A 115343-nucleotide genomic window follows, 5' to 3' on the forward strand; every position below is an offset into this window, starting at 1 on the left:
GTTCGAATCCTGCCCTCTCCGCGCACAACACCGGCCACGCACCACCGGCCGACACCAGGAGAGGTGCCCGGAGCGGCTCAACGGGGACCGGGAAGCAATTCCCACGGTCGGGCCCAGCCAAAGGCCCACGCAGGTTCGAATCCTGCCCTCTCCGCTCGCCGTATGCGCCCCCCGGCACGAGGGCCGCGCGCTCCCGCCCCACCGGCCCGCGCGGCCCTGGTGCCGCACGCACCGCCGGTGATCCCCCGCGTCGGCGGACCCACGCGTCCCGGCGTACCGCCCGGCACCGGGCGGTGCGCCGGGACGCAGGCATGCCCCTCTCCCCCGCCGGCCCTCGTTCCGCTTGGGTTGTGCTGTCCGGCAACCGCGCAGGTCAGGATCCTTGCCGGCCTCCTTCGGGCTCGTTCAGCAGAAAAATACCTTCCCAAAGGAATTATTCTGTGTCAGGATGCAGTCGGGAGGAAACCCCGGGACGGACGCCGGCCGGGAAGAGCGCCACGCGGCCCCGGCCGCAGCGACGGACCGCCGCGACCGGCCCCCCGGACCACTCGCTGCCGCACTGATCGCCAAGGGGGAAACATGCTGAGGTTCTCCATCCTCGGGGCACTGCAGATCCGCACCGCGTCGGGACCGGCCGAGATCTCCGGCGATCTGCAACGGACCCTGATCCAGACGCTGCTGGTCAGCGAGGGCCAGTCGGTCTCCGGTGAGGCGCTGATCGAGGAGATGTGGGGCGAGGGCGCTCCGGACAACCAGGCCAACGCCCTGCAGGCCCACGTCAGCCGGCTGCGCCGCAAGCTGCGCGGCCTGGAGCCCGAGCGCACCACCTCACGCCTCACCATCCACCCCTCGGGCTACCGCCTGACGGTCAACCAGGGGGAGCTGGATGCCGCCGAGTTCGTCAGCACGGTGCGCCGCGCCGAGACGCTGGGCTCGGGCTCGCTGGAGGAGACGGCCCGGTTACTGAGGCAGGCCCTTGCCACCTGGCGGGGGCCGGTCTTCGGCGGCTTCACCGGCGGGACCCTGTGCCAGCTCGCCGGCGCCCGCTACGAGGAGTACCGCATGCGGGCCATGGAGCTGCGCTTCGACGCCGAGCTGCGGCTGGGCCGGCACGCCGCCGTCCTGGCCGAACTCGCCGAGACCCACACCAGCCATCCGCTCAGGGAACGCTTCTGCGAGCAGCTGATGATCGCCCTGTACTGCGCGGGCCGCCAGGCCGACGCCCTGGACGCCTTCCGCCGCATGCGCCGCCACCTCGCCGACGAACTCGGCATCGAGCCCTCCCCCGCACTGCGGCGCGTCGAGAGCGCCATCCTCTCCCACGACCCGGCCCTGACCGGCGACGTGCGCGCCCCCCTGCTCCAGCTCACCTGACCCCCCCGTGCGGCCCCCCCGCATCGCGTAAGCGGCACGTCAGGCGCCGGTCAGCACCGCCTGCGACGATCCGGACCGAAAAAGTGCAACCCCCCCGACCTTTGGAGAAAGCACATGACCACGAGCCAGTCGCCGGCCCGCGCCGTGACGACCCAGGGGCGCGAGCAGGCCGCGCGTCCGTTACGCCTCTTCCTCGGCCTCGACGCCGTCGTCACCGGCGGCAACGGCCTCATCTACCTGCTCGCCGCCGGCCCCGTGGGAGACCTGCTGGACCTCGATGCCGGCTTCCTGCGCGGCATCGGCGCCTTCCTCACCGTCTACGGCGTGCTGGTCGCCGTGCTGGCCAGCCGCCCGGTGCCCTCCACCGCGGCCACCAAGGCGGTCATCGAGGCCAACCTGCTGTGGGCTATCGCCAGCGTGGCCGCCGTGGTCTTCGGCTGGCTGGACCCCAACACCGTCGGCACGGTCTGGACCCCGCTGCAGGCAGCCGTCGTCGCGGCCTTCGCCGTGCTCCAGATGAACGCATCGCGCCGACTCGGCAACTGACGTCCCGTTCCACCCAGGGGGAGACATGAGGTCCCAGGTCGAGGAACTGGCCACGCTGCGCCGCCAGGTGCTGGCCGGCCCCAGCGAGAAGGCCACGGCCGCCCAGCACGCCAAAGGCAAACTCACCGCACGCGAGCGCATCGACCTCCTCCTGGACGCGGGCTCCTTCCGCGAGGTCGAGCAGCTGCGCCGGCACCGGGCCACCGGCTTCGGCCTGGAGACCAAGAAACCGCACACCGACGGCGTGATCACCGGCTGGGGCACGGTCGAAGGCCGCACGGTCTTCGTCTACGCCCACGACTTCCGCATCTTCGGCGGCGCACTGGGCGAAGCCCACGCCACCAAGATCCACAAGATCATGGACATGGCCCTCGCCGCCGGAGCCCCACTGATCTCCCTCAACGACGGCGCCGGCGCCCGCATCCAGGAAGGCGTCACCGCACTCGCCGGCTACGGCGGCATCTTCAAACGCAACACCAAAGCCTCCGGCGTCATCCCCCAGATCTCGGTGATGCTCGGCCCCTGCGCCGGAGGTGCCGCCTACTCCCCCGCCCTGACCGACTTCGTCTTCATGGTCCGCGACACCTCCCAGATGTTCATCACCGGCCCCGACGTCGTCAAAGCGGTCACCGGCGAGGAGATCACCCACAACCACCTGGGCGGCGCCGACGTCCACGCCGAAACCTCCGGCGTGTGCCACTTCGCCTACGACGACGAACCCACCTGCCTCAACGAAGTCCGCTACCTGCTGTCCCTGCTCCCACAGAACAACCGCGAAAACCCCCCCGCGGCGCCCTGCCACGACCCCCACGACCGCCGCTGCGACACCCTCACCGACCTCGTCCCGGCCGACGGCAACCAGCCCTACGACATGACCGACGTCATCGAGGAGATCGTCGACGACGGCGAATACATCGAAATCCACGAACGCTGGGCACCCAACATCATCTGCGCCCTGACCCGCCTCGGCGGGCAGGTCGTCGGCATCGTCGCCAACCAACCCCGCGTACTCGCCGGCGTCCTGGACATCCACGCCAGCGAAAAAGCCGCCCGCTTCGTGCAGATGTGCGACGCCTTCAGCATCCCCATCATCACCCTCCTGGACGTCCCCGGCTTCCTACCCGGCGTCGACCAGGAACACGGCGGCATCATCCGCCACGGCGCCAAACTCCTCTACGCCTACTGCAACGCCACCGTCCCACGCATCAGCCTCGTCCTGCGCAAAGCCTACGGCGGCGCCTACATCGTCATGGACTCCCACACCATCGGCGCCGACCTCACCTACGCCTGGCCCACCAACGAAATCGCCGTCATGGGCGCCGAAGGCGCCGCCAACATCATCTTCCGCCGCCACATCACCGAAGCCCACGACCCCGACACCACACGGGCCGAACTCGTCAAGCAATACAAAACCGAACTCATGCACCCCTACTACGCAGCCGAACGCGGCCTCATCGACGACGTCATCGACCCCACCCACACCCGCCAAACCCTCATCGACTCACTCACCATGCTCCGCACCAAACACGCCGACCACCCCACCCGCAAACACGGCAACCCCCCACAATAACCCCACCACCCACCACCCACCACCCACCACCACAACAACGGAGTGGCAGCGACAGGTCCTGCCAAGGCTCCGCGCGTCGGTTTGCCGCCCTCCTCGCCGACCTCAACGGCCCCGCTTCTTCGAGTGGTAGGCCGTGACGGCGCACGTGATGGCTGCGGCCAAGGCCCGAGCACCGGCGACGCTGGTGCGCACGATGCCAGCGTGAACGGCCGCAGCCACCCACAGGGCGGGCAAGCCCAAGGGCGCAGGTGAAGACGGAGTCGGTGCCGGGAGCGGGGCGAACGGTGAGCCGCGATTACTGCTCCACCAGCAAAGCCCCTTTCGAGCGCCAGCCCGATCAGGTGACACTCCGTCAGAAAATGGACAGGGCGTCACCCCGTGCGCTGCTTGCGGTGCCGTGGCACGGTGACTTGTTGTCATGCACGCACCAAGCTTTGCTTAATGTGTGCTCTCACCGACCCGAAGGGGAGACACTGCCATGCCCCGCGCCTTCTTACGGCTCCTTGTCAGCGTCACCTGCCTCCTGACGGCTGCGCTGGTATCCGTGCAACCCGCAGGCTCCGCCCCGGCTCATCCTTCCGCCGACCCCTCTGCTCCGGGGCCACACCCGGTCGCGTACTCCGAGGTCCGCGTCGAGGCCGCCGGGCGGTCCTTCACGGCCCGCGTCTGGTACCCGGGCAGCGCGGCCGGTAAGGACAAGCCGGTCGCCTCCGGCGCCCACCCGGCCCTGGCCTTCGGCCACGGATTCCTGCAGGGCGTCTCGAAGTACGAGTCCCTGGTACGGCACTACGCCTCCTGGGGGCTGATCAGTGTCGCGCCCACCTCGCACGGCGGCCCGTTCCCCCATCACTCCCGCTTCGCGGACGACCTGAACGCCGCGCTCACATGGCTGATGGCCCAGAACGGCACCGACGGCTCTCTCTTCGAAAACGCCGTGGCAACACGGCAGTTGGCCCTCTCCGGGCACTCGATGGGGGCGGGCTCCGCAATCCTCGCCGCGCAGCGCAATCCCGCCGTCACGACCCTCTCCCTGCTGGCCGCCGCCGAGACGAACCCCTCCGCCGCGACGGCCGCCGCACAACTGGCCGCACCGGCGCAGTTCCTGGCCGGCAGCGACGACACCATCGCGCGCCCGGAGCAGCACCAGCGCAAGATCTACGCCGCCAAGCCCGCCCCCACCCAACTACGCACCGTCCATGGCGGCTTCCACTGCGGCTTCATGGACAGCGGCGGCCTCGGCTGCGACAGCGGGGCCGTCTCCCGCCAGGAACAGTTGCGGCTGACCCGCGGGATGACGACCGCATGGTTGCTGTACCACCTGCGAGGAGAGCAGTCCTGGTACGACCAGGTCTGGGGCGCGGGGGCGCAGAGCCTGCCCGGCGTCGACTACGAGGCCAAACTCGCACTCTGACGCCCGGCGCGCGCGTGCCCGCGGAGGGCGGCCCTCGACAACGCGAGGACGGGTCACCGGTGGCGGCCAGACAGCCGCCGACGAGGTGGGGCTCGAGCCGCATTTCTGCGTCACTCGTACCGGAGCGCGCGGTCGAGGTCGTCGGACGTGTCGAAGGCGTTGCCGGCCATGGCGATGCCTACGAGCGACCAGACGGCCTCGACCGGGTTCGGGGGGCGGTGGCACAGGACGGGAGCCGGACGGTGGTGAGGCAGTCGCGGTCGCCTCGTACTGGCTCAGTCCTGCCGCGAGATTGGGTGTTGAGGTTCTCCCGGACAACCACCATCGGACCGCCGAGCGGGACGTGGGCCCGCACCAGCAGATCCGGTAGTCCCTCCAGGAGAAGCACTTGCGTGCGCCCGTCAACAGCAGGCGAGTACGACGGGCAGGACCATCTCGTCGGTGCCTGACCCCAAGCGGAGGCGGAGGCCGACCGGGCGGCCGCTCATGTCATGCGAGATCCTCCGTCAGGACGTCCGGGCGTTCGCCTCCTCGATCTCCTCGACGGCAAGTGCGGCCACCCGGCGGGCCGTCTTCTGCAACTGCTTCTGCTCGTCCGTGCCGTTCCTCACCCCGTAGGCGCCGTACGTGAGGTGGACCGTCGCGTTACCGCTGCGGACGGACACCTCGTAGCCCGCCACCGTCCACGTCTCCACCGCAGCGTCCCCAAGACGGGGAACCTCGACGACCTTCACGAAGTGCTCCTCGGCATGGGCGATCCGATCGTCCAGCCAGGCAGCGGCCACCGCCCGCCCCGAGGCGCCGGCAGTCGCGGTGTGCAGCTCGTACCTCACCTCCAGCTGGACATCACCCATACCGTTCGACGTCCAGCGCGCCCAACTGCTACCAGGCGAATGGGTCTCGGCCTGCTGGTGCAGAACACCGCTCAGCCTGCGGGTCTCCTGGTCTTCGCCGCCGAGTAGGGCCTCACTGCGGGGCAGCACGGAGTACGGGTCATCACGGCCCTGATACATGGGCATGAGGAAGGACCACAGTGCCCACCCGCCCACGGCCACGACCGCCAGAGCGGCGACGAGCACAGCGATACGATTCCCCCGCCGCTTCGGCCGCGTACCGGCATCAGGCCTCGCGCTCTTGTACTGATCAGCCCTCACGGCACAGCCCCATCTCCCCGGAGCCGCACAGGCCCCCCGACACAGGTGCGCAGCTGCGGCGACCTGCGTCCGTCTATGAACATGCCAAAACTAGTGTGCTCACCGCACCACTACCGGGACCCCACTGATCAAGTGACCGACATCGCACCTGCCGGACAACACCACCGCAGGCATACACCGGCCTCCACGGGCCCGCCCGCTTCCACCGGCCCCCCCAGCTGCGGAGAATCCTTCTTCGCCGGCATAGCGAATCGGACACCGGCGGTGCGGCAGTCAGGGCTGCTCGTGGTGGGGTGGAAGAGCGGGTGCAGGCCGGGGCCCGCTTCCGTAGCCAAGAGGGCTACGATCCCGCCATGCCGGTCAAAGGTGAGGATCTGGCGCGTGCCTACTGGGCTTTCGACCGCGCCCTCGGAGGTCAACGACCTCCGACCAGATCGCAGATGTTCGCAGCAAGACGGCCATTCGTCGTCTGGCTTGTGGCAGGGATCGTGTGGTGGGGCCTCTTCATCATCCTCCTCGAGGGAGGCGTTCTACCCGCGTTGGGCATCGGAATGCTGCTCGGCGGATTGCTGGCGATGTTCGCCCGGATCGAAAGGGGCCGCCAGCGCCGCCTCGTACGCCTGGGAGTCTGGGACGGTGTCCACGCCCATTCGGTCGGCGAGACCCGCGCCATGGACAAGCGGCGGATCCCCGGCGAAAACCTACGGCCGCTGTGCGAGGTGTTGGCGCACTTCGCCGAGCACGACTTCGAGGACTCCGAATGGGAGATCGTCGATGCGGCTCTGCCGGGAACGGACATCGAGCGTGATACGTGGTACAGCCACCGGCTGGCAGGCCGGCGTTCGCTCACCCTACGGATCGCGGCAGTGCCGGATTCGAGAGACGTCTACGTCGAGATCCACGGGGTGTTGGGCGGCCGCGGAAAGTTCCTACTCGCAGGGGTGTTGCACGTGCTCGGCAAATATCGCGTGAGCTGATCACTCTTCAGCATGACGTAACGATGTCGCCCGGACACGGTCCTCGCCTGGGCCGACGTCCACCTCTGATCTGGACAACAAGACCGCCCCCTCTGGCCCCTTCACTCCCAGTACGGCGAACTGAGCGTCGCCATAACGGCACCGGCTGACTCAGTGAGCCGAGTTGTCGGTCTCGGCCTCACGCCGGGGCCCCTCTCCGAACAGTTCTGCGACCCGCTGAGCGACCTCGTCCGGTGGCAGCTCGGCCGGCCAAGGCAGTCGTTCAGTGCCGCCCCGGACTCGGCTCTCATCACGATCCAGAGGGATGAACCGCCAGTCCCGACCGCGCCGCCAGCACACGATCACCCCGCCCCACGACGATCGAAACGATCTGCCGCACTTCCGCTCCCGGGTGACCCGACGGGTTTACGTGGTTGGTCCAGGGCGTCTCACGGGTGCCCGTTCAAGTCAGCGTGGAAGTCAGCTGAAGGTCCGCCGATAGGTTTGTGGGCTGACGCCGGTGGTGCGCTTGAAGCGGTCGCGGAAGGTGGTGGGCGAGCCGAATCCGACCTGGTGGCCGATGCGCTCGATGGAGTGCTCGGTGGTCTCCAGCAAGTGCTGTGCCTGGCGGATGCGAGCCCGGTGAAGCCACTGCAGCGGGGTGGTGCCGGTCTGGTTGCGAAAGCGCCGGATCAGGGTGCGGGTGCTGGTTCCACACTGCGAGGCGATGTCGCCAAGGGTGAGGTCGCGGGCGAGGTTCTCCCGCAGCCAGGACAGCAGCGTCTCCAGTTCGGTCCCCTGCGGGGCGAGCACATGGTCGTGAACGATGAACTGGGCCTGCCCGCCCTCGCGTTCGAGTGGCATCACGGACAGGCGGGCGGCATCGGCGGCGACGGCCGATCCGTAGTCCCGACGGATCATGTGCAGGCACAGGTCCAGGCCGGCGGCTGCGCCTGCTGAGGTGAGGAACTGGCCGTTGTCGACATAGAGCACGTCCGCGTCGACGGTGACATCGGGGTACAGGGCGGCCAGCAGGTCTGCCGCACGCCAGTGGGTGGTGACGCGCAGCCCGTCGAGAAGTCCGGTGGCCGCGAGGGGAAACGTGCCCACACACAGCGAGGCGATCCGCGTCCCGGACGCGGCGGCCGACCGCAGGGCATCGCGTGCGGCAGGAGGGAGAGGAGCCGTGGGGTCGGCGATCCCCGGCACGACGATCGTGTCCGCATCCTTCAGACCCTCGAGACTCCACGGCGTGCGCAGGGAGAAGGCACCGGCGTCGATCTCGTCGCGCTCTGCGCAGACCCGCACCTGATAGCCGGGTCGCCCGTCGGGCAGGCGGGTCCGGGTGAACACCTCGATCGGCGTGGACAGGTCGAACGGAATCACCTGGTCCAGAGCGAGGACGGCGACGGTGTGCATGGCGGGAACCTACCTGATCGAAACACGGCGAACCCCGGCCCCATATGCCGGTGTGCCCAGGTGACAACAGTGCTGAAGCCTGCGGAAGGGTATGGCAATTCCCCGTTGAAGTGTGTCACTCCTGCCACTGGGCGATCGAGCCCGCAGCCGGTTGACTTCCCCAACGACAGCCACCCCGGTCCCGGAGGAACGACCCATGCACGTCCAGATCGTCCTGTTCGACGGCTTCGATCCGCTCGATGTCATCGCCCCCTACGAGGTGCTGTATGCCGGCGGCGTTGCCACGCAGGGCGCGGTAAGCGTGGAACTGGCCTGCGCGCAGGGGCCCCGCGAGGTGGTCAGCGGCACCGGCGGGCTGGTGCTGCGGGCGACCGCCGCTCTCGACCCGCAGCGGGCGGACATGATCGTGGTGCCCGGCGCCTCCGGCCGCGTGGGTGAGCCCGGCGAGGTTCCGCAGGAGGAGGCGGGGAGCGGAGAGTGGAAGCAGGACGAGTTCATCCCCGTGCTTCTCGGCCGCACGCTGACCACCGAGCTGCCCGCGCTCCTGAAGCAGGCGATGGACGATCCGGACGTGACCGTGGCCACCGTCTGCGGCGGCTCACTCGTCCTGGCCATGGCCGGCCTGCTGGAGGAGCGCCACGCCACCACGCACCATCTGGGCCTGGACATGCTGGACGCCACCGGAGCACGCGCGGTGCGCGCCCGTGTCGTCGACGACGGCGACCTGATCACCGGCGCGGGCGTCACCTCTGGCCTCGACCTCGGCCTGTACCTGCTGGAACGTGAGGCCGGCCCGCGCATCGCACACGCCGTCGAGGAACTCTTCGCCTACGAGCGCCGCGGCACCGTCTGGCGTGCCGAGGGCCTCACTCCCCTCACCCACTGACCCCCGGCCCGGCAGCCACCGCCGTGGGCCCGCCCCCCGCGTCTGTAACGCATCACAGCAAGGACCAGCATCATGCTTGTCGAAGGCATCTGGAACCTGTCCCTGTTCACCCCCCTCGGCAAGATGAAGGCCGTGGTGGAACTGCGCAGGCAGGACGACGGCACCCTGACCGGCGTCGCGCAGGGCACCGGCGAGGAGGTACCTCTCAGGGACATCGTCCTCGACGGCAGCCGGCTCACCTGGAAGCAGACCATCACGCAGCCCCTGCGGCTCAACCTGGTCTTCGACGTGACCGTGGACGGCTACACACTCGAGGGCACATCCAAGGCCGGACGCCTCCCGGCGTCTAAGGTCACCGGCGAGCGTCGGACGGCCGTGGAGCACCCGGCGTGACCAAGGTCCTGCTGTCCTTGCATGTCCTGGCCGCCATTCTGGCCGTCGGCCCCGTAGCCGTAGCGGCGAGCATGTTCCCCGCGACACTGCGCCGTACCACCGGTGACCGGGACGGCATCCGCGCGATCCAGCAGACACTGCACCGCATCTGCAGGGTCTACGCCGGCATCGGCATCGCGGCCCCCGTCTTCGGCTTCGCCAAAGCCAGCAGTCTCGGCGTCCTCGGCGACACCTGGCTGATCACCTCGATCGTGCTGACCGCGGTGGCCGCCGGGGTCCTGGTCCTGCTGATCCTGCCCCGCCAGGACCGTGCCCTGACCGACGCGGTGAGCCCGGCTGAAACGCCACCCGCGACTGCGAGCCGTCCAGCCATGGACCTAGTGAGGTGTCGTGACCGTCTCAACCCTGCCCACTGATGCCGTCGTTCCGCTCACTGCACCGCGACTGCTGGCGTGCCGGACGAATGCCGCGGCCGCTCCGTGCCAGCGCGGGCAGCGTGTCCGACCCGGCGTCGGGTGGATCACTCACCGTGACCGCATGCGACGGAAGGCATTGGCCGCATGAGTCTCCGGCACTACTTCCGGCGGGCGCCCGCGATCAGTGCCGCCCAGGCCGTCCGCCTAGTCGAGGACGGCGCGCTCGTCGTGGACGTCCGCCGCGCGTTCGAGTGGCATCGTGTGCACATCCCGCATGCCGTTCACATGCCGCTCGAAGTGCTGCCCGAACGCTGCGTGGAGTTGCCCGACGACCGCCTGCTCGTCACCTTCTGCACCGGCGGTATCCGCTCCGCCGGTGCGGCGAACCTGCTGGTGGAACTCGGCTTCGACGCGGTCAACATGAGCCGCGGCCTCATCGACTGGCGCACCATCGGTGGCCCCCTCGTCACCGGTACGGGGCATTCACCGTCGTGAACTTACCCACTCCGGACACCAGCGCACCAGGTCACGCGCAACTGTGTCCACCTCAGCGAAGATCACCGAGGTCGCACCCCATCTGCTGATCCTGCATGGATGCCCCCGGCTTCGGCCGGGCGGGAGGTGCCGCACTCCACCGCGACTCGGGCCGGCTGGAAGCGACCGTTGCCGTACTCGGTGCGGCGGACACCAGGTGCTGCGGCCCATACTCGTGCCGCGGCGCCACCCGGGCACCGCAGTACGAGAGGAGCAACGTGGCTGAGGTACTGGTTTTCCACCATGGACACGGGCTGACCGTCGGCATCCGCAGTTTCGCCGAGCAGTTGCGGAGGGCCGGACATACGGTCCACGCCCCAGATCTGTACGAAGGGCAGGTCTTCGACAGCCTCGAGGAGGGCGCCGCCTATGCCGAGAGCGTCGGGTTCGACACACTCATCGCGCGTGGAGCCGCCGCCACCGAGGGGCTACCGGCGGAGCTCATCTATGTTGGCTTCTCGCTCGGCGTCCTGCCGGCGCAGAAGCTGGCCCAGACCCGCCCCGGGGCGAAGGGGGCCACATTGCTCGAGGGATGCGTCCCGGTCTCGGAGTTCGGCGCCACCTGGCCTAGAGACGTTCCCGTTCATATTCACGGCATGGACGCAGATCCGTTCTTCGCCGGGGAGGGTGATGCGGACGCCGCCCTCGCGCTCGTCGAAACAGTGGCGGATGCCGAGCTCTTTTTCTACCCCGGCGACAGACACCTGTTCACCGACAGCAGCCTGCCTTCCTACGACGAACAGGCCGCAACGCAGGTCAACCATCGGGTCCTCGACTTCCTCGACCGCATTGGGTAGGGCATCAACGCAGGGGGACGCTGCCAGAACTCGTGAGCGACGTCCGCCTCCGCGGCACTGCGCCGCCCGCTCAGAGAGCCGTCCGAAAGCAGTCAGTTGAAAGCGTCTGTCATGCAGTCCACCCGGCAGTCGGCGGCCTCGTAGCGCTGGCGGAGGGCGGCAGCTGCTTCCTCGCGCTTCACGTCGAGCGCGTAGTGCCGATACGCCACCCTGGTGACGTCCGTGACCGTGACGATGGCGGGTTCGCCGCGTGCAGCCCGGCGGCGCGCTTCGGCGATCGCCATGTCCGCAGAACGCAGCAGGCTCCTGGATCGCTCCCGAACCGCAGCCGCTTGGGCCCGTTTCCGCGAGAGGGGGCGCAGGACACGTCCCCGCCAGACGAAGCCGGCGGCGACAAGTGCGAGACCGAGCGTGATGAACAGGAGTCCGCCGGGTTCGTGACGCATCTGTCCAGTCTTCACCACTCGCGTGGTGAGCGTCCTGCCCACGCAGAGGCCACGCTGCCGACTTCCGGAGCGACGTGGTGCCGGTGGCGGTCCCGCGCCGCACCTTCGAGCCCCGCCTCTCTGGAACCTGGAGAAGCATCATGCTCGCTCTGGACCGAGGCACCTTCTGCTTTCCTGCCCACCTGCCGGACGGCCTGCTTCGTGAAACCGAGGGATGCTACGTGGGGTGTACCTGCACCAGCCCTGTCTGGTACGCGATGACGACGAGCTGCGCCCGGTCCCGCGCGTTCAGCTTCGTCATGGCCCGGTGGACGTGCGTCCGTACCGTCAACGGGCTCACCACCAGCAGCTCGGCGATCTCGGCGTTGGACCTGCCCTCCGCCGCCAACGCCATCACCTCCCGCTCCCGGCCGGTCAGTTCGGCCAACCGCTCCGGGGGTGCCAGCTGGGTGCCGGGCGCGGGGGACGTGAGGAAGCGGGTGATGAGCGTGCGGGTGGCGCCGGGTGACAGCAGGGAGTCGCCGGAGGCCACCGTGCGGATACCGGCCAGCAGGGCGTCCGCGGTGACGTCCTTGCCGAGGAAGCCGCTGGCCCCGGCCCGCAGCGCCTGGGCGACGTAGTCCTCGGTCTCGAAGGTGGTGAGGATCAGCACCCGCGTCGCGGCGAGCGCGGGGTCCGCGCAGATCGCGGACGTGCCGGACAGGCCGTCCGTGCCGGGCATCCGGATGTCCATCAGGACCACGTTCGGATGGTGGGCTCGGGTCAGCTCCAGCGCCTCCGCGCCGTCGGACGCTTCCCCGACGACCTCCATGTCGGCAGTGGAGTCGATCAGTATCCGGAAGGTGGCCCGCAACAGGGCTTGGTCGTCGGCGAGCAGGACCCTGATGGTCATGGAGTCTCTCTTTCCATGGCGGTGGCGGACGGTTGGAGCGGCAGTGCCGTGGTGACCTCGAAACCGCCCTCGGGGCGGGGGCCCGCGCGCAGTTCGCCGCCGGCGGAGTGGGCGCGTTCCCGCATCCCCATCAGCCCGAAGCCGCCGGACGCCCCGACGGTGATGGCGGCGGCCGGTCCGTCGTTGCTGACGTTGATGAGCAGCCGGACGTCGGCGTAGGTGAAGCGGACGTGGGCGCTGTGTGCGGCACTGTGCTTGGCGACGTTGGTGAGGGCCTCCTGCACGATCCGGTACGCCGTCAGGTCCGCGCCCGGCGACAGCGGGCGGGGCTCGCCCTCCGTGGTGACGGTGATGTCGAGGCCCGCCGACCGGTACGACGAGATCAGCTCGGGCAGCCGGGCGAGACCGGGGGCGGGTTCGAGGTCCTGTCCCTCGGGGTGGTCGTGCTGGCGCAGCAGGCCCAGGGTGGCCTTGAGCTCGCGCAGCGCCGAGGAGGTCGTTCCGGTGAGGTCGTTGAGGAGCTTCTCGCTCTGCTCGGGATGGCTGCGCGCGAGGTGGGCGGCGGTACCGGCCTGCGCGTTGGCCAGCGCCAGGTGGTGGGCGACGACGTCGTGCAACTCCCGGGCGATGCGCATACGCTCCTCGGCGACCCGCAGCCGCGCCTCCTCCTCCCGGGTGCGCTCGGCGTGCTCCGCCCGGGCCTGCACCGCCTCCACGTAGTCCCGGCGCAACCGGGTGCTGGTGCCGGCGGCGACGGGCAGCGCGAACCAGAAGATCGGGCCGATCACCTGAAGCAGCAGGGAGAGACCGCTCTCGGAGTCGGCGATCACGTTCGTGACGACCATCGCCACCCCGATGACGGCACCGTAGACGCGGACGGTCCTGCGGTCGCAGAGAACGGCCAGCCAGTACAGGGCCGCGAGCAGAGGGGCCAGCAGCAGTGGGGTGAGCAGGTAGCCGTGGGCGACGGCGGTGACGGTGACCAGGGCGGCCACCGTGGTGACAGTGCGGGGGTGGGTGCGGTACTTCAGCAGGACCAGGCAGGTCAGACCGAGAAGGACCTCGGTGGGCTTGCCCGGGTCCGGAGGCACGCTGCCGGGGAGGCTCAGCGCTGCGCCGAGCGAGGCGCAGCCGATCAGGGCCAGCACCATCAGCCCGTCGATGACGATGCGCGGGAACCGTTCCGCGTACTGCTCGAACCGTTCGGCGAAGCGTTCCAGGCCCTTGCTCATCGCAGGCTCTTTCAGTGCGGGTGCTGACTTCCATGGTGGACGATGCGACGCGGGGCCGCCCGGGTCGGAGACCACGACCACGGGCGGCCCCTGGGCGGTACGCCTCAGGCGGGCGCGACCTCCTTCTCGGCCGGTACGGCGGACGGCTCGGCCGGACGGTTCAGCGCCTCGCCCTCCACATCGACGCCGGGCAGGATCCGGTCCAGCCACCTGGGCAGCCACCATGCCTTGTCACCGAGCAGGGCGAGAACGGCCGGGACGATGGCCATGCGGACCACGAAGGCGTCGAAGAGGACCGCCGAAGCGAGCCCGAAGCCGATCATCTTGATCATGGAGTCGCTTTCGCCGATGAACCCGGCGAACACCGCGATCATGATCAGCGCGGCGGCCACGACCACCCGGGCGCTGTGCCGGAAACCGGAGGTCACCGCCTGGGCGGCGCTCTCGCCGTGGACGTACGCCTCGCGCATCCGGGAGACCAGAAAGACCTCGTAGTCCATCGCGAGTCCGAAGACGATGCCCACCAGGAAGATCGGCGTCAGGCTCATGATCGGGCCGGTGGTCTCCACGCCCAGGAGCTCGGCGCCGTGGCCCTGCTGGAAGACCACGACCACCGCGCCGAGGGAGGCGAGCACCGAGAGCAGGAAACCGAGGGCCGCCTTCAGCGGGACCAGCAGCGAGCGGAAGACCACCAGCAGCAGGACCACCGCGAGCCCGACCACGAGGACCAGATACGGCACGAGCGCGGACTGCACCTTGTCAGAGATGTCGATGTTCATCGCGGTGGTGCCGGTGACGTCGAAGGTGGCCCCGGTCGCGGACTCCAGGTCCGGCCGCTCGCCGCGGATGGAGGTGACCAGGTCCTCGGTCCTCTCGTCGGTCGGCGCGGTGGCCGGGACGACCGAGAAGACGGCGGTGTCACCGGCCTCGTTGAACTGGGCGGGGGACACGGACACCACGCCCTGGGTGTCGCCGATCTCCTGGGAGATCGTGTCCGCGGCCGCCTTCGGTTCGGCGGCGCCCTTGGCGTCCACGACGACGGTCAGCGGCCCGTTGAAGCCGGGACCGAAACCCTCGGCGAGCGCGTCGTAGGCCCGGCGCTCGGTCGTGGACGTCGACTTGGCCTCGTCGCCGGGCATGCCGAGCTGGAGATCGGTCATCGGTACCGCCAGGGCGCCGAGGCCCACCACGCCGAGGAGCAGCACGGGCAGCGGGCGGCGCAGCACGAATCGGGCCCACCGGGTGCCGCCGTTGTCCTTCCTCGGGGTCTCCTCGGTCGTACGGCCGGCGCGGCGGGCCCTGCGGTCCTTGCGGGCCAGGACGGCGTCGGGCCAGAAGCCGAGGAGGGCCGGGACGAGGGTCAGCGCGATCAGTACGCCGACGACGATCGCGCCCGCGGCGGCCAGGCCCATCTTGGTCAGCATCGGGATGCCGACCACGGACAACCCGGCGAGCGCGATGACGACGGTGAGACCCGCGAAGACGACCGCGGAACCCGCGGTGCCGGTGGCGAGGGCGGTCGCCTCCTGGGGCGCCCGCCCCTTGGCGCGCTCCTCGCGGTAGCGGGAGACGACGAACAGGGCGTAGTCGATGCCGACGGCGAGGCCCAGCATCATCGCGAGGGTGCCGGTGGTGCTGGACAGGCCGAGGGCGGTGGACAGGGCGAGGATGGCGGCCATGCTGACGCCGACGCCGACGATGGCGGTGAGCAGCGGAAGTCCGGCGGCGGCCAGTGAGCCGAAGGTGACCAGCAGCACGACCGCGGCGATGGCGACGCCGATCATCTCGGCGGTGCCACCGGGGCCGCCGGTGTCCTCCAGGGCGGTTCCGCCGGCCTCGACCGTGAGCCCGGACTTCTGGGCGTGGTCGAGTGCCTCCTGCAGCTGTGTCCTGCTCGCGTCGGTGAGATCGACGGCGCCGACCTTGTAGGTGACGGTCGTGTACGCCGTGGACCCGTCCTCGCTGACCGCGCCTTCCTCGAAGGGATTCACGGCGCTCGCGACCTGCGAGCCCTCCCCCAGTTCGGCGACCGCCGCCTCGACGGCCGCCTTGTTCTCGGTGGCGGTGACCTTCTCACCGCCCGGCGCGACGAAGACGACCCTGACGTCGGCGCCGGAGCCGGTGGTGCCGGGGAAGCGCTCCTCCAGCAGATCGAACGCCTGCTGCGATTCGATCCCCGGCATGGAGAACTCCTCGTCGGCGGTGCCCGAGGAGTTCATCGCGCCGAGCCCGACGGCGGCCAGGACGGCGGCCCACACCAGGGCGACGCGCCAGCGCCGCCGGAAGGCCAGGCGGCCGAGTCGATACAGGAAAGTAGCCACGAGGAAAGGTCTCCAGATCTGGATGCCGAAGGTTCCTCAAGGCTCCTGGGGAAAGGGGGGCCGTGTCGTCGTGCGGCTGCCGACACTGTGCGGTACTGCACCCGTAGTACGGCCCCCTGCGGGGCTCCCACCCGGGGACGACGGCACATCACCCTCAGGTCGCGCCCGCCTACCGTTGATGATCTGCAGCGCTGGCTGGCGGACGTGGCCACCGACGTGGCCGACCCGGACCCGCGCGCGCTGATGCCCACGGCCATCCAGAACGGACCGGCGTGCGGCTGCACGTGCGTCGAACACCGGCATCGCCAGCTCGCCGCGATCCTCAGCGCGAGGCCGACCGCGCGGGAACCACGCCGGAGGTGCAGAGCGCCGCCGACATGCTGCTCGGCCCGCTCTTCCGCGTCTGGGGTGCTCTGCCGTCCTCATCCGGGCGAAGACGCTGTTGCGGCTGATCGTCTCAGCAGGATGTATCCGTCGCTTTCGACGACTGTGCGGTATCCGTCAGCGCGTGACTGCTCCAGCAACCGCCTTTCCTGGTCGGGGGCGATGGGCCAACCCTGCGGTGTGGCGGTGTCGACGACGATCCATTCGGAGGTCGAGCGGCTGACCGGCCAACCGAAGACGGTCACCGTGCACCGGTGGGTGAGTTGGGGGACGAGTCTGTTGGAGGCCGAGACGGTCGCACCGTCGGGGACCAGGTCGAGTATGCGATGTGCTGCGGCGACGCGTGGACCGGTGTGCCAAGTCGCCTTGTCGGCGAGCTGGCCGAGGGGGAACAGGGGCAGCGTCGAGGCGGTGACGACAGCGCTGATGGTCAGCGTGCCACGCCGGCCGCCGACGAGGTCCGGGCGCCGTGTCGGGCGGTGAGACCTGGTGAGTGCGTCGATGAAGGCGGAGAAGACGACGGGCATCAGTACGGCGCTGTAGTGGTAATCGGTGCCCCAATAGGCGGGGTTGTCGGAGGCGAACCGCCAGATCAGTGTCGGTACTGCCAGCCAGGCGAGCGGCGAGCGCAGGGCGAGGAAGGCGGAAGGGGCCAGCAGCATCAACAACGTGGTCAGCTTCACCTCCGGGGTGACCATGCCGATGGTGAACTGCCGTAGCAGATCCACCAGATCCATACCGGACTCCGTGGAGGAGGCCGGCACTTTGGCCAGGTAGGCGTAGCTTCCGCCAGGATTGAATGCGGGGATGACGAGCAGAACGGTGACCAGTGTGCCGATCAATCCTGTGGCAGCGGTGGCCAGGCCCAGTCGGCGATGACCACGGTGGGCTATCAGCAGCCCGACGACGGTCACGGTCAGCCCCAAGTCCTCCTTGACCAGCAGGAGTGGAAGCGCCCAAGCAACGGCCGTGCGGGGGCGGTCGCGGCCCAGGGCTTCGAGGCAGAAGGCCAGCAGGGGGACGGCGAAGCACACTTCGTGGAAGTCGAATCCGACCGCCTGGGCGATGCCCCAGGAAGCGCCGTACCCCACGCCGATCACCAGGGCCCCGGCGCGCCCGATGGCCCGATGGGCCCAACGGGTCAGTGGCACCACGGCGAGTGACAGCAGGGCCGCCTGAACCACCAGAAGTGTGATCGGGGAAGGCCATATTCGGTACAACGGGGCGATGGTCGCCGTGATCGGGGAGAAGTGATCGCCCAGTAGCGGGAAGTCGGGGCCCTTGAGTTCGGAGACCGGCAGGTTGCCATGAGCGTACGAACGCACCGCCTGCTCGAAGATTCCGAGATCGTAGCCGGTCGTGAGCAACCGCCGATGCAACCGGACCGACAGTGTGGCGTACAGAGTGAAGAAGACGCCCGCCAGACCCCAGGCCCACACCGCGGCGAACCTCTCGGTGGAAGGCCCTCGGCGCATCCGACGCGCAGGGAACCTCCCTCCCCATGCCCTGCGCGTGCCCGGACGTGCGGGTGAGTCGGTCGCCGTGGGTAGGAGCATCCTCGAGCCTTTCCAGCCGTCTGCGGGATGCTCACCTTGCGGGAGGGATGCTGACCCGTCGCTGACCGAACCTGACCGCCCGATCAGGTGTGCGGGAACACCTGTGGCAATCTGGCCGGATGAGACTTCTGGTCATCGAGGATGAGCGCGACCTGGCAGCGACGCTGCGCCGCGGGCTGTCCGCCGAGGGCTACACCGTCGATGTCGCCCACGACGGCGATGAAGGTCTGTGGATGGCCCGCACGGGTGACTACGTGGCGATCATCCTCGATCTCATGCTGCCCACCCTCAACGGCTACCGCGTCTGCGCCCACCTTCGACGCGACCAGATCACCACACCGATCCTGGTTCTGACCGCCAAAGGCGGCGACTGGGACCAGACCGAGGCCTTGGACACCGGGGCCGACGACTATCTCGCCAAACCCTTCTCCTATCCGGTGCTCCTCGCGCGGCTGCGGGCCCTGCTTCGCCGCCCTCACGCCATGGAGCCGATCACGCTCACCGTGGGGGATCTCGTCCTGCACCTGACCGCCCGCACCTGCCACCGGGCCGGCGTCATGATCCCGCTCACCCCTCGCGAGTTCGCCCTCGCCGAGGTTCTCGCCAGGAGACCGGGCGAGCCGGTCAGCAAAGGGGAGATCCTGCACCAGGCCTGGCCCGACGACCCCGACAACACGAACCTGGTCGAGGTCCGGATCAGCGCCCTTCGCCGTAAGGTCGATCAGCCCTTCGGCCGCCGGTCCCTGCAGACCGTTCGTGGTACCGGATACCGCCTGGTGGACGACCGTGCCCTGGGCGGGTAGGCGACTGCGTCTGTGGCCCCGTTCGGTCCGGGCGCACTCCGCCCTCGGTGCGGCGCTGGCCACCGCGCTCATCCTCACCACCGGCTGCTGGTGGATGCGCGAAGAGACCTACCAGCGCGAGATACAGGCCGCGCGGCAGGTGGCCCGGGTCCAGGCACAAGCGATCACCAGCACGATCACCGCGACCGGGCGGGACGACAGTGATGTGGTCTGGGAGCAGCCTTGGGCCCTGGTCACCGGTGACGGAGGAGGCCGGACCAAGGAAGGTGTTCCGGACCAGGGCGCCTACCGGGTCGCCAGCAGTGACCTGGTCCCCTTCCTGGAGGACCGCCGGCCCGCCCTGGGCGGTCCGGGCCGAGGACCGGTCAAGCCGGCGGACGCGCATCGGGAGTACAGCGTCCGCTTCCGCACGATCAGCAAGGAGGAATTCGCACGCAACCCGCCCGCGTTCCCCGAGCTCCGCAGAAACGCCCTGGCGGGCAAGACCGTGACGGTGATCGCCCACACCATCGTTCTCGATCCCGCGGCACCCTCGTCGGCCGACCGGGCGACGCACGACCCCCGGTCGTTCCTTCCTCGTGACGGCACCCGCATCCGCATCTACGTCGCCGTCGCCCCCACCTCCGCGGAGAAGGCCGTCGCGGCCATCGACCGCTTCCTCCTCCTCGGCCTGCCGCTGTGCGTCGTGCTGGTCGCAGTCGTCGCCTACCTGGCCACCCGCCGGGCCCTGCGCCCGGTCGAAGCCATCCGCCGCCGCACCGCCGAGGTCACCGCGACCAACCCCCGTGAACGCGTTGAGATACCCGACACCCGCGACGAGATCGCCGCCCTGGCCGCCACCATCAACGCCACCCTCCAACGCCTCGACGACGCCGCCGCCGCCCAGCGCCGCTTCGTCGCCGACGCCTCGCACGAACTGCGCAGCCCCTTGACCACCCTGCTCACCAGCTTGGAGGTCGGGCTCACCTATCCCGAACAGAGCGACCTGACCGACACCTTGGCCACCGCCGCCCGCCAGACCCGACGCTTGCACGCCCTTGCGGAAGACCTTCTGCTGCTGGCCCGGCTGGACGGCACCCCCGCCCCCGCTGCCCACACGGCCGTCGACCTGGCCGCTCTCGCCGACACCGTGGCCACGGACTACACCCCCCGTCTCAGAGACGGCCTGACGCTCCATTACCAGGCCGACGGACCTGCGCCGGTCCACGGCAGCCCGCAGCAACTCGAACGTCTCCTGCGCAACCTCCTCGACAACGCTCTGCGACATGCCCGGCAACGCATCGAGATCACGGTCCGTGCCACGGACGACCAGGATCCTGTGACCAGCATGGCTGTTGTATTGACGGTCCGCGACGACGGCCCGGGGATACCCGCCGAGCACGAGCAGCGGGTATTCGAGCGGTTCACCCGCCTGGACGAGGCTCGCAACCGCGACCATGGCGGGGCCGGGCTGGGACTGGCCATCGCCCAGGAGATCGCTGCCCGGCACCAAGCGACGCTCACCCTCACCGACGTACGGCCAGGAGCATGCTTCACCCTCCGGCTGGCGGCCCTGCCGAGCTGACCCGCTCCCGTGACCGCGCGCGATGACAGGGGCGTCGTCCTTCAGCAACGCGACGTGCCCGTAGGGCCGCAACGACCTCCGCGCTCCCTCCGACGGCGTCCGCCAGGACCAGCCGGCGCTGGCCGGAGGGAGTGTGTGCGCCGGGACCTCAGCGGCGGAACCGCCAGCTCGGCAGTAGGTCCAGCGGTCGAGGGGCTTCACGCCGGCCGCCGGGCCGTCGCGGAGTCTGCCGTGGGCCGGGGCTGCGTCGTCGTCGACCTCAGCCCCGACGGCTCCTCGCGCGCACCGTGGAGGAGCCGACCGCCGTCGCGGTGCGTCCACTCCGCGCCGAATGGCGGACCCCGCCTCTCAGGCGTGTGGCACCGTCCGGCGAAGCTTCGGCACGGATCGAGCCCTCTCACCGAGGCGCTACTTGTGCGGATCGGTGTCGTAGTCGTGCCGGGCCTGCTCGACCTTGTCCAGGTTGCCGGCAGCCCATTCGGCGAGGTGAGCGAAGAGTGGGGCCAGACTGCGACCCAGCTCGCTGATCTCGTACTCGACCCGAGGGGGGACCTCCGGGTGGTACGTACGCACGACCATGCCGTCACGTTCCAGCTGACGCAGTCGCTGGGTCAGTACCTTCGGTGTGATCGTGCCGATCCGTCGTTCCAGCTCGACGAACCGTTGTCGGCCATGCCTGTGGAGAGTCCAGAGGATCGGCGTCGTCCACCGGCTGAACACGATGTCCACGACCGCACTGGTCGGACAGGCGAGCTCCGGGTCGGTCTCCGCAGCCGCCACCCACTCGGCTTTGCCGGCCATGAACATCCCCTTGAGATAGTCACTTTCCTCTAGGTACCTACTATATCGACGGTGTTAGCGTCCCCGTGTCGTCCGGAGAGCAGCACTCCGCGACGATCCCGCCGTGCAGGACGGCGACAACCATGTCGAGTTGATGAGGGAGTTGTTCATGTTCGTGGTGACGGGGGCAACCGGCAACGTCGGCCGGTCGCTTGTGCGGGCGCTCGCCGCAACTGGTGCGCAGGTGACGGCGACATCCCGGGGGATCTCCGGCGCGGATGTGCCGGAGAACGTCGAGTACAAACGGGCGGACCTGGTCGATCCTGAGAGCCTTCGGCCCGTGTTCGACGGAGCCGACGCGCTGTTCCTGCAGAACGGCGGCCCCAGCGCGCACCTGCTGAGCCCACAGCGCATCCTCGACGTCGCCAAGGCCGGCGGCGTCGGCCGGGTCGTCCTGCTGTCCTCCCAGGGGGTTGCGACCCGCCCCCGGTCGGCCTCCCACGGGGGTACGGCACGTGCCATCGAGGACGCCGTCCGGCAATCAGGCGTGGCCTGGACGATCCTGCGGCCCGGTGGCTTCAACTCCAACACGTACGCCTGGGCCGAGTCGGTCCGCGCCCGAAGGACCGTCGCTGCGCCGTTCGCCGACATCGGCCTGCCGACCGTCGACCCGGACGACATCGCCGAGGTCGCCGCCGCAGTCCTACGCGAGGACGGCCACGCCGAACAGATCTACGAGCTGACCGGGCCCGCACTCCACACGCCCCGTCAGCAGGCCGGGGCACTTGCCGCCGCCCTCGGCGAACCCGTCCGGTTCATCGAGCAGACCCGCGACGAGGCCCGTGCGCAGATGCTGCAGTTCATGCCCGAGCCCGTGGTCGAGACCACGCTGACCATCCTCGGCGAGCCCACACCCGCCGAACAGCGCATCAGCCCCGACGTCGAGCAGGTCCTCGGCCGCACGCCCCGCACCTTCGCCGACTGGGCTCAGCGTCACGTCGCCGCCTTCCGATAAGCGGCTGCCTCCGGCCACGGCGAACCAGGTCGAGCTTCCGCATCCGTCTGCCTCGACCCCGACTGCGAGCCGTGAACATGCAGGGGCAACGCTCCTGCCGGTCAGGGGGCGAATGAGGGCTCCAGGCAGGGTCTGTGTCGTTGGAGGCGACCTCGGCCGAAGTGCCCGAGTGCCGAGCGCGCCTCGGCGCCGCCAGGTGGAACCCGTCCGCTGGGCGGACGCGTCCCACCTGGCACTCGGTGACCGCCCAGGACCGGCCCACGAACCCCTGCGGCAGCTTTCGATACGCCGCCGCAGGGGCCCTGTCACACGCGGTCCGCCGCGATCAGGACGTACTGGAAGGAGCCGTCCCGGTACGATTCGATGAACGCCTCCTCGATCCCTGTGACCAGCGATGAGGTCGCCCTCAGCTCCCAGTACGGCAGGGTCTCGGGGGTGAGGTCGACGACGGTCTGCGGGACCAGCCGGTTGTCGGCCATCGCCCGCAGGTACTCGCGGCGGGAGTGGATGTTGCACTCGAAGTGGGCGTTGATCTGCGAAACCCACTTCGACGGCTGGCCGTAGCGCGGGTTCCAGCAGCCGGTGATCGTCACGTACCGGCCGCCCACCTTCAGGAAGCGGGAGTGCTCGGCGAACAGGTCGTGCAGGTCGACGTACATGGTCGACTCGTTGTTCCACGAGGCGGTGATGCCGCCTTTGTCGAAGGGGGTGTCGAGCATGTTGCACACGCGGGAGCGGACGTGGCCGGCGATGCCCAGTTCCCGCGCGCGCTGGTTGCCGAAGTCGGCCTGGGTGGCGGACAGCGTGACGCCTTCGACCTTGCAGCCGAAGCGGTGATGGGCCATCACCATGGTTCCGCCGCGCCCGCAACCGGCGTCGACGAGGGTGTCGCCGGGCTGGACGGGGCCGAGGTGCCGCAGGAGGAACTCCGCCTGGGCGGACTCCAGTCGGTGCAGCTCCGCGATGAGCTTCTTCTCGTGCTCACTGTGCTCCGGGTCGCCGAGTGCGTCGTGGTCGACGGCTCCGATGCCGTAGTGGTGGTGGTACAGACCGTCGACGTCACCGAGGCGGAGGTTGACCGGTCGCGCCTCGTTGTTCCAGTACCGGGCGATGTCCCTCTGGTACGGCGTGGCCGGAGCCGGGATCTTCGCGGTGGCGGCGGCAGTCGTTTCAGTCGTCACAGATGTTCGTTCCTTACCAGAAGTCGGGCAGGCTGTAGCGGTAGGTGTTGGTGCGGTGCCAGTCGTGGTTGCCGTCGACCCACGCGGCCACACCCCGCAGGAAGCGCAGTACGGCCGGCACGGGGCAGGCTTCGGCGAGGTCGGCCGCGGCGGCCTCGAAGGCGTGCATGAGTTCGTTGTGGATGTCGACGGCCTTCAGGTAGGCGTCGCGGTGCGAGAGATGCTCGCGTTCCGCGATGACCACCGGCAGATTGAGGTGCCGGCCCGGGCTGTTGAGTTCCTTGGTGTACGAGTAGAGGTCGTTGACGATGGTGGTGGCGTTGCCGGCCAGGGTGATGACCCGCTGCATGTCGGGTCTGGCGTGCAGGTCGGCGGGCAGTTCGTAACCGCCGACGGTGTCGGTGATCGTGGGGCAGGGCCGGAAGTTGTTGAACTGGCGCATCGCCAGGTACTCCCACACCTCCGGGACGTGATCCGCTTCGGCCCAGGCCGCTTCGGCGAGGTAGCCCATGTGCAGCCGGGCCATGTCGTGCCGGTAGCGGTCGGCCTGAGAGGGTGTTGCGGCGCCGACGAAGTAGTCCATGGCGCTGCGGTACGCCCGGCGGGGAGCGTCCGAGGTGAGCGACTCGTGCCAGGCCGGTGTGTACTCCGCGGTGGTGTGGAGGTGGTCGAGCGCGGTGTGGGCCAGGAGAATGCGCCCGCCCAGACCGACAGGTGATCCTCCGTGATCCTCGCAGTAGCAGTCGTCCAGGGCGTTTTCCGCGACCATCAGCCGGGTGGCGAGCATGAGGTGGTCGATCGTCGGGGCGTCGGGATGGCAGCCGACCATGTAGCGGCCGACGGAGAAGCCGTCGAACTGCCCCTCCCACTCCTCGGGGTAGAGCTTGACCTCGTCCTCGGCCCAGCGCTTGATCCGGCGGCTCACCTCCTCGACCAGTACGGGGTCGGGCTCCGCAACGGGGTGGTGGTAGAGGCCGGGGACGGCTTGTCCCTCTGCGGGCGCTGCTTCCGCCGGGGGCTGCGCACGCGGCAGCAGGGGCTCGTGCCTCCTGGTCAGCCTAGAGGCGCTCGTGCCAGGTCCGGTCGGTCCGCGCAGGATCCGCTGGAGTGCTGACCTCGTCTCCTCGGCCTCGCCGACCGGCGCGGAGGCGGCCGCCCCGGAGGGTGCGGGGGTGGTCATCACGACGGGCGGGTGCAAGGCCGCCAGGAAGTCGGAGGCGGAGGGCCTGGCGGGACGATCCGGAGTGGTCGCCGCGGTGGCGACCGGGACGGCTGTGGTGTGCCCGGCCCTGTCCGGTGCCGTCGGGGTCGGCGTCGTCGGGTGGCGGGGTGGTCCGAGAGACCCGGAATCGGGCATGGGCGGCTCCTTGTGCGGTGAGGTGGACGCTGCGTCGTCCGGGAGGCGGAGGGCGGGGCATGCCCCGTCGCCCCGCTTCTCAGTGCGGCCGGGGAGCGATCTGCACGTTCTCCAGCACGCCCAGGGCGTCGGGCAGCAGCACCGCCGCGGAGTAGTAGGTGGTGACGAGGTAGGAGATGATCGCCTGCTCGTTGATGCCCGCGAAGCGCACGGACAGGCCCGGCTCGTAGTCGTCGGGCAGTCCGGTCTGCCGTAGGCCGATGACGCCCTGGCTGTCCTCGCCCGTGCGCATCGCGATGATGGAACTGGTCTGTTCCTTGCTGATCGGGATTTTGTTGCAGGGCAGGAGGGGGACTCCGCGCCAAGCGGGGACCGACTGCCCGCCGAGGTCCACGTGGTCGGGGTAGAGCCCGCAGGCGTTGAAGCCTCGTCCGATGGCGGCGATGGTCCGCGGATGGGCGAGGAAGAATCTGGTGCCGCGCCGGCGGCAGAGCAGATCGTCCATGTCGTCCGGCGTCGGTGGGCCGGACCGGGGCTGGATGCGCTGCTTGAAGTCGGCGTTGTGCAGCAGTCCGAAGTCACGGTTGTTGACCAGTTCGTACTCCTGGCGCTCACGCAACGCCTCGACGGTCAACCGCACTTGTTGCTCCGTCTGGTTCATCGGCCCGTTGTAGAGGTCGGCGACCCGGGTGTGGATCTTCAGGACGGTCTGGGCGACGGAGAGTTCGTACTCGCGGGGCTTCAGCTCGTAGTCGACGAACGTGCCGGGCAGGTCGGCCTCGCCGACATGGCCGGCCGACACCGCGATCTCCGCCTCACCGTGCTTGTTCTGCCGCTGCCGGCTGCGGGAGCGGTACCCGTCGACATGGCTCCGCAGGCGGGGTGCGGCAGCCTGCACGGCGGCGAAGTCGGCCTGGGAGAGCGTGAGCAGTGTGCCTGCGGTCTGTGCGGTGTAGGTGCAGTCGTGACGGGCGTCGGGGTCCAGCAGAGCGGCGCTTCCACCGAAGTGCTCACCGTCGGCGAGCACGGCGACGACGGTGTCCCCACCGTACGTCCCTTCGGAGGTCTGGACGATACGGCCGTGAGCGATCAGGTGGATCCGGTCAGCGGGCCGGCCGCGGCCGGCGAGGACATCGCCGGCCGCGAAGTCGTGCTGCGTGCAGCGGTCCGCCAGGGCGGTCAGGACGTCGAGATCCTCGAACCCGCGCAGCAGAGCCAGTTCACCCAGCTCACGCGGGATCACGCGGACTGCGGCGCCCTCCTGCACGAAGTCGATACGCCCGTCACCGACGGTGTGGCGCAGCCGCCGGTTGACCCGATAGGCGCCGCCCTTGGTCTCGACCCAGGGCAGCATCCGCAGCAGCCACCGGGAGGTGATCTCCTGCATCTGCGGCAGGGACTTGGTGGTCGTCGCGAGGTTGCGGGCGGCGGCGGTACTCAGGGACTGCTGCGTGGCCGAGTGTCGAGTCTCCGGACTGGTGTCGACGGTCATCGAAGGCGGCTTCTCCTTGCGCGACGGGGCCGGTCGGCACACAGGGGTGCACCGACCGGGAGAGACAGGGAGGTGTGGGCGACGAACGGAGAGACACGAAGACCCCTCCATGACCAGCAAGTTAGCCGCTGAAGCGTCCGCCGCCACCAGGGGAACGAGTTGCTTACCTCGAAGCAGTGACATTCCGCCGCCGACGGTTTAGCAACCGGTGACGCGGCAGCGCCGGCAGCGTGGACGCGCCCGTCGAGACGTTCTCTCCGCCGGACACCCAGCCCCGGAAGGGCCGCTTCGGCCCGCGTCCGCCCTGCCCTCGGGCGGGCCCGGTCTCTCATGGCGGGCAACTCGCTCGGCAGAGCGGATCGTGCCTTCACCGGGGGAAGCCGGCCTCCGGCTGGGGCCGGGGGCCGGTTCGCTGCGGGGTCGCCGGGGGGCTCAGCCCAGAGTGTTCAGCATCGCCTCTTCGACGTGGTCGGCGGCGTTGCGGTGGCCGAGGGCGTTGGGGTGGACGAAGGACAGCTGGTCGGGGAGGGTGACGAAGCCCTCGACCCACTTGCGGTCGTCGCAGACGCTGTGGGGCCTGGTGGAGTCGTACAGGTCGACGAAGTCGGCGGCGTCCTGGGTGCCGGTGGAGTCGCTGATGGCCTTGTCGAGCGGTTCCAGGACGTCATCCCGCAGCCAGTCGAGGTCGCCCTGGGTGATGGTGCCGAACTGGGTCAGGTCGCCGAAGCTGCAGCTGGAGGCGTCGCCCGGGATGATCGCGGGATAGCCGACGGCCAGGATCTTGGCGTGTGGGGCGCGCTCGTGGAGCACTTCGAGCATCCGGTCGTAGTCCTGGCGCACGGTCTTCAGCCGGGCGAGGATGCCGTCGCCCAGGGCGTCCTTGCACGGGGTGCCCTTGCCGCCGCTCTCGCCACCCAGCTGGGGGCACTCGGCCAGGATGCCGGCGAAGCCCAGGGTGTTCCCGCCCACGCCGACGGTGATGACGTCGGTGTCGGAGCTCACGGCCTCGGACTGGGGCGGCACCGCAGGGAAGGGGTAGTCGGGGTCCTCGGAGATGGGCGGCATGTGCCGGCCGATCGGGTCCTGGCGGGTGTCGGTGACGTTGTCGATGGTGGCGGCGCCGCAACTGACGTTGGTCAGTTCGAACGCTCGCAGCCGTCGCATGGGACTTCGAAGGCGTTGCCCGCGGCCCGGATGACGCCGGCGGTCTAGGAGTCGCCCAGGGCCACCCAATGCTTGTCCTCGACCGCGCACGAGACAGGAACGCATACCGATCGCCCGCCGGCTGCCGGATGACGCCGGTGTTCCGCTTGACTGTCCTGTTCTGGTCACCACCCTCGCTTCGGGCTTCGGCGCACGTCTGCGGAACGCTTCCGCTGTTCGTTCGCCCCCGCTACGGGTCTCCTTCGACCGTTCTTGCACTGCTGGCCGGCGATCCCGCAGCAGGTGCGTCCGGGAATCGGGAAAACCGTCTGGCTCGCCTGCGCGCAGCGCTAGGGTCCCTGTCCTGATTCAGGATGTTCAGGACGTGAAGGCTGGACTGGGGGGCTTGGCCATGCTTGACGAAGTGATGACGGCTGCCGCGGCGGCAGGGGGCGTCGCGGTGGTGGAGGCCGCCGGGTCGGACCTGTGGGTCTCGTTCCGCACACGGTGCGCCCGGCTCATCGGTCGCGGTGACCCGGACCGGGAAGATGGGGCGCTGGAGCGGCTGGACCGCACCGCGGCCGCGCTGGCGGCGAGCGCGGACGAGGAGGAGCGGGAGCGGCAGCGCGAGACGCAGGCAGAGTCGTGGCGCGCAGAGTTCGCCGCGCTGCTGGACAGTCTGGCGGCGGCGGAGCGGGAGGAGTTGATGACCGGGCTCGACGCGCTGCGGGCGCGCAGCGGGGGTGAGGAGACCGGCGGGGCGGTGTCCGGGAACACCTTCCACGGGCCGGTCGCCTTCCAGACAGGCGCGCACAGTACCCAGGAGATCCGCTTCGGGACGGCGGGATGAGCACATCCGGTGCCGGGCCGGACGGGGTGCACGGCAACACCTTCCACGGGCCGGTAGCCGTGCAGACCGGCGCCGGCAGCACGCAGAACGTTCATCACCATCACGGCTCCGAACCCCCGTCCCCACTGGACGCCTCGGCCGACGAACTGGCCCGCGCCGTGTGGACGCAGTGGCAGGAGGAGGCCGGTATGCGGCGGCTGCTGGAGCCGCCGCCGCTGCCGCCGCGCTGGCAGGTGACCGGCCGGAACCTGTCCGGCCCCGTCGGTGCGGCGACCGCCAAGGGCCGGTGGGCCCGGTTCGAGCCGCTGCCGGGCCTGGCGGCGGTGACCCCGGAGCAGTTGCGGGCCGGTGGCGGGGTGGACGAACTGCACGCTGTGTACGGCGGGTTGGCTTCGGGCCGGCTGCTTCTGGTGGGCGCGCCGGCGGTGGGCAAGACGGCCACCGCGGTGCTCCTGCTGCTGGCCGCGCTGCGCCACCGCGCCCGGCCGGATCTCAGTGCGAAGGAGCGGGCGCGCGTGCCGGTGCCGGTGCTGCTGACACTCGACGGCTGGGACCCGGCCCGGGAGAAGCCGACCGACTGGGCGGCGCAACGACTGTCCCGGGAGTACACGCTGTTCGCCGGGCGGGGCGGGCGCGGGCGGGCCCGGCACCTCCTGGAGTCGGGACGGGTGGCCCTGTTCCTGGACGGGCTCGACGAGGTGGCCGGCAACAAGCTGCGGGGCGCGATGGTGACCGCGCTGGCCCAGGCTCCGTGCCGGCTGGTGCTGGTCTCCCGGGCACTGGAGGCCGTGCTGACCGCGAAGAGGTGCGCCCGGCTGGGCAGCGCCGCGGCACTGGAGATCCGGCCCGTCGAGCCGGCCGAAGCCGCCACCTACCTGCTCGACCAGGTGGCAGACCCGGCGCCGGCCGCGTGGCGGGCCCTCACCGACCGGCTGCTGCACGCCCCGGACAGCGCGGTGGCCCGCGCTCTCGGCACGCCACTGACGGTCACCCTGGTACGCGACGTCTACGCCGACGACGGCCCGGTGGACGAACTCCTCGACAGCGCCCGCTTCGACACGTCCACCGAAGTCGAGAACCACCTGCTGGACCACGCCGTCACCGCCGCCTACACGCCACGGCCAGGCACCCCTGCCCCCCGCTGGTCCCCCGAGACGGCGGAGCGGACCCTGCGGTTCGTCGCGCGGCGCCTCACCGACGACGGGGAACGGGACCTGCGGTGGTGGCACATCACGGGGTGGGCCGCCGTCCGGCCCAGACGGCTCGCCATGTGGGCACTGGTCACCGTGGTGTGCGGGGTGCCCACCTTCGCCATGACGTGGCTCCTCTCCCCCACCCTGACCACCGTGCTGCTCGCGGTCCCGGGCGCACTCCTCGGCGGATGGGCTGCCGGCGACCGCTTCGCGGAACTCAGTGATCCGCAACCGTTGCAGAGTGCCGGCTGGCGGGACATCTTCACTCCGGGAGCGATCGTCTCGGGCATCGTGGAGTGGCTGGCCCTGGGCACCGCTGCGACACTGAGCGCCCCCCTGCTGCCGGGCGGCAATACGCCACCCGCGTGGCTGTGCTTCCTCACCACACTGCCGCTCGGCTACACCGGGGTGCTGGTGACGGGCCGCGGCCACCAGATCGTGGCGGGTGTGCCGTTCCTGTCCGTCGGAGCCGGCTCCTGGTACGACGACGTACGGGAGCACTACAACCGCCCACCCCTCCAGGACACCCGTTCGGTCGGCCCCAGGGATGTGTGGCGGCACCACCTCGGGTTACGGCTCGTCCTCGGCCTGTTGACCGGGGTCGCGGTGGGGCTGCTGGCCGGTCCTCTCGTGGCCTGGTTCCTGGGCGCCCCTCTGGGCGCGCTGGCCGCGTTCTCGGGTGCGCTGCTGACGGCGGTCATGGCCGGCCCGGTCTGCAACACGGCCGTCGCCACCGCCGCCACCGCTCTGCAGCTCTCCACCCGCGAGGGCACCCCGGTGCACCTGATGGCCTTCTTGGAGGACGCACGCCGCCGCAACCTGCTGCGGGCGACCGGCCCGGTGTACCAGTTCCGCCACGCCCGACTCCAGGAACGCCTGGCGCGACCCCGCTGAGCAGCCGGGGCGCGGGGCATCGACACGACCTCAGGGGCCGTGATGCTGGGACGCGTTGAGCGACGCGACCGCCGGGATTCGGACATGAGGGAACCGACCGCCCACTCCCTGATGGGGCACGCCCTGTCCCACGGGAACCGGGGCAAGGACCGCTGCGCGTGGAGCAGTTCGAAGGCGTGGGGCACACGACGCACACCACGGCATCGTGGCCGGTCAGCGACGGTGTACCGGCCCGGCGGGCCAACCTCTGGGTATAGTGCAGGCGTTCTGGAGCACCGGCGGCAGCCCTGAGTCGGTCGACCTCGCGCTCATCGACGTCGGCGCCCTCGAGGCCCCGGTGACCACATCACTGAGGAGACCGGCATGGAACCCGTCACGCTGATCACCGGTGGCTCGACCGGAATCGGCGCCGCCACCGCCAGCGCCCTGCTCGAGCAGGGCCATCACGTGGCCGTCACCGGACGTGACGCGGAGAAACTGGCCGCCTTCGCCGCTTCGGCCGGAGCGGGCGAGCGACTGCTGACGATCACCGGCGACGCCGCCGACGAGCACCACGTCGCGTCCGCCGTGCGCCACGTCGTGGACGCGTGGGGACGGCTGGACAACGTCATCGCCAACGCCGGCTTCTCGCTCCCCGGCAATCTGGAGAGCCACGCCCCCGAGGACATGCGCGCCATGGTCCTCACCAACGTCCTCGGCCCGGCCCTGCTCGTACGCGAGACCCTGCCGCACGTCAGGGAGTCCAAGGGCCGGATCGTGATCATCGGTTCGGTCGCCGGGGTGCGCAACACGCCCGGCAACCTGTACTCGGTCACCAAGTGGGCCGCGCACGCGCTGGCCGAGAACACCCGGCTGCTGGTCGGCAAGGACGGAGTCGGCGTGACCGTCATCGCCCCCGGTGTGGTGGACACCCCGTTCTGGGACAAGCGGGGCGGCACTCCCGAGGCGGCGCCGTCGATGACCCCCGAGCAGATCGCGCAGACGATCGTCTTCGCCCTCGACCAGCCCGCGGGCGTGGACATCAACCACATCACCATGCGGCCGGCCGGGCAGCTCGGCTGACAGCGCGCTTCCGGCAACCGTACGGAAAGGCCCCCTCGGTCCGCGCCGCGTCCTGTGCGGTGCGGGCCGAGGGAGCCTTTCGGCGTCCGTGTGGACGCGCGGCGTCAGGCGGAGACGTGGGCACATCCGGGAAGAACGACCCCGGACCGGTCGAAGCCGGCCACGGAGGGTGCCCCCATCAGGGCCATGACCTCCTCGAACTCACCCATGAGCAGCCTCAGTACGTCCGCGACGCCCTGCGCCCCGGAGTGGGCGAGCCCCCACAGGGCCGGGCGTCCGACCATCACCGCGTCCGCGCCCAGGCACAGGGCCTTGGCGATGTCGGCGCCGTGCCGGACACCGCCGTCGAGGACGACCGCGCACCGTCCGGAGACGGCGTCCACGATCTCGGCGAGAGCGTCGAGGGCGTTGCGGGAGAAGTCCAGCTGGCGGCCGCCGTGGTTGGAGACGACCAGCCCCGAGACGCCGTGCTTGACGGCCAGTTCGGCGTCCTCACCGGTGAGCACGCCTTTCAGCACCAGAGGCAAGGAGGTCACTTCGCGCAGCCAGGCGAGGTCCTCCCAGGTGATCGAGGCGTCGAACTGCTCCTTCGAGTGCCGGGCGATGGCCGACTCCCCGTCCCGGCCGCCGTGTGACGCGGCCATCACGTCGGGGTCCACATTGACCGCCCGGATGCCCGGGGGCACCGCGAACCCGTTGGCGGCGTCACGGGGACGGAACGCCACCCTGGGCGCGTCGACCGTGAGGACCAGCGCACGGTAACCGGCGGCCTCGGCGCGGCGGGTCAGGTCCACCAGAAGCTCGCGGCGCTTGAGCCAGTACAGCTGCAACCACAGCGGGCCGGTGGCCGCGGCGGCGATGTCCTCCAGCGTCCGGCTCGCGAACATGCTCACCGTGAACAGGGCGCCGGTCTCACCCGCCGCTCTCGCCGTCGCCACCTCCCCCTCCGGGTGGGCGAGTCGGTGGTACGCCATGGGGGCGATGCCCAGGGGGGCGGCGAGGTCCGTCCCGAGCAGCTCGGTGCGGGGGTCGCAGTGGGAGACGTCGACGAGACAGCGCGGCCGCAGCCGGATCCGGTCCAGAGCCTCCCGTCCGGCCGTCAGCATCGACTCGGTGCCGCTGCCGCCCTCGAAGAAGTCCCACACCGGCGGCGGCAGCCGCTCCTTGGCCGCTGCCTCGTACTCGCGCAACGCCAGCACCACATGTCCTCCGTTCGCCGTACTGGTCAAGGGGTGCGGGGCACCGGCCGTCAGGCGGTGGTGCCGGTGCTCCGCGCGGTGATGAAGGCGGCCAGTCTGGCCATGCCCTCGATGATGGCCTCCGGGTCCTGCGCGCTGCAGGACAGGCGCAGTTGGTGGGTGCCGCCGCCGTCCAGGTGGAAGTCGCTCATCGGAGTCCACAGCACACCGTAGGTGTGCGCGGACAGCTCCAGGGCCTTGTGGTCGGCGGCGAAGGGCACGCTGACGACGGTGAAGAAGCCGCCGTCCGGGCGGTTCCAGGAGATGCCGAGCTCGGCCCGGCGCTCCGCGGGGAAGTGCCGCTCCAGCTCGCCGAGGAGCAGGTCCATGTTCCTGCGGTAGTACGCGATGGCCCCGGCGTTCGCCTCGCGCAGTCTGCAGTCGCTCTCGATGAGCAGTCCGCCGATGACGGCCTGGCTGACGGCCGACGTGTTGACGGTGGTCATGCTTTTGATCTTGGACAGCTCGTCGGCGAGCAGCGAGCGCCGGCCGCCCGGGCCGATGACCTCCTGGTCGGCGATGACGTAGCCCACCCGGGCTCCGGGCAGCGCCGTCTTCGCGAAGGAACCGAGGTGCACCACGCGACGGCCCGTGTCGAGGGCCTTGAGCGTGGGGCGGGGCGAGCCCGTGCGTACGAAGAAGCCGTAGGGGTCGTCCTCCAGGACGAGCAGATCCTCCTCCTGGGCCGTCCGCAGCAGGCGCTCGCGGTCCGGGACGCTCATGCTGGTGCCGGACGGGTTGGCGAAGTCCGGAACGACGTAGAAGGCGCGAGGGCGTTCACCGGCTTCCCTGGCGGCGCGCACGGCCGCCCCCACGGCCTCCGGGTCAGGACCGGCGGGGCCCTCGGGCACGGGCCGCACGCGGATGCCCAGGAGCCGGGCCACACCGGTGATGCCCACGTAGCACGGTGAGCTGACCAGAAGCGTGTCCTCGGGAGCGGCGAACAGCGCCCGCAGGACGAGGAGCATGCCTTCCTGGCAGCCGGTCGTCACCACGACGGCTTCAGGGGGTACCTCGATGCCTTCGTCGTTGGCGACCGTCCGGGCGATCAGCTCGTGGATGATCCCGTTGGTGCGGCCGTACTGGAACAGCTGGGTCCGCACCCGGTCGGCCGACCAGCCCAGGGTGTCTTCCAGGTGGCTGATGTAGGTGCGCAGGTGGCGCGTGAGGTCATGGGGCTCGAAAGCGCCCTCCGTGGGCCGGCCGGGCGCGAAGGAGATGGCCTGGGGGAAGCGGCCGACGACCTCGTTGAGGAAATTCATGGCGTCGAGGACCGGGTCGCTGAGCGATCCGTGCAGCTCGTCGAGCGCCAGGCCCTGCGGGAGGGGCGGGGCTACTTGGGTCACCGCTCAGACTCCTCTCGGCGCGGCCGCGTAGGCCGTGCTCAGTGTGGGGGCCGTGGTGCGGGTGGGGATCCGGGCCCGGCCCTGTACACCGCGGACCAGGGCGGTGGTGAGCCGGTCCGTGTAGAGGCGCTGCTGTTCCGGCTCGTCGGCGGTGCCCAGGCCGTGCAGGGCGTCGACCACCTGGTGCAGATCCCGGGCGAAACCGGAGAGGACGTCGGCGACGGCCACGGCGTTGGAGCCGAGGATGTCCGTCCACAGGTCGGCACCGCCCGCGGCGAGGCGGGTGATGTCCTGCAGTCCCTGTCCGGCGAGCCCCAGCTGGGACGGCTCCCCGCGCAGCAACTGCCCCGCTATCAGGCTCGACACCAGGTGCGGGGCGTGCGAGGTGAGCGCCACCGCGCGGTCGTGCTCGGCGTGGGCCATCACGACGGGCCGGCCGCCGCACAACTCGGCCAGGCTCCGGGCGCGTTCGACGGTCTGCGCCCGGGTGTGCACGGAGGGTGTGAGCACCCAGGGCCGTCCGTGGAACAGATCGTCGCGGGCGGCGAGCGGGCCCGACTGCTCCCGGCCGCCCATGGGGTGCCCGCCGACGAAGCGGGTCAGGTCGCAGCCGGCCTGGTCCGCTTCCCGCTGGGGCAGTTCCTTGATGCTGGCGGCGTCCGTGAAGTCGTGCGCCAGCTGACCCAGTTGGTGTTCCTTCAGGGCTGCTGCGACGTACCGCGGAGGTACCGCGATGATCGCCAGATCGACCGGTCCTCGCGGTGTCGCCGCGATTCCGGCCCCGAGGTCCTCGGCGGTGCGCGCCGTCTCCGGGTTCGCGTCGATCAGGTAGGTGGTCACGCCCCGGCCCCGAAGGGCCAGGGCGATCGAGGTACCGATCAGGCCCGTTCCGACCACTGCGGCACTGCGCATCAATGGTGGCTCCACAGCAGGGGCAGGTACTCGGGGTCGCTGTAGTCGGGAGTGCCCTCGGCGGTACGCCGCACGAGCGCGTCGTGGTTGTAGTGGACCTGCGTGCCGTCCGAGCGGAAGAAGTCGCGGTAGCGGTTCTCGCCGTCCTGGAGGTGGAAGGAGATCGCGCGGCGCGGGCGGTCGCTGACGTTCGCACCGCTGCCGTGGTAGGTGCGGCAGTGGTGGAAGTTGACGTGGCCCTTGGGGATGAAGACGGGGATCTTCTTGACCTCGACGCCGTTGAAGGCCGCGTTGTCCTCCAGCATCTGGTCCAGCTCGGAGCGGTCGCGCTCGGCGAAGTGCAGGGAGGTGGTGTCGTTGTCGGCCGTCTCCTTCCACAGGTGGCTGCCGTCGACCATCGTGATGGTGCCCATCTCCTCACCGCAGTCGTGGAAGGGGATGAACGCGGTCAGCATCCGCTCGGAGGTCGAGGTGGACCAGTAGTGGCGGTCGAAGTGCCAGGGCACGATGTTCGACTGCTCCTGCGCCACCGGCGGCTTGTAGATGAGCGTCGACTGGAAGACACGTATCTGCTCGGCCTCGGCCAGGCGCGCGGCGACGGCGCCCAGCAGCGGCTTGCGCAGGATGCGGCCAATGGTGTCGTCCTCGTAGTGGATGTAGTCGTTGTGCCGCTGGACATCGCCCTTGTCCGGCTCCCAGTAGGCCAGCTTGGGCGGGCGCACCGGCAGCGTGCGGTCGCGGTGGCCGGCGTAGAAGCGCTCGCTGGCGGCCTCCAGCTGCTCGATCTCGTCGTCGGTGAACAGCTTCTTCGACAGGTACCAGCCGTGCTCGGCGTAGAAGACGACGTCCTCGTCGGTCGGGAGCAGCGCGCGCTCCTCGTCGGTAAGGGTGAAGTTCCGGGTGTCCTCGATGGTCATGTGCTTCCTAACAGGTACGTGGTTCGGTGCAGGGACGGCGCGCTGAGCCGGGTCAGGAGACGGCCTTCTCGCGGGCGACCGCCTCGTAGAGCGCCTTGATGTTGCCGCTGCCGAAGGTGCGGGCGCCGTGCCGGTCGATGACCTCCCAGAAGTACGTCTTCCGTACGTGCTGGGACTGGGTGAAGATCTGGAACACCTGGCCCCAGTGGTCCTCGTCGATCAGGACGTTGGTCCGGCGCAGGTCCTCGACCTGAAGGTTCGAGCGCTCGAAGCGCTCCTGGAGCTGTTCGTAGTAGGAACCCGGTGTCTGCAGGAAGTTGACGCCCCGCTTCTCCAGGGTCTGCACGGTGCCCACGATGTCGTCGCAGAGCAGCGCCAGATGCTGCACGCCGGCACCGCCGTGGCGGGCCAGGAAGGTGTCGATCTGGCCGGGCTCGCGGTCGGTGACCGGCTCGATCAGGGTGAAGGTCACTTTGCCGGACGGGCTCTGGACGACCTTGGAGTCCATGGCCTGGGTGCCGACCTCGATGAACTCCTCGAAGATCTGCGAGAAGCCGAAGACCTTCTCGTAGAACTCGACCGTCGGGCGCAGCCGGCCGGCGGGCAGGCAGATCGCCGCGTGGTCCACGGTGCTGAGCAGCTCCTCGCCCGCCTCGGGGTCGGCGGCGATCATGTCCATCACGCCGGGCAGGAACTGCTCGCGGTCGCCGGTGCGCTGAACGAACCGGTGGGTCACGTCGCCGAAGCCCAGAACCGCGGCGGTGACCACCTCGGTGCCGTCCTTGCTGTGGACGGTGGGCTGTTCGACGGCGGTGGCGCCCCGCTCGACGGCCAGCTCGAAGGCCTTGGCGGCGTCGCTGACCTCGAATGCGATGTTGGCGACACCGTCACCGTGCTGCATCACGTAGGACGCGGCCGGGTGGGAGGGGTTGAGGGCGGAGGTGAGGACCACCTCGATGCCGCCCTGGCGCAGCAGCAGCGAGCGGTGGTCGGCCTGCCCGGTCTCGGGACCGGCCTGGCCGCAAATGCGGAAGCCGAAAGCGGTGCAGAGGTAGAACGCGGACTGCTGGGCATCTCCGACGTAGAACTCGACGTGGTCCACGGCCCCGATATCCATGCAAAATCCTTCCGTTTCCTGCTTTGAGCAGGAGAAAGTCGAGATGTTTTCGGGAGTAGCTGGCGGGCGAACCGAGTCATTCGGTCCCGAATATCACTCTAGAGAGTGGAGAACTCGTTCAGCGGCGACCAGACACCGTAGTCGCCCCGACGGTAGAGAAGTGGCTCACGGGGGAAGACGGCAGCACCTTCCACCCGGCCAATGACAAGCCAATGGTCGCTCACTTCGATCGCATTTTCAACCCTGCATTCTGCAAGACCGAGTGCGACATCGAAAAGCAGCGGCGCACCTTCGGAAATGGTCGAGGGGCGCCATTCAACGTGCGCGAACTTGTCCGTGGCCTTGCTCGCGAAGACCTTCGAGGCCTCGCGCCCGGACGAGGAGAGGAAGTTCACCGCGAACGCCTGCGACGAGAGGATCGCCGGCAGGGTGCGGGACTCCTTGCCGATGGAGACCAGCAGCGTCGACGCCGCAGCCGACACGGAGCAGACGGCGTTGCTGGTGAAACCGTACGGCTCACCCTTTCCGTCCGTCGCCGTCACGATCGCGATCGGGGTCGGGAACGAGCCGAAGAGTTCACTGAAGCGTGCCAAACCGACGTCCATCAAGTCCCTTCGCGGAACAGCTCGTGAAGATTTTCGGGCAGGCCGAAGAAACCAACGGCCCATGGTGGTGTTGTTTGTAGGAGCCGCCGCTCCTTATCGGTGGCGGCTATTCCACGGTCGCGGGCACGAGAGTCGCCTCACGCGCGGCGATCGCCCGGCCGAAAGCCCGGATCGTCAGCGGCAGAATGAACGCACCGAAAGCGGTGAGCGCCACGGCCAGTATCAGGACGAGTTTTTGCGGTCCCAGGCCGGAACCGGAGCCGGCCACCAGAAGTCCCGCGAGGGGCATGGCCAGCATGTTGAGCAGATAGAACGGCCCCATCACCTTTCCGAGGTGTTCCTGGGGCAGGACCTGGATGCGCTGCGTGCGGTTGAAGACGTTGAAATACGTCACTCCGACCATGGCCGCCACGAACGCCGGTCCGTACAGCAGCATGGAGGAGGCGAAGCCGATGAGCAGCAGACAGGAGCAGAGCAGGGCGAGGCCGAAGATCCCGAGCATCCGCACGTCGACGTACCGGAGCAGGAGCGGGATGGCCAGGAGGTTCACGATGCCCAGTACGCCGATACAGATGTTCAGCAGGGCGAACGACGACTCCGGGGCGCCGAACACACCCGTGACGAGTGCGGCGTTGGCGGCGAGCACCACGGCGAAGACCAGGTTGATCGAGAAGTTGAGCGAGGCCAGCAGGACCAGCGGCCTGCTGCGGACCAGCAGGGACCAGCCCAGCCGGAGTTCGGCGACGATCTCCGCGGCTCCGCCGGTGCTGGGGGTGCGCGGCCCGCGCGGCAGCGGCAGCCAGCAGGCAGCGGCGACGGCGAAGACCGCCGCGGCGGCGCCGAGCAGCCAGACCTTGTCGATGAAGGCCGCGCCCAGCATCGCCAGGGCGGGGCCGACGGCCATCGCCGAGACCTCCATGCTCTGCACCAGGCCCTGGATCTTGGCCAGTTCGGTGTCCTTCGCCAGCTGAGGGACGACCTTCTCCACGGACATGCGCACCGGCGCCATCAGAACGGAGAGCAGGGGCGCGGCCGTCATCAGGATGGGCGTCAGCAGTGAGGGCGCGGCCAGGCAGCCGACGAGGGCGCCGCAGAGGACGACGGCCCGGCTGGTCGTGACGACGGAGAACAGCCGCGCCCCGCCGTCACGGTCGGCGAGGAGGCCGGCGAAGGGGTAGGCGAGGAGGGCCGGGAGCCACTCGATCGCGTAGGCGAGGCCGAGGGCCGACACCTCCTTGGTGTCCTGGAAGATGAGCAGCGGGAGGGCGAACAGCACCATTTGCTCGGCAACGACGCTGAGCAGCACACCGCCGGCGAAGAGCCGCTGGTGCAGCTTGGATCGTGTGGTCATAAGCTCGTTCCATCCTTTGTGCTCGGCCGGGATCGGCCCGGCGCGAGGCCCCTCACCGCGTCACCGGAACGGTCTCGATGTGGAATCCGGCGATGATCTTCCGGATGTCCTCCTCGACGGCGGCTTCGTCGCCGGTGAAGATGAACCGCCCGCTGTGCACCGCGTCGTAGCTGCCGCCGGGCTCCATCACCTCGCCCGGTGCGGGCACCAACTCCCGCCAGATCGTGGCGAAGCTGTCCCGCATGGAGGTCACCGAGACGACCTCGGCCGGCAGTCCGGCGGGCTTCGGGATGATCAGCCAGCCGCCGGACGGGTCGCCCGTCTGCGGCGGGACCGTCGCCCGGCCCTCGCACAGGGCATCCAGCCAGAGCTCGAAGAGGTTGACCCCGAAGAGCTTGTCCATGAGGTACGGCACCTCGGCCCCGCCGATGCGGCCCGCGATCTCCAGGAACACCAGGTCCCCGTCGGGCGTGACGAAGAGTTCCAGGTGGAACGGCATGGAGGTCATGCCCAGACCCGACACGCAGCGCCGGGCGAAGTCGTGCACACGGCTGCGCAGCGGGGAGTCCTGGACGACGACCGAACCGAGGGGCTGCCCGCCGGCCTCGAAGGCCAGACAGTCGTTGATGTAGCGGGACACCGCCATGAACGGGATACCCGCGTCCTCGTCCGCGAAGCCGTCGACGTGGTAGATCGCGCCTTCGACGAACTCCTCCAGCTCGTAGTCGCCGAGGTCGACCTCCGACAGCAGCGCGGTGAGCGCGGCCTCGTCCTCGACCCGGTGCACGCCCATGCTCGCGGCTCCCGACACCGGCTTGAGGATCAGCGGGTACCCCGTGGCGCGGGCGAACTCCAGTGCGGTCTCGGCGCTCTCACAGGCGTCGAAGCGGGGCACGCGGACGCCCGCCTCGGCGACGAGCTCCTTCATCCGCAGCTTGTTCCGGTAGGACGCGACGTCTTCCGGGCGGGGCCCGGGGATGTCGAGTGCCTCGCGGACCTCGGCCGCGATACCGAGGGTGAACTCGGAGACGGCGATCAGCCGGTCGACCGGGCCGACCTCGTCCGCGACCTTGCGGACGGCGTCGCGCAGCGCCTCGAAGTCGTTGACGTCCTCGATGCGGACCATGCTCGCGATCCGCTCGGGGGCGGCGAGGACGCCGGTGGCGCCGACCGCGTCGACGACGTAGCTGACGTGATGCCGCTCGTGGTCGATGAGGTCCTCGAAGCGGCCCATCGAGAAGTCCCAGCGCGGCCCTTGCGTGAACCGCGGCCAGCGGTTGACGACGACGATATGCATGGTCACTCCTCCGTCGCCACGGGAACCGTCTTGATCGACAGGGTTCGCCGGACGAACTCGATGGCTTCTTCCAGTTCCTCGCGCGAGTCCGCGGCGAGCACCGCGTACCCGGTGCGCTGCAGGGAGGACGAGGTCCGCTGGACGGTGTCGCCGGTCTTCACCTTGGCGGTGGCGTCCACGACGGCGGGGTGCGCGCGGACCTCGTCGAGACCGTCGACGGCGATCACCTCGCCGGGGTCGGAGACCACGAAGAGGCTGGCCGAGAACTTCACCGGGCCCTCGGGCGGCGGCGGCAGCTCGTCACCGACGACGAGCCGCAGCACCAGCTCGAACCAGTCCATCCCGTACGCCAGGGAGCACAGTTCCATGATGTAGTCGCCGGGTGTGCGGACCGCGACCTCCATCACCGAGGGGCCGGTGCTCGTCATCCGGAACTCCAGGTGCACGATGCCGGTGCGCATCCCGATGGCGGCGATGACGGACCGCCCCAGTTCGGCGACCTGCTGGGCCTCGGCGGGCGGCAGGGACACCGCCGCCCGGTGCTCCAGTTCGACGAAGTTGGGGGCGCCCGTGGTGGTCTTGGCGGTCAGGTTCGCGAACCAGACCTCGCCGTCGCGGACCAGGGCCTCCCAGCTGTATTCGGGGCCCTCGGCGGCGGTCTCCACCAGCAGCGGCCGCTCCGAGGCACGTCGTGACGCGGCGGCGTCGAAGGCGGCGGCGTCGGCGACGAGTTCGACGCCGTCGCTGCCGGCCGACGACAGCGGTTTGATCACCACGGGGAGGCGGGCTTTGGCCCACTCGGCCGCCTCGGCCAGATCGTTGGTGAGGAGGTAGTCGGGCTGGCCGATCCCGTGGGCGCGGAAGCGCCCGCGCTGCAGTGCCTTGTTCCGCGAGACCACGGCCGCCCCCAGGGACGGTCCGGGCAGTCCGTGGGTCTCCTGGGCCAGCGCGGCGCCCAGGACGTGGCACTCGGTGAATCCGAAGATCCCGGCCGGGCGGCTGCGCAGGGCGGCCGCGTGGGCGGTCTCCGCCCACAGCTCGTCCAGCGAGCCGTACTGGCCCTGGCTCGCCTCGACGGCGTCGACCAGGCCCTCGATGCCGGCGGCCCAGTCCTGGGACTCGATACCGCGGACCCGCAGTCCCAACCGGCGGGCGGCCGCCACGTACGGGCGGCCCATGATCCCGACGCCGACGAGCAGCAGTTCGCGCTCTTCCCGCCCGCTCATGCCTGCTGCTCCTCGAGCTGACGGATCAGGGGAGCGACGTGGGTGAAGAAGTTCCGCATCTCGTCACGGGTCGGCCAGCCGGAGAAGATGAACTCGCTGATGCCCGCGGCCTTGTAGCTGTGGATGTAGCGGGCGACTTCCTCGTGGCTGCCGACGATGCACAGCGCCGGACCGCCGCGGTAGGCAACGGCCCCGGTCCAGATGTAGGGCGAGAGCCACTCGTCCTCGGCGCTTTCCGCGAGCTGGTACGAGGACTTCACCGCCTCGGAGTCGGTGGTGTTCACCCACTGGCGGATCCACGCCGTGTGGTCCTCGTCCGGGTTGCGCATGAGGTTGGCGAGCTCCGCGATCGCCTCCTCACGCGTGTCGCGGGACAGCACGTGCATACGGGTGCCCACGCGGCGGCCGGCGTCGAGGAGCGGCTTGCTCGCCCGGGCCATGCCCTCGGGGGTGTCGCCGTAGCGCAGCCAGCAGTCGCCGGAGGCGATCGCCGTCTGCTGGGCGACGGCGGAGGCGCCGCTGATGTAGATCTCCGGGCGTCCGCCGTCCTTGTGGCCGAGGCCGAGCGAGGCGTCCTTGAGTGTGTAGTGCTGCCCGTCGTAGCTCATGGGCGACTCGCCCTCCCAGAGGCCGCGGATGACCTCGAGGAACTCGTTGCACCGGGCGTAGCGCTCGTCGTGGCTGAGGAAATCGCCGTAACCGGCCTGCTCCGCCGGGGAGATGCCGGAGACGATGTTGAGGGACATGCGCCCGTCCGTCATCCAGGACAGGGTGTTGACGACCTGCGCGAACAGGGTCGGTGACATCAGGCCGGGGCGGTAGGCCAGCATGAACTTGACGCGGTCCGTGACCTGCGAGAGGGCGCCGAGCACCGGCAGCGGGTCGGGCAGGTAGTTGGAGATGCCGAACAGCAGGCTGTCGACGCCGAGTTCTTCGGCTTCCTGGACGAAGTCCCTGACCTCGCCCATGTCCAGCTTGCCGATCTTGTACGTGTCCGTGGGCGTGGCCTGTCCCGTGTCGGGCGGCGAGCACCAGTGGAGGCGAAGGGGTTCCATCGTGTCTTTCCTTCGGTTGTGGGGCACCGGGCGGCGTGGACGGTTCAGGCGCCGAGCACGCGGACGCGCTCGCCGATCTCGGACCAGCGCTCGTGGGCCTCTTCGGGGGAGTCGGCGGTGAAGACGACGGCGGCGATCCGGCAGCTGTAGTCGGCCTCGTCCGTCTTGATGCCGGCGCCCGGCTCGACGAGGACGTGGCTCGCCACCACCCAGGGTTCGGCGGCGAGTTCGCTCCATCCGTCGAGCCGGGTGTACGAGCCCGCGCCGTTGGCCGTCAGGAAGCGGATGCCGGCCGCCTTGGCGACGGGTTCGCTGTACGCCCCCGAGCTCTCCGGGTCGGCGCCGGTGATGTCCGCGAGGACCTTGCCCGGCAGCTTGAGGCCGGTGGCCATTTCCATCAGCTCGGTGATCTTGTCACCGGGCAGCCGCGCGGCCACCTCCATGAGGACCGGGCGGCCGTCGTGGAGGCGCAGTTCGCAGTGGAACGGGCCGGTCGTGATGCCCACGGCCTCGACGACCCGTGTGGCGTACGCCGCCAGTTCGTGGCGCGTGGCCTCGTCCAGCGGGGCGGGCGTGAGGTGCCCGAGTTCCAGGAACCGGGGCTCGGGGCCGAGCAGCTTCCGGGTCACCGCCACGACGGCCACTTCCCCGTCGCGCACATATCCGTCGGCGCTGTACTCCATACCGGGGACGTATTGCTCGATGATCGCGTCGCGGGTGAGCTCGCGGTCGAATTCGAGGCCTTCTTCGGCGTGCATCGCGGCCAGTGCCGCGCGCGCCTCCTCGAGGCTGTCGACACGCGAGACGTGCACGCTGCCGCCGGAATCGACGGGCTTGATGACCGCGGGGAAGCCGACGTGTGCACAGGCTTCTTCGAGGTCGGCGGGTGCGCTCACGACCACGAACTTCGGCACTTCCAGGCCGGCCTCGGCCACTGCTTGGCGCATTTTCCCCTTGTGCCGGACCTGGTCGACGGCTGTGGGGGTGAGGGCAGGAAGCCCGAGACGCGCCGATAATTGCGCGGCACCGGGAACGTAGTATTCCCCTCCGGCCACCACGGCATGAATCGGATTTCGCTCATGGGATTCAACGACAGCGGCCTCGAGGGCAGTTCTGTCATTGGTGTTCACCGTGATTATCTCGGTGGCGAGCGAGCGTACCGCGTCGGCGATCAAGCGGCCCCCCTTCTCGTAGGAGGCGACGACGACATCCCAGCCTAAGGAGTGGGCATGTGCGACGTAGGCGTTCGCCGAGAACGCAGGCTGCACCACTAGGACACGATAAGACACAGAAGTTCCTCGAAATTCGCTCTGAGGTCGGCGACGGTTCATCTGGAGAACACTCGGACTGCGTCACGGCATGGTGAACCGGGCCACCGGGCCGTGGCATGAGTGATGCCAGGAGCCGCGATAGGCCGTGAACGCACAGTGGTCAGTAGAAGTTGACAGCTAAACTTGACGCGGGATCCGCGAGTCAGTCAGCCGTGACATCACCTCGGGCAGGGCCCATCAGGCACAACACATCCCGAGATGGAAAGAACAACACACAAGCAGCCGCCCCCCGCGTAACCACCAGTCGAAAAATCTCCCCCGCAATGATCAAGATTCTAGGCGGCGGTGCGGTTCGGGGTCAACCATTTTCGAAACTCAGTTCATCTGCGACGACTGGCACCCCTATGTCCGTTTTGATAAAACATGATCGCGATTCACCGCCCGGTGCCGCCCGCACCATTCCTGTCTTTGTCAGGACGACATGAGCGGGATGCGCACCGCGCCCGGTCGCTTCTCTGCCGGTGGAAAGCGAAATGTGCGGCCGTCGTGTGCGGCCCTGCGTGCGAGCACCCCGCCGGACGGGCGGGGCCGCGAGCCACGGGAGCACGACCGAGGCATGTGAGGGTGTGGCCCTCGCGGCCGGGCCGCCGCCGCGACTCCTCTCTGCACCCTGCCCAGGCCGGCACGAGCCAGGAGAAGGCGCACAGCTCGAGCAGGCCGAGGTGGGGTGTCTCCCCTGCAACGGCTAGATTCGGCACGCCAACCACGAGTCCTGGGGGACGCCATGACCGATGAACCGCAGCATCACTCCGAGCCCGGGCCCCTGTTGAACGTGGGCTGCTTGATGCTGCTGATGGTGTTCGGCGGCCTGGCAACGATGCTGTACGGCCTGGGAGTGCTGATCTTCGGCGACACCCCGGCCTCGTCCGCCGTCACCGTCCTCGTCGCGGGCCTGACCGCCTCGGTGCTGGGTGTCGCCGTCATCAAGCGGTTCCCCGACGCCGTGCAGATGAAGGGGTACGCCCCGTCGGCACGCGTCACCCGCCTGGCGGCCGAGCGTTCGCTGGGCGATCACGTCTTCACCCGGAAGAACACCAGCCCGTTGGAGATCGTGGCCGGCACGGTGACCATCGGCGCTGTGATCGTGGGAGCCCTGTGGGGAGTGAACCGGGTCCTCAGCAGGACCGGGACCGACATACCCGGCCTGCAGAGGCTGGTGAGCATCGTGGTGCTCTGTCTGCTGGCGGCGCTCGTCCTGGTGATCATCGCGCTTCCGGTGCTGTTGTGGAAAACGCCCAAGGGATTCGTTCGCACGCATCTGTACGCGGGCGGGCTCGTGTACACCTCCTACGGCCGCCCTCGCCCCGTGCCCTGGGACGATGTCGACCGCCTTGTGCTCTCGCGGCAGGCTCATGGAGCCACCCTCTTCGACGGCAAGTTGGTCGCCTACCAGGTGATCACCCGTGACGGGCACCGGCTGCGGATCGACGCCCATCCTCACCTGCATTCCGACCCGTTGGGCGAGCACCTCCTGAACGCCGTACGACTGCGCGGGCGCCCGGTCCTGGAGGACGGCCCGGGGGTGGGCGACCCCCAGCACCGAAGGACCTAGGAGCAGCCGCACGCGGGGAACAAGGGCCGGCGCCTCCCGCTCGCCGCGCCGGCCGAGCAGCTCCACCCCGACAACGAACGCCGCACGGCCCGGCGCAGGAACCCCCGCACGGTCGTCGAGCCCGGCGCGAGCCATGCCTCCCGCCGGGAGAGCAGTCACTAACGGGTGGGACACGGCCGCGACACGCGGCGGAAACGGGTCGTCCCTAATTTCTGTCAACCGACAGGAATTCGCAGGGACGTCTCACCTCCGCGACAGGGGACCGCCATGACCGTGACCACCGATCCCACGCCACCGGCATCTCCGGCGCCGGACGACGGCGACGCACTCGCCCCGTTCGGCTATCCCCAGGAGCTGCGGCGGCGGATGGGGCGCTACGCCTCCTTCGCCGCCGGTTTCTCCTTCATCTCCGTCCTGACAACGGTGTTCCAGTTCTTTTCGCTCGGCTACTCCTTCGGTGGCCCCCTCTTCTTCTGGACCTGGCCCGCCGTCCTCGTCGGGCAGCTCCTCGTCGCCGCCTGCTTCGCCGAACTCGCCGCCCGCATGCCCATCGCCGGGGCGATCTACCAGTGGGCGAGCCGGCTCGGCTCCCCCGCCTTCGGGTGGTACGCGGGCTGGATCATGGTGATCGGGCGGATCGTGGTGGTGGCGGCCGCCGCGCTCGCCCTGCAGGTCGTCCTGCCCGCCGTCTGGTCCGGCTTCCAGATCGTCGGCGGCGACCCGTCACCCACGACGGCCAGCGGCGCCGCCAACGCCGCCCTCCTCGGCCTCGTCCTGCTGGCGCTCACCACCCTGCTCAACGTCCTGGACAACCGCGCGCTGTCGGCCGTCAACACGGTCGGGGTCACCGCCGAGATCGTCGGCGTCGCCCTGATCGTCACCCTCCTGGCCACCCATGCGGAGCGCGACCCCGGTATCACCCTGCACACCGGTGGCGAGGGCGGCCTCATCACGGCGCTCCTGGTGGGCTCGTTCACCGCCGCGTACGTCCTGATCGGGTTCGAGAGCGCGAGCGAGATGAGTGAGGAGACCGTCAACCCCCGGCGCACCGCGCCCCGCACGACGCTCACCGCCCTCACCACGTCCGGCGTGTGCGGCGGGCTGCTCCTCCTCGGCGGCCTGCTCGCCGCGCCCAGCCTCACCGACGGGCGGCTGGCGACGGAGGGGCTCGGCTACGTGCTCACCAGCACCCTGGGCGACGGCCTCGGCCGGGTCCTGCTCGCCGACGTGGCGCTCGCCGTCTGCGCGGCGACCCTCGCCATCCAGACCTCGGCGACCCGCATGCTCTTCTCCATGGCCCGCGACGGCGTCCTTCCGCGGTCGGCGGCGCTGGCGCGGGTGCCGCGGCGGACCGGGATGCCCGGCACGGCCGCGGTGGTGGTCGGCATCGGCGCGGCACTGCTGCTCCTGCTCAACCTGGCCTCCCCGCAGGCGTTCCTCGCCATCGGCACCACGTGCATCGCGATGGTGTACCTGGCGTACGCCATGGTGACCGGGCCGATGCTGGTCCGGCGGTTGCGGGGCGAGTGGCGGCCTCCGGCCGGCGGTGAGCGCGACGAGCTCGGGCGTCCCCTGTTCTCCCTCGGGCGCTGGGGACTTCCCGTCAACGTGCTCGCGGTGGCCTACGGACTCTTCATGACGGTCAATCTCGCCTGGCCGCGTGCCGAGGTGTACGACCCCGAGGGCGGCCACTGGTACTTCCGCTGGTTCACCGTCCTGGTCCTCGCGGCGACGGTCGCGACGGGCGCGGCCTACCGCTGGCACCGCGGGCGCCGGGACGCCCACGGACACGGGACTTCCGCGGAACCGGAACCGGAGCCGGAGACCGTACGCGCCTGATACAGCGCCGAGCAGGAAGCCGAGGATCAGGCCCGCGCCGCGAGGAGCCCCAGCCCCTCGCGGCGCAGCCGTGCCAGGGCGCGCTGCGGCACGCCCGCCACCCGCAGCGCGGCGTCGGCCGTCGCGCCCGCGAGGGCCCCGGGGTCGTGGCCGGGGCCGGCGCGCCGAATGAGGATCACGCTCTCGGTGAGGCCGAAGAGGAGGTCGGCACGGAGCGCGAGCTCCTCGGGGGCGAGGTCCGCGCCGGGCCCGGTGCCGGACAGCAACCCCGTGTAGGCGGACTTCAGTTCGTTCCTGAGCCGGTGGAAGACGGCGAAACGCTCCGTCCCGACCTCGGGCAGCAGGTAGAGCGCGCCGAGGTTGTACGGCCCCGCGCACAGCAGGGTGGCGTCGGAGTGGCACAGCGCCCACAGGCGGGCCTCCGGGGACGCCTCCGTACGGGACACGAGCCCGGCCGCCAACTCCAGCGACGGGCGCACGGTCCCCTCCAGCAGGTCGGCGAGGATCGCCTCCTTGCCGTCGAAGTAGTGGTACAGGGACGCCTGCCGCAGCCCGGCGCGCTCGGCGATGGACCGGGTGGAGGTGGCCGTGTAGCCCCGGGTGGTGAACAACTCCGCCGCCGCGGCGAGGACTTCGTCACGCGGCTCCGGGCCGCCGGCCGGGCGCTCCTGGACCCTCGGGCGGCCGACTCTCCTGCCGGCGGGTGTGTTCGGCGTGCTCACTCCGCGATCCTCGCACAGGGCCGGCCGCTCCCTCGGAGCAGCCGTCGGGCCGAGTGCCCGGTAACCGACCGGAAACGCGCGGGCAACGGGGGTGAAGCGGCCGCTGCCTAATTTCTGTCGAGCGACAGAAATCAGGTCCGAGACGAGCCCGCACCGGAGGTCGAGCCATGGGGACACCCTCAGCGCCACCGTCAGTCACCGCGTCGGCGTACGGCGCCCGCGACCATGCCCGCGCCCAGGAGGGCACGCGAGCGGATGCCATGCCGGTCGTCCCCGCGAGCGGCTGGCCGGCGCCTCCCCCGGGCGTCGGAGCGGGCGACCTCATCTGGGCCGAGACCGTGGCGGGTGGCAACTACACGCACAAGGTGCTCGCCCGCGGCACCGAACTGCGGCTGACCGACCTCACCGGCGACGCCTGCGCCCACCTCCTCCTGCACTGCGCCGACCGCCCCTGGGAACGGCTCAACACGGCCGACACGGTGAAGGTGCTCTGGAACGCCTACCTCGGCGAGGGACAGCTGCTCCTCTCCGACCAGGGCCGGGTGCTCGCCTCCGTCGTCGAGGACACCTCCGGCCGGCACGACGCCCTCACCGGCACCTCCACCCTCGCGCGCAACACCGCGCGGTACGGGGACGGGACCCCGCAGTCCGGCTCCCCCGCGGGGCGCGAGCTGTTCAAGCTGGCCGCATCGAAGAACGGCCTCGCCCCGCGCGACCTCCCGCCGTCCGTCTCCTTCTTCCAGGGCGTACGGATCGCCGAGGACGGCACCACCGTGTTCACCGGCTCGGCGGGCCCCGGCGCGTCCGTCACCCTCCGCGCCGAGCAGGACGTCACCGTCCTCCTCGCCAACGTGCCGCACCCGCTGGATCCGCGTCCGGAGTACGTCTGCGGGAACCTCCAGGTGCTGGCGTACCGGTCCCGCCCGACCGCTCCCGGAGACGCCCTCTGGGACGCCGCGCCCGAAGGCCGCCGTGCCTTCCTGAACACCGTCGGCCACCTCACCGCCCGGGGGCTCGCATGACCGTCACCGCCCTTCCCGGCCGCGTCGTCCGCGACGACACCGTCCCCGCCCGCGCCGGCTGGTCCGGGGTCGTCCGCGAGGGGCAGCTGCTGACCCTCACCGACCTGCACGGCAACCAGGCCGCGGACTTCCTGGTGTACGACGCGCACGACACCTCCGTTCGCTACAGCGCCTCCGACACGATCCAGGCGCAGGGCAACGTGTTCCTGACCACCGGCTCGGTGCTGCTCTCCAACGAGCACACACCGCTGATGACCGTCCTCGAGGACACCTGCGGGCGGCACGACACCCTCGGCGGCGCCTGCTCCAAGGAGTCCAACACCCTCCGCTACGGCCACCACACGTGGTCGCAGCACGCCTGCGTGGAGAACTTCCTCGGCGAGGGCGCCCGGCACGGCCTCGGCAAACGCGACCTGGTCTCCAACATCAACTGGTTCATGAACGTGCCGGTCGAGGAGGACGGCACGCTCGGCATCGTCGACGGCATCTCCGCCCCGGGCCTGAAGGTCGTGCTCCGCGCCGACACCGACGTCCTCGTCCTGCTGTCCAACTGCCCCCAGATCAACAACCCCTGCAACGGATTCGACCCGACGGCCGTGCGGATGACCATCACCGAGCCCGGCGAGAACGACGAGGACGGCGCACGATGACCTTCGACACCCTGCTGGTCGCCAACCGCGGCGAGATCGCGGCGCGCGTCATCCGTACCGCCCGGACGCTCGGGCTGCGGACCGTCGCCGTGTACTCCGACGCCGACCGCGGCACCGAGCACGTCCGGATCGCCGACGAGGCCGTACGACTCGGCCCCGCCCCGGCCAAGGAGTCCTACCTCGACGCCGACCTGGTCCTCAAGGCCGCCAAGGACACGGGGGCGGGCGCCATCCACCCGGGCTACGGCTTCCTGTCCGAGGACGCCGCCTTCGCGCGCCGCTGCGCGGACGCCGGCATCGTCTTCGTCGGCCCCACCCCGGAACAGCTGGAGCTCTTCGGTACCAAGCACACCGCGCGCGCCGCCGCCGAGGCGGCGGGCGTCCCGCTCGCCCCCGGCACCGGCCTGCTCCCCGACGTGACCGCGGCCCTCGCAGCCGCCGACGGCATCGGCTACCCGGTGATGCTGAAGGCGACAGGGGGCGGCGGCGGCATCGGCATGCAGGCCTGTCACGACGCGGCCCAACTCGCCGACGCCTGGGAGCGGGTGCAGCGGGTGGCCGCCGCCTCCTTCTCCTCCGCCGGGGTCTTCCTGGAACGACTCGTCGAGCGGGCCCGCCACGTCGAGGTGCAGGTCTTCGGCGACGGCCGGGGCGGGGTCGTCACGCTCGGCGACCGCGACTGCTCCCTCCAGCGCCGCAACCAGAAGGTCCTGGAGGAGGCACCGGCCCCCGGCCTGCCGGACCACGTTCGCCACCGGCTCGCGACCGCCGCCCGCGACCTGTGCGCGTCGGTCGACTACCGATCCGCCGGCACGGTCGAGTTCGTGTACGACGCCGCCCGCGAGGAGGCGTACTTCCTGGAGGTCAACACCCGCCTCCAGGTCGAGCACCCGGTCACCGAGGCGATCTACGGCGTCGACCTCGTCGCCTGGATGCTGCGCCTCGCACAGGGCGACACCGACGTCGTCACCGCTCCCCCGGCCCCCACGGGCCACGCCGTCGAGGCGCGCGTCTACGCGGAGGACCCCTCCCGCGACCACCGCCCCAGCGCGGGCCTGCTGACGCGGGTCGCCTTCCCCGACGACGTCCGCGTGGACGCCTGGGTGGAGACGGGCACCGAGGTCACCACCTCCTACGACCCCATGCTCGCCAAGGTGATCGCGCACGGCTCCGACCGCGCCGATGCGCTCGACCGGCTCGACGCGGCCCTCGCCGCGACCCGCGTCGACGGCATCGAGACCAACCTCGGCCTGGTCCGCGCGGCGCTCCGGAACGCCGACGTGCGTGCGGCGGTCCACTCCACGGCCACGCTCGCCGGCGTCACCGACCCGACCCCGCGCGTCGAGGTCGTCGCCGCGGGCACCCTGACCACCGTGCAGGACTGGCCGGGGCGTACCGGCTACTGGCAGGTCGGCGTGCCCCCGGGCGGGCCGATGGACGACCTGTCCTTCCGGCTCGGCAACACCGCCCTCGGCAACGACGAGGGCGCCCCCGGACTGGAATGCACCCTCCAGGGCCCTTCCCTGCGGTTCACCCACCCGACCACCGTCTGCGTCACCGGTGCCCCGGCACGGGTGACGGTCGACGGTGCCGCCGTGCCGCAGTGGGAACCGGTGACCGTCGGCGCCGGACAGACCCTCGCCGTCGACGCACCCACCGCCCACGGTCTGCGCACCTACGTCCTGTTCGCGGGCGGCCTCGACGTACCGGAGTTCCTGGGCAGCGCGGCCACGTTCACCCTGGGCCGGTTCGGCGGACACGGCGGGCGGGCCCTGCGCCCGGGCGACGTCCTGCACGGCGGCGAGGCACGCACGCAGACCTCCGTCGTCCCCGTCGCCGAACGGCCGGACTTCGGCACCGTCTGGCATGTCGGCGCGGTCGAAGGTCCGCACGCAGCCCCGGAGTTCTTCACCGAGGACGACGTCCGTGACTTCTACGCGGCGGACTGGAAGGTGCACTTCAACTCGGCGCGCACCGGCGTCCGGCTGGTCGGCCCCAAGCCGCGCTGGGCGCGCGCGGACGGCGGCGAGGCCGGACTGCACCCCTCCAACATCCACGACACGCCGTACTCGGTGGGCGCCGTCGACTACACCGGTGACATGCCGGTCCTCCTCGGCCCCGACGGGCCGTCGCTCGGCGGTTTCGTCTGCCCGGCGACGGTCGTCACCGGGCAGCGCTGGAAGCTCGGCCAGCTCCGCCCCGGCGACACCGTCCGGTTCGTCCCGGTCACCCCGGAGGCCGCGGCCGGTCTGCGCCGTGCCCCGGCCACGGTGCCGCGCGCCGACCGCGAGGTGATCGCCGACGGGGGCGTCCTCGCCCGCCTGCCCGAGAACGACGCCCGCCCGTCGGTCACGTACCGGCGCAGCGGCGACGACAACCTCCTCGTCGAGTACGGGCCCATGCAGCTCGACCTGGCGCTGCGCATGCGGGTCCACGCCCTCGCGGAGGCGCTGGCCGCACGCGGGCTCCCCGGAGTCGTCGACCTCACGCCGGGCATCCGCTCGCTCCAGATCCAGACCGATCCGGACGTACTGCCGCAACACGACCTGCTCGACGTGGTGCTGCGCGTGGAGGAGGAGCTCCCCGCCACGGACGAACTGGTGGTGCCCAGCCGGACCGTGCACCTGCCGCTGTCCTGGGACGACCCGGCGACCCGCGAGGCCGTCGAGCGCTACATCGCCGGCGTGCGCGACGACGCCCCCTGGTGCCCGTCGAACATCGAGTTCATCCGCCGCGTCAACGGCCTGGACACGGTCGACGACGTGTACCGCACCGTCTTCGACGCCGAGTACCTGGTGCTCGGCCTGGGCGACGTGTACCTCGGCGCCCCCGTCGCCACCCCGCTGGACCCCCGGCACCGGCTGGTCACCACCAAGTACAACCCGGCCCGCACCTGGACGGCGGAGAACTCGGTCGGCATCGGCGGCGCCTACCTGTGCATCTACGGCATGGAGGGCCCCGGTGGCTACCAGTTCGTCGGCCGTACGACCCAGGTGTGGTCGCCCTGGCAACAGCGCGGCGCCTTCGCACCGGGCCGGCCCTGGCTGATGCGCTTCTTCGACCGGATCAAGTGGTATCCGGTCGGGGCCGACGAACTCCTGGAACTGCGCGCGGACATCGTTTCCGGCCGTTTCGTGCCGAAGACCGAGGAGGGCACCTTCTCGCTCGCCGTCTACCGGGACTTCCTCGACGCGAACGCCGCGTCGATCGCCGCCTTCCGGGCCCGGCAGAGCGCGGCCTTCGGCGCCGAGCGCGACGCCTGGGAGGCCGCCGGTGAGTTCGCCCGCGCCGAGGCGGCCACCGAAACCGTCCCGCCGACCGCGGACGTCGAGGTGCTCGAGGGCGGCCGGCTGGTCGAGGCCGACCTCACCGCCTGCGTCTGGCAGGTCAACGTCGAGGTCGGCGACCGGGTGTCGGCGGGTCAGCAGCTCGTCGCCCTGGAGGCGATGAAGATGGAGTCCCCCGTGACGGCTCCCGCCGCAGGCGTCGTCGCGGAGGTCCTGATCAGGCCGGGGAGCCAGGTCGAGGCCGGTACCGCCCTCGTCGTCCTGGCCCCCGTCGAGACCGCGGAGGTGGCCGTATGAGCGGTGCGCTGGAACGGGTGCGGGCCGCGTACGCCCGCATCGCCCGGGCGGACCGGCCCGAGGTGTGGATCGACCTCCGCCCCCAGCAGGACGCCGAGGCGGAGGCCGCCGCGATCGACGCGCGGACCGCCGCCGGGGAGCGCCTGCCCCTGGCCGGAACGGTCCTCGCCGTGAAGGGCAACATCGACGTCGCGGGGCTCCCGACCACCGCGGGCTGCCCCTCGTACGCGTACCGGCCCGCAGCCGACGCACCGGCGGTGGCGCGGCTGCGGGCGGCCGGGACGGTGGTCCTCGGCACCACCAACCTGGACCAGTTCGCGACCGGTCTGGTAGGTACGCGCAGCCCGTACGGCGCGGTCCGCAACGCCGTCGACCCGGCGTACGTGTCCGGCGGGTCCTCGTCCGGTTCGGCGGTCGCGGTCGCCCTCGGCCTCGTGGACCTCGCCCTCGGCACGGACACGGCCGGTTCCGGCCGGGTGCCGGCCGCCTTCAACGGCGTCGTCGGACTCAAGCCGACCCCCGGCCTCGTCCCGGCCGAGGGCGTCGTCCCGGCCTGCGCGTCGCTCGACTGCGTCACGGTGTTCGCCCGCACCCTCCCCGAGGCCGAGCAGGCCCTGTCCCTCATGGCGGCGCCGGTGGACCTCGCCGCCGCGCCGGCCCGCCGCCCGGGGCCGTGGCGCGTCGCGGTCCCGCACGCCCCGCAGCTCGGCGAGCTGGACGAGGGCTGGGCGGAGGCGTTCGCCAGGACGGCGACCCGGCTGGCCGAGGCGGGGGCCGAACTGCTGCCCGTGGACCTCGAGCCGTTCATCGAGGCAGCGGCCATGCTGTACGAGGGGGCGTTCGTCGCCGAGCGCTACACCGCCGTCGGCGCCTTCGTCGACGCGCACGCGGGCGACCCGGGCCTCGATCCGACGGTGGCCGGGATCATCTCCGGGGCGCGCGACGTGCCGGCCCACCGCCTGTACGCGGACCGGGAGAGGCTGGCCGTCCTGCGCGAGCGGGCCCTGGCCTCCCTCGGCGACGCGGACGCGCTGCTCCTGCCGACCACGCCCGGGCACCCGACCCTCGCCGACGTCGCGGCCGCGCCCCTCGGCGCGAACGCCCGGCTCGGCCGGTTCACCAACTCCACCAACCTGTTCGGCCTCGCGGCGGTCGCCGTCCCGGCGGGCGAGGTGGCGGGACGGCCGTTCGGCGTCATGCTGATCGGGCCGGCCCGCACCGACGAACGCCTCGCCCGGATCGCCCGTCTGCTCACGGCTCCGCCCCTGGACCTCGCGGTGGTCGGCGCGCACCTGTCCGGGCAGCCGCTCAACGGGCAGTTGCTCGCTCTGGGCGGCCGGTTCGTCCGCACGACCGCGACGGCACCCGCGTACCGGCTGTACGCGCTGGACACGACGCCCGCGAAACCCGGCCTGGTCCGGGTGCGAGAAGGCGGCGCGGCGATCGAGGCCGAGGTGTGGCGGCTCCCCGCCGAGGGGCTGGGCGCGCTGGTGGCGGCCCTCCCCCGCCCGATGGCGCTCGGCAGCGTGGAACTCGCGGACGGCGCCTCCGTGCCGGGCTTCCTGTGCGAGCCCGAGGCCCTCGACGGCGCGCGGGAGATCACCGCCCACGGCGGCTGGCGCGCGGCGCTCGCCGCCCTCGGGGAGTGACGACGGGGACGCTGGGGCCGGGCTTCGTCGGGTGGGACCCGGCGTCACCCGGTCCTGCATCGATCGCGGTACTCCTGCGGGCTCGACCCGTATGCCTCGCGGAAGGCCCTGCTGAAGTGTGCCGGGTCGGTGAATCCCCACCGTGCCGCAACGGTCCGGATCGGCACCCGGTTCTGCACGGGGTCCGCGAGGTCACGGCGGCAGCGTTCGAGACGGCGGCCGCGGATCCATGCCGAAAGGGTCTGCCCCTCTCCCTCGAACAACCGGTGGAGCGACCTCACCGAGATGCTCTGGGCTGCCGCGATGGTCGCGGGTGACAGATCCGGGTCGGCGAGGTGCCGCAGGATGTGGTCCTTGAGCCGCAGCAGCAGCGTCTCCCGCGTGCCTGTCGGTGTCGCCCTGGGGTCACTCTCGAGCTCGTGCGCCAGTACGGCCGTGATGAGGTCGACCACGATGGGCGACAGGCGGGCCGCGTCAGCGGAGGTCAGGGACGGCCCCTGCCGCAGTGCCTGCCGCAGGCAGGCTGTCAGCAACGCACCCACACTGTCGTGCCCGGGGAGGCGGTGAGCGGTGAGGCTTCGGACCGCGCCGGGCGACAGCGGCAGCGCGTCGCGCGGGAAGCGCACCACGATCCCGTCCGCCGTGACGTCGGGGACCGTCCACGCCCGGAAGGGCGCCGAGGTGTCGAACAGCACCAGGTCCATCGGTGCGAGGGTCGCCTGACGATCCTGCTGTTCGATGCCCGACCTTCCGCACAGCGTGAGCGACAACTGCAGCAGAGCCGGGTCGGCACGGCGGATCAGGCGCGGCGTACGGCGCGCTTCGAAGGGCCGGCAACGCACGCGGGCTATCTGCACCGTGCCCAGATCCAGCGACGTCATCTCCGCCCAGAAGGTGAGTGGGTCGGTGCTGACAGCGTGGACGGGCACCACCGAGTGGGCGACGGCCTCCCACCAGAAGGAGAAGCGATCGGCCGGCGCGAGACCGTCCAGGTTGATCACGCTGTACATGTGGCTCCCCCGCCTCACCGACGTTCACACCGCTGGTCATGGCCGCTCCGACGCTGCGATCCCCGCCCGGTCACGGCGACGGGATCGACGTCTTCGAAGATGTTGGCACGCGGGGACAACCACCTGGCGCTGCACGACAATCACGGGACGGTGCAGCCCCACGAGACTGGCGGCGATACAGGCGCGGCCTACGGGCCGGCCGACAGCGACTCCTTCGACCAGGCCGAGAGGAAGATCATCAGTGTCATCCATAGGGCGACGTGCCAGTCTGATATGCGCGGGGGCCTCCCTCGCACTGCCCGTGCTCGTGGTCGGAGCACCGTCCGCCACCGCGGACACCAACTGCGGCAGCTGGCCGGGCAACGGCATAGCCCATCACGACGTCAAGACGCGCACGGTGACGCACGGCGGTCGAACGGTGAAGATCGCGCTGGTGAACCAGCGCCTGAGTGACCACTCCTTCGCCGCGATCCGCAGCGGCTACCGGTCCGGTGACCAGACCTGGGTGGACCGGTCCTCGGACGGCGGCAGGACCTGGACCCAATGCGGCCCGTTCAACAAGCAGTTCTCCAACGACCTCAACAACCTGCACTACTCGATGCGCGCATGCGCACGGTTCAACGGTGCGAGCTTCTGCACCGGTTGGTACTACGACAACGACTGACCCCACGCCCGTCTTCTCCGGTCCGTACGGCGGATCGGAGAAGACGGGCGCATCCCTGCCGGCGGGCACCTCTCCCGCAACTCGGCGCCGCGCGCCCCGAGGATGACCCTCGCGCCTCAACCGGGTCCGCCCAGGAGGATCTTCCACACGCGGGTCGCGACCTGCAGGTTGAGGCGGTCCTCCACGTTCGTGAGGTCGTGGCCGCTGATCTCGCGGATGCGCTGGAGCCGGTAGCGAAGCGTGCTGCGGTGGATGGCGAGGGACTCGGCGGTCTCCGTGTAGTTGCCGCCGCAGTCGAAGTACCGGGACAGCGTCTCGACGAGCGCCGCACGGTGCAGGCCGTCGTAGTCGACGAGCGGCCCGAGCCATTCCCGCACGAAGCCCTCCAGCTCCTGGTGGTCGTTCCCGGGTCCCAGGATGCGGTAGAGGCCCAGATCGTCGAAGAACGTCGTGCCGTATCGGCTGCGGGACCGGCGGCGTACCTCCAGGGCACGCAGTGCTTCCCGGTAGCGGCCGGGAATACCGTCCGGGGTGTCGCAGCGGGCGCTCACCCCGATCGTCCCGTCCGGTGTGCCGGTCTCCCGGGCGAGCCTGTCGTACAGGGCGTGCTCGTCGGGCCTGCCCTCGGCGACCAGGACCACGTGGTCGGAACGCCGGGTCACCAGCGACGGCATACCCACGGCCGAGGCCGCCCGGCCCACGGTCCGCGCGAAGGCGTCGTCCGCGGCCCGGCTCCTCCACTGCACGACGACCACGTACTGGATGCGGTGCAGGTCGTGCCCGAACGCCTCGGACCGGGCGTAGGCGCTCGCGTCGTCCGTACCGCCCAGAAGATCGTCGACCAGTTCGCGGCGCAGTCGCAGCTCCAGCTCCGCGAGGCGGCGCAGATGCGACAGCTTCAGGGCGAGTGACGTGGCGGCATGCTCCAGAGCGAAGACGGTGTACTCGTCGGCGTCGTCCCGGGGATCGACCAGGGCCAGCACTCCGAGGATCTCACCGCGGGGGCGTACCAGGGAGATCAGTCGGTCCTTGATGCGCACGGGCCCGCCTCTGCGGGCGACCTCCTGGAGCATCGCTTCGTGGCGTGCCGGGTCCGGCTCGGGATAGGGGTCGGGCCGGCCGGGACCGGTCCAGGACCGCAGCCGGCCGAAGCGGTCCTCGACCAGCACCGGAAGTCCGGTGAGCTCGTGCAGTGCGCCGGTGACCGCCTCCTCGCCGCCGCCCGAGGCAGCGGCCTCGGCGAACGCGTCGTGCACGGCACGCTCATATCCCGCCTTGACCACGAGGGAGATCAGCCGCTGCTGGAGGGTTGCTCGTTCTCGCCGGAGCCGGTGCAGCTCCAGCGCGTCCTCCTGCTGGCGTCGGCGCGCGACGGCGACCGACAGGGCTGCGGCGGTGAGGCGCACCAGCACGGTGAGCAGGTGGTGCTGGGCAGGGGTGGGTCGGGAGCGGGACGTCACCACGAGATAGCCGTGCAGTCCACCCGGTCCGCGCAGGGCCAGTGCACGGCCCCGTGACCGGCCGGGAACGGACACAGGGCCGTCCCGCCCCGTCAGCTCGCGCACCGTCCGGTCGACGCCTGACGCATGGTCCGGCCCGCCGGGCGGGCTGGGGACCAGCCGGCCGTGCACCCTGAGGTATCCGGCCTCGGCCCGGTAGGGGCCGACGGCCGACACATGATCCATGGCCAGGCGCAGGATCTCGCCCTCGTTCCGGCTGTCGAACAGGGCGCGAAAGACTGCCGGCAGTTCGTGGGAAGCCCGGGTCGCCCTGGCGGGGAAGGTGCCGGCGGGACCCTTCTCACGAGGCCGTCGGAGGCCGCCCGGACGACCCCGGGGAGGGCTGCCTTCCTCACCGGGACGGCCTCGGCGCATGTTCCGGGCCCAGCGGCCGGCCATGGGATCACGCCCTTTCCCGAGCCCTCATGGAGGTGGGCGTACTTCGCGTACCCGCTCCCCACCGGCTCACCCGAAGTCTCCGGAGTTTTCGCCTCGTCCTCGCGGGGGGAGGGGCTCCGTCGTTCTTCGACCTGCCGGGCGCAGGCGTGGAAGGGCTCGGTTCGCGAGTCTGGGGCATGCCGGGCGCCGCCGCGCCACCGGCAGGAAGGACTCGGGCGATGACCGAACAGCCTCGCAGGACCGTTGCCACGTACGAGACGCACCGGGACGCCGAACGTGCCGTCGACCACCTCTCGGACCAGGGGTTTCCCGTGGTTCCCGTGGTTCCCGTGGAGAGGGTGGCCATCATCGGCCAGGCCGTCCGCCTCGTCGAACAGGTCGTCGGGCGGACGGACCACGGGCCCGCGGCCCTGCACGGTGCGGCGAGCGGGGCTCTTCCCGGTGCGCTGATCGGCCGGCTCTTCGGCCTGGCCGACTGGACGGCCGCCGGGGGTTCGCCTCCCGTCCGCTCGATGCAGCCCAGCCGTTACGACGTCGAAGGGGACGAGGCGGTCGCGGACGAGGCCGTACGGCTGCTCGGCGGACTGCACGCCACCGGTACCGGCGGACGTCCCGCCCGTACATGAACGATCGGACCGCGGCTGCGGCGCGTGCCGCCGCACCGGGAGGAGCTCCTCATGGCCAAGGCAGTAGGCATCGACCTGGGCACCACGAACTCGGTGATCGCCGTGTGGGAGGGCGGCGAACCCTCCGTCGTGCCCAACAGCGAGGGCAACCGCACGACACCGTCCGTGGTGGCCTTCACCGACACCGGGGAACGGCTGGTGGGCCAGCTGGCCCGGCGCCAGGCGATCCTCAACCCCAAGGGCACCATCTACTCGGCCAAGCGGTTCATCGGCCGGCGCTTCGACGAGATCTCCGACGAGGCCAGGGCGGTGGCGTACGACGTCGTCGAGGGTCCGGGCGGCGTCGCCCGCTTCAAGGTGCGCGACAAGCTCTACGCGCCGGAGGAGATCAGCGCCCAGGTGCTGCGCAAACTCGCCGACGACGCGGGCAAGCAGCTCGGAGAGCGGGTCACGGAGGCGGTCATCACCGTGCCCGCCTACTTCAATGACGCCCAGCGCACCGCCACCAAGGACGCCGGGCGGATCGCGGGACTGGAGGTGCTGCGGATCATCAACGAGCCGACCGCTGCCGCCCTCGCCTACGGCATGGACAAGGTGCAGCACGAGACGGTGCTGGTCTTCGACCTCGGGGGCGGCACGTTCGACGTGAGCATCCTCGACGTCGGCGACGGCGTGGTGGAGGTGCGGTCCACGGCGGGCGACAGTCACCTGGGCGGTGACGACTTCGACCGGCGGCTGGTCGACCACCTCGCGGACGACTTCCAGAAGGAGAACGGCATCGACCTGCGCAAGGACCCGCAGGCCCTGCAGCGTCTGTTCGAGGCGGCGGAGAAGGCCAAGACCGAGCTGAGCTCGGTCACGCAGACGCAGGTCAGCCTGCCGTTCATCACCGCCGACGCCTCGGGGCCCAAGCACCTCACCGACTCGGTCATGCGGTCCACGTTCGAGCAGATCACCAGCGACCTGGTGGAACGGTGCCTCGAGCCGGTCCAGCAGGCGATGGCCGACGCCAAGGTCGGCGAGAGCGACATCGACGAGGTGATCCTGGTCGGGGGTTCCACCCGCATCCCCGCCGTCCAGGCGCTGGTGCGCCGGCTGACCGGCGGCAAGGAACCCAACATGAGCGTCAACCCCGACGAGGTCGTGGCCCTGGGTGCCGCGATCCAGGCCGGGGTGCTCAAGGGCGAGGTCAAGGACGTCCTGCTGCTCGATGTCACGCCGCTGTCGCTGGGTGTCGAGACGCGGGGCGGCGTGATGACAAAGATCATCGAGCGGAACACCACCATCCCCGTGCGCCGCACGGAAACCTTCTCCACCGCCGAGGACAACCAGCCCGCCGTCGACATCGTCGTCCTTCAGGGCGAGCGCGAACGGGCCGCCGACAACCGGGTGCTCGGCCGCTTCCAGCTCACCGACATCCGGCCGGCGCCGCGCGGCGAACCGCAGATCGAGGTCACCTTCGACGTCGACGCCAACGGCATCCTCGACGTCAGGGCCCGCGACCAGGACACCGGCAAGGAGCAGGGCATCACCATCACCGAGAGCTCCAACCTGGACCGCGGCGAGGTCGAACGCATGGTCCAGGAGGCCGAGCGCAACCAGGGCGAGGACCGGGCCCTGCGCGAGGCCGTCGACGCCCGCAACGAGCTCGACGCCGTCGCCTATCAGGTCGAGAAGCGCCTCGCCGAGCTGGGCGACGCCGCACCCGCGCACGAGAAGGCACGCGCGGAGATGCTGGTGTCGGACGCCCGGGCGGCGGTCAAGGAGGAGGCCGGCGTGGAGCGGGTGCGGCCCCTGACCTCCGAGCTCCAGCAGGTGCTGTCGGGGCTGGCGGCCCATCAGGGCGCCGCCGCCACGGGCGGTCCCGGTCAGGACACCACCGGGGGCGGCGCGACCGACGGCGGGACGAGCGGCGGTGGCGGTGACGACGACGTCATCGACGCCGAGTTCGACAAGGGCTGAGGAACCGTCATGCCGATCCACCCCAGGCAATCAGACCCGGCCGTGCCGGACCCGGCCGGCCCGGTTCCGGAGGACGCCGCACGCGCTCCCCGCGGGGATCTTCCGCGCTCGGGCCCGCCGACCGGCCAGGGGCCTGACGCCGACGAGCGACCCGGCCCCGACGCGGGCGGCGGCCCCGCGCCTTCCGAGGACCAGCACACGGCCGAGCTCAGGGAACTCGAGGACCGCTGGCGGCGCGCGCTCGCCGACCTCGACAATCTCCGCAAGCGCCACACCAGGGAACGGGAGCGGGAGCGGACGGCCGAACGGTCCCGTACGGCCGCCGCCTTCCTGCCCGTCCTGGACAACCTGGAACTCGCCCTGGCCCATGCCGGATCCGACCCCGGCGCGATCGTGGAGGGCGTCCGGGCCGTCCGCGACCAAGGGGTGAACGTCCTCGAACTGCTCGGCTACCCGCGGCACGCGGAGACCGGCGTCACCTTCGACCCGGCCCGGCACGAGGTGGTCGGCGTCGTCCAGGACCCCGACGTCGCGCCGGGCACGGTCGTCGAGGTGCTCCGCCCGGGCTACGGGGACGGTGAGCGCCAGCTCAGGCCCGCCTCCGTGACGGTCGCGAAGCGGGAGTGACCGGTCATGGCAAGGGACTTCTACGAGGTGCTGGGCGTGTCACGGACCGCGAGCCAGGACGAGATCCAGCAGGCGTATCGCACACTCGCCCGCAAGTACCACCCCGACGTCAACAAGGATCCGGGGGCGGAGGAACGCTTCAAGGACCTCAACGAGGCCTACAGCGCCCTGTCGGACCCCAAGACCCGGGCCCGTTACGACCGCTTCGGCGAGGACTTCCGCAAAGTGCCCGAGGACTGGGAGGAGCGGGTCGGTGCCGGCGCCGGAGCCGGCGGTGGCTTCCGCGCTCGGAGGACCGCGGGTGCGGGCGGCCCCCGTGTCCGGTACACCGGCTTCGGCGAGGATCTCGCAGGGGAGGGCATCGGCATCGAGGACCTGTTCGGCTCACTGTTCGGAGCCGGCGGCGCCCCCGGCGGTGTACCGGGGGCCGACCAGGAGGCCGAGTTGCCGCTCACCGTGGAGGAGGCGTACCGGGGCGGCCGCCGCACCGTCACGCTCGCCGGCCCCACCGGGCAGCCGCGGCGCTACGAGGTCGACGTACCCCCCGGCGTCACCGACGGGCAGCGCATCCGCCTGGCGGGCGAGGGCGGACGCGGCAGTGGTGACGCCGCCGCCGGGGACCTGTATCTGCGGGTGCGCATCCCACCGCACCCTCGGTTCCGGCTGGACGGACGGGACGTGCACACGCAGCTTCCGGTCGCCCCCTGGGAGGCCGCGCTCGGCGCGACGGTTCCGGTGCCCACCCCGGGCGGCGGCACGGCCAAGGTCACGGTCCCCGCGGGCTCCTCCAGTGGCCGGCGGCTGCGGCTGCGCGGCGAGGGCATGCCGAACCCGCGCGGTGCCGACGGCGACCTGTACGCCGAAGTGCGCGTCATGGTGCCGTCCCGGCTCAGCGACCGGGAGCGCGAGCTGTTCGAGGAGCTGGCCGCCACCTCTTCGTACGACCCCAGGAGGACGTGATGAGCGACCGACCCCCACGGGCCGCCACCGGCGACCGGGCCGCCCGGGCCGACGCGGGCGGGCGTCCCGTACGGACGAGCGCCGGCTCGACGGCCGTGCGCTACGCGCTCGTGCCCGTGCCCAGGCTTTCCCTGGACACCGCGGCCCGCCGCGCCGGCGTCCATCCCGACCTCGTGCGCCGGTTCGTCGCCCTGGGGCTGGTCGACGCCGAGCGCGACGCCGCGGGGCGCCTGGTGTTCGACTCCGCGGCCCCGGCGGTGCTCGCCCGCGTGCAGCGGCTGCGCTCCGGTCTCTGCCTCAACTACGCATCCATCGGTCTGGTGCTCGATCTGCTGGACCGCATCAGCCTGCTCGAAGCCGCCCTGCGCCGCGCCGGTACGAGGAGTGACATACCGCCATGGACATGAACCGTCTCACCCAGAAGTCACAGGAAGCCCTCCAGGAGGCGCAGACCGCCGCCGTCCGCATGGGCCAGACCGAGGTCGACGGTGAGCATCTGCTGCTCGCGCTGCTCGACCAGGAGGACGGGCTGATCCCGCGGCTGCTGCAACAGGCGGGCAGGGAGCCCGGGCAACTCCGTGAGGCCGTGCGCGAGGAGCTGTCCCGCCGGCCCAAGGTGACCGGCCCGGGTGCGGCGCCGGGCCAGGTGTTCGTCACCCAGCGCCTGTCCCGGCTGCTGGACGCGGCCGAGCGGGAGGCCAAACGCCTCAAGGACGAGTACGTGTCCGTGGAGCACCTCCTGCTCGCCCTGGCCGAGGAGGGCTCGGCGACCGCCGCCGGACGCCTGCTCAAGGAGCACGGCATCACCCGGGAGTCGTTCCTGAGCGCGCTGACCCAGATCCGAGGCAACCAGCGGGTCACCTCCGCCAACCCCGAAGTGGCCTACGAGGCTCTGGAGAAGTACGGCCGCGACCTGGTCGCCGAGGCCAGGGACGGCAGGCTCGACCCGGTCATCGGCAGGGACGCGGAGATCCGCCGCGTCACCCAGATCCTCAGCCGCAAGACCAAGAACAACCCCGTCCTCATCGGCGACCCCGGCGTCGGCAAGACCGCCATCGTCGAGGGGCTCGCCCAGCGCATCGTCCGCGGGGACGTGCCCGAAGGACTGCGCGACAAGACCGTGTTCTCACTCGACATGGGCTCTCTGGTCGCCGGAGCCAAGTACCGCGGCGAGTTCGAGGAACGCCTCAAGGCCGTGCTGTCCGAGGTGAAGGCGGCCCAGGGGCGCATCCTGCTCTTCGTCGACGAACTCCACACGGTCGTCGGCGCGGGCGCCGCCGAAGGAGCCATGGACGCGGGCAACATGCTCAAGCCGATGCTCGCCCGCGGCGAACTCCACATGATCGGTGCCACCACCCTGGACGAGTACCGCAAGCACATCGAGAAGGACGCCGCCCTCGAACGCCGCTTCCAGCAGGTGCTGGTCGACGAGCCGAGTGTGGAGGACACCATCTCCATCCTGCGCGGACTGCGCGAACGCCTGGAGATCTTCCACGGCGTGAAGATCCAGGACACCGCCCTGGTGTCCGCGGCCACCCTCTCCCACCGCTACATCACCGACCGGTTCCTGCCCGACAAGGCCATCGACCTCGTCGACGAAGCCTGCGCCCGGCTGCGTACCGAGATCGACTCGATGCCGGCCGAACTCGACGAGATCACCCGCCGCGTCACCCGCCTGGAGATCGAGGAGGCCGCCCTGTCCAAGGAGACCGACCCCGCGAGCAGGACCCGCCTGGAGGAACTGCGCAAGGAACTCGCCGACCTGCGCGGCGAGGCCGACGCCAAACGCGCCCAGTGGGAGGCCGAACGGCAGGCGATCCGCCGCGTGCAGGAACTGCGCCAGGAACTGGAACAGGTCCGCCACGAGGCGGAGGAGGCGGAACGCGCCTACGACCTGAACCGCGCCGCCGAACTCCGCTACGGCCGTCTCCAGGACCTGGAGCGCCGGCTGAGGGCCGAGGAGGAGCAACTGGCCGCCAAGCAGGGGCAGAACCGGCTGCTGCGCGAGGTCGTCACCGAGGAGGAGATCGCCGAGATCGTCGCCGCCTGGACCGGGGTTCCCGTCGCCCGTCTCCAGGAGGGCGAACGCGAGAAGCTGCTGCGCCTCGACGAGATCCTGCGCGAGCGCGTCATCGGCCAGGACGAGGCCGTCAAGCTCGTCGCCGACGCCATCATCCGCGCCCGTTCCGGTATCCGGGATCCGCGCCGCCCCATCGGCTCGTTCATCTTCCTCGGCCCGACCGGCGTCGGGAAGACCGAGCTGGCCAAGACCCTCGCGGCGGCCCTGTTCGACTCCGAGGACAACATGGTCCGCCTCGACATGAGCGAGTACCAGGAGCGGCACACCGTCAGCCGGCTCATGGGCGCACCGCCCGGATACGTCGGCTACGAGGAAGGCGGACAGCTCACCGAGGCCGTACGCCGCAAGCCGTACTCGGTGGTCCTGTTCGACGAGATCGAGAAGGCGCACACGGATGTCTTCAACACCCTGCTGCAGATCCTCGACGACGGCCGCATCACCGACGCCCAGGGCCGCGCCGTCGACTTCCGCAACACCGTGATCATCATGACGTCCAACATCGGCTCCGAGCACCTCCTCGACGGTGTCACCGCCGAGGGTGAGATCAAGCCGGAGGCCCGCGCCCTGGTGATGGGCGAGCTGCGCGGGCACTTCCGCCCGGAGTTCCTCAACCGCGTCGACGACATCGTGCTGTTCAAGCCGCTCGGCGAACGGCAGATCGAGCGGATCGTGGAGCTGCAGTTCGACGAGCTGCGCCACCGCCTCGCCGAACGCCGCATCTCGGTGGAACTCACCGAGCCCGCACGTGAGTTGATCGCCCACCAGGGCTACGACCCGGTGTACGGGGCGCGGCCGCTGCGCCGCTACATCTCCCACGAGGTCGAGACGATGGTCGGGCGCGCCCTGCTGCGCGGCGACGTCCAGGACGGCGCGACGGTCCGCGTCGACGCCGAACACGGAGAGCTGGTCGTCACCTACGACCGGCCGGAGGACCTGAAGGGAGCGCGGGCGGCATGAGCACCGTGCAGGCCACCACCGTCACCTGCCCGCACTGCGGGCGCACCAACCGGGTACCCGTGGCCGCCGAGGGCCACCCCACGTGCGGCCAGTGCAAGCAGCCGCTGCCGTGGGTGGCCGACGCGGGCGACGACGACTTCACCGAGGTCGCCGAGCAGGCCACCGTGCCCGTCGTCGTCGACCTGTGGGCCACCTGGTGCGGCCCCTGCCGCATGGTCAGCCCCGCACTGGAGAAGGTCGCCACCGATCTCGCCGGCCGGATCAAGCTCGTCAAGGTGGACATCGACAAGAACCCCCGTCTGGCGCAGCGGTTCGAGGTCCAGGCGGTACCGACCCTGCTGGTTCTCGACCAGGGACGGACCATCGCCCGGCAGGCGGGCGCGGCACCTGCCCCTGCCCTGCGGCGGTGGGTGGAGCAGACGATCGCCGGCCGCGAACCGGCCGGGAAAGGGTGATCAGGCATGACCGTACGAACCGACCCCCATCTCGCGCTTGTCCGGCCGGTCCGGCCACTGACCCCCGAGGGGTGTCAGGAGTGTCTGCTGCTGGGCTCCCCGTGGGTCCACCTGAGGCTCTGCCTGACCTGCGGCCACGTCGGCTGCTGCGACTCCTCGCCGAACCGGCACGCGCGCCGTCACGCCGCCGCTGACGGCCATCCGATCGCGGCGTCGCTGGAGCCCGGCGAGGACTGGCGGTGGTGCTTCGTGCACGAGGCGTTCGTCTGATGGCCGGCGACGGGACGCGACCGAGCGCAGCGAAGGCGGCGGGCGAGACGGAGGAGAGCGTCCCCTTCGAGACCGCCGACATCTACGGCGCCTACCCCCGGCTGCCGGAGGACCAGATGGACCGCCTGGCGCGGCACGGCCGGCGGCGTGAGGTCGACGCCGGCGACGTGCTGATCCGGGAGGGAGAGCACTGCGAGACGTTCTACGTCATCGTGAGCGGCTCGATCGCCGTCATCGAGGACTACGGCACGCCCGGCGAACGGCTGCTGCGTGTGCACGGCCCCGGCCGCTTCATCGGCGAGCTGGGCCTCCTGAACGGTCAGGTGGCGTTCTACACCGCTGCGGTCAGGGACCCCGGTGAGGTCCTGGCCCTGTCCATGGATCAGCTGCGTGACCTGGTGGCCCGGGACTCCGTCCTGGGCGATCTGGTGCTGCGCGCCTGCCTCGGCCGCCGTGCCCTGCTGGTCGGTCAGGGGGCCGGTTTCCGCATCGTCGGCTCGCGCTATTCGCCCGACACCCGGCGGCTGCGTGAGTTCGCCGCCCGCAACCGGCTGCCGTACCGCTGGATCGACCTGGAGACGGACAAGGAGGCCGAGGAGCTGCTGCGCCGCTTCGGCGTGGGTCCGGAGGAGACACCGCTCGTCATCTGGCGGGACACCACTCTGCTGCGCAACCCCAGCAACGCGGAACTGGCCCGGCTGACGGGCCTGCCCTCGCTGCCTGCGGAGAACCACCACGGCGATCTCCTGATCCTCGGCTCCGGACCCGCCGGTCTCGCCGCCGCGGTGAACGCCGCCTCGGAGGGTCTCGGCACGACCCTGGTCGAGGCGCTGGCCACCGGCGGCCAGGCCGGGACGTCGTCCCGCATCGAGAATCTGCTCGGCTTCCCCTCCGGCGTCTCCGGCGCCGAACTGACCGACCGCGCGGTGCTCCAGGCGGAGAAGTTCGGCGCCCGGATCAGCGTCCCGGCGGAGGCGGCCCGCCTCGAACCGCGGGACGGCCACTACGCCGTCGGGTTCGCCGACGGCAGCGAGATCACCGCCCGCGCCGTCGTCCTGGCCACCGGCGCCCGCTACCGCCGCCTCCACGCGCCCGGCGTCGAGCGCCTGGAGGGAACGAGCGTCCACTACTCGGCCACCGTCTACGAGGCCCAGAAGTGCCGCACCGACCCGGTGGCCGTCATCGGCGGCGGCAACTCCGCGGGGCAGGCCGTCCTCTTCCTGGCCGGGTACGCGCCACAGGTGTATCTGCTCGTCCGTGGGGCGAGCCTCGCGGAACACATGTCCCGCTACCTGATCGATCAGGTCGAGCGCCACCCGCGGGTGCGAGTGCTGCTGCACACCGAGATGACCGAGGCGCTCGGCGAGGAGACGCTGGAGGCCGTCGACGTGGTCGACCGTCGCACGGGCGAGCACCACCGGCTCGCGGTGCGGGCCCTGTTCGTCTTCACCGGCGCCGAACCGCACACCGAGTGGCTGTCCGGCGCGCTCGCCCTCGACGCGCGCGGCTTCGTGCTCACCGGCGCGGAGGCGCAGGCCCGCTCCGCTCCCGGAATGTGGCAGAGCCAGGGCCGCGACTGCCTGACGCTGGAGACCAGCCTGCCCGGCGTCTTCGCCGCCGGCGACGTGCGCAGCGGCTCGGTGAAACGCGTGTCCTCCTCTGCCGGCGAAGGCGCGATGAGTATCCACTTCGTGCACCGCTACCTGGGCCACACGGCCGCGCCCGGCGGCACCGACAGCTCCCCGCACACCCGTCCGAAGCAGTCCGCCTGGCTCGCATGACCCCAGGGGGCGACGAGAGCACGAGACGGAGAAGGTGCCCAGCGATGACCCCGGCAGAAGGAGGCGGCAATGCAATACGACGGGTTCCTCGCCCGCGTACGGGAGCGAGGCGAATACAAGGATCAGGGCGAAGCCGCGGACATCACCGGCGCCGTGCTGCACGTGCTGGCCCAACGGATCGGCCCGGGAGAGGTCAAGGACCTCGCATCCCAGCTGCCCGGCCCGCTGGGAGAGGTCCTGGACCAGGCAGCGCCGCAGCAGGCGCAGAGCTTCGGGATCGAGGAGTTCTACCGCCGGGTCGACGAACGCACCCCTGCCCGTCCGCGTACGGCGCAGTGGGATGCCAGCGCGGTCCTGACCACCGTTGCCGACACTGTCACCGGCGGGGAACTGAACCAGATCATCAGTCGACTCCCCTCGGGTTACGCGGTGCTGTTCGGCAAGGCCGATCTGGCGGACTGAGCCCGTGAGACGCCCGTGACGAAAGGCTCACACACATGCTTGATCCAGGTGTCTGCTCGTTCGACACCAGGGTGGACAAGACCCACCAGCGCCTCACGGACGTCGAGGAGGCTCCCGAGTGGCGCAGGGCTCCTCTTCCCGTCGAGACGGCCGTACGGTCCCGCCCCCGGCTGCCGGCCCTCGCAGGGGGCGTCCACCGCCGGGTGAGCGGCGGCGCGTGGCGGCACCCCGGATCCCGGGTTCCGCCCTCGGCCCCCGTGCTCCTGCCGTGACCCGCGCCGAGGCGGGCGGCCGACGAGAAGGGTCCAGTCTCATGCAAGTGTCGTCCGAGGGCGTTACGGTCGTGGCTCTCCTGGCCGATCCGGACGCGCCGACGGAGATCGCGCAGGGCATGGCCCGCACGCTGTCCGCCCGGCTGGCCGACAGGTCGGGGCAGGGGCGACGGTTCGAGGTCGAGGTGGTCAGTGAGCCCTTCACCGCCGGGACGGAGGAACCGTCCACTCTGATGCGCCGGATCATGGACCGCGGGAGTGCGGAGAACTGGGACGTCGTCGTGGCGCTCACCGACCTTCCGCTGCACGCGCACGGGCGCAGGCTCGCTGTGCGTCTGAACCACCGGCACGGCTTGGCGCTGCTCTCCCTTCCTTCTCTGGGAGGCCTGCGACTGCAGACGCGGGCCCGGCGGGCCGTCGAGGAAGCCGTGCTCGGCATGGCGAGGCCGCGAACCACCGAGGCCGAAGGGGCTTCGCGAAGTCAGCCGCCTTGGGACCCCTCCCCCGATCGTCCCGCCCCGTCCCGTCCCGGCCACAAGGATGAGGAGGAGACCGACGATCTTCGGTACGTCGCCGGCGGGCCGCGCGGCTACCTGCGGGTCCTCGCCGGGATGGTCCGCGCCAACCGGCCGTGGCGGCTGGTGCCGGGCCTGTCGAAGGCTCTGGCGGCCGCGCTCGCCACGGGGGCGGTCGCCACCGTGAACTCCACCGTCTGGAGCCTGGCCGCGTCCCTCAGCACGCCGCGCCTGGTGATCGCCGCGGTCGGATCCGTCGCGATCATGATCGGCTGGCTGATCATCGACGCGGAGCTGTGGCATCGATCCGCGGACAGCTCACCGGAGGCGAGGCAGAGGGCGCGGCTCTACAACGCCTCGACGGTCGCGACCGTGGGCATCGGGGTGCTCGTCTGCTACCTGGGGCTGATGGTCATCAACTGGCTGTGGGCGCTGTTCATCCTCAACGACCAGGTGTTCGCGTCCATGACGCGGACCCCGTTGCACGCCGAGCAGTACCTGACGCTGGCGTGGTTCGTCGCTTCCGTCGCCACCGTGGGCGGCGCGCTGGGATCTGGCCTGGAGAGCGACGAGGCGATCCGGGCGGCCGCCTACTCCAAGCGCGAACAGGAACGTCGCCGGAAGCTGCAGAACGACCACGATGACTAGCCGGGGGCCGAGTCGGGGACACGGCTGTGGTCGGTGGCCGCCCCGACGGCGCCTGGCGCCAAGTTGCTGTGCAACGTGGATTGGAAGCGGACACGGACGCGGCATCGTGCCGACCGCCAACCCGGTCGGCCTCACGGACGGCACATGGCGCCGCGGTGGATGACAGTGACACGCTCGCGGCGTGACCGGTGAAGAAGGGGGGATCCCCGGCTGCGCGGGCCGGAACCCGGCGCCACCACCCGGATCGGGGCGCCGGTGGGTTCGCCCCCTCACCGGCGAGTGATGACGTCCCGGTACCTCTCAAGCGCCGCTTCGAGGGGCCTCAGGAGGTCAGAGATCTCCTCCCCCGGGTTCTCCTCGATCCCGATCGTCACGTTCTCCAGCGCACCCAGGACATCGAGGAATGCCGAGCCACCGTCGTCACCGCCGGGACCGGACGGCTTGGTGCACAAGAAGATGCACTTCGCCACACAGGTGAAATTCTTCTCCCGGCAGTCCTCCACGCAGTTGGACACACACTGCCAGTCCACTCCTTCGAAGATGAACCCTGCCAGCTTCGACACCTCCCACGATCGGTATGACGGTCCTGCGTTACCCGGCTGAAGGGACGTGCAGGCCGCCGATCGCCGGCATTCGCCGGATCGGCCGCGTCGACAGCTGTCGGTGTCACTCTCCCGGTCCTGTATCCGGCATGGCCTGCCTGCGAACAGCGGAGAACGGCCTGCGAAGCCGTGCCGGCGCGACCGATCCCGTAGGGTCGCGCTCGCTGCCTGAGAAATCCTGTGTGGCCGTGAACTCTTCGCGAGGCAGCGGGGAACAACGGGTGACACGCTCGAACCCACGCTGACGGAGGACCCGTGACCGGACCACCGGCGCTCCACCCGGCCGACGAGCTCGACGGCCATGTCATCGCGCGGTCCCTGGACCATCCGGAGCTGTTCGCCCGGCTCTACGACCGGTACGCACCCGACATCCACCGGTACGTGGCCCGGCGCCTCGGCGACCACGCGGCGGACGATGTCACGGCCGACACGTTCCTGACCGCGTTCCGGGTACGGGCCCGCTATGACACCTCGCGGGCCAGTGCCCGGCCCTGGCTGTACGGGATCGCCGCGCACCTCATCGGCAAGCAGCGCCGGAAGGAAGTACGCGGTCTGCGGGCGCTGGCCAGGACCGGCCAGGACCCCGTCGCGGCCGGCTGGGTCGAGGACACCGCGGACCGGGTCGCCGACCGCGCCCCGCTCGCGGACGCGCTCGCCGGACTGTCCGCAGCAGACCGGCATGTGCTGCTGCTCGTGGCCTGGGCCGATCTGACCTACCAAGAGGTCGCCGAGGCGCTCGACATACCCGTCGGGACCGTGCGGTCCCGGCTCAACCGGGCCCGCCGCAAGGTACGGGCCGCGCTGGGGGGCGACCCGGCGTTCCTGGGCGAAGTGGCGGAGGTGGTCCGGCCGTGACCGTGGACGAGATGAAGGACGTACGCGAGTTCCGGTCCGGGGCGCCGAGGCCCGACCGGGCGCGACTCGCCGCGGGGCGGGACCGGCTGACCAGCGCCGCGGGGCGGGGCCGGGGACGCAGGCTGCGGGCCGACTGGCGGCTCGCAGCGGTCGGGGCCGCCGCCGCGCTCACCGCGGTGGCCGTGCTGGCCTCCGGCGTGGGAGGGCGCGGCCACGATGGTGCGGAGCGCACGGTGCCGACCACGACGCGGACCGTGCAGGGTTCGGCGAAGGAGGTGCTGGAGCGTGCCGCGTCCACGGTGGAGCGGACCGATCCGCCACCCACGCCGCACGCGGGCCAGTGGATCTACGTGAAGAAACTCTCGGCCGGTCCCGGAGTGTGGCCCGACACCGCCGGCCGGCCCGAGCCGGAGCCGGAGCCGGAGGAGCGTTGGACGCGGTACGCGGACCCGCGCTTCGAGAACGGCAAGGAGGGCGACGACCGCTCCATGCGTGAACGGCTCCGCTTCCTCGACGAGCTGCCGGACGACCCGGCGGTCGTGCTGAAGAAGGTCCGCGCCTACTACCCGGGGGAGGGCGCTTCCGAAGGGGAGGAGGCCATGCGTGCGCTGAGTGTGCTCTTCGCGTCCCAGCCCGTCCCACCGCAGGCGCTCGCCAAGCTGTACCGCGCGCTGGCCGCGGTCCCGGGCGTCAAGGTCACCGACCGTCTCGTCCGCGACCTCGCCGGCCGGGACGCCCTCGCGGTCGGGCACGCCGAGAAGGGGCAGACGGTCCGCCGCGAGATCCTGATCGACCCGCGCACATACCAGTACCTCGGCGACCGCTGGCTCGTCGTCAAGGACCACAAGGACATGTTCCCGGGCGCGGACGACACCCCTGACCGGCTCTGGAAGGCGGGCGAGCTCATGTTCCAGAACGCGTTCCTGGCCACGGGAGTCGTCGACCACAAGGGCGACCGTCCCTGACATACGGCGGAGGGGCGCCGAAGCTGTTCGGCAGGTGTGCGACGAGAGCGCGCTCGTGCTCGACGGCAAGGCGCCGGGGCAGGCAGTCAACCGGCTGCGACGTCCAGGACCGCCTTGCCGGCCACTCGGCGCTCGCGCAGGGCCTTGGCGGCCTCGTCGAAGCGGTCCCAGGACCCTTGCCAGCCGATCTCGACGGCAAGGGACCCCGCAGCGGCCGACTCGGCGAGAGCTGCCAGGTCCGCGCTGACTTCGCCCTCGACGACGAACGAGGTCAACGACTTGGCCGGGCCGACGGTCGCATACGGCGCGAACACTGCCGGCTCCCCGGACGTCCAGCCGACACTCTGCACGCTGCCTCCGGCGCTCAGCAGGTCCCACGCGGCCACCAGTTGAGGTCCGCCGACGCTGTCGATGACGACATCGACCGGCTGCTGCAGTCCGTCCAGTCCGATCAGGACCTCACTGGCACCCAAGTCGGTCAGCCCTCGTCCGCGGGCTGCGGAGCCGACGGACGCGATCACATGGGCTCCGGCCCGTGCCGCCAGCTGGACGGCGAACCTGCCGACCCCGCCGGAGGCCCCGGTGACCAGCACCCTCTTGCCCGGCCCGAGTCCGGCAGCCCGCAGCGAGCGCAAGGCCGCCACTCCAGCCACCGGCAGAGCGACCGCCCGTGCCGGGTCCAGGCCTTTGGGCACTTCGGCGAGTGCACCCACATCGACCGCGATGCGCTCGGCGAACGCGCCCGCGGTCAAGGCCACCACCCGTGTCCCCACCGCCGGTCCGGAGCCGTCGGCCGCCGCCTGAACGACCACTCCGGCGGCGTCCGAACCGAGCACCGCGCCCACGGGAACCCGCCCCGAGCGGGCGTCGTTGAGGTCACCGTAGTTCAAGGAGGCATGGGAGACGGCTACCAGGACCTGCCCCGGCCCGGGTACAGGGTCGGCAACCTCCGTGAGGCGAACGGCTGCGGATGCGGACGGATCGACGACAAGCGCACGAACGGACATGGCTACTCCCCCGGTTGACGACTTCTCACCGCACTCATCCTCGGTACCCTCACTGCTCAGGGGAAGGAGGCACTTTCGTGTCACGCAGTCACACCCGTGTTACCGAGGCGCTGAGAGATGAGGCCTGTCCGGTCAGCGAGGTGCTCGACCGTGTGGCCGGGAAATGGAGCATCGGGATCCTGATCGCCGCCGCCCACGGCCCGGTCCGCTTCACCGAACTCGAACGCTCCCTCAACGGCATCAGCCGGCGCATGCTCACCCTCAACCTGCGCAGACTGGAGCGCGACGGGCTGCTCGTCCGCACCGTGTACCCGACAGTGCCGCCGAAGGTCGAGTACAGCCTCACACCCATGGCACGTGAACTCCACGCCTCGCTGACCGGCCTGGTGGACTGGGCCGAGCGCCATCGCTCTGCCATCGCCGAAGCCCGTGCCGCCTACGACACCGCGGCGGAGCACGCACGCGACGACGACTGAGACGCGCAGGGCCTCGAGGTCGTGCTGCCGGCAACTGGTGTCGGTGATCGTGCCACCGGGAGGTGGTCACGCGTGCAGGGCCGGGCGCTGTGCCCGGCCCCCGTTGCGCTGCCGTGGGTCAGTGGCGGAAGGCCTCGTGCGTGATGTACGTGCCCGTCGGCGGCGTGACCGTGGTGCGGTTGGGGCCGGTCTCCCACGTCACCGGGGCGTTGACGGTCTTGACGATGTACTTGTACTCCACCTTGGTGTTGGCGGGCAGCACCACGGTCGCCGACCAGGTCGGGTACGGGGCCGAGGAGAGCGGAACCGCCTTGTCAGGGTTCCACGAGCCGAGCTCCGGACGGTTGCCGGTCACGTAGACCTGCTGGCCCCACTGGGTGTGAGCGGTGACGTTGAACGTCGCCACGACGGAACCCTGTTGTGCCCCCGTACGTCACATGCGAAGACGCTGATACCTCAGGGGGGCCTGCAACAGCCCCGCGCGGTCGCCGAGACGGTGCTGAGAAGCCGCAGCCCCTCACGACATGACCCGAGCCGTCCGCTGGTCCGCGGCACCAGAGGCCGGGTGGGCGCCCCGCCTCAGTCCTCGGGGTCGCGCAGGCCGACGCAGTCGAAGGCCCAGAAGGCCTCCGAGTAGACGAAGGTCCCTGTCATCCACGGCTCGTACGCGGACAGTCGAGCGACCTGGAAGGCGGCGTCAGGGATACGCAGCGACGGCGAACGAAAGCCCACCGCGCGGGCACCCTCGAAGCCGCGCGTGCCGTAGTAGTGCGGCGAACCCTCCAGGAACACCAGCGGCACGCCCTGGCCGTCCGCGGCCTGAAGGGCGTGGGCGACGAGCCGCGTACCGATGCCCCGACCCTGGAACTCCGGGAGCACACCCAGCGGTGACAGCGACAGCACGTCCACGATCCGGCGCGGCGCGTCCAAGCGGGTCGCGCTCAGCAGCACGTGCCCGACGACCCGGTCATCGACGACGGCGACGAAGGCCATGGGTGGCAATGCCGCCTGCGCGGTGCGAAGAGCGTCGACCAGCCCGGGGAGCCGGTCGTCGCCACCGAAGGCGCGCTTATGGACCTCGCGCACCTCTTCGTGGTCGTCGGCCGTCTCCGCCCGGATCAGCAGCCCGGCACCAGCAGAGGCGAAAAGGGAGCCTTCCGGCGCATCGTGTGACGTCATGGCCGTGAGGGTAGAGCGCGAAGCGGCTCCCGTGCGAGGCAATAGCGGCACCAGGGCGCGAGCGTGACCGTGCGAGCCAGGACCCACCCCGCCCACCTCGCGTCTCGGCCCGATCGGCCCCGTCACGCGCTCCCCCACCCTGCCCACCGCCCTCGCTGCCGTACCGACGCCCGCTTTACCGTCCAGACGGTACAGTTGAGTCATGACACCTGCACGGGAACGCATTATGGACGCCGCCGAGGAGCTGATCGCCGCAGGCCACGTGCCCCCCACTCTGGACGCCGTGGCCCAGGCGGCGCGGGTCAGCAAAGGCGGGCTTCTCTACCACTTCGACAAGCAGTCCCTGCTGCAAGCCCTGATCCTGCGGGCCGTGCGGCGCTTCGACGAGCGCCTGGCCGCGGCGGCGGACCACCGGACCGTGGCGGCGACCTGGCTGCGACTGTCCGCGCCAGGACCCCACGAGCGGGAGCTGTACCGGGCGATGCTGTCCATGCTGCGGCTGACCAGCAGCGGCGAGCTGGACCTGCCCGGGGAGGTCGGCGAGGCCGAGAACCGCTGGCAGAGCATGCTGGCAACCGAACTGGGCGACCCGCTCCGGGCCCGGCTCGTCCGACTCGCGGGGGACGGGCTGTTCCTGGCCGCCCTGACCGGTCAGCCCGCCACCGCGGACGACGTCGAGCAGCTCATCGGCCACCTCGGCCTGCCGGACGCCGCTCACGGCCCGCTGCCGTCATGACCGTCTCACTGCTCACCGGGATCGCCGCTCTGGCTGCGCTGGACGCGCTGAACCCCGCAACGATCGCGGGAGTGGCCCTGCTCCTGCTCGCGCCTGTCGCCCGGCCCGTCCGCACCGCCGCCGGTTTCGTCGCCGGCTCCTACATCACGGTGATGGCTCTGGGGGTGCTGGTCTATTTCGGAGCCGACGCCGCGGCGGACGCCGCCGGCGACGGGCTCGTCTGGGTCCGGCGCATCGCCTTCACTCTCGCAGCGGCGGCTCTCGCCGCGGCGGGGATCCGGCGTCTGCGGCCACGCCTGCGCCCGGCCATCACCGTTCCCGGCTGGGTCAACCCCCTGACCGCCGCCGCTCTGGGCCTCCTCATGACCGGCGCGGACCTGCCCAACGCGTTCCCCTACTTCATCGCCATCGAGCGACTCGTCGACGCGGCCGTGGGCACCGGGGACGCCCTGCTGGTGATCGCCGCCTACTCCCTGGTGTACTGCCTGCCCTGCCTGCTTCTGCTCGCCGCCGGGGCCACCCACGGCACCCGGGTACGCGACCGACTCGGCAAGCTCTACCAGCGAATCGGCACCGAGAAGGACCAACCCCGCAGTGTGCCGGTCGCCCTCGGCTACCTCGCGGCTGCCACCGGCGTCCTGACCGTCGCCGCGTCGGCTTGAGGAGACGGTCGCCGCAACGGCGGTGTGCACCGTCGGCTCTCCCGGGACCGCCGACCGGATGTCGGCTCTCCGGAGAGTCCTCCGACCGGATGGTGCGACGACTGCCGCAGTGCCGCCCGGTGGGCCGGCCGCATGCGGGTTGCGCGGCCGGCCCACCGGCACGTCCCGATCAGTGGAGCAGGCCTGCGCCTGCCCTACGTGGCTCGGTGACGGTACGGAACGGAGACGGTGTCCTTCCTCCGTCCCCGGCTGGTCCTCAGGAGAGGCGGACGTCGTCCACGTTGAACGCGGGGGCGACCTGGCCCGTGCGGTCCTGAAGGGCGATGGCGCCGATCGTCGAGGGACTGCCCAGATCGGACAGCGGAACGGAGAACTCGGTCCAGGTGCCGGCGGGTGCGTCGATCTGGACGCGGGTTCCCCACGTTCCGCTCCCGTCGGCCGCCGGATTGATCATGAGCTGCAGTTGCCGTGTGCCGGAGTCCCCGCCGTGGACGCGCAGGACGACGCGGCTGAGGCCGCCGGCGGTCACGGGTGTGGAGGACGAGAAGGACAGTGCGTCCCAGCCGCTGCCCGGCGTCATCTTCACCGAGGTACCGCTGCCGCCGTACGCGGGGCTGGACGCCGCCGTGTCCACCGTGCCGTTCCACGCTTCGGCGCGCCACCCGGAGGCGAGGCCGTCGGTGTACACGGCCGTGCCGGAGGGCTGTTGGTCGCCGATGTCGTAGGCCTTGTACTTGCCGGCGAGGTGCAGGAAGCCGAGCATGTGCAGGGAGCTGTGGTAGTAGCGCCATTCACCGGTGGTGACGGGGTAGTCCCAGGCGAGGCGGAGGAAGTCGTCGCGGGTGCCGGTGTCGGACACGACGCTCGCTGCGGACGCGTACATCAGTGCCTGGCCCGCGCCGCCGGTCCAGTCGGAGGCCGGCGTGCCGTTGACGTACCACTCGCCCGCCATCGAGTTGCGCTGGGGGCGCATGAAGCCCAGGAGCTGGTCCGCCCAGGTCCGCTGCGCGGCGAGGGGCGCGTGGCCGTCGTCGTCGCCGTTGTACCAGTAGTAGTCGAAGGCCACGTTCTGTATGGTGCGCCATCCGTCCGCGCCCTGCTTGTAGCCGCTGGCGCAGCTGTACTGGTCGAGAGGGCCGCCGTCCTGCTTGGTGCAGTCGGGGAAGATGCCGTTGCCCTGGTTGCCCGCCTTGTCGAGGACGTCGCGCCAGTACGTGCGGGCCGCGCCGGCCGCCTCGTTCCAGTACGAGCGGTTGGATGCCGTGGGGTCGTTGCGGGACCAGTACTCGTAGAAGCCGGGCAGTTGGTAGGAGGTGTCGACGAGGCTGCCCGAGCCCTCGATCCAGGTCGGGATGAAGCGGACCAGCTTGTTGTCGGGGTTGAAGATGGACAGCTCGCCGGACTGGAGGTCGCTGGTGTCCTTCAGTTCGTTGAGGATGGTCGACGCCTGCGCGCGGTAGTCGAAGATGCCCGATCCGTCGCCCCAGCGCGCCGAGGCCATGAGCAGCGCCGTGGCGAAGTAGATGTCACCGTCCGGGGCCGGGGTGTACTCCGGTTCTCCGCTGGAGAGGGTGAAGTGCCCGTAGGGGGCCTGGTCGTCGACGTGCCAGATGAACAGGCCGTCGTAGCGGCCGCCGCAGTCGGTGTTGACGTTGGGGCACTGCATGTAGGTCTTGGAGAACTTCCACAGCTTGTCGAACCGGCTGCGGTCGTCCATCTGCAGCGCGACCATCATGGCGTAGGACATGCCCTCGGAGCGGACGTCTCCGTCGTGGGTGGAGAGGATGTAGGCCATGTCCGAGCCGACCGGGTAGTAGATCCGCTGGTCTGCGGGGCCGTTCTCGGTGTAGATCGCGTTGTAGAGGTCCTGCACCCTCTGGTCGGTCTCGGCCTGGGTCTTTCCGATGTGCTGGAAGAAGTTGTCGTAGGTGCCGGTGAAGGCCGCTCCGCCGGAGGCGGCGTGCGCGGGGGTGGTGGTGAGCACGGTGGCCACGCCCAGCAGGAGTGCGATCACATGGGCGAGCACTCTGCGTGTGAGCTTCATAGCCCTCCATCCTTCGATGTTTCACTGATGTTTCAATGAACTTGCATCAAGGTAAGGAGGGTGAGGGCATGCCAACAAGACCCGTGCAGAGGATTTCTGCTCGGGTCGTCCGGGTGGGGCGCAGGCGGTTCCCCGCCCACCGGCGGGGGGAGGTTCAGCGGGCGGTGGAGTCCCGCTGGACCAGGCGGACCGCGAGGCGGGTGTCACGGCTGGTCATGGCCGGGTTGCCCACTCGGTCGAGGAGGTGGCGGACGGCCTGGGCGCCGATCAGGTGCTTGTCGGTGGCGATCGTGGTCAGCGGCGGTTCGGCGCGTGCGGCCTGGGGCACGTCGTCGTACCCCATGACCGCGATGTCCGCAGGCACCGCGAGGCCGCGCGCGCGAGCGGCCTCGAGAGCACCGAGCGCGCTCTCGTCATTGGCGCAGAACACCGCGGCGGGCGGGACGTCGAGGTCCAGGAGGTGGTTCATGCAGCGCAGCCCGCTGGCCACGTCGAAGGTGCCGCGGCACAGGTAGCGGTCGTCGAAGGCGACGCCCGCCTCGTCCAGCGCGCGCCGGAAGCCGGCCAGGCGGTGCCGCGCGGGCGTGATGTTGTCCTCGGCGGTGATGACGCCGGGCATGCGGGGCCGTTCCGACAGCGACAGCAGGTGCTTCCCGGCGAGGTAGCCGCCGAGTTCGTCGTCGTGGCGCACATGGTCGACGGGCAGGTCCACGGGTTCGTGCTCCAGCAGGACGCACGGCACGCGCTGGTCGACGATCCGCTGCAGGTAGTCGTGATCACTGGCGTAGCTCAGCAGGAGCAGACCGGACACCTGACCGCGCTCGAGGGATTGCGGGAGCCCGCCTCGAGCCGGGTCGGCGACTTCGTAGTGGAGGGAGATCCCCAGGTCCGCGCAGGCCTGCTGGGCCCCGTGGAGCACGGCGGCGAAGTAGGGGTTGGCCGGGGAGAAGGCCTCTCCCGCCCAGGAGATGAAGGCGATGTCGGTCACCGGAACGGGATCCGGGCGCTTCTGCCGGGGGGCGTAGCCGAGTTCGTCCGCCGCCTGCTGCACGGCCAGCCGGACGCGGTCGGAGACCCAGGACTTGTCGGCGAACACAGCGGATGCGGTGCCGATGGCGACCCCGGCCTTGTCCGCCACCTGCCGCAGCGTCACCTTGCGCGTCACGGTTCTCCTCCACCCACCCGAGGCCTCGGGTTCCGGTCTGTTCCACCCGTGCACAGCGTCCGTTACGCTGCGCCCTTGATCGTTCATTGAACTATACGAGGGAGAAGTGCCGCAATGTCGCTCGCCGAGGTGGACGAGTCCTCCGGAACCATTGCATTGTTCCCCGCAGGTACCAGTTACGTTGTGCGCATTGAACCCGACCGCGGCACTGTGCGTCACGTGCACTGGGGAGATCGGCTGGCATTGCGGGAGGCCGTCGCCCTGCCCGCGGAGCCCGGACCCGGCGACAGCTTCGGCGACCCATGGGACGGAGCCGAGGAACTGCCCGTCGACGGCGGCCTGCGCTACGGTCCGCCCGCGCTGGAGGTCCGCTACGCCGACGGCACCGGCCCGCTCGAACCGCACCTGGTCGGCTTCGAGGTGGAACGGGGCGGGGACGCCTGGGCCGAGGTGCGCGTGAACCTGCGGGACGCCGCACGACCGCTCGACTGGACGCTGCACTACCGCGTGCACGCCGCCAGCCCGGTCGTGGAGCGGTGGACCGAGTACCGGCACGGGCAGCCCAGCGGTGCGGACGTACTCCTGGTCCGCCACGCGTCCGCGCAGTGGAACCTGCCGGTTCGCTCCGACTACCGGATGAGCGGCGTCTTCGGGCAGTGGGCCGGCGAGTTCGCCCTCCAGCGCCGTCCGCTGGCGGTGGGCGAGACGACCCTGACCAGCCGGCGCGGGCACACCGGCCACCAGAGCAACCCGTGGGTCGCGATCGACGCCGGGGAGGCCACCGAGACCGACGGTCAGGTGTGGTGCACGGCGACGGCGACCAGCGGGAGTTGGCGCATCGAGGCCGTCAGGTCGCCGGAGGGCCGGTGCGGTGTGATCTGCGGCGCCGGCCACGAAGGCGTCGAGGTCTCCTTGGCGGCCGGCACCTCCTGGACCAGCCCCGTGTCCGTGGGTGTGTACAGCGCTGCGGGATTCGGAGGAGTCAGCCGGGCGCTGCACGCCTACGTCCGCGAGCACGTGCTGCCCGCGCCCGAGAGGCCGCGGCCCGTGCTCTACAACTCCTGGGAGGCGACGTCGTTCGAGGTCACCTTCGCCAATCAGCGGCGTCTGGCCGACGCCGCGGCCGAGCTGGGTGCGGAACTGTTCGTCGTGGACGACGGCTGGTTCGGCCGGCGGGACGACGACCGTGCCGGGCTGGGTGACTGGACCCCTCACCGGCGCCGTTTCCCCGACGGTCTGCGCCCGCTGTCCGACCACGTCCATGGCCTGGGAATGCGCTTCGGGCTGTGGGTGGAGCCCGAGATGGTCAACGTCGACAGCGACCTCTACCGTGCCCACCCCGACTGGGTCCTGCACCTGCCGGACCGCACACCGAGCGTGCAACGGCACCAGCTCGTCCTCGACTTCTCCCGGCCCGCCGTGACGGACTGGGCGTACGAGTGGCTGAGCCGGACGATAGGCGTGTACGACGTCGACTTCCTGAAGTGGGACTTCAACCGCTCCTTCAGCGAAGCCGGGTCCCACGGCGACCGCCGCGACCGGCGCGCGATCTTCATGGAGCACGCCGCGGGAGTGCACGGCGTGCTGGACAGGCTGCGCCGGGACCACCCCCGCCTGGAGGTGGAGTCCTGCGCGGGCGGGGGCGGACGCGTCGACCTCGCCGTCCTGGCCCGCACCGATCAGGTCTGGACGTCGGACAACACCGACGCCGTGGACCGCCTGCGCATCCAGTACGGCTTCTCGCAGGTCTACCCGGCTCAGGTGATGAGCGCGTGGGTCACCGACAGCCCGAACCCGATGACCGGACGGACGATCCCGCTGCGGTTCCGTTTCCACTGCGCCATGGCGGGGGCGCTGGGCATCGGCGGCGATCTGACCCGGTGGTCGCGGCAGGAACGGGAGGAGGCCGCCGGGATGATCGCGCTCTACAAGGAGGTCCGGGAGGTCGTGCAGCACGGCCGGCAGTACCGGCTGGGTTCCCCGGACGATCTCCAGCACGGCGTGCTGTACGTGTCGCGGGACCGATCCGAGGCCGTGGTCCTGCAGTGGCGCGTGGGGGCCGCGACGCGCACGCTCCAGCCGCGTCTGCGGCTGCCCGGCCTCGATCCGGACGCCGTCTACACGCTGCACGACGACAGCGGCACCCTGGGCTCCGTGAGCGTGACGGGTGCCGCTCTCGCCGCGCACGGCCTGCCGGCCGGACTGCCGGCAGGGCCCTACAGCAGCAGGCTGCTCAGACTCCGCGGGCGCTGACCGTTTCCGCCGGCGTCGACCACCCTGCCGGCTCCGGCTCGACCGGCTGCCGGAGCCGGCAGGACTCGTCGATCGCCTCCAGCACCGCGACGAGGTGCGCAGCCCTCTCCCCCGACGTGCGGTGGGGACGGTCCTCGCGTATGTCCTGGGCCAGCAGGCGCACCGCACGGCCCCACTCGATGCCCGGGAACACCGGCTCCCGCAGCGGAGGCACCGCCCGGACCGGTCCGTCGGCCTCGGCGTGCTCCACGTCCGCGTCGAACCGCTGCCAGTCGGAGAGGTAGAGGGACCCGGCGTCGCCGTGGAACTCCATGCCGCGCTGGCGGGAGTGCTGCGGGGTGTAGAAGCTGGCGGTCAGCCGCATGCGGGCGCCCGAGTCGAGGTCGACGACGGCGGTGATCCAGTCGTGCGCCTCCACCCGGAAGGCACTGCCGTCGGCGCGGAACCGGTCGGGGTGGAGCACCGCCCCCTGCGCCGTGACACGGCGGACGGGGCCGAAGAGGGCCACCGCCAGGGTGAGCGGGTAGACACCGACGTCCCACAGCGGGCCGACCCGGTAGAAGCCCTCCGGGGAGGGGTGCCAGCTCTCGATGCGCCCCCAGTTGGCCTCGGCGTAGATCATCCGTACGGTGCCCAGCCGGCCGTCGAGGATCTGCCGCTCCACGGTGAGCGCGGCGTCGCCGAGGAAGTTGGCCGGAGCGCAGCTGAGACGGACGCGGTGGGTCTCGGCCAGCTCCACCAGGTGGCGCGCCTCGGCGGACGTCAGGGCCAGAGGCTTCTCCGAGTGGACGTGCCGCCCGGCGCGCAGGGCCCGGGCGGTCATCTCGTGGTGGGCCGCGTGCCCGGTCAGGTTGACCACGATCGCCACGCGGTAGTCCTCCAGCAGGTGTGCGTAGGAGCGGTAGGCGTGTGTGCCGTGGGCGGCGGCGAGCGCTTCGGCGCGCTCGGGGTGGCGGTCCCACACACCGCACAGCTCGATGTCGGGGTAGCCGGCCAGGTCGGCGGCGTAGGGGCCGGCGATGTTGCCGCACCCCACGAGGGCGACACCGGTGCGACGTGCTGCGGTCATGGACGGTCCTTTCCGAGGGGGTGACAGATCACGACACCCGTCTTACGATCGGCATCACAATATTTCATTGAACGTTCATTGCCATCTTCACGCACTGCGAGGTTTCCCGTGCCAGACCACTCCACGACAGCGATCGTGTTCACCGGCAAGGACCAGGTCGAGGTCCGCACCATGCCCTCGCCCGAGCCGCGGCCGGGGGAATTCACCGTGCGCCTCACGCGGTCCCTGGTCAGCGCCGGGACCGAGGGCATCTGCCTGGGGCGCCTGTTCGAGCCGGGCACACACTGGGACCGTTGGGTGCGCTATCCGTTCCACCCCGGCTACAGCGCCGTGGGAACCGTCTGCGCCATCGGTGAGGGCACCCACCGGGTACGCGTGGGCGACCGGGTCGCCGTCCGCAGCCCGCACGCCTCCGTGGTGCTGGTCGGCGCCGACGAGGACGTGCACCTGGTGCCCGACAGCGTCACCGACGAGGAGGCGGTCTGGTTCCACCTGGCCACCATCGCCCAGGTGGGGGTGCGCCGTGCCGAGCACCGGCTCGGCGACACCGTCGCGGTGCTCGGCCTGGGCCCGGTCGGCCAACTGGCCGCCCAGTACGCCCGGGTGTGCGGTGCCGCCCAGGTCTTCGCCGTCGACCTCAGCGCCCGCCGCACCGAGCTGGCGGTCGGCAACGGCGCGCACACGGGCCTGACGGGCACGGCGGAGAAGGCCCGCTCGGCGATCCTCGAAGCGACCGGGCAGGGCGTCGACGTCGTGTACGACGTCACCGGGGCGGCTCCCGTCTTCGCCGAGGCGCTGCGGATGACACGGGAGTTCGGCACGGTGGTGGTCCTCGGGGACACCGGCACGCCCACCGCCCAGACGCTGACCTCCGACCTCATCGTCAAGGGCCTGAACATCGTCGGCGCGCACGACATGCACGGCGGGTTCGCCGCCGGCCCCCGCAACCCCTGGAACAACCAGCGCATGGGGGAGCTGTTCTTCAGCCTCCTCGCCCGCGGGGACCTCGACACGGCTTCCCTCAACAGCCATGTCTTCCCCGCGACCGAGGCGAAGGAGGCCTACCGGCTGGTGCAGGCCCGCCCCGAGGACCTGACCGGGCTGATCCTCGACTGGACCACCCTGTGACGGCCACTCCCCCCTGAACGACGAAGGTGCCCCCGCGGTCGTCGACCGCGGGGGCACCTTCATGTCAGCGGGAGAACCGCTCCACGAGCCGGCTGTACCACTGCGCGCTGTCCTTGAGGGTGCGCCGCTGCGTGGCGTAGTCGACATGCACGAGCCCGAAACGGCGCCGGTAGCCCTCGGCCCACTCGAAGTTGTCCATGAGACTCCAGGCGAAGTACCCCCGGATGTCCGCTCCCTGCTCCGCCGCCCGGCACACCGCGGCGATGTGGGAGCGGAAGTACTCCACGCGCAGGGGGTCGTGCACCTGCCCGTCGGGGGCCACCTCGTCGTCGTAGGCCGCGCCGTTCTCGGTGATCACCAGGGGGGTGCCGGGGTAGTCCCGCCCGAGTCGCACGAGCAGGCGCGTCAGCCCCTCGGGGAGGACCTCCCAGCCCATCGCGGTGCGCTCGGCCCCCTGGGGTACGGTGCGGATGCCCGCGCCGTAGCCGCCCCCCTCGTCGGCGCGGGGGTCGGCCGCGTAGGTGTTGTGGCTGTAGTAGTTGACCCCGAGGGTGTCGAGAGGCTGGGCGATCTGCTCCAGGTCCCCGTCGCGGACGGGCAGTTCGATGCCCTGCCGCTCCAGGTCCGCCACCACGTCCGCCGGGTACGCGCCGCGCAGCAGGGGGTCGAGGTAGAGGCGGTTGGCGATGCCGTCGGCGCGGCGCAGTGCGTCGAGGTCGCCCGGGTCGTCGCTGGCGGCGAGGTGGTCGCTGAGGTTGAGGGTGATGCCCACCTTCAGCGGGGTGGTGGCCCGGTCCCGCAACTGCTGGGCCACCAGGCCGTGTCCGAGGAGCAGGTGGTGGGTGGCCGCCGCCGCTGCGGCCGGTTCACGGCGTCCGGGGGCGTGCATGCCCTCCGCGTAGCCGAGGTAGGCCGAGCACCAGGGCTCGTTGAGCGTGGTCCAGTGCTCGACCCGGTCCCCGAGGGCCGTCTGCACGAGGGCCGCGTAGTCGGCGAACCGGTAGGCGGTGTCGCGCGCCGGCCAGCCGCCCATGTCCTCCAGTTCCTGCGGAAGATCCCAGTGGTAGAGGGTGATCCAGGGCTGGACTCCGCGCGCGAGGAGCTCGTCCACGAGCCGCTTGTAGAAGTCCAGGCCGCGGGCGTTGGCCGGACCGCGCCCGTGGGGCTGCACCCGCGGCCAGGCGATGGAGAACCGGTAGGCGTTGACGCCGAGTCCGGCGATCATCGCCACGTCCTCGGGCATCCGCCGGTAGTGGTCGCAGGCGACGTCACCGTTGTGCTGGCCGACCACCGCTCCCGGCACACGGCAGAAGGTGTCCCAGATCGACGGGGTACGGCCGTCCTCCGAGGCCGCCCCCTCGATCTGGTACGACGAGGTGGCGACACCCCACAGGAAGTCGGCCGGCAGGTGTGCCAGGCCGGGATCCGGTTCGGCGGCGGTGGCGGTGGGCGCGGTGGTGCTGTTCACGTGTCTCCCAAGGGTGTGAGGGCTGCGGACGTGCTCATGGACGTGCGGTGCGGGCGCAGATGCGCAGGGCTGAGGCACCGCCGGCGCCAGACGCTGGAGACGGCGGTGCGGGGGTACGGCTTTGTCGTGGTGGCTAGCGGCCGGACTGCAGCGTGGGGGCCCGGTGATCGAAACGCGCGGCGGCGGGCGGTGCCGTGCGGGCCAGGTGCTCGGGCGTGGCGGCCTGCGGGTGGTGCAACCAGCAGGCCACGTGACGCCCGGACGCCTCGTCGCCGGCCGGTGTGGTCAGTTCGGGACGATGCCGGGTGCACAGCTGCATGGCGTGCGCGCAGCGGGGGTGCAGGACGCAGCCGGACGGCAGTGCCTTGAGGTCCGGCGGCGAACCCGGGATGCCGGTCAGCTCCCTGCGCTCGCCGCGCAGGGCCGGGAAGGAGTTGAGCAGCCCGTGGGTGTAGGGGTGGCGTGGGCTGCGGTACAGCTCGTGTGCGGCGGCGTCCTCCACGAGCCGCCCCCCGTACATGATCGCTATGCGGTCGGAGAACTCGACGAGCAGGGACAGGTCGTGGGTGATGAAGACGACCGCGAAGTCGAACCGGTCCCGCAGGTCCCGCAGTCTCGCCAGGATCTGCCGCTGCATCACCACGTCCAGCGCGGTGGTGGGTTCGTCCATGATGACCACGTCGGGGTCGAGTGCGAGCGCCATGGCGATCATCACCCGCTGCCGCATGCCCCCGGACAACTGGTGCGGGTAGCTGTCGAGCCGGTCGTCGGCGATCCCGACCAGGCGCAGCAGATCGGCGGCCCGTGCGCGCTGCTCCTGCGCGCCGGTCGCGGGCCGGTGGGCGCGGATGACGTCGGTGAGCTGCTCGCTGACGCGGCTGACGGGGTTGAGCGAGTTCATCGCGCCCTGGAAGACGATGGACGTCTCCTGCCAGCGGAAGGCGCGCAGCTGCCGGTCGCTCATGGTGAGCAGATCCATCGAGCCACCGGACGAGGGGTGGTAGAGGACCTGGCCGCCGGTGATGACGCCGGGGGGTGGCAGGAGCCTGGTGGCGCCGTAGGCGAGGGTGGACTTGCCGCTGCCGCTCTCGCCGGCCAGTCCGAGGACCTCTCCGCGGTGCAGGGTGAGGTCGATGGCGTCGATGGCCTGGACGGCGTCGTCGCCGGTGCCGTAGGCGACGGACAGGCCACGGATGTCGAGGACCGGGCTGCCGGGGCCGGTTGCCGGGACGGGCGTCATGTCAGGTCCTTTGCGACGATGGGGGCGATCGGTGCGAAGTCCTCGCTCGTGAAGGGGCCGCCGGCCGCGGTGGACGCGGTTTCGGCGGGAGCCGGCGCGGGGAGCACGGCGGTGAATCCGACGCGCATCCGGGCGCGGCGCCGCGCCGCCGAGGTGAGGCTGCGCCGTTCAGCGCGCGGCAACGGCGTCCGGCGCACCCGCAGGCGCGGGTTGACGAGTTCGTCGATGCCGAAGTTCACCAGTGCCAGGGCGGTGCCCAGCAGCGCGATGCACAGACCGGCCGGAACGAACCACCACCAGGCGTTCTGGGCGAGTGCCTGGTTGCTCTGGGCCCAGAACAGGATGGTTCCCCAGTTCCACCGCGAGAGGTCGACCACTCCGATGAACGACAGGGTCACCACCGACAGCACCGCGTTGACGACGGTGCCCACGAAGCTGGAGACGATGACGGCGGAGAGGTTGGGCAGCACCTCGAAGACGATGATGCGCCAGGTGGGCTCGCCCACGGCTCGGGCCGCGGTCACGTAGTCGCGCCGGCGCAGGGACAGCGTCTGCGCGCGCAGCACCCGCGCTCCCCAGGCCCAGCCGGTCAGACCGATGACGGCGGCCACGACGAGGTCACCGGACTCGGGCAGCAGCGAGGCGATGATGATGATCAGAGGCAGTCCCGGCAGGACAAGGAAGACGTTGCCGACCGCGGACAGGGCTTCGTCCGCCGGACCTCCGAGGTAGCCGGAGGTGATGCCGACGAGGCAGGACAGGACCGTCGCGATCAGCGCCGACAGGAAGCCGACGAGGAGGACGCCGCGGGTGCCGATCAGAAGCTGGGAGAAGACGTCCTGGCCGCTCTGGGTGGTGCCGAGGAGATGGTCGGTGCTCGGCGGCGCCAGGACGTCGGCGCTCATGGCCGACGGGTCGTACGGGGCGACCCAGGGGCCGACGACGGCGACGACGACGAACAGGCCGATGATCGTCAGGCCCACTCGTGTCTTGGTGGAGGAGAGCAGGGCTTTCACCGCTCAGCCCTCCCTTCTGGTGCGCGGGTCGAGGAGGACGTAGACCATGTCGGCGATGAGGTTGGCCGCCAGCACGGTCAGCGTGATGATCAGGAAGATGCCCTGCATCAGCGGGTAGTCCTTGGCGCCGACGGCCTGGAAGAGGATGAACCCGATGCCCGGGTAGGAGAAGACCATCTCCACCAGGAGGGTGCCGCCGACGATGAAGCCGAGGGACAGCGCGAAACTGGAGACGCTGGGCAGGACGGCGTTGCGTGCCGCGTACCCGATCATCACCCGGCGTTCGGGCAGGCCCTTGGCGTGCGCGACGGTGACGTAGTCCTCCGAGGAGACGGTGACCATCATGTTGCGCATGCCGAGGACCCAGCCGGACATGGCGCTCAGCACGATGGTGATGGCGGGAAGGGCGGCGTGGTAGAGCACGCTGGGCACGAAGTAGGTGTCGAACGCGGGGACGAGCGCGTTGTCGTAGCCGCCCGAGGCCGGGAAGAGCGGCCACCTGACGGCGAAGACGGAGATGGCGATCAGGCCCAGCCAGAAGTAGGGGATGGCCGAGATGAAGCTGGTGACCGGCAGCAGTGCGTCGGCCCAGGAGCCGCGCCGCCAGCCGGCGATCACCCCGGCTGCCGTGCCCAGCAGGAAGCTGAGCAGCGTGGTCGCGCCCACCAGGCCGAGGGTCCACGGCAGGGAGTCGGCGATCACGTCGGAGACGGGCGTGGGGAAGAAGGTGAAGCTGAGGCCGAAGTCCAGGTGGAACAGCCGGTTCCAGTAGTCCAGGTACTGCGACCACAGGCTCTGGCTGCTGTCCAGCCCGAACAGGACCGTCAGTGATTCCCGGGCATCGCTGGACAGACGCCCCTGGTAGCGGGCGAGCAGCGCCTGGACCGGGTCACCGGGCATCATGCGGGGGAGGAAGAAGTTGACGGTGATGGCCGCCCACGCCGTGAACAGGTAGAAGGCCAGGCGCTGGAGCACGAACCTCATGGTCTCGCCTCCTGTTCGCCGGCCGCCGTGCCGGCCGTCGCCGCACCCGTCACCGCGTCCGTGTAGAGCCAGCACTTGGCCCAGTGGCCGTCGCCGAGATCGGCGCGCGGGGGCGGCTGGGTGCGGCATCGCTCCATCGCCGACGGGCAGCGGGGGTGGAAGCGGCAGCCCGCGGGCGGGGAGATGAGGCTGGGCGGCTCCCCGGAGTCGGTCGGCAGGGCGTTGTCGTCCAGGGGGGTGTCGGGGTCGGGCGCGGAGTCGATGAGCAGCTGCGTGTAGGGGTGCGCGGGGCGTTGGGTGAGGGTCTCGCTGTCCGCGCTCTCCACCATGTGGCCGGCGTACATCACCGCGGTCCTGTCGGCGAAGTAGCGGGCGGAGGCGATGTCATGGGTGATGTAGAGGACGGCCAGACCGCGGGTGTCGGTGAGCCGGCGCAGCAGGTTGAGCACGCCGAGGCGGATCGACACGTCGAGCATGGAGACCGGTTCGTCGGCCAGCAGGACCGAGGGCCGGGCGGCGAGGGCCCGGGCGATGGCCACGCGCTGGCGCTGGCCGCCGGAGAGCTCGTGCGGGTACTTGTCCAGGTAGCGGTCGGCCGGGGTCAGTTGCACGTCGGCCAGCAGCTCGGCGAGGGCGTCCTCGAGCGCGGCCCCGCGGAGCGTGCCGCGGTGGATGCGCAGGGCGCGGGTGAGGTGGTAGCGGATGCTGTGGACGGGGTTGAGGGAGGCGAAGGGGTCCTGCAGGATCAGCTGGACGTCGGCGCAGTAGGCGCGGAAGGCCCGGTAGCCCTTCATCCGCAGCGGGTTGCCGTGCAGGGAGATGGTGCCGGCGCTGGCGGGTTCCAGTCCGGCGAGGAGGCGAGCCACGGTGGACTTGCCCGAGCCGGACTCGCCGACGAGGGCGGTGACCTGTCCGGCGGGCAGGGCGAGGTCGAGGGCGTCGACGGCGTGCACGTGGCGGGTGCGGCGGGCGGCCAGGTCCCGGGGCGTACGGCGGACCGGATAGTGCTTGGTGAGCGCTTCGGCCTCGAGTGCGGCTGCTGGCTCGGGTGTTCGGAGTGGATACGGCATGCCGTGCTGGCTCTTCCTTCGCGCGTCGGAACGGGGCTCGGTGGAGGGGTGTCCGACGGTCGGCCGGCGTCAGGGCGGCGCGACCGCCGGACACCCCGGTCTCAGGAGGCTTCGCGCAGGTGGAGCACCACGTCGAGGGCGGTGGCCTGCGTGGGCTGCGGCGGCGCGTACGAGTCGGACGCCGTCGGCCAGCCGACCCAGTGCTTGGTGCTGTACTCCGCTCCGATGGGGTTGGCGTGGGTCGGGATCATGGGCACCTCCTCCACCATGATCTTCTGCAGGGTGTTCAGTGCCTTCCGCCGGGTGTCGTCGCTGATCGCCGCCGCGTAGGCGGTGATGGCGCGGCCCGCCTCGTCACTGCGGAAGCGGCCCTGGTTCCCGCCTGCGGCGGGCTTGCCGACCGGCTGCAACTGGGCCTGGTCCATGACGTTCTTGTACATGTCGTACGGGGTGGAACCACCGTTGGTCCAGTGGAGCGTGGCGTCGAAGTCGCCGTTGTTGAAGGCCTCCGTCCACGCTTCGACGGTCTGCGTGCGCACCTTCGCCTTGATGCCGAGCTTCGCCATCCCCGCCTTGATGATGTCGAGGTCGGCGAGGTAGTCGGCCCAGCCGGCGGGGTCGGTCAGCGTGACCTCGACCCGCTTGCCGCCGCGGTCGTGCAGCGCCCCGCCGCGCAGCGAGTAGCCGGCCTCGTCCAGGATCTTCTTCGCCTCGTCGACGTCCACCTTCAGGCGGGCGTCCTTGTACTGCGGGGCGAGGAAGGCCTCTCCGGCGGGCAGCATGATCCCGGTCGGGCTCTCGACGGCGGGGGCGAGGCCGTACTGGCCCTGCTCGTGGATGAGCCGGCGGTCGACGATCAGGTTGACCGCTCGGCGCAGGGCGCGGTCCTTGAACGGGCCCCGCTCGTTGTTCACCCACAGGCCGTTGATGCCGAGGCCGGAGGGGAACCAGGCCTTGTGGTGGGCGGGGTCCTTGGACTTGTAGACCTGGTCCAGGTTGGGGAGGGAGACGAACGACCACTGCAGGCTGCCGTTGGCGAGGGCGGTGGTCGCCGCGGTGTTGTCGTTGTAGGACGTGTAGCGCAGCTCCTTGACCCGGGGCTCCGGCTTCCAGTAGCCCTTGCGCGCTTTCAGCGTCACGCTCTGCGAGGTGAAGCGGGACAGCGTGTACGGGCCGGTCGCCACCGGCTTCGGGTTCGTCCAGGTCTCCGGGTTCTTGACGCTCTCCCAGATGTGCTTGGGCACCTGGAAGACGGACAGGATGTTCGCCTCGTTCACGAACTGCGGGGTGTCAAATCCGAGCACCACGCTGTCGCCCTCGGTCCTGACCGTCTTGTAGGGGACGGCGGAGCCGTTCAGCGCGGGATGGCGCTTGACCAGGTCGAAGGAGAAGGCGACGTCGTCGGCGGTGAAGGGCTTGCCGTCCGACCACGTCACGTCGGCGCGCACGTGGAGGGTGAGCGACTTGTAGTCCTTCGACCACTCCCAGTCCTTCGCCAGCCACGGCTTGGGCTCCGCCGCCGGCTGGATCGGGTTCACCATGGCCAGCGGCTCGTACATCATGTGCCGGTAACCCAGCGCCGCGCCCGCGGAGGTGTTGAGGAACGGGTTGTGGTTGGCCGCCTGGGGACCGCTCGGCATCCCGACGGTCAGGACGCCGCCGCCACCGCCGCCCTTGGCGTTGCGGTCGGCGTTGGGGCTGGAGGTGCATGCTCCGAGGAGAAGCGTGGCACCGAGACCGAGCGCGATGCTCGACCTGATTCTGGCAGGGGTCATCCCAGTCTCCCTCGGGAGCGGTAGGGCGGGCGGGCCGCGTGTATGAGAGCTGCCGCGTGCCGCGCATCGGGCGGATCCGGCGGTGAGCCGTCGCGGAAGCGATTACGCGAGAGTGAACAGCCTATTGAAACTGCGGTCAAGCCTTCTGTCGTGATCGGCAGCCAACTCCGCGGTCAAAATGGGGCTTTTTGCCATGTAACTACTCTCTGGTGCTGCGAGATGGGTTGAAATGAAGAGCCGAACGGCTCTAGTTTCATTGAAGTTTCAGCGCTGTCACTCTCAAGCCGACGCATCCGTCGGCACCAACCATCCGCGGAGGAAGCATGACGGCAGAGCGACCACGGCCGACGGCGAAGGAGCGCGCGAACGCGCGAACGCTGCCCGCTTGGCGCGACCCGGATCTCGACGACGCCGACCGCGTGACCCGCCTGCTTGCCGAGATGACACTCGAGGAGAAGATCGCCCAGCTGTACGGCGTCTGGGTCGGGGCAGAGGTCGACGGCTCCGGAGTGGCCCCCCACCAGCACGAGATGGCCGGCGACGAGGACATCGAAGCCCTCACCGCCCACGGCCTGGGCCAGTTGACCCGTTCCTTCGGCACCCGCCCGGTCGATCCCGCCCTGGGCGCCCTCGCCCTGGCCCGAGCCCAGCAGCGTCTGGTCAGCGGCACGCGCCTGGGCATACCCGCCGTCGCGCACGAGGAGTGCCTGGCCGGATTCACCGCCCACGGCGCCACCGTCTACCCGGTCCCCTTGTCCTGGGGCGCCACCTTCGACCCCGCCCTCGTCCGCGAAGCGGCCACCGCGATCGGCACGGACCTGCGCTCGGTCGGCGTGCACCAGGGACTGGCACCCGTTCTGGACGTCGCCCGCGATCTGCGCTGGGGACGCGTCGAGGAGACCATCGGCGAAGACCCCTACCTGGTCGGCACCGTCGGAGCCGCCTATGTGCGCGGCCTCCAGTCAGCAGGTGTCATCGCCACCCTGAAGCACTTCGCCGGCTACTCGGCCTCCCAGGGCGGCCGCAACCTCGCGCCGGTGCAGCTCGGCCCGCGCGAGCTGGCCGACGTCCTGCTCCCGCCCTTCGAGATGGCCGTGCGGGACGCCGGAGCCCGCTCCGTCATGCACGCCTACACCACTCTCGACGGCGTGCCGAGCGCGGCCGATCCGCGGCTGCTGACCGATCTGCTGCGCGAGGACTGGCAGTTCGACGGCACCGTGGTGGCCGACTACTTCGGCGTCGCGTTCCTCGAACGACTGCACAGGGTCGCCGGCTCACTCGGGCATGCCGCCCACCTCGCCCTGAACGCGGGCGTCGACGTCGAACTCCCCACCGGCCACTGCTACGCGCACCCCCTGCTCACCGCCGTCGAGAAGGGCCAGGTCCCGGAGAGCCTCGTGGACCGCGCCGTCACCCGCGTCCTGCTGCAGAAGTGCTCGCTCGGCCTGCTCGACGGCGACTACGACCCGCTGCCCGAACGGCTCGCCGCTCTGCTGAACGCCGGGGACGAGGAACTCGACAGCCCCACGGCCCCGGACGCCGTCGAAGGAGGCGTCGACCTCGACAGCGCCGGCAACCGCGACCTGGCCAGGCGCCTCGCCGAGCAAGCCGTCATCCTGCTGGCCAATCCCCCGGCCGCCGACGGCCGGCCCACGCTTCCCGTCACCGGCATCGGCAGCATCGCCGTCCTGGGCCCCCTCGCCGACGACCAGGCAGCGCTCCTCGGCTGCTACTCCTTCCCCGCGCACGTGGGCCAGCAGCACCCGGACGTCCCCACAGGCGTTCCTCTGCCCACGGTCCTGCAAGCGGTGCGCCGGGAGTTCCCCGCAGGCACCGTGCGCTGGGAGCAGGGCTGCCCCCTGCCCGAGCACACAGGCCACGAGGGGGCGGACGACGACGGCGAACGCCGGGCGCGGAGCAGCCGCGCTCTCGAAGCCGCCGCGGCCCTGGCCGCTGACAGCGACCTGTGCGTCGTGGTCGTCGGCGACAAGGCCGGCCTGTTCGGCCGGGGCACCTCCGGGGAGGGGTGCGACGCACCCGACCTCTCCCTTCCGGGAGACCAGGCGGCCCTGCTCGACGCCGCGCTCGGCACGGGCACGCCCGTCGTCCTGGTGGTCACCAGCGGCCGGCCCTACGCACTCGGCCGCTGGGCGGACAGGCTGGCAGCCGTCGTCCAGGCGTTCTTCCCCGGTGAAGAGGGAGCCGGCGCCATCGCCGGTGTCCTGTCCGGGCGGATCAACCCCTCCGGCCGCCTTCCCGTCAGCGTGCCGCGCCTGCCCGGAGGGCAGCCGTGGACCTATCTCCAGCCGCCGCTCGGGCTGTCCAACGACACCAGCAGCCTCGATCCGACCCCGCTCTTCCCCTTCGGCCACGGCCTTTCCTACACCGGCTTCGCCTGGGAGGACCCTCGCTGCCCGGAGCAGGTGATCACCACCGACGGCCGCGTCAGCGCCGAGGTGACGATCCGCAACACGGGCCCGCGCAGCGGCACCGAAGTCGTGCAGCTCTACCTGCACGACCCCCTCGCCACCGTCTCCCAGCCCGTCCGGCGCCTCATCGGCTACGCCCGGGTCGACCTCGCTCCCGGACAGGCGCGACGGGTGGTCTTCGACATCCACGCCGACGTCTTCTCCTACACGGACGGCACGGGCACGCGCGTCGTCGAGCCCGGGGACGTCGAACTGCACCTCGGCGCGTCGTCCTCCCTCATCCACCACCGACTGCCGCTCCGCGTCCAGGGCGCGCTGCGCGCGGTGGGCCACGACCGTGTCATGACCTGCAACGCCTTCGTGCACTGAAACGACGGCACCGCATCCGATCAAGGAGCACTTCCATGAACCGACCAGCACCCGCAGACACCCTCCAGGACCGGCAGGCCGCCTACCGGGCAGACGGATACCTGGTGGTCCCCCAACTGCTCGCAGCATCCGAGATCGACGCACTCCGGCACGAGGCGGGCCGCATCGGCCGCGGTGAACTGGGCGCGGTCGACGGCCTCCAACCGGCCGCAGCGGACGCCTCGGACGACGAAGCCGCCCGCCGGTTCCTGTGTGTCCACTTCCCGCACAAGCTCTCCGCGCTGATGCACTCCGTCCTCTCCCACCCCGAGATCGTCGCCACGCTCACCGGGCTCATCGGCCCCGACGTGAAAGCCATGCAGTCCATGCTCTTCACCAAGGGCGAGGGCAGACCAGGACAGGCCTGGCACCAGGACGAGTTCTGGATCCCCACCCGCGACCGGTCCCTGACCGGGGTGTGGATCGCCATGGACGACGCGACCGTGGAGAACGGCTGCCTGTGGGCGCTGCCGGGATCGCACCGCACCGGCGTGCTCTACCCCGACCGGGAGCACACGGACCAGCGCTTCGACTGCACGGTCGAGTCCTACGGCTTCCCCTACGAGGACGACGACGCCGTCCCTCTGGAAGTGAAGGCGGGAGACGTCATCTTCTTCAACGGCTACCTGCTGCACCGCTCCCTGCCCAACACGGGCCGGCACGGGATGCGACGAGCACTCGTCAACCACTACATGAGCGCCCAGTCCGTCCTGCCCTGGCAGAGCCCGCCGGCCGACGTCCACATCGGCAAGTGGGACTACCGCGACATCGTGCTGGTGGCCGGCACCGATCCCTACGCCTACCGGGGCACCCCCAGCCTCTCCGCCCCCATGGTCCGCCCGGACCGCGAGGGAGGCTGCGCACGCTGATCGGCAGGTTCCTCCCACGTCGCCGCCCGGCGACGGCGACGTGGGTGCGCCGGCAGTCGAGCCGACCAGGTGTGCGCCGACAGCGACGCACAGACGACGCACTCACCTGCCCCACGTGCGGAATGCATCGCCGTGCCTACGATGGGAGAGGCGCGTGACAGTCGGACCTGAGCACGGAGCGGCACCGGATCGCCTTCTCATCGGTCACCGGGCGTTACCGCAGAGCGTCGCCCGCTGTGACGCCGTGCGGCCGACCGAGAGCCACAAGGCACCTGCGACCGCTCGTGGATGTCCGCGCTCGGGAAACCTCCAGCCAAGTCGAACGAGGTCTGAGATGAGCACCGTGACGACTCCTGACGGCACCACCCTCTTCTACAAGGATTGGGGACCTCGCGACGGCCGGCCCGCCGTCTTCCATCACGGGTGGCCCCTCAGCTCTGACGACTGGGATGCTCAACTGCTCTTCTTCTCCGCCGAAGGCTTCCGCGTCATCGCCCACGACCGCAGAGGCCACGGACGGTCGAGCCAGCCCGCGTTCGGCCACGACATGGACACCTACGTCGAGGACGTCAACGCGCTGACCGACGCGCTGGACCTGCAGGACGCCGTACACATCGGGCACTCGACCGGCGGCGGGGAAGTCGCCCGGTACGTCGCTCAGGCCAAGCCGGGCCGGGTCGCCAAGGCAGTGCTCGTAGCGGCAGTGCCTCCGGTCATGGTCAAGAAGGACAGCAACCCCGACGGCACGCCGCTCGAGGTGTTCGACGGATTCCGTGCCGCTCTCGCAGCCAACCGTGCCGACTTCTTCCGCGAACTGCCCACCGGGCCGTTCTACGGCTTCAACCGGCCTGGGGCCCAGGTCTCCCAGGGCCTGATCGACCGGTGGTGGCTCCAGGGAATGATGGGGGCGACCAACGCACACTACGAGTGCATCAAGGCGTTCTCGGAGACCGACTTCACCGAAGATCTGAAGAAGATCACGGTTCCTGTCCTCGTCCTGCACGGCACGGACGACCAGGTCGTGCCGTACGCGGATTCCGGCCCCAAGTCGGCGGAACTCCTGGCTCACGGCACACTCAAGAGCTACGAGGGCTATCCGCACGGCATGCTGTCCACGCACCCCGACGTGCTCAACCCGGACATCCTCGCCTTCATCCGCTCGTAGGCCGCCCGGGCTTGCCGCACCATCAGGAACCCGGCGGCAGGAGGCCGTGGAGAACGACGTCCACCGCCTGCGCCATGGTGGGCAGCGCCGCGAGCGTGTCCGGCGGAAGGGGGGGACTCATCGCCATGCCGAACAGCATGGACAGCAGCACCACGGCACCGTGCGCCGGGTCGATGTCCGAGCGCAGGCGACCGAGTTCCTGCTCGGCCCGGAGGTACTCGGTCAGCCGGCCCGGCGGGCCCGGCAAAGCGCCCGCGGGCGGGGCCACCCGCGCGAGCTCCGGATCGGTGAGGAGAGCCAGCTCCAGGGGAAGGATGTCGGCGCGCAGGGTGGCCAACTGGGTCAGGCAGTCCGTGAGGTTGGCGGCGACCGTCGCCGTGCCCGCCCGTGCGGGCAGGCCGTCGATCCAGTCGACGACATGCTGGTTCTGGCGCATGATCGCCTCGACGAACAAGGTGGCCTTGTCGGGGAAGTGCCGGTACAGCGTGCCCTCGGCCACGCCCGCCGCCTGCGCGATCGCCCGCGTGGTCGTCTTGGCGTAGCCGAGTTCTCCCACGAGCCGGATGGCCGTGTCGACCAGTTTGGTCCGCGTAGCGGTGCCGCGGGGTGCCATGGCTCGTCCCCTCTCTCGGGCGTCGGATGTGCGACGGTCAGTCGGTGATGTCGCGCCTCTTGAACACGACAAGTGCGACGCCCAAGCTTAGGAGGGTGTAGAGAGTGCCGAGAACCAGCGCGCTTCCGTAGGGCACGTCGCTGGTTCCTCCTTGTGCGAGCGCGCTCAGGGTGGCGCCCGGCATCCAGTCGGCCAGGGCGTCCAGCGCGGATGTGATGACGGTTTCCACGACGAGGACGTAGCCCACGCCGACGGAGATCGCGATGGCTGCGGACCTCGTGAGCAGGGCCAGCACCAGTCCGATCACTCCCCACACGAGCAGAGCGAAGAACAGGTTGAGCCAGGCGCCGGCCAGCGTGGGTACGACGTCGTCGCTCCACGCCGACACGTCGACCCCGGCCTGCCGGGCGGCCACGGGGGCGACGAGCAGGTTGACGACGAGGGCCACCGTCGCCGCGACGGCTGTCCACAGGGTCAGCGCGCCGACCTTCCCCAGCAGCAGCCTGGCCCGGTCGGGCTGGGCGGACGCGGTCAACCGGATCAAGCCGCTGCTGTAGTCTCCGGCCGTCGCGATCGCCCAGAACGACAGGGTGACCACGCCGTACATGCTGGCGGCCGAGGACAGGCCTGCGGTGATCCCGTCCGAAGCCTGCCACTGGGCGAGCGTCGGGAAGGAGACGCCGGGACCCGCCTGCGGTGACGCCGAGGAGGCGCCGACGACCTGGGCCATCACCATGTTGATCATGAGGGTGAAGAGGATCGTCAGGCCGAACCAGCCGAAGGCGACGCCCTTGCGGCGGATCCGCAGGAGCTCGCTGCGCATTGCGTTGATCATGATGCCTTCCGATCCGCGGCCGCGGCGCGCGCCGCCGTGAGCTCCCGGTCGCTCGTGCCGGTCATCTCGAGGAAGATCTCCTCCAGGCTGCCGCGTACCGGGGTCATCGAACTGAGGGTGATGCCGCCACGGGTGGCGGCTCGATTGATGGCGGCGCCCTGGGGCTCGTCCGCGACGACGCTCAGACCTCGATCGGCAGCGGGCTCGACCTGCCAGCCGTCCGCGGTGAGCAGTTCCCGCAGGGCACCGGTGTCCGCCTCGTGTTCCGCGGTGATCACGAGGCGCTGCCGGGTGCGGGCGAGGAGGTCGGTGACGGAACCCGAGTAGACGAGGTGGCCGAAACGGATCACCACCAGGAAGTCGCAGATCGCTTCGATCTCCGCGAGGAGGTGGGAGGAGACGATGACGGTCCTGCCCGACCGGGCCAGGTCCGCCAGCAGGCTCCGGATCTCGACGATGCCGGAGGGATCCAGGCCGTTCGTCGGTTCGTCGAGGATGAGCAGCGCGGGATCGGGCAGGAGTGCCGCCGCGATTCCCAGACGCTGCTTCATTCCCAGGGAGAAGCGCTTGACGGGCTCGTCCTCCCGGCCCGTCAGACCGACGACCTGGAGCACCTCCCCCACGCGGGAGGAGTCGAGCCCCCGCAGCCGGGCCAGGGACAGCAGGTTCGCGCGGGCGGAGAGCGCGGGCACGAAGGCGGGATTCTCCACCAGTGCGCCGACGCGGCCCAGGTAGCGGCCGGGTGAGCTGATCGGCTCCCCCAGCACCTCGGCCGTCCCCGAGGTGGGGGTGATCAGACCCAGCAGCATGCGGATGAGGGTCGACTTGCCCGACCCGTTCGGGCCGACGAGACCGATCACGCCCGCTTCCGGCAGTTCCAGGGTCAGATCGTCGAGAGCCGTCACCTCCCCGAAGCGTCGGGTGAGTCCCACGGTATTGATCACACTCATCATCCCTCCAAAGCGTGTGAGCGCTCACTCACATTATGGGCGCCGGGAGGAGGAGAGTGTCAAGCGCGGGAGGGAACGCAGGGGTCCGCAGCCCTGTGGCTTCGCCGTGGAGGGTTTTCCGCGGGCCACGTCACCAAGCCGTCGGTGACCCTCCGGGCGAGCGATCCGGAACCTGGATCTGACCTTCACAGCCAGTGACCCTCGACTGCCAGCGCGAGGAAGGGGCCACCTCCGACGGCACCCTGCTCGTGACGGGTGCGCGTACGGCATCGGCATGACGAGCAGCTCGTCGCGACCTACGGTGAGGGCGTCTTCGACGAGGCGATCCGGCTGCTCGTCCCCGACTCCGCCTACGACGACTGCGACCTGCACGCGCAGACGGTGGAGCCGAGGGGCGCGGACCACTGCGGGAGCACCACGACATGTGAGTGTCTCGCTTTCCTCCTGGCGGCACTCACCGGAACGGCGGAAACGCAGTACTCCAGCTACCTCCGCGACGTACTGAACCCCGCAGAGCAGTGCTTCGTGACGGCCGACCAGGCTCTCGGAGCATCCGGCCGGTGACGCCGTCGACCGCTCTCACCGAGCATCCGGGCCCTGCCCACCCCGGCGCTTGAAGGAGTCGGCGGCGGCGCACCTGGCCCACATCGCCGGCAGGCTGAGCGGTCGGGGCGACGGTCGCGGGCCTACCTCTCGTCAGGTTCGTCCTCGTGGCGCAGCCCCCGTGATGGGCCTCTGACGGAGCCCAGGACCCGCTTGCCCTGCTGGTCGACAAGACGTGTCACGGTTTCCTGGGCGACGCCGAACACGAGGGCCCACGCGAGGATCTGGGCGCCGGAGTCCAGATCCGTCAACCCCGGCACGAAGCCGCCCTGGATCACCAGCAGACCGAAGACCGCTGCCAGGGCACCGACCGGCAGGCGCAACAGCAGCAGGCAGATGGGCACCATGTACGGCGTCGCCGTCCCCTGCATGTGGCGCAGGGACACGGCTCCCGCCAGAGTCGCCCCGCACAGCCCGAAGAACTCCACGATGAGCACGTCGGCGCCCTCCGGTGTCCCGCTGATCGGGCAGACCAAGTTGGTGTTGGCCTGAAGCAGAGCTTCTGCGCTATCGCGGTCGGCTCGGCATATCCCCAGAAGACGACGAGGCCGGCGATGAGACCGGTGAGAAGCACCGAGGTCAGCAGGATGTTGCGGAAGCTGCGTGCCCTTGCCCTCTCCAGGTCCTGGGCGTCGTTGGCGGCGCGCAGCGCCCGCACCGCGAGGTCCTTGAACCGAGAGTCCACGTCGTGCCCGCCGCTTGTGCGGAGTTGCAACTCCAGTTCGTTGCGCAGTGGATCCTCGTCGCCCAGATGCTGCTGGGCCCGCGCGAGAACCTCCCGCCCCCACCACGCGAGTTCCGCCTCACCGGCGAGCTTCAGAATGGTCACCTCAGCGCGGTGGATGTTCGCCCAGGTGCGGTCCACGGCCGAGCCGGACAGCAGGGACAGCGGTGTGTCTCTGCTGTTGATGGCCTCCCGAGCCGCCTCCAACTGAACCTTGGCCTTCTTCACGAGGCGCTGTCGCTCGCTCGACAACTCACCGCGGGCCTCGATCGTGCCCAGATCACCCTGGAGTTCGGCGACATAGGCCGACGCACGTTGGTGCCAGGAGGACTTCCGCCTGCCTGCCACATCTCCGTCTTCGTCGGGGATGATCCGCACCGGGGAATGCACCATGGTTCCGCCCTCCGCAGAGCGACCCGGAGTTCACCCCTACAGGGTCCTCATCTCCAAGTCTCCGCCAGGCGACCTCAATTGCAAGTCAGCGAGCGGCCTTTCGCCGGGTTCGCCGGCCGTCTTCCTCCAGGGTCCGATGTGTTCGCTCCGTCCGGCGAACCCGTCTGACGTGTAAGCCCCCTCCCCCCAGCCGTGCGCCGACAGGAAGCCGGCCCGGGGCATGCCAATCGGGCTGTGGTGATTCGGCAGCCTCTCCTCAGGTTATGCGAAAAAGCCCGGGGAGGAAGTTTCGCGAGCCTATGACAAGCAAAGTCGACAGGACGCTCATTTCGCCATCAACAATTGATGCCGACACGAAGTCGAAATTTGTTGAATACGCACGAAGTGCAGGTCAAACGGGGTGGGAGTAGTGTCGTGAGAGAGATTGCACAGCATTCTTGGGCCACGAGATCAGGAAACTCGCCGCCCGAGCGGTATCACCATCGGAACAATTCGAAAAGGAGAGCCGACGATGTTGGATCGCATACTCTTCTACGGCGCTGCCAAAGGACGCGGAGTCGTCGCCGCCATGGACGAAGCCAACCATCTCGGGGACGTCACCGTCATACCCGCGGGCAGCTTCGCCAAGGACTGGACCGCCTTCACCGGTCTGAGCGGCGATCGGCTTCTGTTCTACAGCGCGACCAGGGGCGGCGGAGTCATCTGCTCCGTCGACGACGACAACACCATCGCAGACGTCACCGTGCTGCCCAACGGCAGCCTGGCCACCGACTGGACAGAGGTCACCGCGCTGAGCGGCGATCGCGTCCTGTTCTACGGCAAGTCCAAAGGACGCGGCGTGGTCTGCTCCGTCGACGACGGGAACAACCTCGCAGACGTGACCGTCATTCCCCCGGGAAGCTTCGCTAAGGACTGGACGGAGATCGCCGGCCTGAGCGGCGATCGAATCCTGTTCTACAGCGCGACCAGGGGCGGCGGAGTCATCTGCTCCATCGACGACGACAACACCATCGCAGACGTCACCGTGCTGCCCAACGGCAGCCTGGCCACCGACTGGACACAGATCACCGCCGTGAGCGGCGACCGCATTCTGTTCTACGGCAAGTCCAAAGGACGCGGCGTGGTCTGCTCCATCGACGACGGGAACAACCTCGCAGACGTGACCGTCATCCCCCCGGGAAGCTTCGCCAAGGACTGGACGGAGGTCAGTGCTCTGCGTCCGCCTGAAGGCCATGTGCGCATCGGCCGCTCCGCGGAGCTGCACCACGCGTAGACCCATCCCCTTCGCGGCGTCGAAGCCGGAGTCCGCGGCGAGGAACGTCAACGGCTGGCCCTGACAGGGTGGATGACCACATCGAGCGCGGTATGCCGCCACCCGAGACCACCACGATCCGTACCGGCCTGCGGCTCGACGCCCCCTTCACATCACGCCGGGAGGCGGATCATGGCCACGGCGGACTTGGCCTCCGAACGAGAGTCGGACTATCTGTCGCAGCTGACGATGGCCGCGACACGTTATGCGAACCGAACCACACGACGGGAACAGAACCAGTCCGTCATCGAGACGCGCGGACCGCTCTACGCGGACACTCCCGAGCGTGTCGAGAAGCGGCTGGCACGGCTCGGCGCGGACTGGGCGATGGCCCGGGCGATCGAGCAGACACCGACGGAACCGGCGAGCAGCGCGGGCAGTACCCTGCAACTGCCTGCCGAGGCCCTCACCAGTGAAGTGCTGGGGCTGGAGCGCCTGATCGGGCGCAACAACCTCACTCCCGTCGCATTCCTGGAGGGGGGCGTCCAGGTCTCCCGCTCGGTCGGCCGTGTCACCGTCGGCGGTCCGGGAGGCGGACACGGCACCGGTTTCATGGTGTCCCCCTCTCTGCTGCTCACCAACAACCACGTACTGCGCGGCACGGAGGAGGCGAGCCGCAGCAAGGTCGCCTTCGCCTTCCAGGACGGTGTCGACGGGAACCCGCTCGTTCCGGCGGTCTTCCCGTTGGAACCACTGCGGTTCTTCGTCACCGACCGCGCCCTCGACTACAGCCTCGTCGCTGTGGCGCCGCGCAGCGCTCAGGACGAACCCCTGTCGTCGTTCGGCCGGTTGACCCTCAGCCAGGCCGAGGGGAAGGTCGTCATCGGCGAGTTCGTCAACATCATCCAGCACCCACGGGGTGAGCCCAAGCAGATCGCGCTGCGCGAGAACCAGATCGTCGACGTGCTGGAGCGGTTCCTGCACTACGAGTCCGACACCCGCGAGGGTTCGTCCGGTTCTCCCGTCTTCAACGACCAGTGGGAAGTCGTGGCGCTGCACCACTCGGCAGTCCCGAAGGCCGACGCCGAGGGCCGGCCACTGAGCATCGACGGCACGGTGTGGCGGCCGGAGATGGGCGAGCAGCAACTGGCCTGGCGGGCCAATGAGGGTGTGCGGATCAGCCGGATCCTGCGGGCCCTGCACGAGGTGTCCCTGTCGGGCGAGGCGGCCCGGCTGCGGGACGAGGTGTTCACCATGGGGCTCGCCCCGTCTGCCACGGAGAGCGCCCCCGCGATGTCCTCCGCCGACGGCGCACCCCCTGGCCCGGTGGCGGACGGCTCAGCGGTTCAGGTGCAGGGGCACACGCCCACGGCCGACGGCACCGCTCAACTCACCGTCCCCTTGCGGATCACCTTCGGCATCGACAGGCACTGGCACTCGCAGGCCGCTTTCCCCGCGCGGCCGCCCCAGCCCGCACCGACGCCGAAGGCGGCATCGCGGCCACCCCGGAGCGCACGAACGGACGTCGTGTCAGCGGTCGAGAACGACGTCGACGCGGCCCTGGCGCACAACCGGCTCGCACGCGAACGTCCCTACTACGACCGGTCTGCGGACAGCGTCGCACGCGACGCCTACTACGCGGACATCACGGGCGACGGTGACGCGCTGCGCCAACGGCTGACGACGCTGCTCGCGGCGACACACGAGCCCCAGCCCAGGTACAAGCCGATGAGACTGGTGTACCCGTGGGTCGATCTGCACAAGGACGGTCGGCTGCGCAGCATCTATTCCGGCAGAGACTTCTCCGTCGAGGAACTCGTCCGAGCGGACGCGGCGGTGGCGGAAGCGCGGCTGGCGCGGGTGCAGGAACTCCTGTTGATGGAGACCACTGCGGGACCGGTCGAGTTCGAGGCGGAGTTCGATGCCCTGGAAGCGTCCATGCCGTTCAACTGTGAGCACGTGGTGCCGCAGTCGTGGTTCGCCAAGAAGGAGCCGATGCGGGGAGACCTGCATCATCTGTTCGCGTGCGAGGTGGGCTGCAACAGCTATCGCGGCAACTTCCCGTACATCGACTTCCCCGACTTCGACGAGGTGGTCAGGGACGCCTGCGGAAAGCGCGAGCCCTCGGGGTTCGAGCCGCAGGAGGGCAAGGGCGCAGTCGCCCGTGCGACCCTGTACTTCCTCCTCCGCTATCCGGGCCAGGTCGGTGACGCAGCGCGCGAGTTCCCCGAGGAGCGGCTGCCGGTCCTGCTGCAGTGGCACGAGAGCGAGGCGGTCACGGAGTACGAACTGCACCGCAATGCCGCCATCGCGGAGATCCAGGGCAACCGGAATCCCCTGATAGATCACCCCGAGTGGGCAAGCAGGATCGAATTCGCAGGCGTCTGGCGGTGAGGCCCGCGCCACGCCGCGGCCCCTCCCCCGCCCTCGCCGACACCCGACGGCGCACGATGTGCACGACACGGCCCCACCGGCGAGCGAACGGGATGGGCCCGTAAGGTCTTCGCTGCCGCCGACGTAGCCTCTGCCCTTGGCCGGACGCGTCAGCGCGAGCGCGATTCCAGTTCGTCTGCGTGCTTGGTCTCCCTGGCTGTCCCGAGGCGCCAGGACGTTGTCGGTGGCGGCCGGTACGTTGCGCTCATGGGTGTCTATCTGGTGAGTGTCACCGCGCAGGACTGGTCGCGGCCCGGGGAGGACGGTTACGGAGACGTGGCCGCCACGCTGAACGCCGAGCTGGGGCGGCGCGGGCTGCCCCCTTACGAGCTGCGGCACGCCTCACGGGAGGCGCCGGGCTGGTTCGAGGAGAAGGTCAGCCCATCCATGGACGGCTTCGTGGCACTGTGCAGGACGCGGCTGACCGACGCGGAGCTGTCGACCCTCCTCGACTGGAGCGTGCTGGTGCCGTTCGCGCTGGACGAGGAGATCGTGCTCCCCGTCGGCACCGCGTACTCCGGCGACGAGACAACGGTCGCCGGGGCCCCGCGGGTGCTCGCCCTGGCCGAGCGGCTGGCCGATGCCGTCGGCCTGCCCGTGGACGCGATACCGGCGGGCGAGAACCTCGCACTGAGCCTGTGGTTCCTGGAGGGCGAGGCGGAGCGGACCGCCCGGGTGCGGCCGGGACCGTGGGCCGAGGACCGGGACGCCGCCTTCTACGTGGCGCTCTACCTGCGCGCTGCTCAGTACTCCCTGCGCTACGGCTGCCCGATGACCTACTCCTGAGCCACGGCGACGGCCGGCCGGCCGGCTGGAGTGGCTGATCGACGTCGGCGGCGTCCGCGTCTTCTCGGGCCTGGGCGACGGCAAGGACGAGCACCACGCGACTGCGCTGTTCCGGCCAGGAAGAATGGCGCACCGAACCGACCCTGACCCCGCAGAAGTTGGCCCGCATCGGTGCCCCGACCCTAGTCATGGTCGGCGACGACGACCTGGTGTCGTTGGAGCACTCGATCGCCCTGTACCGCGCGATTCCGGGCTCCGAGCTCGCCGTCGTGCCCGGTACCTCGCACGTCCTCCCGCTGGAGAAGCCCACCGAGGTCAATCACCTCGTCATCGAGCATTTCACCGGCGAGCCCATCGAGACCATGCTCCCTGTCCGCCGCGCCACAACTCGCACAGAGCGATGAACGGGTGTGCGAGTTCGGCCGCCGAACGGCAAGCAGTCTGCTCGACTTTCCGTATGTCGCGGACATGCGCGCGGAGGACAGCGCCTGGGAATTGGTGGCCGGAGGGCGGCAGTGGTACGGAGCGGTCTGGTTTCAGTACTGGCCTCGACTGCTCATCATCGACATCAGTTGTCCGTGGGTCTCATGGTCGGCGGTGACCACGAGCCCACGAGCTGTATCACCCATCGGGGCACCGTCGATGCCGGTGACAACGCAGCCGGCAGCCCGGCACAGAGCGATACCGGCCGCGAAATGCACGCTTCCGGAGAGGTTGCCGCCATCGGTGACATACGCTGCGCGCCTGCCTGCGGCCACCCAGGCCAGCGCCAGCGTCGTGGAGACCACGCGCAGCCGAAAGCTTTCGATGAACTCAGGGCGGCCCAGCAGATCGACGGCCCGGAACCCCGGCGCGCTCGGGAACGGGGGGTCCAGGTTGACGTCCACCAATCGCGTGGCGGGCGTGGGCGTCAGCAGTGCATCGTCGGCCCCGTCATGCCGCACCCAGGCCTTCTCCCCGTCGGTGAAGAACACCTCGCCGCTGAACGGGTCGGCCACTGCCGCCGCCCCGTCTCGCAGCGCCACGTTGACGGCCACCAGCATGCTGCCGACGGCGTAGTTCAACGTGCCGCACAAGGGATCCACCAACCACTGGCGCACAGCGTCGCGGGCGCCCTGCTGTCCGCCTTCCTCACCCAGCACCGCGTCATCGGGCCGTGCGGCACGGATGATGCCGAGGATCCTCTTCTCGGCCTCTACATCGGCGGCGGTGGCAAAGTCCCCGGCACCCTTGTCGATGCGGCTGAGCCGCTGACCGTACATGCTGCGCACCACGTCCGCTCCGGCCCGCGCCGCGGCTGCCGCGACTGCCGCATCGTCGGAACTCGCGTATGAGTCGATCATGTTGTGCAGGCTACCGAGGCGAAGTCACCGTCCGGCGAACTTCTTGCAGACCTCGCGGTCGAAGGCCGGTCGCCGGCCGCCACGGCTGCTGCGTCTGAGCCGGTTGCGCCGAGTGCCGAGTTGCGGAGTCCTCTTCTCAGGCGCGTGCGGCGTGCTGATGGGCCCGGACGATCGTGGAGTCGACCGACACAGCCAGTCGATGTCGGCGGTGCGGCCGCCGCGGCTGCGGGTGCCGGCACCCACCGGACGTCGGCGTGCCGTGCGGTACGCCGTTTCGCCTCTGCCCGCTCCCCCGGCCCCAAGCGGTCCGCACTTCCCCTTGCATGTTCTATGGCATATCCCATAAGTTACCGACAGGTAGCCCACCTCGGCGGCTGCACGGTCATGGGGAAGGTGGTGAGCCGGTGAGTCCGCGCAAGAGTGACAGCCGTGATCGGATGGTCCTCAGTGCCGCCGCTCTGCTGCGCGAGTACGGGGCGAGCGCGACCAGCATCGACCGGGTGCTCGCCCACAGCGGCGCCCCACGCGGCTCGGTGTATCACCACTTCCCCGGCGGGCGGGCGCAGCTCATCGACGAAGCAGTGGCACTGGCCGGGGACTTCGTCGCGGGCCTGATCGACGCCGCCACCCGGACCGACGATCCGGTCGAGGCCATCGACGCCTTCTTCCTGCTCTGGCGCGACCGGCTCGTGGAGAGCGGCTTCAGGGCCGGCTGCCCGATCGTGGCGGTGGCTGTGGAGACCAACGACGACGCGCCTCAACTCGCCCGCTCCGCCGCCGCCGTCTTCGCCCGCTGGCAGGAGGCCCTCGCCGCCCTCTTCCTGCGGCACGGCCTGACCGAGGAGCGCAGCCGCCGGCTCGGTGCCTTCGTCATCGCCGCTGTCGAGGGTGCCGTGATCATGTGCCGGGCCGAGCGCAGCACCGCACCGATCGAGGCGGCCGCTGCCGAGATCCACGACCTGCTGCTGTACGCACTGCGTGATCGCCCCGGCGCGGGGCCCGGCTCACGGCCGTGAGCCGCAGCCACCCAGCCGCTTCACCTACGTTGCTCGAAGGAGTCGCCATGCCCGTGCTCGAACGTCAGGACAACGTCTTCGTCCTCGACCTGGGAGACGGTGAGAACCGCTTCCACCCCGACTGGCTCACGGCTGTCGGCGCCGCGCTCGACGAGGTGGAGAAAGCGGAAGGCCCCCGCGCCCTGGTCACCGCCGCCACCGGCAAGTTCTACTCCAACGGTCTCGACCTGGACTGGTTGTTCGCCCACGCCGACGAGCACCAGAACTACGTCGTCTCCGTCCACGAGTTGTTCGCGCGGCTGCTCTCCCTGCCGGTCATCACGGTGGCCGCGCTGCAGGGACACACCTTTGCCGCCGGTGCGATGTTCTCCCTCGCCCACGACTTCCGGGTCATGCGCGCCGACCGCGGCTACTGGTGCCTGCCCGAGGCAGACATCGACATTCCCTTCACCCCCGGCATGGCCGCCCTCATCCAGTCCAAGCTGGCCCCCCAGACCGCACACGAGGCCATGCTCACCGCCCGCCGCTACGGCGGTGTCGACGCTGCGGCAGCCGGCATCGTCGACCGGGCGGTCGACGAGGACGCCGTACGCTCCACCGCCGTCGAGATCGCCCGGGCACAGGTGAACAAGGCCGGCAACACCCTCGGCACCATCAAGGCCCGCATGCACGCCCCGACCTTGGCCACCCTGCGCGACACCAGCAACCCGCTGGGCTGAGCCGGTACTTCGCCCACCGCACCGAGCCGCGACCCGGGCGGTCCCCCCGCGCAAGCGCGACCAGCAGGGCACATGGCGCGTCTGCACGCGTCGAGATCGACGACCGCCTGCAGGCCGGACATGCCGCCCTGTCCAAATTCTCTCTCCGTCTGACGACCACCTCGCCTCTCATCGCAGCGGCGCCACGCACACCTGCAAGGAGAACCACCCGTGACCACGACCGACCTCACCGCCATGACCGGCCTGGAACTGATGCGCTGGGTGCAGACCGAACGCCCCACCGACATCCCCTCCATCGGCCGCCTGCTCGGCATGCGCTTCGACGAGGTCGAGCACGGCCGCATCGTCATCTCCCTGGACACCCGCCCCGACTTCGCCAACCCTCTCGGCACCGTCCACGGCGGTATCGCCGCCACCCTCCTCGACTCCGCGATGGGCTGCGCCGTCCACACCACCCTCCCCGCCGGCGCCGGCTACACGACCCTCGAACTCAAGGTCAACTACATCCGGGCCGCCCGAACCGACGGACAGACCCTCACCGCCGAAGGCACCGTCATCCACGTCGGCCGCCGCACCGCAACCGCCGAAGGGAAGGTCCTCGACGAACAGGGCAAACTGATCGCCCACGCCACCACCACCTGCATGATCTTCTAGCTCACGTGTCGGTGCGCTCATCGGGTGCTCAGGACGTGCGGCCCTGGACGGTATGGCCCGGGGGCCCTCGCCGTCACTCCTGCCGCAGGCTGGTGACCAGGTCGCGAGGCAGGCCATGGGTGTCGTGCAGGTAGTGGAAGTCCTCGTCCGTCAGCGTGCGCCGGAACCGGGGGCGGGCGAGCACCTGCCTGCCTCGTTCCAGGAGTCGACCGAACCGGCGCTCCTCCCCGAGCAGCAACCGGCGCACGTCGCTGGGATCCGCATCCTGACGGAAGTGGTCCAGAGTGTGGGAGAACAGCTCCCCCGGCAGGTCTCCGAGACTGCGCGACGGATCGTCCCGCCACAGCGAGGTGAGCACGCGTCGCAGCAGACGGCGCGGCACGTAGCCCCGTCCCGTGTTGGCCGGGCGCACTCCGTCGCCCAGTACGACGACGGCTGAGCGCACGTGGTCGTAGACCAGGCGCAGCGACGGCTCGTCAAGGGGCCACAGGTCAGGGACGACACGTCGCCACGGGTCGAAGACGTCGCAGTCGAACACGGACGACTTGCCCTGCAGCAACGAGGCCAGCCGCTCCACGCCGAGCCCTGTGTCGACGTTGCGTTGGGGAAGCGGGAGGAGGGAGCCGTCCTCGAGGCGGCGGTGGCGCATCATCACGTGGTTCCAGACCTCCACCCAGCGGTGGTCGCGGGTGGGGGTCGACCGGGGTGGGGTGTCGCCGCTCCACAGGAAGATCTCCGAGTCGGGGCCGCACGGGCCGACCGGTCCGTTGGACCACCAGTTGTCCTCCACGGTGAGCTCGACGGGAACGCCCAGGTCCTGCCACACCTGCTGGGAAGCGGTGTCCGGCCCGGTCCGGTCATCGCCGGCGAAGACCGTGGCGTGCAGCAAGTCCGGATCGACCCCCAGCCCCTCCGTGAGCAGCTTGAAGCCCCAGTCGAGACTCGATGAGCCCTCGTAGTCGCCCAGCGACCACGTGCCGAGCATCTCGAAGACCGTCAGATGGGTGGCGTCGCCGACCTCCTCCAAGTCCGTGGTGCGCAGACAGCGCTGCACGTTGACCAATCGTCGGCCCAGGGGATGGGGACGCCCCTCCAGGTACGGGGTGAGCGGATGCATGCCGGAGGTGGTGAACAGCACCGGGTCGCCAGAGGGCGGCAGCAGCGTCGAGCCGGTGATACGGCGGTGACCACGCTCCTCGAAGTACTCGACGAACGTGTGAATGATCTGCTCGGTGTTCATGGGGGGTGGCTCCTTCGGGTGACAGCGGGAGAGGCACCGGATGACGGCCCGCGCTGGTCGTCGCATCCGGGCAGGAAGCCGAGGAAGCCACAGGACCACCGACGGACCGTTTCCGGTCGCCGGTGGGAGAGAAGAAGGTCAGACGGCGGCAACCGGCGAGCTGGTCGCTCGCGCGGTCGCGATGGTGGTTCGGCCGGTGACGTTCATGGGCGCGACGATAGCGCGCCCAGCTCGCGGAGGCACACCTGTTTCCGTCGGGCCGACGCGGCCACGCCCGGGTTCGGCAGGGCCGGAGCGGACCGTGGTGCAGCTCGTGCGGGGTGTCCAGACGTTGTGCGGGTCCGTGCAGTTCGCCGCGAGAGCGCTCAGGCGTGTTTCAGTCGTACGCCTGCGCGGGTGGCGGTTGCACGCCTTGTCCGGACAGGCTCAAGTCGCGCGACGGGAAAGCGCATGGAGCCGCCCGGTGAAAGTACGACCCGGGAGGCGCCGGACTTCTCCTCCCATGCCACGGCCTTCCGCCGATGCACCGGCCGATCGCACATCAGGGCGCTGCACCCTCACGGCGCACCGCCGATCGAGTCGAGGGCGTGATCACCCGGCGGAGCGCCATGTGCCGTCCGTGAGGCCGACCGGGTTGGCGGTCGGCACGATGCCGGAGTCCAGGACGCGTCGTGCGAGCGGTTCCAGCAGGTGGGCGAGGCGGGCGGTGCCGTCGGCGCCGAGGGCCTGCCACGGCGCAGCCGCCGCGGCGTCCGTGTCCGCTTCCATCTGCTCGTGGGCGGCCGCTCCGGCTGCGGTCAGGCGCTCCTCTCCACCGAGCCAGCCGCGCCCGCGCAGCTCTGCCTGTGCTGCCTGCCATGCCTCGATGTCCCACTGACGGATGCGTCGCTGAAATGCGGCCTCGGTCTCCCCCGTCGCGCTCTTGAGGACCAGCGCCTCGACCGGCCCCATCCGACGGCCGACCAATACGGCGACATGGCCATCGCCCCGGTGCTCGCGCAAGGTGGTTGCGGCCTGCCAGAGCCGCACGTGCGGCTGAGCCGGCCGTGGCAGGGCCTGGTTGGCCGCGCCGAGCACGCGACCCGCCGTGTCCGCGGCGCAGGCGGCCTCCCAGGCGAGGTCGGCGGCCTCGGCCAGCTCGGTCGAGTCGACGACGGCGGGACCGTAGAGGCTTCTCATCGCGGCGTCCACGGCCCGTTCGCGTGCCTCGATCACCTGCTGCGGCCCGGCCAGAGCCCAGGCGTCCGGCAGGGCCTTCGCGGCCCGGTCGGGGTGGAACACGTAGAAGCAGCTCGTCACCACCGGGGCAGAGGCAAGGCCGAGAGGCGCCGCGCGGAGGGCGAAGTAGCCCATCCAGTAGCCACGCATCCCGAGACCGTCCATGGCTTCGCGCACCTCGGGGGCGAAGTAGACCAGCTGGTGAACCGGTTCGTACCTCTCCCACATCGCCCGTGCGACGTTGTCCCTCACCCTGTGCTCCTCCCCGCTCGTCGTGCTCGGCTGCGGCGCACGCCGAAAAGGCAGCATCCATCATGACAGCCGTCATAACAACCCCCGCTGTGCAGCCACATCCGAGCAGCCGGGTTCTCGGGCCGTACCGGGTCGAGCGCTACCGGGGCCGTCTGGATGATTCACCTAGAGGGGGCATGGTGTGGTTATCGCTGCTCTGAACTCACCAATTGACCAGAGAAGTTGCTCGCTCTGCTGCTGCGCGTGCCACCACCGACCCGCCGCGCATGGCGGGACTCGGCAGGTCATCAACGGCTTGGTCCGAACGCGCCGGACCGGCACGTCCTGCTCGGAGCGCTTGGTCGCGCGGACCGCGACCTCACCCGGCGCACCCTCACGGCGGCGGCTGTCGGCGGAGACCTCCGTCACGCCCCCGGAACGCTCACTTCGACGTCGTCGCCGAGCAGGAGAAGCTGCTGCGGACCGACAGGACCGCCCAATGCTACCCAGCGTATACGTAGCCAACGTTTCTGATGACAACTCAGAAGATTGACATCTGCACTACTTGCGTCAACAGATCGATCTCTGCCAACGTCTGACACGCAACTCGCAGCGCCAAAACAGCACTTGGGGAGGACGCGGCCCGCGTCGTTCGCATCGTCCGCGTGAGTACTCCCGGAGAAGAGGCACGGTGAAACGCTCAGGCGCCTTCATGGCGTCCGCTCTGCTCGTCTGCCCCGCACCGGCGACACCGCGACCAGACCGACAGCCGGCGCCGCGGCGGAGACCGAAGGCAGCGCAGAGCAAGCGCACCTGACAAAGCACGATCGACACCCCACCAAGCCCCGCCGCCCGAGCACCTGCCGCTCGGGTGGCGGCCCGGCGCCCTCAGGCACATCCCCCCGTCCTGAGGCGACCCCGTCACCCGGGCTCCCCCCGCCCGGGTGGCGGGGACCACTCCACACCCTGCGACCCCACACAGCCTCAGCATGCGCATATTGAACGCAAGGCCTCATGGCGACCCACAGCGCGATCGGCATCCGGGCCGTGCACTTCCCCAGCCGGCGGCCCGTGAGCATGGCTGCGGCCGTGCAGGTCTCGCGGCCGAGTCGACGGACGACAGCAGATGGCGACTCTCGCACCAGCCGAGGATGACGGACGACGCATGCGGCCTGTGCGGCCGGTGGATGTGCGACGGCCACGACTGTCCACCCGCGCGAGCGAGTCCGACGAAGGACTGACTGCAGCCTCCCGATGCCGGTGTCCATCTCGGCTCAGCCATTGGCCGGTTGAGGCATCTGGAGCGTCGTCCGGCCCCGCCGCATGCAGTTTTCCCTGGGGAGACGGAGGCGGACTGAACCGCGGTGCGGTCAGCCGAGCGGAGTGAGACGCGACGCCAGCTTGTCGCGGTAGTGGTCCACCACGACCGCGACCATGATCACGCCACCGGTGATGATCTGCCGCTGGAAGTCCGACACACCCATCAGCAGCAGCCCGTTGGTCAGAACACCCAGCAGGCAGGCGCCGAGCAGCGTGCCCACCATGGAGCCCTTGCCGCCGGACAGCGACGCGCCGCCTATGACGACCGCCGCGATCGCGCTGAGCTCGTAACCACCGCCGATGATCGGGCTCGCGATCGAGAGCCGTGCCATGTAGGTGATGGCGGCGATGCCCACGGCCAGTCCCGCGATGACGAACACGGCGACCTTCACCGCTGACGTCCGGTGGCCGGAGAGACGGACGGCTTCCTCGTTGCCGCCGATCGCGAAGACCAGGCGGCCGAACACAGTCCGTGTGAGCACCAGATGACCGACGGCGACCATCAGGAGGGCGATCCAGAACAACGAGGGAATGCCGAGTACCGTCGAGGTCCCGAAGCGAGTGAAGGCCGGGGGAAAGTCGTACAGGGTCTTGGCGTCCGTGTACTGCAGAGCCGCACCACGGGCCACGTTGAGCATTCCTAGGGTGATGATGAAGGACGGCACCCGCCAGCGTTCCGACACATAGCCGTTGACCAGTCCGCAGAGCATGCCGACTCCGGCCGCCGCCAGAACGGCGAGGGCGATCGCGGCGGTTGGCGGGAGCCCCTTGGCGGTGAGGATCTCTCCCGACACGACAGCCGAGAGGGCCATCACGGCGCCGACCGACAGGTCGATGCCTCCGACAAGGATGACGAAGGTCATGCCGACGGCGAGCATGGTGTTGAGGGTGATCTCGGTGGCGATGTTGGTCAGGTTCGCCGAGGTGGCGAACTTCGGAGCGCTGACTGCGAACACCATGACCAGTGCGATCAGGGCGATGCCGATGCCGGCTTCGCCCATCACTTGCCGTGCGAAGGAGGCGGCAGCCGGCTTGCGGGTCACGGGAGGTGAGGACGAGTGGGTCGCCGGCGGGACGGAAGTCACGGCTGGTCACCTTTCTTCGGGCCTGACGGCTCGCGGGAGGCGTAGCCGGAGTAGGCGAGGGCGAGAACCCGGGAGGTGTCGAATGCCTCGCGAGGCACCTCTCCGGCGAGTGCGCCGCGGGAGAACACGAGGATGCGGTCGCAGATGCCCATGAGTTCGGGCAGGTCGGACGAGACGACGAGCAGGCCCTTCCCGCGCTCTGCGAGGTCGACGAGCTGCTGGTGGATCTCGTAGCGGGCGCCGACGTCTATGCCGCGCGTGGGTTCGTCGACGATGAGCACGTCCGTCCCGGCGAGCAGCCAGCGGCCGAGTACGACCTTCTGCTGGTTGCCGCCGGACAGGGTCCGCACGGCCGTACGCACACCGGGAGTCCGGACGGTCAGGGAGCTGACGGCGGCCTGGGCCAGCCGTCCCTCCTCGGCACGCCGCAGCAGACCCCGGCGCGCTATCTTGCCGGTCGCGGCGAGCGTGACGTTCGCGGCCAGTGGCATGTCGAGAACCAGCCCCTGCTCCTTGCGGTCCTCCGTCAGGAGGCTGATGCCGTGCCGGACCGCGTCTCTGGGGCTGCGGATCTGCACCTCTTCACCGCGCACGAGGACGCGGCCGCCGTCGGCACGATCGGCGCCGAACAGGGCTCGCGCGGTCTCCGTGCGGCCCGACCCGACCAGTCCGGCGACGCCGACGATCTCACCGGCGTGCACGGCGAACGAGACGGGCTGTCCGCCCCTCGGCTGCAGTGCCTCGGCGCGCAGCAGTTCGGGACCGCGTTCGCGGACGGTGACGGGCGGATACTCATGGTCCATGTCACGGCCGACCATCAACCTGATGATCTCGGCGGTGTCCGTGCCGGCGAGGTCCTTGGTGACGACGTGGCGACCGTTTCGGAACACGGTCATCCGGTCGCAGATCTCGAAGACCTCCTCCAGGTGGTGGGAGATGTAGAGGACGGCGGTACCGCGCTCGGCGAGCCGTCGCAGCAGAGTGAAGAGGCGTTCGGTCTCCTGGGGGGTGAGCGTGGCGGTCGGTTCGTCCATCACCAGCACGCGGCACTCCTGCCACACGGTCCTGGCGATCTCCAGCAGTTGCATCTGCGAGATGCCGAGTTGCTTCACCTTCGTCGTCGGCGACACGTCGAGGCCGAT

Annotated in this window: 101 protein-coding genes and 1 pseudogene (1 of these 102 cut by a window edge); 54 read left to right on the forward strand and 48 right to left on the reverse strand. The window is 70.4% G+C overall.

What is annotated here, in order from left to right:
• The first annotated feature begins 57 nt into the window (after nt 1–57).
• The 5 genes and pseudogenes from ACFYWG_RS00760 (at nt 58) to ACFYWG_RS00780 (ending at nt 4901) form a co-directional block, all read left to right on the forward strand.
• Nucleotides 58–154, forward strand: a pseudogene (locus ACFYWG_RS00760).
• Between the two features lie 425 nt (nt 155–579).
• Nucleotides 580–1374: a BTAD domain-containing putative transcriptional regulator gene (locus ACFYWG_RS00765; RefSeq protein ID WP_376328387.1), complete on the forward strand. Its 795-nt coding sequence runs from the start codon at nt 580–582 to the stop codon at nt 1372–1374.
• Between the two features lie 114 nt (nt 1375–1488).
• Nucleotides 1489–1920 (forward strand): hypothetical protein, encoded by a 432-nt coding sequence (locus ACFYWG_RS00770; RefSeq protein WP_383511284.1) that lies wholly within the window; start codon nt 1489–1491, stop codon nt 1918–1920.
• A gap of 25 nt (nt 1921–1945) precedes the next feature.
• Nucleotides 1946–3490, forward strand: coding sequence for an acyl-CoA carboxylase subunit beta (locus ACFYWG_RS00775; RefSeq protein ID WP_389198337.1), 1545 nt, complete (start codon nt 1946–1948; stop codon nt 3488–3490).
• Between the two features lie 544 nt (nt 3491–4034).
• Nucleotides 4035–4901 (forward strand): alpha/beta hydrolase family protein, encoded by an 867-nt coding sequence (locus tag ACFYWG_RS00780; protein ID WP_389198339.1) that lies wholly within the window; start codon nt 4035–4037, stop codon nt 4899–4901.
• 506 nt (nt 4902–5407) lie between these two features.
• Here the strand turns inward: ACFYWG_RS00780 and ACFYWG_RS00785 are convergent.
• On the reverse strand, nt 5408–5980 hold the full coding sequence (locus tag ACFYWG_RS00785) for a hypothetical protein (protein WP_389198341.1): 573 nt from the start codon (nt 5978–5980) through the stop codon (nt 5408–5410).
• A 428-nt stretch (nt 5981–6408) separates the two neighbouring features.
• On the opposite strand from ACFYWG_RS00785, the gene ACFYWG_RS00790 reads away from it, so the two are divergent.
• Entirely contained in the window at nt 6409–7032 is a 624-nt protein-coding gene (locus tag ACFYWG_RS00790) for a hypothetical protein (RefSeq protein WP_389198343.1), read from the forward strand.
• 459 nt (nt 7033–7491) lie between these two features.
• Here ACFYWG_RS00790 and ACFYWG_RS00795 read toward each other — a convergent pair whose 3' ends face one another.
• The gene (locus tag ACFYWG_RS00795; protein ID WP_389198345.1) at nt 7492–8430 is read right to left on the reverse strand and encodes a GlxA family transcriptional regulator; all 939 of its coding nucleotides are present in this window, start codon (nt 8428–8430) and stop codon (nt 7492–7494) included.
• A 196-nt stretch (nt 8431–8626) separates the two neighbouring features.
• Between ACFYWG_RS00795 and ACFYWG_RS00800 the strand changes: the two genes are divergently transcribed.
• The 5 genes from ACFYWG_RS00800 (at nt 8627) to ACFYWG_RS00820 (ending at nt 11456) form a co-directional block, all read left to right on the forward strand.
• Complete coding sequence (locus ACFYWG_RS00800; RefSeq protein WP_389198347.1) at nt 8627–9316, forward strand: DJ-1/PfpI family protein; 690 nt, start codon at nt 8627–8629, stop codon at nt 9314–9316.
• Nucleotides 9317–9388: 72 nt separating this feature from the next.
• Nucleotides 9389–9709: a hypothetical protein gene (locus ACFYWG_RS00805; RefSeq protein ID WP_389198350.1), complete on the forward strand. Its 321-nt coding sequence runs from the start codon at nt 9389–9391 to the stop codon at nt 9707–9709.
• Nucleotides 9706–10125: a hypothetical protein gene (locus ACFYWG_RS00810; RefSeq protein ID WP_389198352.1), complete on the forward strand. Its 420-nt coding sequence runs from the start codon at nt 9706–9708 to the stop codon at nt 10123–10125. Before ACFYWG_RS00805 ends, ACFYWG_RS00810 begins: the two co-directional genes overlap by 4 nt.
• 144 nt (nt 10126–10269) lie before the next feature.
• Complete coding sequence (locus ACFYWG_RS00815; protein WP_389198353.1) at nt 10270–10620, forward strand: rhodanese-like domain-containing protein; 351 nt, start codon at nt 10270–10272, stop codon at nt 10618–10620.
• A gap of 257 nt (nt 10621–10877) precedes the next feature.
• Entirely contained in the window at nt 10878–11456 is a 579-nt protein-coding gene (locus ACFYWG_RS00820; protein ID WP_389198355.1) for a dienelactone hydrolase family protein, read from the forward strand.
• Between the two features lie 92 nt (nt 11457–11548).
• Here ACFYWG_RS00820 and ACFYWG_RS00825 read toward each other — a convergent pair whose 3' ends face one another.
• From ACFYWG_RS00825 to ACFYWG_RS00845, 5 genes are all read right to left on the reverse strand, one after another.
• Entirely contained in the window at nt 11549–11902 is a 354-nt protein-coding gene (locus ACFYWG_RS00825) for a hypothetical protein (protein WP_376328413.1), read from the reverse strand.
• Nucleotides 11903–12119: 217 nt separating this feature from the next.
• Nucleotides 12120–12794, reverse strand: a complete 675-nt coding sequence (locus ACFYWG_RS00830) for a response regulator (RefSeq protein WP_389198357.1) — start codon at nt 12792–12794, stop codon at nt 12120–12122.
• Nucleotides 12791–14026, reverse strand: coding sequence for a sensor histidine kinase (locus ACFYWG_RS00835; protein WP_389198359.1), 1236 nt, complete (start codon nt 14024–14026; stop codon nt 12791–12793). The genes ACFYWG_RS00830 and ACFYWG_RS00835 overlap by 4 nt, the downstream gene beginning before the upstream one ends.
• 104 nt (nt 14027–14130) lie before the next feature.
• Nucleotides 14131–16347 (reverse strand): MMPL family transporter, encoded by a 2217-nt coding sequence (locus ACFYWG_RS00840; protein WP_389198361.1) that lies wholly within the window; start codon nt 16345–16347, stop codon nt 14131–14133.
• Nucleotides 16348–16769: 422 nt separating this feature from the next.
• Nucleotides 16770–18170 (reverse strand): DUF2079 domain-containing protein, encoded by a 1401-nt coding sequence (locus tag ACFYWG_RS00845; RefSeq protein WP_389198363.1) that lies wholly within the window; start codon nt 18168–18170, stop codon nt 16770–16772.
• A gap of 236 nt (nt 18171–18406) precedes the next feature.
• Here ACFYWG_RS00845 and ACFYWG_RS00850 point away from each other — a divergent pair, with 236 nt between their 5' ends.
• Together ACFYWG_RS00850 and ACFYWG_RS00855 are read left to right on the forward strand one after the other, a co-directional pair.
• Nucleotides 18407–19090, forward strand: a complete 684-nt coding sequence (locus tag ACFYWG_RS00850; protein WP_389198365.1) for a response regulator transcription factor — start codon at nt 18407–18409, stop codon at nt 19088–19090.
• Nucleotides 19074–20654, forward strand: a complete 1581-nt coding sequence (locus tag ACFYWG_RS00855; protein WP_389198367.1) for a sensor histidine kinase — start codon at nt 19074–19076, stop codon at nt 20652–20654. The genes ACFYWG_RS00850 and ACFYWG_RS00855 overlap by 17 nt, the downstream gene beginning before the upstream one ends.
• Nucleotides 20655–21062: 408 nt before the next feature.
• Here ACFYWG_RS00855 and ACFYWG_RS00860 read toward each other — a convergent pair whose 3' ends face one another.
• Complete coding sequence (locus ACFYWG_RS00860; RefSeq protein WP_376328420.1) at nt 21063–21455, reverse strand: winged helix-turn-helix transcriptional regulator; 393 nt, start codon at nt 21453–21455, stop codon at nt 21063–21065.
• Nucleotides 21456–21603: 148 nt separating this feature from the next.
• Here ACFYWG_RS00860 and ACFYWG_RS00865 point away from each other — a divergent pair, with 148 nt between their 5' ends.
• Nucleotides 21604–22449 (forward strand): SDR family oxidoreductase, encoded by an 846-nt coding sequence (locus ACFYWG_RS00865; protein ID WP_389199420.1) that lies wholly within the window; start codon nt 21604–21606, stop codon nt 22447–22449.
• 305 nt (nt 22450–22754) lie between these two features.
• On the opposite strand, the gene ACFYWG_RS00870 is transcribed toward ACFYWG_RS00865, so the two are convergent.
• The 4 genes from ACFYWG_RS00870 to ACFYWG_RS00885 all read right to left on the reverse strand — a co-directional run bounded on the left by ACFYWG_RS00870 (nt 22755) and on the right by ACFYWG_RS00885 (nt 27643).
• Entirely contained in the window at nt 22755–23630 is an 876-nt protein-coding gene (locus ACFYWG_RS00870; RefSeq protein WP_389198369.1) for a geranyl diphosphate 2-C-methyltransferase, read from the reverse strand.
• 13 nt (nt 23631–23643) lie between these two features.
• A complete protein-coding gene (locus tag ACFYWG_RS00875; protein WP_389198371.1) occupies nt 23644–24987 on the reverse strand; it encodes a family 2 encapsulin nanocompartment cargo protein terpene cyclase in 1344 nt (447 codons plus the stop codon).
• Nucleotides 24988–25066: 79 nt separating this feature from the next.
• Nucleotides 25067–26479: a family 2B encapsulin nanocompartment shell protein gene (locus ACFYWG_RS00880; protein ID WP_389198373.1), complete on the reverse strand. Its 1413-nt coding sequence runs from the start codon at nt 26477–26479 to the stop codon at nt 25067–25069.
• 432 nt (nt 26480–26911) lie between these two features.
• Nucleotides 26912–27643, reverse strand: coding sequence for an SGNH/GDSL hydrolase family protein (locus tag ACFYWG_RS00885; RefSeq protein ID WP_389198375.1), 732 nt, complete (start codon nt 27641–27643; stop codon nt 26912–26914).
• A gap of 391 nt (nt 27644–28034) precedes the next feature.
• Here ACFYWG_RS00885 and ACFYWG_RS00890 point away from each other — a divergent pair, with 391 nt between their 5' ends.
• The 3 genes from ACFYWG_RS00890 (at nt 28035) to ACFYWG_RS00900 (ending at nt 31621) form a co-directional block, all read left to right on the forward strand.
• The gene (locus ACFYWG_RS00890) at nt 28035–28472 is read left to right on the forward strand and encodes a hypothetical protein (protein WP_389198377.1); all 438 of its coding nucleotides are present in this window, start codon (nt 28035–28037) and stop codon (nt 28470–28472) included.
• Nucleotides 28469–30559: a hypothetical protein gene (locus ACFYWG_RS00895; protein ID WP_389198379.1), complete on the forward strand. Its 2091-nt coding sequence runs from the start codon at nt 28469–28471 to the stop codon at nt 30557–30559. The genes ACFYWG_RS00890 and ACFYWG_RS00895 overlap by 4 nt, the downstream gene beginning before the upstream one ends.
• Nucleotides 30560–30922: 363 nt before the next feature.
• On the forward strand, nt 30923–31621 hold the full coding sequence (locus ACFYWG_RS00900; protein WP_389198381.1) for an SDR family oxidoreductase: 699 nt from the start codon (nt 30923–30925) through the stop codon (nt 31619–31621).
• A gap of 104 nt (nt 31622–31725) precedes the next feature.
• Here the strand turns inward: ACFYWG_RS00900 and ACFYWG_RS00905 are convergent, their stop codons facing one another.
• The 11 genes from ACFYWG_RS00905 to ACFYWG_RS00955 form a co-directional block, all read right to left on the reverse strand.
• Nucleotides 31726–32850 (reverse strand): alpha-hydroxy acid oxidase, encoded by a 1125-nt coding sequence (locus tag ACFYWG_RS00905; protein ID WP_389198383.1) that lies wholly within the window; start codon nt 32848–32850, stop codon nt 31726–31728.
• A gap of 20 nt (nt 32851–32870) precedes the next feature.
• On the reverse strand, nt 32871–34205 hold the full coding sequence (locus tag ACFYWG_RS00910) for a PLP-dependent aminotransferase family protein (protein ID WP_389198385.1): 1335 nt from the start codon (nt 34203–34205) through the stop codon (nt 32871–32873).
• Nucleotides 34206–34208: 3 nt separating this feature from the next.
• Nucleotides 34209–35117 (reverse strand): prephenate dehydrogenase, encoded by a 909-nt coding sequence (locus ACFYWG_RS00915; protein ID WP_383503987.1) that lies wholly within the window; start codon nt 35115–35117, stop codon nt 34209–34211.
• Nucleotides 35117–36034, reverse strand: a complete 918-nt coding sequence (locus ACFYWG_RS00920; protein WP_383503988.1) for a phytanoyl-CoA dioxygenase family protein — start codon at nt 36032–36034, stop codon at nt 35117–35119. The genes ACFYWG_RS00915 and ACFYWG_RS00920 overlap by 1 nt, the downstream gene beginning before the upstream one ends.
• A 52-nt stretch (nt 36035–36086) precedes the next feature.
• Nucleotides 36087–37151: a 4-hydroxyphenylpyruvate dioxygenase gene (hppD, locus tag ACFYWG_RS00925; RefSeq protein ID WP_383503989.1), complete on the reverse strand. Its 1065-nt coding sequence runs from the start codon at nt 37149–37151 to the stop codon at nt 36087–36089.
• 98 nt (nt 37152–37249) lie between these two features.
• Complete coding sequence (locus ACFYWG_RS00930) at nt 37250–37756, reverse strand: flavin reductase family protein (RefSeq protein ID WP_385415662.1); 507 nt, start codon at nt 37754–37756, stop codon at nt 37250–37252.
• Nucleotides 37757–37862: 106 nt separating this feature from the next.
• The gene (locus ACFYWG_RS00935) at nt 37863–39107 is read right to left on the reverse strand and encodes an MFS transporter (protein WP_383503991.1); all 1245 of its coding nucleotides are present in this window, start codon (nt 39105–39107) and stop codon (nt 37863–37865) included.
• 52 nt (nt 39108–39159) lie between these two features.
• Nucleotides 39160–40404 carry an acetyl-CoA carboxylase biotin carboxylase subunit family protein gene (locus ACFYWG_RS00940; protein WP_383503992.1) on the reverse strand — a complete coding sequence of 415 codons (1245 nt, stop codon included), beginning with the start codon at nt 40402–40404 and terminating at the stop codon, nt 39160–39162.
• A 2-nt stretch (nt 40405–40406) separates the two neighbouring features.
• On the reverse strand, nt 40407–41630 hold the full coding sequence (locus ACFYWG_RS00945; RefSeq protein WP_383503993.1) for an ATP-grasp domain-containing protein: 1224 nt from the start codon (nt 41628–41630) through the stop codon (nt 40407–40409).
• Complete coding sequence (locus tag ACFYWG_RS00950; protein WP_385415667.1) at nt 41627–42685, reverse strand: LLM class flavin-dependent oxidoreductase; 1059 nt, start codon at nt 42683–42685, stop codon at nt 41627–41629. The genes ACFYWG_RS00945 and ACFYWG_RS00950 overlap by 4 nt, the downstream gene beginning before the upstream one ends.
• Before the next feature lie 44 nt (nt 42686–42729).
• Complete coding sequence (locus ACFYWG_RS00955; RefSeq protein ID WP_389198390.1) at nt 42730–43956, reverse strand: ATP-grasp domain-containing protein; 1227 nt, start codon at nt 43954–43956, stop codon at nt 42730–42732.
• A 784-nt stretch (nt 43957–44740) separates the two neighbouring features.
• Between ACFYWG_RS00955 and ACFYWG_RS00960 the strand changes: the two genes are divergently transcribed.
• Together ACFYWG_RS00960 and ACFYWG_RS00965 are read left to right on the forward strand one after the other, a co-directional pair.
• On the forward strand, nt 44741–45568 hold the full coding sequence (locus tag ACFYWG_RS00960; protein WP_389198392.1) for a hypothetical protein: 828 nt from the start codon (nt 44741–44743) through the stop codon (nt 45566–45568).
• Nucleotides 45569–45835: 267 nt separating this feature from the next.
• Entirely contained in the window at nt 45836–47407 is a 1572-nt protein-coding gene (locus tag ACFYWG_RS00965; RefSeq protein WP_389198394.1) for an amino acid permease, read from the forward strand.
• 26 nt (nt 47408–47433) lie between these two features.
• On the opposite strand, the gene ACFYWG_RS00970 is transcribed toward ACFYWG_RS00965, so the two are convergent.
• Nucleotides 47434–48129: a TetR/AcrR family transcriptional regulator gene (locus ACFYWG_RS00970; protein WP_389198397.1), complete on the reverse strand. Its 696-nt coding sequence runs from the start codon at nt 48127–48129 to the stop codon at nt 47434–47436.
• A gap of 167 nt (nt 48130–48296) precedes the next feature.
• Between ACFYWG_RS00970 and ACFYWG_RS00975 the strand changes: the two genes are divergently transcribed.
• From ACFYWG_RS00975 to atzF, 4 genes are read left to right on the forward strand one after another with little or no spacing between them, the layout of a single operon-like run.
• Entirely contained in the window at nt 48297–49151 is an 855-nt protein-coding gene (locus tag ACFYWG_RS00975) for an urea amidolyase associated protein UAAP1 (protein WP_389198399.1), read from the forward strand.
• Nucleotides 49148–49801 (forward strand): urea amidolyase associated protein UAAP2, encoded by a 654-nt coding sequence (locus tag ACFYWG_RS00980; RefSeq protein WP_389198401.1) that lies wholly within the window; start codon nt 49148–49150, stop codon nt 49799–49801. Before ACFYWG_RS00975 ends, ACFYWG_RS00980 begins: the two co-directional genes overlap by 4 nt.
• Nucleotides 49798–53385, forward strand: a complete 3588-nt coding sequence (gene uca, locus ACFYWG_RS00985) for an urea carboxylase (RefSeq protein WP_389198403.1) — start codon at nt 49798–49800, stop codon at nt 53383–53385. Before ACFYWG_RS00980 ends, uca begins: the two co-directional genes overlap by 4 nt.
• On the forward strand, nt 53382–55034 hold the full coding sequence (gene atzF / locus ACFYWG_RS00990; RefSeq protein ID WP_389198405.1) for an allophanate hydrolase: 1653 nt from the start codon (nt 53382–53384) through the stop codon (nt 55032–55034). The genes uca and atzF overlap by 4 nt, the downstream gene beginning before the upstream one ends.
• A 44-nt stretch (nt 55035–55078) precedes the next feature.
• Here the strand turns inward: atzF and ACFYWG_RS00995 are convergent, their stop codons facing one another.
• Nucleotides 55079–56044, reverse strand: a complete 966-nt coding sequence (locus ACFYWG_RS00995) for a helix-turn-helix domain-containing protein (protein WP_389198408.1) — start codon at nt 56042–56044, stop codon at nt 55079–55081.
• 307 nt (nt 56045–56351) lie between these two features.
• On the opposite strand from ACFYWG_RS00995, the gene ACFYWG_RS01000 reads away from it, so the two are divergent.
• Nucleotides 56352–56708 carry a hypothetical protein gene (locus ACFYWG_RS01000; protein WP_383507674.1) on the forward strand — a complete coding sequence of 119 codons (357 nt, stop codon included), beginning with the start codon at nt 56352–56354 and terminating at the stop codon, nt 56706–56708.
• A 116-nt stretch (nt 56709–56824) separates the two neighbouring features.
• Here the strand turns inward: ACFYWG_RS01000 and ACFYWG_RS01005 are convergent, their stop codons facing one another.
• Nucleotides 56825–58393, reverse strand: a complete 1569-nt coding sequence (locus ACFYWG_RS01005; RefSeq protein ID WP_389198411.1) for a PucR family transcriptional regulator — start codon at nt 58391–58393, stop codon at nt 56825–56827.
• 431 nt (nt 58394–58824) lie between these two features.
• Between ACFYWG_RS01005 and ACFYWG_RS01010 the strand changes: the two genes are divergently transcribed.
• From ACFYWG_RS01010 to ACFYWG_RS01065, 12 genes are all read left to right on the forward strand, one after another.
• The gene (locus tag ACFYWG_RS01010) at nt 58825–59232 is read left to right on the forward strand and encodes a general stress protein (protein ID WP_389198413.1); all 408 of its coding nucleotides are present in this window, start codon (nt 58825–58827) and stop codon (nt 59230–59232) included.
• A 51-nt stretch (nt 59233–59283) separates the two neighbouring features.
• Nucleotides 59284–61194, forward strand: a complete 1911-nt coding sequence (gene dnaK / locus ACFYWG_RS01015) for a molecular chaperone DnaK (protein WP_389198415.1) — start codon at nt 59284–59286, stop codon at nt 61192–61194.
• 9 nt (nt 61195–61203) lie between these two features.
• Nucleotides 61204–61821 (forward strand): nucleotide exchange factor GrpE, encoded by a 618-nt coding sequence (gene grpE, locus ACFYWG_RS01020; RefSeq protein ID WP_389198417.1) that lies wholly within the window; start codon nt 61204–61206, stop codon nt 61819–61821.
• A 6-nt stretch (nt 61822–61827) separates the two neighbouring features.
• Entirely contained in the window at nt 61828–62781 is a 954-nt protein-coding gene (locus ACFYWG_RS01025; RefSeq protein ID WP_389198419.1) for a DnaJ C-terminal domain-containing protein, read from the forward strand.
• A complete protein-coding gene (locus tag ACFYWG_RS01030; RefSeq protein ID WP_389198421.1) occupies nt 62781–63188 on the forward strand; it encodes a chaperone modulator CbpM in 408 nt (135 codons plus the stop codon). The genes ACFYWG_RS01025 and ACFYWG_RS01030 overlap by 1 nt, the downstream gene beginning before the upstream one ends.
• Entirely contained in the window at nt 63179–65818 is a 2640-nt protein-coding gene (gene clpB / locus ACFYWG_RS01035; RefSeq protein ID WP_389198423.1) for an ATP-dependent chaperone ClpB, read from the forward strand. The genes ACFYWG_RS01030 and clpB overlap by 10 nt, the downstream gene beginning before the upstream one ends.
• On the forward strand, nt 65815–66273 hold the full coding sequence (trxA, locus tag ACFYWG_RS01040) for a thioredoxin (protein ID WP_376328460.1): 459 nt from the start codon (nt 65815–65817) through the stop codon (nt 66271–66273). The genes clpB and trxA overlap by 4 nt, the downstream gene beginning before the upstream one ends.
• Nucleotides 66274–66279: 6 nt before the next feature.
• The gene (locus tag ACFYWG_RS01045) at nt 66280–66543 is read left to right on the forward strand and encodes a UBP-type zinc finger domain-containing protein (RefSeq protein WP_055715821.1); all 264 of its coding nucleotides are present in this window, start codon (nt 66280–66282) and stop codon (nt 66541–66543) included.
• Complete coding sequence (locus ACFYWG_RS01050; protein ID WP_389198425.1) at nt 66543–68324, forward strand: FAD-dependent oxidoreductase; 1782 nt, start codon at nt 66543–66545, stop codon at nt 68322–68324. The genes ACFYWG_RS01045 and ACFYWG_RS01050 overlap by 1 nt, the downstream gene beginning before the upstream one ends.
• Before the next feature lie 69 nt (nt 68325–68393).
• Nucleotides 68394–68786, forward strand: coding sequence for a DUF2267 domain-containing protein (locus ACFYWG_RS01055; RefSeq protein WP_383507702.1), 393 nt, complete (start codon nt 68394–68396; stop codon nt 68784–68786).
• Between the two features lie 35 nt (nt 68787–68821).
• Nucleotides 68822–69058: a hypothetical protein gene (locus ACFYWG_RS01060; RefSeq protein ID WP_389198427.1), complete on the forward strand. Its 237-nt coding sequence runs from the start codon at nt 68822–68824 to the stop codon at nt 69056–69058.
• A gap of 71 nt (nt 69059–69129) precedes the next feature.
• Nucleotides 69130–70221 (forward strand): hypothetical protein, encoded by a 1092-nt coding sequence (locus tag ACFYWG_RS01065; protein WP_389198429.1) that lies wholly within the window; start codon nt 69130–69132, stop codon nt 70219–70221.
• A gap of 269 nt (nt 70222–70490) precedes the next feature.
• On the opposite strand, the gene ACFYWG_RS01070 is transcribed toward ACFYWG_RS01065, so the two are convergent.
• Nucleotides 70491–70784, reverse strand: coding sequence for a hypothetical protein (locus ACFYWG_RS01070; protein WP_383507711.1), 294 nt, complete (start codon nt 70782–70784; stop codon nt 70491–70493).
• 294 nt (nt 70785–71078) lie between these two features.
• Between ACFYWG_RS01070 and ACFYWG_RS01075 the strand changes: the two genes are divergently transcribed.
• Both ACFYWG_RS01075 and ACFYWG_RS01080 read left to right on the forward strand, forming a co-directional pair.
• Complete coding sequence (locus ACFYWG_RS01075; protein ID WP_383507713.1) at nt 71079–71678, forward strand: RNA polymerase sigma factor; 600 nt, start codon at nt 71079–71081, stop codon at nt 71676–71678.
• Nucleotides 71675–72643, forward strand: a complete 969-nt coding sequence (locus ACFYWG_RS01080; protein WP_389198432.1) for a CU044_5270 family protein — start codon at nt 71675–71677, stop codon at nt 72641–72643. Before ACFYWG_RS01075 ends, ACFYWG_RS01080 begins: the two co-directional genes overlap by 4 nt.
• Nucleotides 72644–72729: 86 nt before the next feature.
• On the opposite strand, the gene ACFYWG_RS01085 is transcribed toward ACFYWG_RS01080, so the two are convergent.
• Nucleotides 72730–73650 (reverse strand): zinc-binding dehydrogenase, encoded by a 921-nt coding sequence (locus ACFYWG_RS01085; RefSeq protein WP_389198434.1) that lies wholly within the window; start codon nt 73648–73650, stop codon nt 72730–72732.
• Between the two features lie 77 nt (nt 73651–73727).
• Between ACFYWG_RS01085 and ACFYWG_RS01090 the strand changes: the two genes are divergently transcribed.
• A complete protein-coding gene (locus ACFYWG_RS01090; RefSeq protein WP_389198436.1) occupies nt 73728–74126 on the forward strand; it encodes a winged helix-turn-helix transcriptional regulator in 399 nt (132 codons plus the stop codon).
• Between the two features lie 118 nt (nt 74127–74244).
• Here the strand turns inward: ACFYWG_RS01090 and ACFYWG_RS01095 are convergent, their stop codons facing one another.
• Both ACFYWG_RS01095 and ACFYWG_RS01100 read right to left on the reverse strand, forming a co-directional pair.
• Entirely contained in the window at nt 74245–74532 is a 288-nt protein-coding gene (locus ACFYWG_RS01095) for a carbohydrate-binding module family 20 domain-containing protein (RefSeq protein WP_389198438.1), read from the reverse strand.
• Between the two features lie 173 nt (nt 74533–74705).
• Nucleotides 74706–75305, reverse strand: a complete 600-nt coding sequence (locus ACFYWG_RS01100) for a GNAT family N-acetyltransferase (RefSeq protein ID WP_389198440.1) — start codon at nt 75303–75305, stop codon at nt 74706–74708.
• A 202-nt stretch (nt 75306–75507) separates the two neighbouring features.
• Here ACFYWG_RS01100 and ACFYWG_RS01105 point away from each other — a divergent pair, with 202 nt between their 5' ends.
• Both ACFYWG_RS01105 and ACFYWG_RS01110 read left to right on the forward strand, forming a co-directional pair.
• The gene (locus tag ACFYWG_RS01105; protein ID WP_389198442.1) at nt 75508–76041 is read left to right on the forward strand and encodes a TetR/AcrR family transcriptional regulator; all 534 of its coding nucleotides are present in this window, start codon (nt 75508–75510) and stop codon (nt 76039–76041) included.
• Entirely contained in the window at nt 76038–76703 is a 666-nt protein-coding gene (locus ACFYWG_RS01110; protein ID WP_383507736.1) for a GAP family protein, read from the forward strand. The genes ACFYWG_RS01105 and ACFYWG_RS01110 overlap by 4 nt, the downstream gene beginning before the upstream one ends.
• A gap of 256 nt (nt 76704–76959) precedes the next feature.
• Here ACFYWG_RS01110 and ACFYWG_RS01115 read toward each other — a convergent pair whose 3' ends face one another.
• On the reverse strand, nt 76960–78747 hold the full coding sequence (locus tag ACFYWG_RS01115; protein ID WP_389198445.1) for a glycosyl hydrolase family 8: 1788 nt from the start codon (nt 78745–78747) through the stop codon (nt 76960–76962).
• A 154-nt stretch (nt 78748–78901) separates the two neighbouring features.
• On the reverse strand, nt 78902–79912 hold the full coding sequence (locus ACFYWG_RS01120; protein WP_385415748.1) for a LacI family DNA-binding transcriptional regulator: 1011 nt from the start codon (nt 79910–79912) through the stop codon (nt 78902–78904).
• A gap of 114 nt (nt 79913–80026) precedes the next feature.
• Here ACFYWG_RS01120 and ACFYWG_RS01125 point away from each other — a divergent pair, with 114 nt between their 5' ends.
• Nucleotides 80027–82165 carry an alpha-galactosidase gene (locus ACFYWG_RS01125; protein ID WP_389198447.1) on the forward strand — a complete coding sequence of 713 codons (2139 nt, stop codon included), beginning with the start codon at nt 80027–80029 and terminating at the stop codon, nt 82163–82165.
• Here ACFYWG_RS01125 and ACFYWG_RS01130 read toward each other — a convergent pair.
• Nucleotides 82146–83234, reverse strand: a complete 1089-nt coding sequence (locus ACFYWG_RS01130) for a Gfo/Idh/MocA family protein (protein ID WP_389198449.1) — start codon at nt 83232–83234, stop codon at nt 82146–82148. The two genes, ACFYWG_RS01125 and ACFYWG_RS01130, sit on opposite strands and share 20 nt — an antisense overlap.
• A 108-nt stretch (nt 83235–83342) precedes the next feature.
• On the opposite strand from ACFYWG_RS01130, the gene ACFYWG_RS01135 reads away from it, so the two are divergent.
• On the forward strand, nt 83343–84362 hold the full coding sequence (locus tag ACFYWG_RS01135) for a zinc-binding dehydrogenase (protein ID WP_389198451.1): 1020 nt from the start codon (nt 83343–83345) through the stop codon (nt 84360–84362).
• A 64-nt stretch (nt 84363–84426) separates the two neighbouring features.
• Here ACFYWG_RS01135 and ACFYWG_RS01140 read toward each other — a convergent pair whose 3' ends face one another.
• The 6 genes from ACFYWG_RS01140 to ACFYWG_RS01165 form a co-directional block, all read right to left on the reverse strand.
• Nucleotides 84427–85830, reverse strand: coding sequence for a GH1 family beta-glucosidase (locus ACFYWG_RS01140; protein ID WP_383504221.1), 1404 nt, complete (start codon nt 85828–85830; stop codon nt 84427–84429).
• A 133-nt stretch (nt 85831–85963) separates the two neighbouring features.
• Complete coding sequence (locus ACFYWG_RS01145) at nt 85964–87070, reverse strand: ABC transporter ATP-binding protein (RefSeq protein WP_389198454.1); 1107 nt, start codon at nt 87068–87070, stop codon at nt 85964–85966.
• Nucleotides 87067–88086: an ABC transporter permease gene (locus ACFYWG_RS01150; RefSeq protein WP_383504225.1), complete on the reverse strand. Its 1020-nt coding sequence runs from the start codon at nt 88084–88086 to the stop codon at nt 87067–87069. The genes ACFYWG_RS01145 and ACFYWG_RS01150 overlap by 4 nt, the downstream gene beginning before the upstream one ends.
• Nucleotides 88087–88089: 3 nt before the next feature.
• Nucleotides 88090–89070, reverse strand: coding sequence for an ABC transporter permease (locus ACFYWG_RS01155; protein WP_376330332.1), 981 nt, complete (start codon nt 89068–89070; stop codon nt 88090–88092).
• Nucleotides 89067–90140 carry an ABC transporter ATP-binding protein gene (locus ACFYWG_RS01160; protein ID WP_383504227.1) on the reverse strand — a complete coding sequence of 358 codons (1074 nt, stop codon included), beginning with the start codon at nt 90138–90140 and terminating at the stop codon, nt 89067–89069. The genes ACFYWG_RS01155 and ACFYWG_RS01160 overlap by 4 nt, the downstream gene beginning before the upstream one ends.
• Before the next feature lie 101 nt (nt 90141–90241).
• A complete protein-coding gene (locus ACFYWG_RS01165; RefSeq protein ID WP_389198457.1) occupies nt 90242–91915 on the reverse strand; it encodes an ABC transporter substrate-binding protein in 1674 nt (557 codons plus the stop codon).
• A 323-nt stretch (nt 91916–92238) separates the two neighbouring features.
• Between ACFYWG_RS01165 and ACFYWG_RS01170 the strand changes: the two genes are divergently transcribed.
• The 3 genes from ACFYWG_RS01170 to ACFYWG_RS01180 all read left to right on the forward strand — a co-directional run bounded on the left by ACFYWG_RS01170 (nt 92239) and on the right by ACFYWG_RS01180 (nt 96786).
• Nucleotides 92239–94713 (forward strand): glycoside hydrolase family 3 N-terminal domain-containing protein, encoded by a 2475-nt coding sequence (locus ACFYWG_RS01170; RefSeq protein WP_389198459.1) that lies wholly within the window; start codon nt 92239–92241, stop codon nt 94711–94713.
• Between the two features lie 35 nt (nt 94714–94748).
• Nucleotides 94749–95621 carry a phytanoyl-CoA dioxygenase family protein gene (locus tag ACFYWG_RS01175; RefSeq protein WP_389198461.1) on the forward strand — a complete coding sequence of 291 codons (873 nt, stop codon included), beginning with the start codon at nt 94749–94751 and terminating at the stop codon, nt 95619–95621.
• A 334-nt stretch (nt 95622–95955) separates the two neighbouring features.
• Entirely contained in the window at nt 95956–96786 is an 831-nt protein-coding gene (locus ACFYWG_RS01180; RefSeq protein ID WP_389198463.1) for an alpha/beta fold hydrolase, read from the forward strand.
• Between the two features lie 22 nt (nt 96787–96808).
• On the opposite strand, the gene ACFYWG_RS01185 is transcribed toward ACFYWG_RS01180, so the two are convergent.
• From ACFYWG_RS01185 to ACFYWG_RS01195, 3 genes are read right to left on the reverse strand one after another with little or no spacing between them, the layout of a single operon-like run.
• Nucleotides 96809–97399: a TetR/AcrR family transcriptional regulator gene (locus tag ACFYWG_RS01185; protein ID WP_376330323.1), complete on the reverse strand. Its 591-nt coding sequence runs from the start codon at nt 97397–97399 to the stop codon at nt 96809–96811.
• A 37-nt stretch (nt 97400–97436) separates the two neighbouring features.
• Nucleotides 97437–98222: a hypothetical protein gene (locus tag ACFYWG_RS01190; protein WP_383504237.1), complete on the reverse strand. Its 786-nt coding sequence runs from the start codon at nt 98220–98222 to the stop codon at nt 97437–97439.
• An 8-nt stretch (nt 98223–98230) separates the two neighbouring features.
• The gene (locus ACFYWG_RS01195) at nt 98231–99166 is read right to left on the reverse strand and encodes an ABC transporter ATP-binding protein (RefSeq protein WP_383504239.1); all 936 of its coding nucleotides are present in this window, start codon (nt 99164–99166) and stop codon (nt 98231–98233) included.
• 273 nt (nt 99167–99439) lie between these two features.
• Between ACFYWG_RS01195 and ACFYWG_RS01200 the strand changes: the two genes are divergently transcribed.
• Nucleotides 99440–99748: a hypothetical protein gene (locus ACFYWG_RS01200; RefSeq protein WP_389198466.1), complete on the forward strand. Its 309-nt coding sequence runs from the start codon at nt 99440–99442 to the stop codon at nt 99746–99748.
• 122 nt (nt 99749–99870) lie between these two features.
• Here ACFYWG_RS01200 and ACFYWG_RS01205 read toward each other — a convergent pair whose 3' ends face one another.
• Nucleotides 99871–100224 carry a hypothetical protein gene (locus tag ACFYWG_RS01205; protein ID WP_389198468.1) on the reverse strand — a complete coding sequence of 118 codons (354 nt, stop codon included), beginning with the start codon at nt 100222–100224 and terminating at the stop codon, nt 99871–99873.
• Between the two features lie 1191 nt (nt 100225–101415).
• Between ACFYWG_RS01205 and ACFYWG_RS01210 the strand changes: the two genes are divergently transcribed.
• The 4 genes from ACFYWG_RS01210 (at nt 101416) to ACFYWG_RS01225 (ending at nt 105779) form a co-directional block, all read left to right on the forward strand.
• Complete coding sequence (locus ACFYWG_RS01210; RefSeq protein WP_389198470.1) at nt 101416–102177, forward strand: hypothetical protein; 762 nt, start codon at nt 101416–101418, stop codon at nt 102175–102177.
• Nucleotides 102178–102348: 171 nt separating this feature from the next.
• Nucleotides 102349–104550, forward strand: a complete 2202-nt coding sequence (locus tag ACFYWG_RS01215) for an endonuclease (RefSeq protein WP_389198472.1) — start codon at nt 102349–102351, stop codon at nt 104548–104550.
• A 246-nt stretch (nt 104551–104796) separates the two neighbouring features.
• Nucleotides 104797–105375: a hypothetical protein gene (locus ACFYWG_RS01220; protein WP_389198474.1), complete on the forward strand. Its 579-nt coding sequence runs from the start codon at nt 104797–104799 to the stop codon at nt 105373–105375.
• A 188-nt stretch (nt 105376–105563) separates the two neighbouring features.
• Entirely contained in the window at nt 105564–105779 is a 216-nt protein-coding gene (locus tag ACFYWG_RS01225) for an alpha/beta fold hydrolase (RefSeq protein WP_389198476.1), read from the forward strand.
• A 132-nt stretch (nt 105780–105911) separates the two neighbouring features.
• Here the strand turns inward: ACFYWG_RS01225 and ACFYWG_RS01230 are convergent, their stop codons facing one another.
• Nucleotides 105912–106718: an inositol monophosphatase family protein gene (locus tag ACFYWG_RS01230; RefSeq protein ID WP_389198478.1), complete on the reverse strand. Its 807-nt coding sequence runs from the start codon at nt 106716–106718 to the stop codon at nt 105912–105914.
• Nucleotides 106719–107122: 404 nt separating this feature from the next.
• On the opposite strand from ACFYWG_RS01230, the gene ACFYWG_RS01235 reads away from it, so the two are divergent.
• The 3 genes from ACFYWG_RS01235 (at nt 107123) to ACFYWG_RS01245 (ending at nt 109107) form a co-directional block, all read left to right on the forward strand.
• A complete protein-coding gene (locus tag ACFYWG_RS01235; protein WP_389198480.1) occupies nt 107123–107734 on the forward strand; it encodes a TetR/AcrR family transcriptional regulator in 612 nt (203 codons plus the stop codon).
• Nucleotides 107735–107781: 47 nt separating this feature from the next.
• Nucleotides 107782–108453: an enoyl-CoA hydratase-related protein gene (locus ACFYWG_RS01240; RefSeq protein ID WP_389198482.1), complete on the forward strand. Its 672-nt coding sequence runs from the start codon at nt 107782–107784 to the stop codon at nt 108451–108453.
• Nucleotides 108454–108663: 210 nt separating this feature from the next.
• Nucleotides 108664–109107, forward strand: coding sequence for a PaaI family thioesterase (locus ACFYWG_RS01245; protein ID WP_389198484.1), 444 nt, complete (start codon nt 108664–108666; stop codon nt 109105–109107).
• Between the two features lie 73 nt (nt 109108–109180).
• Here the strand turns inward: ACFYWG_RS01245 and ACFYWG_RS01250 are convergent, their stop codons facing one another.
• From ACFYWG_RS01250 to ACFYWG_RS01265, 4 genes are all read right to left on the reverse strand, one after another.
• Nucleotides 109181–110347 (reverse strand): alanine--tRNA ligase-related protein, encoded by a 1167-nt coding sequence (locus tag ACFYWG_RS01250; RefSeq protein ID WP_389198486.1) that lies wholly within the window; start codon nt 110345–110347, stop codon nt 109181–109183.
• A 591-nt stretch (nt 110348–110938) separates the two neighbouring features.
• Nucleotides 110939–111817: a hypothetical protein gene (locus tag ACFYWG_RS01255; RefSeq protein WP_389198488.1), complete on the reverse strand. Its 879-nt coding sequence runs from the start codon at nt 111815–111817 to the stop codon at nt 110939–110941.
• A 1349-nt stretch (nt 111818–113166) separates the two neighbouring features.
• On the reverse strand, nt 113167–114159 hold the full coding sequence (locus ACFYWG_RS01260) for an ABC transporter permease (RefSeq protein WP_383504264.1): 993 nt from the start codon (nt 114157–114159) through the stop codon (nt 113167–113169).
• Nucleotides 114160–114197: 38 nt separating this feature from the next.
• Nucleotides 114198–115343, reverse strand: the 3' portion of a protein-coding gene (locus ACFYWG_RS01265) for an ATP-binding cassette domain-containing protein (RefSeq protein ID WP_389198491.1). Its footprint extends 651 nt past the window's final position; 1146 of the gene's 1797 nt are visible here — the last part of the coding sequence; the start codon falls outside the window, past its right edge — the gene reads right to left on this strand; its stop codon occupies nt 114198–114200.

It is taken from the genome of Streptomyces sp. NPDC003456, assembly GCF_042878735.1.
In the GTDB taxonomy this organism is placed as follows: Bacteria; Actinomycetota; Actinomycetes; order Streptomycetales; family Streptomycetaceae; genus Streptomyces.

Bases quoted from the DNA above. Each gene is read 5' to 3' on its own strand.
- ACFYWG_RS00775 (WP_389198337.1), top strand. From the start codon at position 1,946: ATGAGGTCCCAGGTCGAGGAACTGGCCACGCTGCGCCGCCAGGTGCTG.
- uca (WP_389198403.1), top strand. From the start codon at position 49,798: ATGACCTTCGACACCCTGCTGGTCGCCAACCGCGGCGAGATCGCGGCG.
- ACFYWG_RS01105 (WP_389198442.1), top strand. From the start codon at position 75,508: ATGACACCTGCACGGGAACGCATTATGGACGCCGCCGAGGAGCTGATC.
- ACFYWG_RS00865 (WP_389199420.1), top strand. From the start codon at position 21,604: ATGTTCGTGGTGACGGGGGCAACCGGCAACGTCGGCCGGTCGCTTGTG.
- ACFYWG_RS01130 (WP_389198449.1), bottom strand. From the start codon at position 83,234: ATGACCGCAGCACGTCGCACCGGTGTCGCCCTCGTGGGGTGCGGCAAC.
- ACFYWG_RS01100 (WP_389198440.1), bottom strand. From the start codon at position 75,305: ATGACGTCACACGATGCGCCGGAAGGCTCCCTTTTCGCCTCTGCTGGT.
- atzF (WP_389198405.1), top strand. From the start codon at position 53,382: ATGAGCGGTGCGCTGGAACGGGTGCGGGCCGCGTACGCCCGCATCGCC.
- ACFYWG_RS01165 (WP_389198457.1), bottom strand. From the start codon at position 91,915: ATGACCCCTGCCAGAATCAGGTCGAGCATCGCGCTCGGTCTCGGTGCC.
- ACFYWG_RS01190 (WP_383504237.1), bottom strand. From the start codon at position 98,222: ATGCGCAGCGAGCTCCTGCGGATCCGCCGCAAGGGCGTCGCCTTCGGC.
- ACFYWG_RS00960 (WP_389198392.1), top strand. From the start codon at position 44,741: ATGACCGATGAACCGCAGCATCACTCCGAGCCCGGGCCCCTGTTGAAC.
- ACFYWG_RS01185 (WP_376330323.1), bottom strand. From the start codon at position 97,399: ATGGCACCCCGCGGCACCGCTACGCGGACCAAACTGGTCGACACGGCC.
- ACFYWG_RS01050 (WP_389198425.1), top strand. From the start codon at position 66,543: ATGGCCGGCGACGGGACGCGACCGAGCGCAGCGAAGGCGGCGGGCGAG.
- ACFYWG_RS01010 (WP_389198413.1), top strand. From the start codon at position 58,825: ATGACCGAACAGCCTCGCAGGACCGTTGCCACGTACGAGACGCACCGG.
- ACFYWG_RS01170 (WP_389198459.1), top strand. From the start codon at position 92,239: ATGACGGCAGAGCGACCACGGCCGACGGCGAAGGAGCGCGCGAACGCG.
- ACFYWG_RS00965 (WP_389198394.1), top strand. From the start codon at position 45,836: ATGACCGTGACCACCGATCCCACGCCACCGGCATCTCCGGCGCCGGAC.
- ACFYWG_RS00825 (WP_376328413.1), bottom strand. From the start codon at position 11,902: ATGCGTCACGAACCCGGCGGACTCCTGTTCATCACGCTCGGTCTCGCA.
- ACFYWG_RS00895 (WP_389198379.1), top strand. From the start codon at position 28,469: ATGAGCACATCCGGTGCCGGGCCGGACGGGGTGCACGGCAACACCTTC.
- ACFYWG_RS01005 (WP_389198411.1), bottom strand. From the start codon at position 58,393: ATGGATCATGTGTCGGCCGTCGGCCCCTACCGGGCCGAGGCCGGATAC.
- ACFYWG_RS01125 (WP_389198447.1), top strand. From the start codon at position 80,027: ATGTCGCTCGCCGAGGTGGACGAGTCCTCCGGAACCATTGCATTGTTC.
- ACFYWG_RS01180 (WP_389198463.1), top strand. From the start codon at position 95,956: ATGAGCACCGTGACGACTCCTGACGGCACCACCCTCTTCTACAAGGAT.
- ACFYWG_RS00790 (WP_389198343.1), top strand. From the start codon at position 6,409: ATGCCGGTCAAAGGTGAGGATCTGGCGCGTGCCTACTGGGCTTTCGAC.
- ACFYWG_RS00900 (WP_389198381.1), top strand. From the start codon at position 30,923: ATGGAACCCGTCACGCTGATCACCGGTGGCTCGACCGGAATCGGCGCC.
- ACFYWG_RS00875 (WP_389198371.1), bottom strand. From the start codon at position 24,987: ATGCCCGATTCCGGGTCTCTCGGACCACCCCGCCACCCGACGACGCCG.
- ACFYWG_RS00980 (WP_389198401.1), top strand. From the start codon at position 49,148: ATGACCGTCACCGCCCTTCCCGGCCGCGTCGTCCGCGACGACACCGTC.
- ACFYWG_RS01085 (WP_389198434.1), bottom strand. From the start codon at position 73,650: ATGTCCGTTCGTGCGCTTGTCGTCGATCCGTCCGCATCCGCAGCCGTT.
- clpB (WP_389198423.1), top strand. From the start codon at position 63,179: ATGGACATGAACCGTCTCACCCAGAAGTCACAGGAAGCCCTCCAGGAG.
- ACFYWG_RS01250 (WP_389198486.1), bottom strand. From the start codon at position 110,347: ATGAACACCGAGCAGATCATTCACACGTTCGTCGAGTACTTCGAGGAG.
- ACFYWG_RS00915 (WP_383503987.1), bottom strand. From the start codon at position 35,117: ATGCGCAGTGCCGCAGTGGTCGGAACGGGCCTGATCGGTACCTCGATC.
- ACFYWG_RS00860 (WP_376328420.1), bottom strand. From the start codon at position 21,455: ATGGCCGGCAAAGCCGAGTGGGTGGCGGCTGCGGAGACCGACCCGGAG.
- ACFYWG_RS00800 (WP_389198347.1), top strand. From the start codon at position 8,627: ATGCACGTCCAGATCGTCCTGTTCGACGGCTTCGATCCGCTCGATGTC.
- ACFYWG_RS01160 (WP_383504227.1), bottom strand. From the start codon at position 90,140: ATGCCGTATCCACTCCGAACACCCGAGCCAGCAGCCGCACTCGAGGCC.
- ACFYWG_RS01025 (WP_389198419.1), top strand. From the start codon at position 61,828: ATGGCAAGGGACTTCTACGAGGTGCTGGGCGTGTCACGGACCGCGAGC.
- ACFYWG_RS00830 (WP_389198357.1), bottom strand. From the start codon at position 12,794: ATGACCATCAGGGTCCTGCTCGCCGACGACCAAGCCCTGTTGCGGGCC.
- ACFYWG_RS01110 (WP_383507736.1), top strand. From the start codon at position 76,038: ATGACCGTCTCACTGCTCACCGGGATCGCCGCTCTGGCTGCGCTGGAC.
- ACFYWG_RS01030 (WP_389198421.1), top strand. From the start codon at position 62,781: ATGAGCGACCGACCCCCACGGGCCGCCACCGGCGACCGGGCCGCCCGG.
- ACFYWG_RS00950 (WP_385415667.1), bottom strand. From the start codon at position 42,685: ATGGAACCCCTTCGCCTCCACTGGTGCTCGCCGCCCGACACGGGACAG.
- ACFYWG_RS00795 (WP_389198345.1), bottom strand. From the start codon at position 8,430: ATGCACACCGTCGCCGTCCTCGCTCTGGACCAGGTGATTCCGTTCGAC.
- ACFYWG_RS00765 (WP_376328387.1), top strand. From the start codon at position 580: ATGCTGAGGTTCTCCATCCTCGGGGCACTGCAGATCCGCACCGCGTCG.
- ACFYWG_RS01240 (WP_389198482.1), top strand. From the start codon at position 107,782: ATGCCCGTGCTCGAACGTCAGGACAACGTCTTCGTCCTCGACCTGGGA.
- ACFYWG_RS00920 (WP_383503988.1), bottom strand. From the start codon at position 36,034: ATGACCATCGAGGACACCCGGAACTTCACCCTTACCGACGAGGAGCGC.
- ACFYWG_RS01220 (WP_389198474.1), top strand. From the start codon at position 104,797: ATGGGTGTCTATCTGGTGAGTGTCACCGCGCAGGACTGGTCGCGGCCC.
- ACFYWG_RS00850 (WP_389198365.1), top strand. From the start codon at position 18,407: ATGAGACTTCTGGTCATCGAGGATGAGCGCGACCTGGCAGCGACGCTG.
- ACFYWG_RS00890 (WP_389198377.1), top strand. From the start codon at position 28,035: ATGCTTGACGAAGTGATGACGGCTGCCGCGGCGGCAGGGGGCGTCGCG.
- ACFYWG_RS01115 (WP_389198445.1), bottom strand. From the start codon at position 78,747: ATGAAGCTCACACGCAGAGTGCTCGCCCATGTGATCGCACTCCTGCTG.
- ACFYWG_RS00770 (WP_383511284.1), top strand. From the start codon at position 1,489: ATGACCACGAGCCAGTCGCCGGCCCGCGCCGTGACGACCCAGGGGCGC.
- ACFYWG_RS00935 (WP_383503991.1), bottom strand. From the start codon at position 39,107: ATGACCACACGATCCAAGCTGCACCAGCGGCTCTTCGCCGGCGGTGTG.
- ACFYWG_RS00885 (WP_389198375.1), bottom strand. From the start codon at position 27,643: ATGCGACGGCTGCGAGCGTTCGAACTGACCAACGTCAGTTGCGGCGCC.
- ACFYWG_RS00815 (WP_389198353.1), top strand. From the start codon at position 10,270: ATGAGTCTCCGGCACTACTTCCGGCGGGCGCCCGCGATCAGTGCCGCC.
- trxA (WP_376328460.1), top strand. From the start codon at position 65,815: ATGAGCACCGTGCAGGCCACCACCGTCACCTGCCCGCACTGCGGGCGC.
- grpE (WP_389198417.1), top strand. From the start codon at position 61,204: ATGCCGATCCACCCCAGGCAATCAGACCCGGCCGTGCCGGACCCGGCC.
- ACFYWG_RS01215 (WP_389198472.1), top strand. From the start codon at position 102,349: ATGGCCACGGCGGACTTGGCCTCCGAACGAGAGTCGGACTATCTGTCG.
- ACFYWG_RS00930 (WP_385415662.1), bottom strand. From the start codon at position 37,756: ATGGACGTCGGTTTGGCACGCTTCAGTGAACTCTTCGGCTCGTTCCCG.
- ACFYWG_RS01175 (WP_389198461.1), top strand. From the start codon at position 94,749: ATGAACCGACCAGCACCCGCAGACACCCTCCAGGACCGGCAGGCCGCC.
- ACFYWG_RS00835 (WP_389198359.1), bottom strand. From the start codon at position 14,026: ATGAGCAAGGGCCTGGAACGCTTCGCCGAACGGTTCGAGCAGTACGCG.
- dnaK (WP_389198415.1), top strand. From the start codon at position 59,284: ATGGCCAAGGCAGTAGGCATCGACCTGGGCACCACGAACTCGGTGATC.
- hppD (WP_383503989.1), bottom strand. From the start codon at position 37,151: ATGGATATCGGGGCCGTGGACCACGTCGAGTTCTACGTCGGAGATGCC.
- ACFYWG_RS01055 (WP_383507702.1), top strand. From the start codon at position 68,394: ATGCAATACGACGGGTTCCTCGCCCGCGTACGGGAGCGAGGCGAATAC.
- ACFYWG_RS01145 (WP_389198454.1), bottom strand. From the start codon at position 87,070: ATGACGCCCGTCCCGGCAACCGGCCCCGGCAGCCCGGTCCTCGACATC.
- ACFYWG_RS01045 (WP_055715821.1), top strand. From the start codon at position 66,280: ATGACCGTACGAACCGACCCCCATCTCGCGCTTGTCCGGCCGGTCCGG.
- ACFYWG_RS00995 (WP_389198408.1), bottom strand. From the start codon at position 56,044: ATGTACAGCGTGATCAACCTGGACGGTCTCGCGCCGGCCGATCGCTTC.
- ACFYWG_RS01225 (WP_389198476.1), top strand. From the start codon at position 105,564: ATGGTCGGCGACGACGACCTGGTGTCGTTGGAGCACTCGATCGCCCTG.
- ACFYWG_RS01210 (WP_389198470.1), top strand. From the start codon at position 101,416: ATGTTGGATCGCATACTCTTCTACGGCGCTGCCAAAGGACGCGGAGTC.
- ACFYWG_RS00940 (WP_383503992.1), bottom strand. From the start codon at position 40,404: ATGCATATCGTCGTCGTCAACCGCTGGCCGCGGTTCACGCAAGGGCCG.
- ACFYWG_RS00975 (WP_389198399.1), top strand. From the start codon at position 48,297: ATGGGGACACCCTCAGCGCCACCGTCAGTCACCGCGTCGGCGTACGGC.
- ACFYWG_RS01060 (WP_389198427.1), top strand. From the start codon at position 68,822: ATGCTTGATCCAGGTGTCTGCTCGTTCGACACCAGGGTGGACAAGACC.
- ACFYWG_RS00880 (WP_389198373.1), bottom strand. From the start codon at position 26,479: ATGACCGTCGACACCAGTCCGGAGACTCGACACTCGGCCACGCAGCAG.
- ACFYWG_RS01230 (WP_389198478.1), bottom strand. From the start codon at position 106,718: ATGATCGACTCATACGCGAGTTCCGACGATGCGGCAGTCGCGGCAGCC.
- ACFYWG_RS01155 (WP_376330332.1), bottom strand. From the start codon at position 89,070: ATGAGGTTCGTGCTCCAGCGCCTGGCCTTCTACCTGTTCACGGCGTGG.
- ACFYWG_RS00945 (WP_383503993.1), bottom strand. From the start codon at position 41,630: ATGAGCGGGCGGGAAGAGCGCGAACTGCTGCTCGTCGGCGTCGGGATC.
- ACFYWG_RS00805 (WP_389198350.1), top strand. From the start codon at position 9,389: ATGCTTGTCGAAGGCATCTGGAACCTGTCCCTGTTCACCCCCCTCGGC.